Genomic DNA, 115,343 nt, shown 5'->3' on the forward strand with positions numbered 1-115,343 from the left:
CACTTGGCCCGTTACCAATTTGCGTGGTGCTTCAAATTTGGGATGAAGATGGTGGGCGACCCTGGAATCGAACCAGGCGTGCGTCTCCGCGAGGGAGTTACAGTCCCCTGCCACACCTTGCGGCCTGTCGCCCACCGGCACTGCTGTGGGCGCGCCCACGGCCAGCGTGGAGTGCGGAATAATCGGCACCTGCCAGACCGTCAATCAGAAAATCATCAGAAATGTTGGCCGCTGGCATTTTGCACCGGGACCGCGTAGGAGGCCCCCATGAAAAAACCAACCTGGGTCGTTGAAAAAGAGCGCGCACGTCGCGCTGCCGCACAGGAAACGGTGTGGCTCTTTGGGCTGCATGCGGTGCGTGATGCCTTGCTGAATCCGGCGCGTGAAAAGCTGCGTCTTATGGTGACCAAAAACGCGGCCGATCGTCTGTCTGATGCCATTCCGCCGTCAGGTATGACGCCCGAGGTCATTGATCCCCGCAAATTCAATCCGCCAATCGACAAAGGCAGCGTGCACCAAGGCGCGGCTATCGAGGTGAAGCCGTTGACGTGGGGCAGCGTCGCCGAGGTCTGTTATGCAGCCCCGGATGCAGCACCGCGTGTTGTGTTGCTCGACCGCGTGAGCGACCCGCATAACGTTGGCGCCATCCTGCGGTCTGCCGAAGTGTTCGGCGCAAAGGCTGTGATCGGGACCTTGCGCCACGCCGCGCCGGAAACGGGCGCGTTGGCCAAGACCGCCTCTGGAGCGCTTGAGAGGCAACCCTATCTGCGCGTCCGCAATCTGGCTCAGACGATGAACGAACTGCGCGAGATGGGCTACCTGCTGCTTGGGCTCGATGGAGAGGCTGAGGCTGACATCGCAACAGCCAACGACGTGACCCGCCCTGTGGCTCTTGTTATGGGGGCAGAAGGTCCGGGTCTGCGTGAATTGACCAAGGAAACCTGCGATACCCTGGTCAAAATCCCTTTTGCTGGCGCTTTCGGGTCGCTCAACGTCTCAAATGCGGCGGCGGTTGCCCTATATGCTACTCAGACACCCAAGGAGTAGCCGACACCTATGCCCGCGCGTAAAATAGCCACCTGTTGTTACTGCGGGACCCGCGCCGCCCTCGTTCTGGCGGGGGACAAGTCACATGAATTGGCTTGCTCAAGCTGTGGCGCGCCGTTGCATGACCTGAAAATGTTACCGAAATCGGCGCTTGAGGCACCGATGGAATTGGTCAAGCCATCCCGCGTGCGCAAAACGACCAAGCCGAAAGCCGGCTATAAAAACAGCCACAAGAAACCCAAAAAGCGTAAGAAAAAGAAAAGCTTGGGTGCAAAGCTTTTCTCAGAGGCGTTCGACATCATCGAAGATATCTTCGACTGACGCCAACCTTTCAAAGTTTCACACAGCCGCGAGCGGGGATGTTTTTGCAGACTGGCGTTGGCATGTTTTTGGCACAGGCGTTGTCGCCGACCCCGACGCTGCCTGACCTGACCAATGCCCTTTGAAAGGACCCGCCCATGTTGACCCGCCGTGCGTTTCTTGCCGCCTCTGCTGCTGCTCCCGTTGCTCTGACTGCGCTTCCAGCCCATGCCGCTGAGCCACCTGTCTATTCCGAGGATGGCGTCGCCATTAACGGATATGACCCCGTTGCCTATTTCACCGAAGGTAAGCCCGTCGAAGGCAGCGGCGATTTCACGGCCGTTCATGACGGGGCCACGTTCCGCTTTGCATCCGCTGAAAACCGCGATCTTTTTGCCGCCGATCCCGTGGCCTATGCGCCGCAATATGGTGGCTACTGCGCCTATGCGGTGTCACGTGGTTACACGGCCACAACCTCGCCGAACGCATGGACGGTCCACGACGGAAAGCTTTACCTGAACTTCAATCGGACCGTCCGCGCGCTTTGGAGCCGCGATATTCCCGGTAACATCGAAAAAGGTGATGCGAACTGGCCTGAGGTCCTGTCTGCCTAAGCGCGAGCTTTTGATCACGAAAAAGCGAGCATGTCTTCAAAGCTTGATCGTGATGCTTATGTCACATGTTGAGAGACGGGCCGGAACACCCGTCTCATACTTCACTGTCCCTCGTTCCGTACCTTGCGCCCGGCGATGTCCGGGCGCTTTTTTCTTGGAACATGGCGTGTTGACCTAAATCCACTGTGGCCTCGGTCTCAGCAAGATTGCGGTAAAAGGCCTGAAGCGTGTCTGACCCGGTTTCAGGCGTGGCGGCGGCATCGTACCGGCCGTTTTCCGGATCCCAAACAAGCATCGACTCAGTTGCATAGTAACGCCCCGTTCGGGCGAACTCAGCCTTCTCGGCAAGCTTTGGGAACAGGCGTCCTCCCGCGCTCAATACCGCGATGATGGTGTCCATAATGGCGACGGGCACATGTTTGTATTTGGGTGTCAGTCCCAGCGCGTCGAACAATTGTGCGCCCTGCTCAAGCGGTGTGATGGCAGGGCCGGGACCGCCGATTGGCAGCACGCTATTCTGTAGCGCCCCATCGGTGATGCATCGCGCTAGATAATCGCCCAGATCATCGTCGCTGATTGGTTTGCAAGCTGTGAGCGCCCCGTCGCCAAAAACAAGAAAAGGCTTGCCAGCGCGCAGTCGATCAACCTGACCGGACAGCGATTTGAAGAACGCCGTCGGGCGTACAATCGAATAGGTCAGTCCAGATGAGGCGAGGCTGTCTTCGAAGGCCAGCTTGGCTTTTTGGAAGGCAAGTTGGGGCTTTTGCACACAGATGGCCGAAAGCAGAACAAAGGTTTCGACGCCCATCTCCTTCGCGCAGGTCAGGATGCGCTGGTGCGCATCATGGTCGATGGCCCACGCGTCCTTTGGGCTGCCACTGCGCGACGCAAGACAGGAAAGAACCGCGTCAAATGGGTCCCCCGCAAAAGCGGAAGCGCACAAATCGTCCTCTGACAAACTGCCGACCCGGCGGTCAACGCCGTCCGGTAAATCGGCGTCTGCCCGTCTGACATAGCACGTGACCCGGTGGCCCGCCCGAAGCAGGCCGCGCACCGCCCCTTGTCCGGCTGTGCCGGTGCCGCCAAATACCAAAACGTGACGAGAAGGGGGTGTCATAACGAAGATCCGTGCGCGTGTTGCTATCAGCATCGCACAGTCTTCCTGACATCACCATGTCAATCTGGGGTGACGTTAACCTTGCCGCGCGGCCTTTTCCGCAACGCCTGAGAGGCCCTGACGCCGGGCGAGTTCCGCCAAAACGTCTTCGAGTGCCACATCGCGCGCAGCCAACATCACCAACAGATGATAAAGGACATCCGCGGCCTCTGACGTCAGAGCCGCCTTGTCGCCTTTGACCGCTTCGATGATGGCTTCCACGGCCTCCTCGCCAAATTTCTCGGCGCATTTCTCTGGCCCTTTGGAAAAGAGTTTTGCTGTCCAGGACGTGTCTGGATCGGCTGCCTTGCGGGCTTCGATGGTCGAAAAAAGGTCGTCTAGAACGCTCATGCCGCCAACCTCACCGGAAGTCCCGCCGCCGCCATATGCGCCTTGGCCTCGGCGATGGTGTAGTGGCCAAAGTGAAAGATCGATGCGGCCAATACGGCGGATGCTCCACCTTCGGTCACACCTTCGACCAGGTGATCCAGACTGCCGACGCCCCCAGACGCGATGACGGGTATGTTGACCGCGTCTGAAATCGCCCGCGTCAGTGGCAGGTTGTAGCCATCGCGTGTCCCGTCGCGGTCCATCGAGGTCAGAAGGATTTCTCCCGCTCCCTTGTCGGCCACTGTTCGTGCGAACTCCACGGCGTCGATCCCGGTGGGCTTGCGCCCGCCATGGGTAAAGATTTCCCAGCGGCCCGGTTCGACGGTTTTGGCATCAATGGCGCAAACAATGCATTGGCTTCCAAAGCGTGCCGCCGCCTCTGCGATGACATCTGGATTGGCCACGGCAGCGGAATTGAAGCTGACCTTATCCGCACCAGCCAAAAGAAGCGCGCGGACGTCTTCATGGGTGCGCACGCCGCCGCCAACGGTCAGCGGCATGTAGCAACTTTCAGCCGTTCGGGTGACCAGATCAAACATCGTGCCCCGGTTTTCGTGCGTGGCATGGATATCTAGAAAACAAAGCTCATCAGCCCCGGCTGCATCATAGGCCTTGGCGGCCTCGACCGGGTCGCCGGCGTCGATGAGGTCTACAAAGTTCACGCCCTTGACCACACGGCCATCGGCCACATCAAGGCAGGGAACGATCCGGGTTTTCAGCATGCTGGGTCCTTTGCACGTTTGCAGAAGTCCTACTGTGCCTCAGGCGGTTTGACCAGCGGCTGCCACCCGCGCCAATGCGTTGCGGGCAATTGCGACGTGAAACGGCATGATTGTTCTCAGATAAATGCGCCCGGCGGCGTTGTGCGGTCGTGCCCATGTGGCCAGATGCACAAGCCCGTCATCCGATACGACCGATACCCGGAAATCCAGATGCTTGTCATTGAATCCAGCCAGCACCTCAGTCTCGCTGTCTTTCTCAACCGGGAACACGCCAACCGCATCCTCAGTGCCATCCGGTAGGCTGTTTTTCAGCCCAAGGGGCGCGGTCAGCACGCGCCGCACAGCCACCAAGGCGCGTGCCCAGCCTGGGAAGGCCGCGATGATTTCCGCAGCCGGGCGTGCGGCCAGCGATGATTGAACGGCATAGCAATCCAGAAAATCGCCGGGACCGAAGCGGCGATGCAAGCTGCTAAGTGGGGGCAGGGGGCGAACAAACACGCGCGACATGCGACAACTCCGTAGTTGCCAAACATGTAAATCTAGCCTGACATATTGCAAATGCCGCAAACTGCCGCGTCAGGGTTTGAGCGCGTGCAATGCCTCTTGCAGATCCAGCGCACCGTCATAGAGCGCGCGGCCAGAGATTGCCCCTGAAATCACGCCAGTCTCTTGTAATGCCTGCAGATCTGCGAGCGATGAGACCCCGCCCGAGGCAATGATCGGAATGCTGACCGCGCGGGCAAGGTCGGCGGTGGCCGCGACGTTTGGCCCCTGCATGGCGCCATCGCGGTTGATATCGGTATAGATGATCGCCGCAACGCCTGCGTCTTCGAAGGACTTGGCAAGGTCGGTCACCAAGACATCGGTTTCCTCGGCCCAGCCTTTGGTGGCGACACGCCCATCACGTGCGTCAATGCCAACGGCGACCTTGCCGGGGAACGCTTTTGCTGCATCACGCACGAGGTTTGGTTTTTCGACGGCAACAGTCCCGAGGATCACACGCGCGATGCCCTTGCTCAGCCACATCTCGATTGTGCCCATGTCCCGGATGCCGCCGCCAAGCTGCGCGGGAACCGATGTCTCCGCCAAAATGGCCTCCACCGCGCCGCCATTGACGGGCTCGCCCGCGAAGGCCCCGTTCAGGTCCACGAGATGCAGCCATTCACACCCCGCATCCTGAAACGCCTTGGCCTGTGCTGCGGGGCTGTCGGAAAAAACGGTGGCCTTGTCCATGTCGCCGCGCAACAGCCGCACGGCTTGCCCGTCTTTCAGGTCTATGGCGGGGTACAGGATCATGGGGGCCTCCGGTCTGGTTTGGCGCGCCTATGCCACGCCAACCTCAGAAGTCCAAGGGGGGTGGCACTGCCGCAACCCCAAAGCGCACAGGACCGGGGACCCAACGTCAGACTTGCTTGACGTTAGGGCGGTTTGCCAAGCTACGCGCCATATCAGGGAGGAGACACTATGAAACACTGGATCGCAGCGGCGGCATTGGCCGTTTTGGGCACCGCCGCCAGCGCAGACGATGTGCTGGGGACTTGGAAAACCGAAGTTGACGCAGGCGCGTACGCGCACATTACCATGCAGCAATGTGGGACTAAAATTTGCGGGGTGATTTCAGCCGCCTTCGACAGCAGCGGACCAATTGCCTCTGAGAACGTAGGCAAAAATTTGGTATGGGACATGCAGCCCAGTGGATCCGGCAAATATCGGAACGGTAAAATCTGGCAGCCTTCAACCGACAAGGTATACAAATCCAAAATGGCCCTTAGCGGCAATACGTTGAAAGTATCTGGGTGCGTTGGACCGATCTGCAAAAAGCAAACTTGGTCGCGGGTGAACTAAGTCGCCCAAAGCGATAAAGCCAACGCATCGGGCGCGACTTCTGTGCGCGCCCGATGCCGACCGCCTCTAGGCAAGATCGTCTTTGCCTGCCACGCTGCGACCATGCAGCCACCCAGCCATTCCATCAATCCGACTGACTTTTGGGCCGATCCCTATCCGACAATGGCGCGGATGCGGCATGATATGCCTGTGGCGTGGGTGCCCGAGCTGAACGCTGTCCTTTTGACCCGCCGAGATGACATCTGGCGCGAGGAAAAGAGGATTGAGGTCCTGTCCTCTGAGCAACCGCACGGATTGATGACCCAATTGATGGGGCAGAACATGATGCGCAAGGATGGCGATGCGCATCTGTCTGAAAGGAAACAGATGTTTCCTTCAGTCTCTCCCCGTACGGTCCAAGACACATGGCTGCAGCAATTTCGCGCAACGACAGCGCAGGTGATTGCCGGGCTGAAGGACCGGGCCGAGTTCGATCTTGTCCGCGATTATGCGATGCCGGTCTCAGCCCATGCGCTTTGCGCCATGACGGGGTTGATCAACATGACGCCTGAGGAAATGGACCGGGTCAGTCAGGGCATGATCGACGGCTGTGCGAACTACGCAGGGGACCCGGCTGTGACTGCGCGTTGTCACGATTGCACGGCGTCGATTGATCGCCACATTTCTGCCCGCCTGCCAAAGCTGGTGTTTGCGCCAGATGCCTCGATCCTGTCTGTGCTCAGTCGCGCGGGACAATCCGATGCGCAAATCCGAGCCAATATCAAACTGGTCATTTCCGGTGGGCAGAACGAACCGCGCGACGCCATCGCCGGGGGCATCTGGGCCTTGCTCGCACATCCGCAGCAACACGACCTTATCCGACATGGCACAGCCACCTACCGCGATGCGTTCGAAGAATACGCCCGCTGGGTCAGCCCCATCGGCATGAGCCCCCGCGAAATAGCGCGGGATGCAGATGTGGCAGGGTATTCGATTGCGAAGGGGACGCGCGTGTTCTTGATGTTTGGCTCAGGCAACCGGGATGCAGATCATTTCTCCAACCCTGATGCCTTTGATCTGACCCAAGACCGAGCCGCTGCCGTATCCTTTGGCGCAGGCCCGCATTTTTGTGCGGGTTCCTGGGTATCTCGGGCGCTGATCGGTGATGTCGCACTACCGATGTTCTTTGATGCGTTTCCAAATGCGAAATTAATTGGCGATACGGCCTTTGGCGGTTGGGCGTTCCGGGGGCCGATCAGGTCGGACGTGCGCGTTTAGAACGGCACGTCTCCGCTATCGCCAGCCGCGACGACGAACTTGGCGACAACCTTTTTCGACCCCGCCTTGTCGAACTCGATATCCAGCTTGTCGCCTTCGATATCCATGATCTCGCCATAGCCGAACTTCTGGTGAAACACACGATCCCCGACCGTGTGTGCGCTGACGGCAGTCGCATTGATCACAAGGTTCGCGCCTTCGGACGGTTGGCTCATGCCGCGTTGTGAGGCACGTGCCTGCATCCGCTTCCAGCCAGGGGAATTATAGACGTCCGCCTTTGAGGCTTTCTCAAAGATATCAGACGCCGCCGCACCTTGCATGGCAGGCGAAGCCATGCCGGACATCCCCGCGGCACCATAACCGCCACCATAGAGGCCGGGCGGCGTCAGAACATCCACATGATCGGAAGGCAGTTCATCGATAAACCGCGACGGCATGGACGACTGCCACTGACCGTAGACGCGGCGGTTCGCGGCAAAGGAAATCGTACAGACCTCTTCCGCGCGGGTGATGCCCACATAGGCCAGCCTGCGCTCTTCCTCTAAGCCTTTGACACCGCTTTCATCCATGGATCGCTGCGAGGGGAACAAGCCATCTTCCCAACCGGGCAGGAACACCATTGGGAACTCCAGACCCTTAGCGGCGTGCAGCGTCATCAACGTGACCTTCTCGCCGCCATCATCCTGTTCATTGTCCATGACCAGCGACACGTGTTCGAGGAAGCCTTGCAGGTTTTCGAAATTCTCCAGCGCTTTGACCAGTTCTTTCAGGTTCTCAAGCCGCCCCGGCGCTTCTGGCGTTTTGTCGTTCTGCCAGTGGCCCGTGTAGCCGGACTCGTCCAGAATCATCTCGGCCAGTTCGACATGGTTATCGGCCTCTGACCGCACCTGCGCGTGCCAACGGTCCAGTCCCATCACCAACTCTTCCAGCGCCTTGGCGCCTTTTCCTTTGATCGCTTTGGCCGACACAGCCAGCTTTGCGCCTTCGACCAGTGACACACCATTCGTGCGCGCCATGACCTGAATGGTCTGCACGGCCTTGTCACCCAAGCCCCGCTTGGGCGTATTCACGATCCGCTCGAACGCCAGATCATCGTCCAGCGACACAGCCAGCCGGAAGTAAGCCATGGCATCGCGGATCTCCATCCGTTCATAGAAGCGCGGCCCACCAATCACGCGGTAGGGCAGGCCGATGGTCAGGAACCGATCCTCAAACGCGCGCATCTGGTGGGAGGCGCGCACGAGGATCGCCATTTCATCGGCCCCCATGGGCCGCACACCGCGCGTGCCGCGCTGTGCCGCTTCAATCTCTTCACCGACCCAGCGGGCCTCTTCCTCACCGTCCCAATGGCCGATGAGCCGAACCTTTTCGCCTTCTTCGACCTCCGTAAACAGCGTCTTGCCTAGCCGCCCTTGGTTGGCCTCGATCACGCCCGAGGCAGCGGCAAGGATATGAGGGGTGGAGCGATAGTTCTGCTCCAGCCGAACGACCTTGGCCCCTTCAAAATCCTTCTCAAACCGCAGGATGTTGCCCACCTCGGCCCCGCGCCAGCCATAGATCGACTGATCGTCATCGCCCACACAGCAGATGTTCTTATGCGCCTGAGCCAAGAGCCGCAGCCACATATACTGCGCGACGTTGGTATCCTGATATTCGTCCACCATGATGTAGCGGAACCAGCGTTGATACTGCTCCAACACATCCGGATGCGCCTGAAAGATCGTCACGCAATGCAGCAAGAGATCGCCAAAATCGCAGGCGTTCAGCTCCTTCAACCGTGTCTGATACTGCGCATAAAGCGGGATGCCCCGCTGGTTGAATGCCCCGGCCTCAGCCGCTGGCACACTATCGGGTGTCCACGCCCGGTTTTTCCAACCGTCGATGATGTGGCTCAGCATCCGGGGCGGCCAGCGTTTTTCGTCGATGTTTTCGGCTTGGATCAGCTGTTTCAGCAGCCTTATCTGATCGTCTGTGTCCAGAATGGTAAAGTTCGACTTCAACCCCACCAGTTCCGCATGACGCCGCAATATCTGCACGCTGATCGAATGGAACGTCCCCATCCAACGCATGCCCGCATCTTCACGCTGCAACAGGCCCGCAACGCGTTTCTTCATCTCGCGCGCGGCCTTGTTGGTAAAGGTCACGGCGAGGATCTCATTCGGGCGCGCCTTGCCGGTAAAAAGCAAATGCGCAATCCGCGTCGTCAGCGCTTTGGTCTTGCCCGTGCCCGCGCCCGCCAACATCAGGACCGGACCATCCAACTGCTCAACCGCCTCACGCTGCGCCGGGTTCAGCCCGTCCATATAGGGCGCAGGTCCCCCGGCCATCGCCATCTGCGACAGGCTCGGTCTCGCAGGTGTGCTTGCCGCCTCGAAGGCGTCCATTTCGTCAAAACTGCTCATGCGCAGGATACTAGCGCGGAGGCGTTAAGGTTTAAAGGTTTGTTCGCCGTCTGTTCGCGCGGGCTAAGCCAGTGCGCATCACAATGGTTTTGTTGGGCCGCCCTTTCGCCTGCTATGAAGATGCCAATGCTCGCCTAAACGGCATGGGAAGAACAGGAGGTTTGAAATGGTAGACGTGACCGGAAGCCGGGATTGCGGGAATTCTCCTAAGAATGCGTTTGCGCAGGCGGTTGGTGTTGCCATCGAAAGTGGCGAGTTCCTACACGATGCGTTCACGGCGGATATGATCTGGGAAAGTCCCAATGGCGAGGTCCATGGATCAGATGCGATAATAGCTGCTTTAGCGAAGGTCGAAAAACCTGACCTGATTGTTGTGGAACACGCGATCACCCACGGCAAGGTCGGCGCTACGTCAGGAGTTGCGACCTTGGCAAGTGGGCACAAGCGCCGTTTTAGCCATGTGATTGAGTTCGTTAACACCAAGGCAAACAAGATCGCTAGGGTGAAAACCTACGCCTGAGATGGAAGGTCTTTTGCTACGGTCATCGGAGAACTTGGCTTGTCCGCAAGTCAGATGCGCAGTCACCTGAATGGGACGGCAAGCCCCTGATCTTTCGTACTCTGTCGCATACATTGCTGCTTAAGAAATAATCTTTCCCAGCCTGCGACTGATAGCGCTACCGTTATCGTCCAAATACCCACTTCCCGAAGTTGATTGCGTCACAGAAACGTCATACGGAGTGCTGCAACTGCACAAAAATCGACCAAGACCGATAAGTCGGGGGACACTACATGGCCGAATTTACCAAGATCCTCGTTGCCAACCGGGGCGAGATCGCCATCCGCGTGATGCGCGCAGCCAACGAACTGGGCAAAAAGACGGTCGCCGTCTTTGCCGAGGAAGACAAGCTGGGCCTGCACCGGTTCAAGGCGGACGAAGCCTACCGCATTGGTGAGGGTCTGGGGCCGGTTGCGGCCTATTTGTCCATCGACGAAATCATCCGCGTGGCCAAAGCCTCTGGCGCGGATGCGATCCACCCGGGCTACGGCCTACTGTCCGAGAACCCAGAGTTTGTGGACGCGTGCGAGGCCAACGGCATCACCTTTATCGGCCCCAAGGCCGAAACCATGCGCGCGCTGGGCGATAAGGCGTCGGCCCGTCGCGTTGCGATTGCCGCCGATGTGCCCGTCATCCCGGCGACCGAGGTCCTTGGCGATGACATGGACGCGATCAAGAAAGAGGCGGCCGAAATTGGCTATCCTCTGATGCTCAAAGCCTCATGGGGCGGCGGTGGACGCGGGATGCGTCCGATCTTTGGCGAAGACGAGCTTGAGGAAAAGGTCCTTGAGGGTCGCCGAGAGGCCGAAGCCGCGTTCGGCAATGGTGAAGGCTATCTGGAAAAGATGATCCAGAAGGCCCGCCACGTTGAGGTGCAGATCCTTGGCGACAAGCACGGTCAGATTTACCACCTGTGGGAACGCGACTGCTCGGTTCAGCGCCGCAACCAAAAGGTCGTGGAACGCGCGCCTGCGCCGTACCTGAGCCCCGCACAGCGCGAGGAAATCTGCGCGCTAGGTCGCAAAATATGTGAGCACGTAAACTACGAGTGCGCGGGCACGGTCGAATTCCTGATGGATATGGCCACCGGCAAATTCTACTTCATCGAGGTCAACCCGCGCGTTCAGGTCGAACACACCGTGACAGAAGAAGTCACCGGCATCGACATCGTGCAGGCCCAGATCAAGATCGCCGAAGGCAAGTCATTGATGGAGGCCACAGGCACGCCTAGCCAATATGACGTCCAACTGTCCGGCCACGCGATCCAGTGCCGGGTCACGACCGAAGACCCATCAAACAACTTTATCCCCGACTACGGCCGCATCACCGCCTATCGGGGCGCGACCGGGATGGGCATTCGTCTGGATGGCGGCACGGCATACTCCGGCGCGGTAATCACGCGCTACTACGACTCGCTGCTGGAAAAGGTGACGGCCTGGGCGCCCACGCCAGAGGCCGCGATTGCGCGGATGGACCGGGCGCTGCGCGAATTCCGTATTCGCGGCGTGTCGACCAACATCGCCTTTGTCGAGAACCTGCTGAAACACCCGACTTTCCTGAACTACGAATACCACACGAAGTTCATTGATGAGACGCCCGAGCTGTTCCAGTTCAGCAAACGCCGCGACCGGGCGACAAAAATCCTGACCTATATCGCGGATATCACCGTGAATGGGCATCCAGAGACCGAAGGCCGTCCAAAGCCGCACGCCGATGTGAAGGACCCGCGCGCGCCAAAACCTTTGGCAGATCCGGCCCCCGGCACGCGGACATTGCTTGAGGAGAAGGGTCCGCAGGCTGTCGCCGATTGGATGAAAGAGCAAAAACAACTGCTCATCACCGACACGACGATGCGCGACGGACACCAGTCGTTGCTGGCTACGCGGATGAGGTCAATCGACATGATCCGTGTCGCGCCGACTTATGCCGCAAACCTGCCGCAACTCTTCAGCGTGGAATGCTGGGGTGGGGCGACGTTCGACGTGGCCTACCGGTTCCTGCAGGAATGCCCGTGGCAACGCCTGCGCGATCTGCGCGAGCGTATGCCAAACATCATGACCCAGATGCTGCTGCGCGGGGCCAACGGGGTGGGCTACACCAACTACCCCGACAACGTGGTGCAGTTCTTTGTCAAACGCGCGGCTGAAACCGGGATCGACGTGTTCCGTGTGTTCGACAGCCTTAACTGGGTCGAAAACATGCGTGTCGCGATGGACGCGGTTGTCGAAAACGGCAAGGTCTGCGAAGGCACAGTTTGCTATACCGGCGACATCCTCGACCCGAAGCGCGCCAAGTATGACGTCAAATATTACGTCAACATGGCCAAAGAACTGGAAGCCGCAGGCGCGCATATTCTGGGCCTCAAGGACATGGCGGGCCTGTTGAAACCAGCCGCCGCGCGCATTCTGATCAAGGCGCTGAAGGAAGAGGTCGGATTGCCGATCCACTTCCACACACACGATACCGCAGGTATCGCCTGCGCGACGATCCTCGCAGCCTCCGAGGCTGGCGTCGATGCCGTCGACGCGGCCATGGATAGCTTCTCGGGCAACACCTCACAGGCGACACTCGGCACCATTGTCGAAAGCCTCAAAGGCGATGACCGTGATCCGGGTCTAGATATCGGCGCAATCCGCGACATCTCGAACTACTTCGAAACGGTGCGCGGTCACTACGCGGCCTTTGAGTCCGGCCTGCAAGCCCCGGCATCCGAAGTCTATCTGCATGAGATGCCCGGTGGTCAGTTTACGAACCTTAAGGCGCAGGCGCGTTCGTTGGGGCTGGAGGAACGCTGGCACGAGGTCGCGCAGACCTATGCCGACGTGAACCAGATGTTCGGTGACATCGTAAAGGTGACCCCATCGTCCAAGGTGGTTGGCGACATGGCCCTGATGATGGTCTCGCAAGGCCTGACGCGCGCGGATGTCGAAGATCCCAACATGGATGTCGCATTCCCGGATTCGGTTATCGACATGATGCGTGGCAATCTGGGCCAACCTCCGGGCGGTTTCCCAAAGGCGATGATCCAGAAAGCACTAAAAGGCGAGAAGCCAAACCTCGACCGGGCAGGGGCCTCTATGGAGCCTGTCGATCTTGAGGCCACGCGCGCAGAACTGTCGGCCCAGTTTGATGGCGGCGAGGTCGATGATGAGGACCTGAACGGTTACCTGATGTACCCCAAGGTCTATACGGATTACCGTACACGGCATGATACTTACGGACCGGTGCGGACGCTGCCGACCAAAACGTTCTTTTACGGGATGCAGCCGGGCGACGAAATCACCGCCGAAATCGACCCCGGCAAAACCTTGGAGATCCGTCTTCAAGCCATGGGCGAAACCACCGACGAAGGGGACGTGCGTGTCTTCTTTGAACTGAACGGCCAGCCGCGTGTCATCCGCGTGCCGAACCGCGCGATCAAGGCAACACAGGTCTCGCGCCCGAAAGCGGACGTGGCAAACCCCAACCATGTCGGCGCACCAATGCCGGGCGTTGTGGCGACGGTCGCGGTCAAGGCAGGCCAAGAGGTCAAAGAGGGCGATCTGCTTCTGACGATCGAAGCGATGAAGATGGAAACTGGTATCCACGCGGATCGCGACGGCGTTGTGACGGCAGTGCACGTAACACCAGCGGCCCAAATCGATGCCAAGGACCTTTTGGTCGAATTCGACTAACGCAAGTCCAATTCAAGATACTCAACGCTCATCCAACCCGTCTGTGGCGGGTTGGATGGTTCGTTAACGCGGGCCCATCCATCATCGACCCGCGTGACGATCAATCTGTTCCCTCTAAAGAACTGATCAATCCGCGCACCTGTCAGGTCAGGGTCCCTGCGCATATTGACGAAGTTCCCAGTGACGGTTGCCCAACCATCTGTCGACGGATCCAGCGCATCTTCAGTGTGCAGGACAACCAATCGCGATTGCGGCATATCCCAAACGATCTCGGGCCACCCATCGAATGATGCGACCGCTGTTTCCGGATGCGCCGGTAGCGGCGGTACGGGCATCGCTTGCGCCGCTTTGACGGGGGCTGCTTGCGTGTCGGCTATGGGCGCGACTTCTAGGGCGCTGACCCCGGCAACAGACGGTTCGGCGGCACCCGCCGTTGTGGCCCAAACCTGCGTGGCAATAGATGGCACTTCCGTTGTCGGTGCTTCATACCCAAGGAATTGATCGGGCATATCGGGATAGCTTGCGACCTCGATCGCCTCCGGCAGCGGTCGCGCGGCAACACGCGCGTCGGCTTCCAGCGCCGCTGGTATTGGTTTTGCATCCAGTCTGGCGATTTGCTGTTCAAAAGCTAACGCTGGGACTTCAATGACTGGGATCACTGCAGACATGATCTGTGGGTGGCGGTCGAAATCGGTACTATCTTGTGGGTTTGGCAAATCGGGATTGGGCGGCGTGTGCGTGACCAGCGCCGCAAAGGTAAGCCCGATAAAGAGGACCGGCCCAAAACCGGCGGCTGATTGCGCTTCCATCTCGTTCGCTCTTTGCCAACGATTGCAGAGGGCATCAACCATGCAAACGCGGCCAAGTTGCGGTGGGGAATGTGGATAGGATGGCGCCCGGGCAAGGGGCCTGAACACAGCGCGTGACCGTGAGTGGAGGCATCGGTTCCGTGTCCCCTTGGCACCGATGTCGTCGCGCAGAGGCCGCAGCCTGCCCGGGCAAATTCGGTATGACGGGCCGGTCAGCCGCAAAAATGGGGAATCCGAGCCGGTTTTCCCCGGTCGCCACGTCATTTCGGGGAAAGGTCAGGAAAACCCGACCAAATGAACCCGGTCACATCATGCGCGCAGGCCGTGTGCAATGGTGCGTTCAAGTCGGCGGTTTTGAAACTTTTGATCCTGCCTGTCACGTCGCCGATCTGTCAGACAAAGAAGGTCGAGGAAATTCTCAAAAACCTGAAAATACCCTCTTGCAGCCCGCTGCCACTCACAGTATCTCCCGCCTCACCCAATGGATGCGGGCGTAGCTCAGGGGTAGAGCATAACCTTGCCAAGGTTAGGGTCGTGAGTTCGAATCTCATCGCCCGCTCCAAACAAACCAAGCTTGGTTTGACGGGTATTTCACAAACATGGTGGCACGTGGTGGACCGGCTTTTGGCCGGGCTTTGCTTGCAATCTTGGCCTTCTCGAAGTCAGATCAGGTTGCAGTCGTCCAGGGAGGTCGCGCCATGAACATGTTGCCAGGACGGCGGTCGCATCTGACCGAGACGGTTCAATCGGGCCTGCCAACATGGACAGAGCGCTCTGGCGAAGCCTTGATCCTTGATGCAGAACTGCATTCCTGCGACCGGTTTTATTACCGCGCCTTTGGCGACTGCGACGTGCCGGTTAACCTTTACAGCGTCGATGGCCAGCGTCTGGTCGAGACGCTGACGCAGGATGGTCAGACAGCCTTTCCAGAGCGTTTTGAGGCGTGGCCATCAGAGGCCAATGGCCCGCTTTTCCTGACGGAGGGCGGCGAACTCTTCTTTCTCTATGGCAAGCTGGATCAGTGGCCATCGGCCCCGTCGGCAGTTGCTTGGGTCTGCGTCCATATTTCTCCTGCTTGGTTCAAAGAGCAAACCGATACGGCGCTCACCACCAGCGAATTCGTGCTATTGTCACATCTGCTTGCCGGTCATGACCTGCGTGCTGCAGCGCAAATGATCGGGGCAAGCTACGACACCAAACGCAAGCAGCTTCAGCAGATCACCGAAAAACTGGGCGTCAGCACCCAAGCCGCGCTTTTGCGAGAGGTATCGCTTCAGATTTCGGCAAGCGTGCTGGAAGATATCCTTAAGCCCGAGGTTCGAAACCCAGAGGTCTCACTGGCGCAGGAACTCTATGGCCGGGATATCGTGATACACTCGATCACCGTTGGCGATGCCCGAGAAGTTCCGATTTGGGAGTTCGGCGCGCGACGTGGGCAGCCTGTCTTGTACTTTCACAGCATGCTCGCGCCCATGGTGTTCAAACCCGACATGGTCGACGCGCTGAAACAGAGAAATCTTCGCATGCTGATGATGCCGAGGCATTTCTTTGCGGCACGTAACCGAGAGGGATCGCCGCAAATGCAGGTTTTGTCTGCTTTGTCGGACGTGGTCGATTACCTGTGTGGCGAGCCGGTGGTGTGTATCGGCGAAAGTGCTGGGTGTGCTTGGGCCACGCATTTTGCCCGGTTCTTTCCGGAACGGGTCAGTGAGGTTGTCTTGGTGGCGACGCCGCAGGCGGCACAGCCAGAGGCGATGCTTCGGAAAACGCCCCGCACGGCAACTGTTTTTGCAGAGGTATCCTCTCGGATTCGCAATGATGCCCGTGTCGTGGCCGGGTTGACGCGCATCTACAACTCTATTGCACGTGTCCCAAGCCTTGCCCGGCGCTCGCTTGACTTCATGCTGCGCCAAGCCCCGTCTGACCAAGAGACGATTGAGCAGGCTTTTGAGAGCCTGAGGCTGGCGGACTGGCTGCGCCTGATTGCAAATGACGCCGCCCGCGCATCGATAGATGAGGTCGCGCATCTGCAATCGGATTGGGTGAGGGATGTCTTTGAAATGGACTGTCCGGCCCGGTTCATCCATGGCGGGCAGGACACGCTATGCCCGATAGAGGACGCCGCAGCCATGGCAGCGGCGGTGCCCGGTGCGTCTTTCCGCCGGTTTGATGGCTGCGGCCACCTCGTACTGGGACAGGAATTTGACGCAATCCTTGACGAGGTTTTTCCCGCCGCCGCCTAGGACGTTGCAGCGAGTGAATTAGGACTGGGCTGACGAGTTGTGGCTGCGCGGTTGGCTATCGTCGGTGTCCAGCAACATCCGTTGCGCGTCACCTTCCAGATCGTCGTATTGATCCGCCCGCAGCGTCCAGAGAAACCCGACCAATGCCAGCATTCCGAGGATCAGAGAGCAAGGCACCAGTATCAGCAGAACATTCATGAATTGACCTTTCGTTTCGGGCCACGAAGGGCGTTCAGCGTCACGACAATAGAGCTTGTCGACATGGCAAGAGCCGCAAGGAATGGGGTCGCAAGCCCCGCCACCGCAATCGGTATCGAGATCATGTTATAGGTCGCGGCCGCGCCAAAGTTTTCCAGAATGCGGCGGCGTGCAGATTTAGCCTGACGCAGGGCATGCGGCACCATCGACAGATCCCCCCCAAGCAACACAAGGTCAGCAGCGTTTTGGCTTGCTTCAAGCGCGGATCCCGGGGCCATCGAGGCCCATGCCTCGCTCAGGGCCAAGGTGTCGTTCAAACCATCGCCGATCATCACGACCTTCGCCCCGGAAGCCTGCAGCGACTTGATATGGTCCAGCTTCGCCTCTGGGGTCATCGCCGCGTGGACGCTTTCGACACCCATCTGACGCGCAAAGGCGGCTGCGCGGGCAGGGGTGTCACCCGACAGGATTTCCACGCGATAACCCTCGGATTCCAGATCCGCGATGGCATCGGCAGCGCTCGGCAGTGCGACTTCCTGACGTTCAAGCGCGGTGATACGCCCGCCCATCTGGAACGAGGTGCCGTGACCCTGACCAATCCAATCCGCTGCGCCGAGGCGAACGACCTCATCCTTGAACGTGGCTTCGATCCCGCGCCCGGTGATTTCCTGGATATCCTGCAAGGATGCGGCATCCACGCCGTCCATGCTTGCAGCCAACCCCCTGCTGAGCGGGTGCTGAGAGGCCTGCGCCAGCGCCTTTAGAACGCGCAGCTCGTCGGTCGTCAAATCAGGCACTCGCAGGGCGGCGGTCGACAATGTGCCGGTTTTATCGAACACGACTGTGTCAACCTGCGCCATCCGTTCGAGGGCGGTTTCCGATTTGACCAAGGCACCTGCTCGGAACAGGCGCCCGGTGCTGACCGTTGCCACCGCTGGCACAGCCAGCCCAAGCGCACAGGGGCAGGTGATGATCAAGGTCGAGACTGCCACCATGAGAGCGTGATGGGCATTGCCGTCCACAAAGTACCAGCCAAGACCGGCAATCAGTGCGAGACCATGAACAACCGGGGTATAGAACTGGGACGCGCGGTCCGCGAGGCTGGTGTAAACGCTCTTCGAGGCTTCGGCCTTTTCGGCCAATTCGACCATGCGGCGCAGTGTCGATCCCGCGGCGGCAACCGTCGCGGTCGCTTCGACAGGGCCGGAGAGGGTCACGTCACCTGCGATCAATGCGCCGCCCGAATGCACGACAATTGGGTCGCTTTCTCCGGTTAACGCGCTGCGGTCGACTTCGACCGAGACGTCGTTCAGGACGGCATCGACAGGAACCCGGCTGCCAGAGGCGAGCCACAGGCAATCGTCGCGCACGATGTCATCAATCGGACGACTGACCGGTGCGCGATCCTGCAGGACCATGACACGACGCGGTTCCAGCGCGGCCAGGTCGGCTGCCGCCGAACGCGCCGTCTGACGCATACGTTGCTCAAGGTAGCGGCCCGACAAGAGGAAGAAGGTCAAGGACAGGGCGGCATCAAAATATGCTTCTTCGCCGCCAACCATGGTCTCGTGAAGCGACATTCCGCAGGCAAGGATGATCGCGACGGAAATCGGGACATCCATGTTGGCGCGTCCAGACCGCAGAGCGCTCCAAGCGCTGGCAAAAAATGGCTCGGCACAGAAAATCGCAGCGGGCAGTGCTATGAGGGCCGATACCCAATGGAACAGATCGCGCGTGCTTTCCGATGCACCGGACCAGACGGCCACTGAAAGCAGCATGACGTTCATCATCGCAAAGCCAGCGATCCCGATCCGCAGAAGCAGTCCGTTCGGCCCTGTCTGTGCTGGGGCATCCCGCGCTTCGTGCGCTTCAAACCCCGCTGCGCTGAGCGCTTGAATCCAGGGCGTTGGGTCTTGACCATGCTCGGCGGTGATCGCCACCTGCCTGCGGCTCAGGTTGACGCGAGCATGTGCGATGTCGGGCTGTTCATTGAGGACTTTTTCCACCGTGGACACGCAACCCATGCAATGGATCGTCGGCAGCACGAGCGCGTGGGTGGGTGAGGTGGTGGCGTGTCCCACGCGCTCGGCAGCCGCGACACCAGCCGCGCATCCCGGGCATGGTGAGAGCCCGGTCATGACCGCACCCAGAGCGAGATGCGGCGCTGGAACTGCGTCCCGTCTTCTGCGCGTGCAACCAGTCGCAAATTCCAGTTGCCATCGCGCAGGGGCGCTATCGAAGCCGTGAAACTGTCGTCACTCTGAACAAATTCGAGGTTCTGGTCCTCGGCAACGGTAGTTGCACGACCCAACGTGGCTAACTCAATCACAGGCATGACTGGTCCGTCGATACCCTGAAAATGCAAAACAAGCTTTGCTTCTTTGATGGTGACGCTGACATCCCAACCAAGGGCCTCCTGCGCGCGGCGGTTGGCATCGAAAGACTGGCTCGCCACGTATGAGTTCTTGACCTCCAAGCCGGGGAACGTGCGCACCGCTTGCGTCGCCAATGTCAGATTCACGCTGATTATGATGGCGAAGGCGGTGCAGAAGATGGCGGCAACATGAATGCCGCGCAGTTCAAAGTCCTTGGTCATTGATCTCTCCCGTTGAAGATTGTGTCAGCGCTTTCGCGGGCTTCGCCGGCAACGTCTTCGACCCAGAACCGGAAGTCAGTGACTTCTTGGGTCGCAGCAGGGTCCTGTGGACGGGCGGTGACATAGACCCGCGCGTTCAGGGTTTCATTTGCCGGAACTGTAACGTGGTTCTCATTCGGACCGTCGGTTTCGACGTTGATCCGCAGGATGTCCTCGGATGTCAGCATGATCCGGAATGTGCGGTCGTCGCCGGTCAGATTTCGGATGCGCAGCGCATAGGAATTGCGGATCGACCCGTCAGACAGCGTCACGAATTGCGGATTACGGACGGGTTCGACCGACAGGCCAATGTCCGAGCGGACAAAGAGCGCCCAGATCAGGCCCACGCCGATCAAAGCCCAAAGAGCTGTGTAGATCATGGTGCGCAGGCGGAAGATATGCTGCCAAACAGGGCGCGGCGGTTGCCCGGCGCGTTCCAGTGGCTCATCCGACAGGGCAAGGTAGTCGATCAGACCGCGCTCTTTCCCGATCTTGGACATGATGTCGTCGCAGGCGTCGATGCAAAGCGCGCAGGTGATACACTCCATCTGCTGGCCATCGCGGATGTCGATCCCGGTGGGGCAGACGTTCACGCAGGCCATGCAATCAATGCAGTCGCCAAGGTTTTCTGCGCCTTCCGCCTTGCGGTGCTTGCCGCGCGGCTCGCCGCGCCAGTCACGATAGGCGACAGTCAGGGTGCCTTCGTCCATCATCGCGCCTTGAATGCGCGGCCACGGGCACATGTAGATGCACACCTGTTCCCGCATGAACCCGCCAAAGACAAAGGTGGTCGCGGTCAAAACGGCGATTGTCGTGTAAGCAATGGGGGCCGCGCTAAAGGTCGCAAGGTCCATGAGCAGCGTCGGCGCATCGGCAAAGTAGAATACCCACGCCCCGCCGGTTGCCACGGAAATGATCAGCCAGACGATCCACTTGGTCATCCGCAGGCGGAACTTGCGCAGGCTCCAATCGGCATTCCACAGACGGACACGGGCGTTGCGGTCCCCCTCGATCCAGCGTTCCACAAGGATGAAGAGGTCGGTCCAGACTGTCTGTGGGCATGTATAGCCGCACCAGACGCGGCCAAGCGCTGAGGTGAAAAGGAACAGGCCGAGGCCCGCCATGATCAAAAGTCCGGCGACGAAATAGAATTCATGCGGCCAGATTTCGATCCAGAAGAAATAGAACCGTCGACCAGCCATGTCGATCAGCACGGCCTGATCCGGCAGGTTCGGGCCACGGTCCCAGCGGATCCAGGGAGTGAGATAGTAGATCGCAAGGGTCAGCCCCATGATCCACCATTTCAGAGTGCGGAATTTACCGCTGACCCGTTTGGGAAAGATAGGTTCCCGCGCGGCGTAGAGACTTGGGGGGAGAGAGGAATCACTCATGTCTAATTGTCCTGTTCGCAAGTCTGTTTTGGACGAGCCGGGGCCAGGTAGCCTTGATCTGGATCAACTGTCGGTGTGCCGACCCGACGGCGCTTGCCATGCTCAGAAAAAAACCCCGGCCCCTGCTGATGCGAACAGAACCGGGGCCGGGGCTGGTTGCGCGCATGTCCTCCCATGACGCGCAATCACGGGCGTGATGGCTATTCGCCGCCGCCCAACTGGTGCAGGTACAGCGTCACCGCCTTGATCTCATCCTCGTCGAGGCGCTGTCCCCAAGGGGGCATGACGCCGAAGCGGGCATTGTTGATCGTGTAAGTGATCGCCTCACGCGAGCCGCCGTAGAGCCAGATCGCGTCATTCAGCTTTGGCGCACCGAGGTCGCGGATACCTTCGCCATTGTCGCCGTGACAGGCCGCGCAGTTGTCGAGGTAAGGCGTCTCACCCAGAGCTGCGAGCGCGCTGTCATGCTCCTGACCCGAGATCGACAGGACATATTCAGCCGTTTGCGCGATCTCGTCTTCGGTCAGGATGTCACCAAAGGCAGGCATTTCTGACCAGCGGGCATCAAAGTCGGTCTCGTTCCGGATGCCGTGGCGCACGGTGTACTCGATCTCTTCAAGCGAGCCGCCCCAAAGCCAGTCGTCATCCAGCAGGTTGGGGTACCCAACCGCACCCGCTGCACCGGAGCCGTGGCATTGCGAGCAATGCGAGGCAAAGACAGCGGAGCCACCAGACACACCATAGGCATAGGCCGGATCGTCCACCGGAAGCGCCGCGAGATCTGCGTTGGCAAGCCGTTCCGCCACTTCGGCGTTCTGAGCATCCACGCGGGCAATCTCTTGCGCCACTTCACCTCGGGTCGAGTACCCGATCAAACCGGCGGTTGCAGAGCTGACCAGAGGCCAAGCTGGGTAGGCGATCGTGTAGCCAACACCCCAGATGATGGTGATGTAGAAGGTCCACAGCCACCAGCGAGGCAAGGGGTTGTTCAGCTCTTGAATGCCGTCCCATTCGTGACCGGTGGTGTCGATGCCGGTGATGTCATCGGTTTTTGGTGCATCAGACATGGTCTGCCTCCAGTTCCGGGTTTGCACAGGTGCAGCCTGCGCAGTTTTTGTTGCATCCGCCCGCGCTCAGGGCAGGTGCCGCTTTTTTCGGATCCGGCCGGGGCGCATCATCGTTCATGATGATCGCCGCAGCCTCGGCATTGGCCTTCTTGCGCCATGGGCTGAGCGCCCAGAGACACGCCGTCAGGTAAAAGATGACCATCGCCAAAAGAACCCAACTGTCTGCCAGTTCACGAAGCCAGGAATAGGTATCCATGTTCAGTCCTCCTCTTAGCGGCTTGCGTCTGGGGTAAAGGTCGAGAAATCGACCAGCGTACCCAGCATCTGCAGGTAAGCGACAAGCGCATCCATTTCGGTCAGCTGCGGTTGCCCGTCAAAGTTTGACACCACGGCCCCTGGATAGCGCTCGACCAAAGCGTCCCAGTCGCCGTCGGGATCAGCCTGAACCTTGAAGTCGGCCACGGCGTTTTCGATCATGTCGTCGGTGTAAGGCACACCGACAACCCGATGCGTGCGCAGCAGATCCTCGACCTGGGCGGTGCTGACCTTTTTATCCATCAGGAAGCCGTACTTTGGCATGATGGACTCAGGCACCACCGACTGAGGGTCGATCAGGTGATCGACATGCCACGCGTCCGAGTAACGGCCGCCCACACGGGCCAGGTCAGGACCTGTCCGCTTGGAGCCCCACTGGAACGGGTGGTCATACTTGGACTCTGCCGCCAGCGAGTAGTGGCCGTAGCGTTCGACCTCGTCCCGCATGGGACGGATCATCTGGCTGTGGCACACATAGCATCCTTCGCGGATGTAGATATCGCGACCGGCCAGTTCGAGCGGAGAGTAGGGGCGTACGCCCTCTACATCCTCGATCGTGTTCTCAAGGTAGAACAACGGTGCGATTTCCACGATCCCGCCGATGGTGACCACCAGCAACGAGAACACGAAGAGAAGCGTCGGACTGCGTTCCAGCATCGCATGTTTCGCGAGGAAACCCTTTGCCGGTGCAGAACCAACGTCTTGGGTGTTGGGGGTATCGGTCATTTCCGTCCCTCCTTATTCAGCTGGAGTTGCGATTGGTGCGGGAACCTCGGCACGCGCAGGCTGCGCGCCCCGAATGGTCATGAACATGTTCCACACCATGATCAGCGCGCCGGTCAGGTACATGACCCCACCCAATCCGCGGACCACATACATCGGGAACTTGGCCGTGACGGTGTCTGCGAAGCTGTTCACAAGGAACCCTTGTGCATCGACTTCACGCCACATCAGGCCTTCCATGATACCGGTCACCCACATCGATGCCGCGTAGAGAACGATACCCAGCGTCGCGAGCCAGAAGTGCCAGTTGATCGCTGCCAGCGAATACATCTGCTGACGGCCCCAAAGGCGTGGCACGAGGAAGTAAAGAGCACCGAAGGTGATCATGCCGTTCCAACCCAGCGCACCAGAGTGCACGTGACCAATGGTCCAGTCGGTGTAGTGGCTGAGGCTGTTAACCGCGCGGATCGACATCATCGGACCTTCAAAGGTCGACATGCCGTAGAAGGCGAGACTGATAACCATCATCCGGATGATCGGGTCGGTCCGCAGTTTGTCCCATGCGCCTTGCAGAGTCATCAGACCGTTGATCATGCCACCCCAGGACGGCATCCACAGGATGATCGAGAACACCATGCCCAGCGTCGAGGCCCAGTCAGGCAACGCCGTGTAGTGCAGGTGGTGAGGACCAGCCCAGATATACAGGAAGATCAGCGCCCAGAAGTGAATGATCGACAGCTTGTAGCTGTACACAGGACGACCCGCCTGCTTTGGCACGAAGTAGTACATCATCCCAAGGAAGCCTGCGGTCAGGAAGAAGCCCACAGCGTTGTGGCCGTACCACCACTGAACCATGGCGTCCTGAACACCGGCAAAGACCTGAACCGATTTGGAGCCCAGTAGGGACACCGGAATGGACAGGTTGTTGACGATGTGAAGCATCGCCACGGTGATGATGAAGGACAGCAGGAACCAGTTGGCGACGTAGATGTGCTTTTCCCGGCGGCGGAAGATCGTGCCGAGGTAAACAGCAAGAAATGCCACCCAGACCAGCGTCAGCCAGATGTCCACGTACCACTCGGGTTCAGCGTATTCTTTCGACTGCGTCGCACCCAACAGATAGCCGGTGGCCGCCAAGACAATGAACAGCTGGTAGCCCCAGAACACGAACCACGCGAGGTTCCCGCCCCAGAGCCGCGTGCCGCAGGTTCGCTGCACGATGTAGAACGACGACATGATCAGTGCGTTGCCCCCAAACGCGAAAATCACCGCGCTGGTGTGCAGCGGGCGAAGGCGTCCGAAGTTTGCAAATGGTTGAGCCCAGTCGAGGTTCAGCGCCGGAAAGGCCAACTGAAACGCGATGACCACCCCGACCAGAAACCCGACAACACCCCAAAAGGCAGTTGCAATGGCCCCATAGCGGACAACGTCATCCATGTATCCGCCCGTATCCACCGCAGGCACGGGTTCGTCGACAGATCGCAACTGCCATACAAACATGGCCCCCGCGACAAGCATGATGATGATGGCATGAACCTGATAGGCTAGGTCATGCCCCCAGTTGGCGGCCATCGCCGCCACCAGGGCAATAAGCCCCAGAGCAATGAGTTTAATTGCGTCCCACATGTTTTTTCCTTTGGTACGCCATGCCCACGAGATGAGGGGCATCTTGGCTGTTCGCAGGATGGGTCTAAGTGGGATTCGAAATTGGAACGTTGATCTGGATCAAAAACGCTCTAGCGACGCTTCTGAAACGAGATTTCCAAAAAGTGCATGGGGGGGCAGTTAGGCTAGAAGACCGCCATCGTCGTCGTCACCGCTTTCTGCGAGCAGAAGATCCATATCGGGAATAATCACGACACGTTTGCCTTCAAGCTCGATCACGCCGTCCTTGCGGAGGGCTGTAAATTGACGGCTGACGGTTTCGATTGTCAGGCCCAGAAAGTTGCCCATGGCCTCGCGGCTCAAAGGCAATTCAAGGCGTGTTGCGGTGCCCAGCGATTGACCCTCTGGAAGATGGGTGCGCTTGACGACCGAGATCAACATGCTGGCGATTTTTTCGCGCGCCGTTTTGCGTCCGAGCAAGAGCATCCATTCGCGCGCAGCATCAAGTTCGTCAAAAGCCATCTGCAAAAGCCGCTCTTGAAGATGTGGAATCTCAATCAAAAGCTGCTCAAAAGGTTGGCGGTGGAAACTGCATAATGTGACGTCAGAAACGGCAGTAACGTCGTAGTTCAAAATTGTCCGCCCGGGACGCCCGATAAAATCAGACGGCAACAAGAGACCGACCATCTGCATGCGCCCATCTTCGATGCCCCGTTCAAGAGTGGCCACGCCGCTGACAACCGATGCAACAACATCCAGCTCATCACCTTGATATGCAATGGTTTCTCCAGCGGCATAGGTCTTGTAGAACTTGATCGCGTTCAAGCGTTCCAGCTCGTCGGTGTCGCACTTGGCACAGACCGCACGATGCCGGATCGGGCAACTGGAGCATGACACATGTTCTTGAAGCATTGCTTGGACCATTTTCGACACTCTTGATCTGGATCAAGGAATAAAGGCGAGCGCCCCGCCTATGCGTTGGGTCATGAAACACATTTTCCAGCTCAAACGCCACGGTCTTTTCGACGCAAGGGTGCCTCGCTTCACGTCGTTTCCACCTGCCACGTGGTTTAACAAAGATAAGGGCGCGGCTGATGCGGCCCAGTGGCAACAGGCCATGCCCCCAGGATCGGACGTGTCGCTCTATGTCCACATCCCTTTTTGCAAGCGTTTGTGCTGGTTTTGCGCATGCCGGACCCAAGGCACCAAAACCTTAGGTCCGCTTCAAGCGTATGTTGGTCGTGTTCTGGCCGAGGCGGCCCTTGTGCGGGCCAACCTGCCAAAAGATCTTCGCGTCAGTCGCCTGCATCTTGGGGGTGGGACACCAACCATTCTGAACGCTGGGCTGCTGGATCAATTGCTGAGCGGGCTGAACACCCATTTTGATCTGGGCGGTTTGGAAGAGTTCTCGGTCGAGGTGGATCCGACTGATGTCGGACCCAAGCGTCTTGATATGCTGGTGAAATGGGGCCTGAGCCGCGCAAGCATCGGAATTCAGGATTTCGATCCTGCTGTTCAGGCTGCGATCGGGCGCGAGCAATCCCCTGAATTGACACGAGATGTCGTTGAAATGCTTCGCGTGCGCGGCGTTGCCAATCTGAACTTTGACCTGCTCTACGGGCTGCCGCACCAAACGCTCGACAGCTTGGGCGAGACATTGAACACCGCACTTGATATGGCTCCGGGCCGTGTGGCGCTCTTTGGCTATGCCCATGTTCCGTGGATGTCGAAACGTCAAAGCATGATCCCTGCCGATGCGCTGCCGAACCCTGAACGGCGCTATGGTCTGTTTTCAAAGGCGCGCGAGGAGTTCCTGTCCGCGAACATGACGCAGATTGGCATTGATCACTTTGCAACGGATGGCGATGGACTGACGCGCGCCTTGGCTGAACGACGACTAAAGCGCTCTTTCCAAGGATATACCGACGATCAGGCACCCTATCTGATCGCGTTGGGCGCCTCTGGCATTTCGACATATCCCGAAGGTTACATGCAGAATCTCAGTTCGACGGGTCAGTATTCCGGCATGGTCGAAGAAGGGCAGATGCCGGTTGCGCGCGGGTATGCGTTGACTGCGCAAGATCGCGTTGTCGCCCGCATCGTGGCAGACCTGATGTGCTATTTCGAAACAGATGTGCCTACAGAGCTGCCAGCGGTCGCGGAGCGGATGAAAGCCGTCATCGCCAAATATGAGGATGCGCTGGAAATCGAAGGTGATCACATTCGCCTGAAACCATGGGCGCACCAGTTGGCTCGCCTGATCGCGGCAGAAATGTCGACGCGTGACCCGGAAAATCCGTCCACCACGCGGTATAGCCAGGCGATTTGATCCCACGCGGGCAGGCTTTCCGAGCAGGGCTCGCCATTTCGAAGGTAGGCCTTCGCCAATATTCCCTGCTAGGCTGATGCGAACAGTCAGCAAATGAGCAGCGGCATGCAGTTATATACGTGGTCCACCCCGAACGGGCGCAAGGTCTCAATCGCGTTGGAGGAAATGGGCCTGAACTATGAGACATTTGCCATAGATATCGGCAAGGGCGATCAGCACAGTCCCGATTTTCTTTCATTGAACATCAACCACAAGATTCCCACGCTGGTCGACGGCGATCAGGTGATCAACGAATCCGGCGCGATCCTTTTGTACCTTGCTGCCAAGACCGGCCAGTTCGCGCCGGATTATGGCACGGCCGAGCACTGGACGATGGTCGAATGGGTCATGTGGCAGATGGGGGGATTGGGCCCAATGCTGGGGCAGGCGCATCATTTCCTGCACTTCAACCCGGGGAAGTCGGACTATGCCGAAGCGCGTTTCAAGAGCGAGGCTGAGCGCCTTTACGGCGTTCTGAACAAGCGGCTCGAAGGGCGCGCGCATGTCGCGGGCGATTTGAGCGTTGCGGATTTCGCGATCTGGCCATGGGTGTCCCGGTTCGAATATCAGAAGATTGACCTCAACGCGTATCCAAATGTCGCGGAATGGTACGCGCGTCTGGCCGCGCGGCCCGCGTTTCAGCGTGGTTATGCGGTCCCAGTCGATGCTGGACCGATCCCGATGCCGTAGCTCAGGCTTGGCTTGGCGCGCCGAGCCTGCCAAAAGGGCCGCGACTTGAGCGAAGGGATACCCGATGCGCAGCGCGACAATCACCCGCAAGACGGCGGAAACCGATATCACCGTGACCATCAACCTTGATGGAACAGGGACTTATGACAACCAGACTGGTGTCGGATTTTTCGATCACATGCTCGATCAGCTTGCCCGTCACGCGCTGATCGACATGGAGGTGCGCGCGACCGGTGATCTGCACATCGACGATCACCACACGGTCGAAGATGTCGGGATCACACTGGGACAGGCATTGACCGAGGCCATGGGCGACAAGCGCGGGATCGTGCGATACGGCTCCTGCCATCTGCCGATGGATGATGCACAGGTCCGTGCGTCTTTGGACCTGTCGGGACGGCCATTTCTGATCTGGAATGTCGCCTTCCCGACCCAGAAAATCGGCGGTTTCGATACCGAGCTGGTGCGCGAGTTCTTTCAGGCGTTCAGCACCCATGGCGGCATCACGCTCCATGTCGATCAATTGCACGGGTTCAACAGCCACCACATCGCAGAGGCGGCGTTCAAGGCAGTGGCGCGTGCGTTGCGCGATGCGTTGGAAACCGATCCGCGCAAGGCGGATGCCATTCCGTCGACCAAAGGGGCGCTCTGACCTGTGCTGACGGTTCTGATCGACTACGATAGCGGCAATCTGCATAGCGCGGAGAAGGCGTTTCAACGCATGGCTGCTGAAACCGGTGCGGGTGATGTGATCGTCACTGACCGGCCGGATGATGTGGCGCGGGCTGACAGGATCGTCCTGCCCGGCGATGGCGCATTTCCGGCCTGTTCCGACGCTCTGCGCGCGTCGGGCTGCTATGAGGCCATGATCGAGGCGGTGACGGTGAAGGCGCGCCCCTTCATGGGCATCTGCGTCGGTATGCAACTGATGGCCAGCGTGGGTCGTGAATACGTCGACACACCTGGCCTGGATTGGGTGGCAGGTGCGGTCGAACCCATTGTGGCACCCGGTCTGAAGGTGCCGCATATGGGGTGGAATGACCTGATCCTCGACCATCCGCATCCGGTATTTGACGGTATCACCACGGGCGACCATGCCTATTTCGTGCATTCCTTTCATTTCCATACCACCTCGGATGCCGAGCGTCTGGCACATGTCGACTACGGAACTGAAATCACCGCCGTTGTCGGACGCGACAACATGGTCGGCACCCAGTTTCACCCTGAAAAGAGCCAGGCAACGGGCTTGCGCCTGATCGCAAATTTCCTGCGTTGGCGTCCTTGAGCGAGGCGGGCCCACCCACCTCCCTCTTCGCCAGCTGACGCTGGCTGTGACATCTCTGGGGCGCCGCCTGCGGCGGCGACGAGAGGCTCTGCCTCTCGTGCTCTCCGGAGTATTTCTGAAACATAGAAGGGGTGCGGTTCAGATCTGAAGGATCGGCCAAAGCGACAGGATGAGAAGCGTTGCCATCGTCCAATTGAACAGTCTCAGGCGTCCGGCGGTTGTGAGGAAACGGCGCATTTGAACCCCCATGAATGCCCAAACGCCGATGGAGGGCAGGTTCACGAGACCGAAGATCACGGCCACTGCGACGACGACGAGAACGCCTGAGCCGGTCGGCGTGTAGACCGTGACGGCGGTCAACGCCATGGCCCATGCCTTTGGGTTGACCCACTGGAAGGCAGCGGCTTGCAGAAAGGTCATCGGATGACCGCCGACATCAGCTGCATTGAGGCGCGGTGCGGAGGTTGCGATTTTCCACGCGAGGAAGATCATATAGGCTGTTGCTGCAATCTTGAGGACAACGTGCAGCACTGGAAAGCGGTCAAAGACTTGTGCCAATCCCAAGCCGACCAAGATGACCATCACCGTAAAGCCGATGGCGATCCCAAGCGCATGCGGGATGGACCGTATCATTCCGAAATTCGCGCCTGATGCCATGAGCATCAGGTTGTTTGGGCCCGGCGTTATGGAACTGACAAAGGCAAAGAGCGCGAGCGCAAGCATGAGGTCGTAGGTCATCTGTGCAACATCCTGCGGAAATGCCGCTATGAAATTGCGAACTTGCCGCGAATTCAGGAATCTGCGCAACTGTGCGGCGTCATGGATGAAATCAACGAAAAGATATTGCGCGAGCTGTCTCGCGATGGTCGGATCAGCAATCTGGATTTGGCGGACAAGGTGGGGCTATCGCCGTCTGCGTGTCTGAGGCGCGTGCAAGATCTGGAAAAACGCGGGGTGATCCAAGGCTACCGGGCGGTTCTGAACCGGCAGGCCTTGGGGCAGGGATTTGTGGCCTATGTCACGGTGGGCCTGTCCAATCACACCAAGGCCAGTCAGGAAGCGTTTGAGCGGGCTATGTCCGCGGCGCCGCAAGTGCGCGAGTGTCACAACATCACGGGCACGGTCGAATATCTCTTGCGGGTCGAGGTCGCTGACCTGCCGAGTTTCAAGTATTTTCACACAGAGGTCTTGGGCACGGTCCCCCATGTCGATGCCATCACGACCTTTATCGTCATGGGGTCGCCGAAAGACGAGCGCGCATAAAAAAGCGGCGATACCCAAGGGAGGAGGGGGTATCGCCGCCGATTTCAAAGGACCTCTAGGGAGGAGTGAGGCCTTTGATCTGATTGGCCGCCTTGTTGAGGCTTTGGCCGAATTCTGCGGCGGTACCTAGGGAGGAGTGGCACCGCCGCGATTTCAAAACATCCTAGGGAGGAGGTGGATGTTTCGAACCGTGTGTCTTTATTTGCCGTAGGCCGTTTCGTAGGCGATGCTGCCCAGGTTCGCGCGCGACAGGCCAAGATCGGCCAGTTCGCGGTTGCTCAGCGCTTGGAGTTCGTTGAGCGTCGTGCGGTACAGAGCATAGCGGGCCCACGCGTCCTTTGCGTCAGCAAACAACGCCTGAACACGTGCCAGAACGTCGAAGCGGGATGCGGTGAGTGTGGAGTTATATGCCATTTCATTCGTCTCGGTTTGTGTCAGCGGCCCATCCGCTGATGCGTCAAAGATAGGAATATGCTGCATCCGCACAAGTATTGCCTTGGCAATGCCGCTATGCAGAAACTGCATAAGTAGTGTTGACCTATTCACAGGTCGCCCCCTTGAACCGGGCTGGGTCGTCACACTTGGGCTTGCACCTCTCGGGATTGCCCTACACTACGCGGTAACCGTGAAGGAGATTGGCATGTCTGCATCCCGTGAAAGCGTCTTGTCTGTTCTTGATACATTGGCTTTGCCTGATGGAGGTACGCTTGTATCGCGGGACATGGTGCGCGCTCTGACGGTGGACGAGGGAATAGTTCGCTTTGTCATCGAAGCGCCGACGCCAGAGATTGCGGCAAAGATGAATGCCATCCGCGATGCGGCTGAAAAGATGGTCTTGGCTCTGCCAGGCGTCGACAAAGCCTCAGTCATTCTTACGGCGCATGGGCCTGCCGCAGCAAAGGCAGCATCTGCGCCGCCGCCGAACCTGAAGATTGGACGTCATCCGACGCCACAGACACAGGCAGGACCGGCGGGTGTGCCGGGCGTTGATCGGATTCTTGCAATTGGATCGGGCAAAGGCGGGGTTGGGAAATCGACCGTATCCTCGAACCTCGCTGTGGCGCTGGCCAAAGAGGGGCGGCGCGTAGGACTGCTCGACGCTGACATCTACGGACCGTCGCAGCCGCGCATGATGGGTGTATCGAAACGGCCCGGCAGCCCGGATGGAAAAACCATCATTCCCCTTCAGGCACATGGCGTCACGATGATGTCGATCGGTTTGATGGTTGATCCTGACAAAGCCGTCGTGTGGCGGGGCCCGATGTTGATGGGCGCCTTGCAGCAAATGCTGGGGCAGGTGGAATGGGGTGCGCTTGATGTGTTGTTGATCGACCTGCCACCCGGAACCGGAGATGTGCAGCTGACCTTGTGCCAGCGCTACAAGGTGGATGGCGCGATCATCGTGTCGACACCGCAGGACGTGGCATTGATAGACACGCGCAAGGCGCTGGACATGTTCAAGACATTGAACACGCCTGTGACTGGCCTGATCGAGAACATGTCGATGTTCACCTGTCCGGATTGCGGGTCAACGCATGATATCTTTGGGCGCGGTGGTGTCGAAACAGAGGCGCAGGCGCTGGGGCTTCCGTTTCTTGGGGCATTGCCGATTGATCTAGAGACGCGGCTTGCTGGCGACGGTGGCACACCTGTTGCAGGGGGTGACGGTCCGATGGCGCGTGCGTATCGTGACTTGGCGGCAAACCTCGTGGCGTTGGGCAAAGCCTAAGAGCGGCGCATTTGGTGTTTCGCGCTCTCTTGAGCGGGTGAGGACAAAGACCTTCCGCTTGTCTCATCCGACTTTCATGGGAAATCATGGCACCTGTGGGAATTCATGGGCCAAACCGGCATGCCGCCGTGGGCCCAGGGAATCGCGTGTCGGATTCGGCAGGACTCTTGCTGTTTTTTAGGGTCGGCATCAGAGAAAGTCGCTGTTACACCGGCTTTGGCGAAAAAATCTGGGAATTTATGGGGCAGAGATAGGCCAGTTTGCCGCCACTATATGTTGTGATAATCTTTCTCTATTTTACCATTTGTTGCGATTTGGGTGCTTGATGCGACCATTTGTGTTGCAAGCCTGCCGCATGGGCTCCCGCATGGACCCGCGCTTTCCCATAAAATCCCTTGCTTCCCATGATCTCCCATGGCATCCCTAAATGCATCGAAGGGCAGGGCGAATAGAGGCGACAAGACCTCACGCGGACCGAAAATTGCAGGTTTCATACAGGCACCCCCAACTTCGTGAACATGAGATCCGGCGCGCGGGCGAGCAGACATCCCCCCAGGTGGCGCGCGCAGCTGGACATCCCGGTGACGGGACGAGGGCGGCGGATTGAACAGTGGCAGCAGTTCAATCCGCCGTTTCCATTTCAAGACCCCGAACAAGCGGGGCAGGACAGTGAGAGGACCGCGTGGCCCGCAGGTTCAGAGGCGAAAGCCACCACAAGGTGGATACGAAAGGCAGGGTGTCTATCCCGGCCTCGTTTCGCCGTGTGCTTGAACAATCGGACCCCGCCTGGACCGACGGGCTGAACCCCGAGCTGGTCATCGTCTATGGCGATCACCGCCGCAATTACCTTGAATGCTACACGATCGACGCCATCAACGAGGTGGACGACAAGATCGACGCGCTGCCGCGCGGCTCGGTGCAGCGCAAAATGCTGCAGCGCCTTTTCCACGGCCAATCCTTTCCGACCAATGTCGATGAAACCGGGCGTCTCGTGCTTCCCGCAAAGCTGCGTGAAAAAATCGGGCTGGAGAAAGAAGCATTCTTTATCGCAGCAGGTGACACGTTCCAGATTTGGAAGCCCGAGACTTACGAAGAGGAAGAGCTGTCCAAGACCGAAGCATGGCTGGACGAGTTGCCCGACGATTTTGATCCGCTGTCGTACTTGGATGGCGCTCCGGAGAATTAAGGAATGTCTGCTGCCGCACCCCACATTCCCGTTCTGCTTGATCCGATCCTGACCCATTGCGCGCCCATTCGGGGTATCTGGCTGGATGGCACGTTCGGCGCAGGTGGCTACACCCGTGGTCTTTTGGATGCCGGAGCCGCGCAGGTGATCGCGGTGGACCGTGATCCCGCGGTGTTCGCGATGGCGGCTGAGTGGGCCAAGGGCTATGGCGAACGTCTCAAGCTTGTGGAAGGGACGTTCTCGGATATGGACCAACACGGCGCCGATCTTGATGGCGTCGTTCTCGATCTCGGTGTCTCGTCGATGCAGCTGGATCAGGCAGAGCGCGGTTTTTCGTTTATGCGCGACGGTCCTCTGGACATGCGAATGAGCCAAGCGGGGCGGTCTGCGGCCGATATTGTCGCTGACGCGACCGAGGCCGAGCTTGCCGATATTCTTTTTCACTATGGCGAAGAACGCGCGGCGCGCCGCATTGCGCGCACGATTGTGGCCGCACGTGATTTGGCACCAATCACGACAACCTTGCAGCTTGCTGACCTGATCGAAGGCTGCCTGCCGCGCAAGAAACCGGGCGGCTCGCATCCCGCGACGCGGAGTTTTCAGGCGCTGCGAATTGCCGTGAACTCGGAATATGACCAGCTGTTTCAGGGGCTTATGGCGGCGGAGCGCGCTTTGAAGCCGGGCGGTCTTTTGGCTGTGGTGACGTTCCACTCTGTCGAGGACCGCATGGTCAAACGGTTCCTGCAACTGCGCGGAGCGAAGCCGACACGCACCAACAAATACGCCAAGACCGAAGAGGTCGACACGGCCCCATTCGATATCGTCACGCGCAAGGCAGTTGCCCCGTCAGCCGAGGAAATGGTTGCAAACACGCGCGCTCGTTCTGCCAAGCTGCGGATCGCCCGGCGGACGTCAGTGCAGTCTCCGGCGATCGATCCGCGTGAGACCGGAATGCCGATGTTGCCCCCTCAACGGAGGTCCCGCAAATGAAGACGCTGCTTTTGTCCTTTGCCGCGATTGTGGTCATCGCCTTGGCGACCTGGGCCTACTCCGAGAATTACGCAACGCAGGCTTCCATCGCCAAGGTTGAAAAGCTGCACCGTGACATCGCATCCGCGCGGTCGCGTCTGGGCGTGCTCAAGGCTGAGTGGGCCTATCTGAACCGTCCGGATCGTCTGCGCGATCTCGCGGAACTGAATTTTGACAAGCTCGGCTTGCTGCCCCTGGCCCCGGATCAATTTGGATCGATTGACCAGGTGGCATTTCCGACAGCCGATCTGATGATCACCGATGCGGTCGAAGTCATGGATCGCAGCCTTGAAGAAGAGGATCGGCCATGACCCGTGTGCCCCTTCGTCCTTTGGCCCGCATCATTGGCGCTCGGGCGGCGGGCGAAAACCCCGATCTGATCGAACGCGAGAACATTCGCCAACGGCACGAGGTCATGCGCGACAAGGCGCGACAAATGGCCGAAGGCCGTCTTTTGGTGCTTGGCGCGCTGTTTATTTGTGGGTTTGTCCTGATCGGCGCTCGGATGAGCCTTTTGGCGGTGTCAGAGCCGCAAGAGCCGCGCACAATCGCATCGTCGACCACGATCACGGCGCAACGGGCGGATATCGTCGACCGAAACGGGCGTGTTCTGGCAACGAATTTTGACACACACTCGCTTTATGTACATCCGCAGGACCTGATCGACAGGGAAGGTACAGCCAAACAGCTTGCGGCGATTTTCCCGGACCTCGATGAGGCCGAATTGCTCAAGGATTTCAGCGGCAAACGCAAATTTCTCTGGATTAAGCGGCGGATCAGTCCGGAACAACAGCAAGCCGTGCATGACATTGGGGACCCCGGTGTCCTGTTCGGTCCGCGTGAGATGCGGCTTTATCCCAACGGTCCTCTCGCTGCCCATATACTGGGGGGTGTTCAGTTTGGCCGCGAAGACGTTGCGACGGCGGAAATCCTCGGCGTGGCGGGTGTGGAAAAGTTTTTTGACGACTATCTGCGTGATCCCGCGCATGGCGGTGCGCCTCTTGAGCTGTCGATTGACCTAAGCGTACAGGCCGCCGTCGAACGTGTGCTTTACGGCGGCATGCGGCTTTTGAATGCCAAGGGTGCGGCTGCCGTGCTCATGGATGCGCATACGGGCGAAGTTGTTTCGCTGGCGTCTGTTCCTGACTTTGACCCCAACAATCGCCCCCGTCCTTTGACCGAGGGCGATCAAGCCGACAGCCCATTGTTCAATCGTGCGGTGCAGGGGGTGTACGAGCTTGGGTCCGCGTTCAAGATCTTCACGGTGGCGCAGGGGATGGAGCTTGGGCTTTTGAACCCGGAGACCCCGATCAATACGTCGCGTCCGCTAAAATGGGGCAAGTTCGAGATCGGTGAATTCCAGAACAAGAACTATGGCCCGACATTGACAGCATCCAAAGTCATCGAAAAATCGTCAAATGTCGGTACCGCTCGGATCGCGCTCGATATCGGGATCAAACGTCAGAAAGAGTTCCTCGGCGCGCTTGGCTTTCTGGAGCCGACCAGCATTGAAATGGTCGAAGCCCCAACCGGCAAACCGCTCTTGCCGCCGAATTGGTCCGAGTTGTCGGCGATGACGATTTCCTACGGCCACGGCATCTCCACGTCGCCGCTTCACCTTGCGGCCGGCTACGCGTCCTTGTTGAACGGTGGAACGCGGGTCAACCCGACGCTCTTGAAGCAAAAGACCCGCATCCAAGGCGAACGGATCGTCAGACCAGAGGTGTCGGCGGCGGCGCGAACGATGCTGCGTAAGGTGGTCACTCAGGGCACCGCAAGCTTTGGGGATGTGCAGGGCTATGCCGTGGGTGGCAAGACCGGCACAGCCGACAAACCGCGTCCGCAAGGTGGCTACTACAAGGATCGGACCATCACGACCTTTGCCACGGTGTTCCCGACGCATGACCCGAAATACGTGCTGGTCGTAACGCTGGATGAACCGATTGAAACATCGGGCACCAAGCCGCGCCGGACCGCTGGCTGGACCGCTGTGCCCGTCGCGGCCGAGTTGATTCAGCGGGTCGCGCCTTTGCTTGGCTTGCGGCCAGAAGTTGAACCCGGTGTGCTGGAAAGTGTAACGCTGGCCTCAAGCAACTAGGGGGCAGCCGTGGCAGAGCAGGCCGCAAAAGACCAAAAACTCCTGTCTGATCTGGGCTTAGCGGCCAAAGATGGAAAGAATCCCCTGATTGCGGGGCTGGCAGTCGACAGCCGTGAGGTGAAGCCCGGCTTTCTGTTTGCCGGCTTGCCAGGCTCGAACATTCATGGCGGCGAGTTCATTCAATACGCGTTGCGTCAGGACGCGGCCGCCATTTTGACGGATGCGACAGGCGCTGCCTTGGCCGCAGATGAATTGGACGGATCGGATGTGGCGCTGGTTGTCACAAGCGACCCGCGCGGCGCGCTGGCCGCTGCCGCGGCGCTCTGGTTTGGGGCGCAGCCTGCGAATATGGTGGCCGTTACAGGCACCAACGGCAAAACCTCGGTTGCGAGCTTCACGCGTCAGATTTGGACGGCGCTTGGCCTGCCAGCAGTCAACCTTGGGACCACAGGCGTCGAAGGCGCATGGACGGCGCCCTTGGGACATACGACGCCGGAACCGATTACGCTTCACCGTGCTCTTGCCGGGGCGGCCGCGCATGGTGTGACGCATGCCGCGATGGAGGCATCGTCCCATGGGCTTGATCAACGTCGATTGGACGGGGTCAACCTGCGGGCGGCGGGGTTCACCAACTTCACGCAGGATCATCTGGATTATCACGAAACGTTCGAGGCGTATTTCGCCGCCAAGGCGGCCCTGTTTGAACGGGTGCTGCCGCCTGATGGTATCGCGGTAATCAACATCGACGACCCGCGCGGTCAGGACATGGCAAATCTCGCACGTGGTCGCGGACAATCGGTCCTGAGCGTTGGACAGCACGAGGATGCGCTCTTGCGCCTTGAAGCCCAGCGTTACGATGCGACCGGACAGGATATTCGTATCCGGTATGACGGTGAAACAACTCAGGTGCGGCTGGATTTGCTGGGTGGGTTTCAAGCCGAGAATGTCCTGATTTCCGCCGGTCTGGTCATCGCCTGCGGCGCAGATCCCGCGCAGACCTTCCGTGCCTTGGCCGAGTTGCAGACCGTACGCGGCCGCATGGAACTCGCGGCGACACGCGACAACGGCGCGGCCGTCTTTGTTGACTATGCCCATACGCCCGACGCCGTTGCGACCGCCCTTCAGGCTATGCGCCCGCATGTGATGGGACGGTTGATCGTGATCGTCGGGGCAGGCGGCGACCGTGACCCGGGTAAACGCCCGCTGATGGGGCAAGCGGCGGCGCAATATGCGGATGTTGTCTATGTCACCGATGATAACCCCCGCAGCGAAGACCCCGCCCGCATTCGCACGGCGGTCATGGAAGGCGCGCCAGAAGCGACCGAAGTCGGCGACCGGGCCGAGGCCATCCTGCGTGCCGTCGATGCGCTTGGCCCGGGCGATACCTTGCTGATTGCGGGCAAAGGCCATGAAACGGGGCAAATTGTCGGCGATCAGGTGCTGCCCTTTGATGATGTGGAACAAGCCTCGATTGCGGTGGCTGCATTGGACGGAAAACTCGGATGACCTTATGGACTTCGGCAGAGGCGGTTGAGGCGACGGGCGGGCGCGCGACTTCGGACTGGGTGGTCAACGGTGTCAGCATCGACACGCGCACTTTGCAGCCCGGCGATCTTTTTGTGGCGCTCAAGGCCGCGCGCGACGGTCATGATTTCGTCGCGCAAGCCCTCGAAAATGGAGCGGGGGCCGCTCTGGTGTCGCGTGTTCCGGACGGCGTTCCAGAAGACGCGCCGCTTTTGATTGTGCCAGATGTCCTTGCAGGGCTTGAGGCTCTGGGTCGGGCGTCCCGCGCGCGAACACGTGCGCGCATTGTCGCTGTGACTGGCTCAGTCGGTAAAACATCAACCAAGGAAATGCTGCACACGGTCCTCAGCCGCCAAGGACGAACGCACGTTGCGGAGGCAAGCTATAATAACCACTGGGGCGTGCCGCTTACTCTTGCACGCATGCCCGTCGACACCGAATTCGGTGTGTTCGAGATTGGCATGAGCAATCCGGGCGAAATCGCCCCATTGGCGCGGATGGTGCGTCCGCACGTTGCGATGATCACTGCCATTGCTCCGGCTCATCTTGAGGCCTTTGACGATATTTCCGGCATCGCGCGTGAAAAGGCATCCATTACAGAGGGGCTGGAACCGGGCGGCATAGCCATTTTGAACGCCGACACGACCTGTGCTGACCGTCTCTTTGAAATCTCGGCAGAAAACGGCGCGGAATGCCGTGGATTTGGCGCGGCAGGCGACGCCGTCACTCTCACAACGCTGACACTGTCCGGCGATACGACACTGGTAGAAGCCACGTCAGGTGACGATGCGTTCCTGCTCAAGATCAACTCGGCAGGGCGACACTTTGGCATGAACGGGTTGGGCGTTCTGGCTGCTGTTCAGGCGCTGGGTGGCGATCTTGGCCGCGCGGTGGTCGACATGCCTCTTTGGCGCCCGCCCGCTGGGCGTGGCACGCGTGAACGGATTATTCTGGATGAAGTCGAGGTCGAAGCGTCGATTGATCTGATTGATGATGCCTTCAATGCCAACCCGACCTCCATGGCTGCAGCATTTGAGGTGTTGGCTTCGGCTGAACCTGTCCACAATATCGGTCGTGTGCAAAAGGGACGGCGGGTGGCCATCCTTGGGGACATGCTTGAGCTTGGGGCCGACGAATTGGACAAACACGCAGCTCTGGCCGCCGACACGAACCTCGCGAAGTTCGACAAAATCCATTGCGTCGGGCCCAGAATGCACGCGCTCTACGAAGCTCTTGCACAGCATATGCGCGGGCATTGGTTTGAAACCGCAGACGCGGCCGCATCTGAAGCCCACCGCTTGATCGACGCGGGCGATGTGGTGCTGATCAAAGGCTCGAAAGGGTCTCAGGTTGCCCGCGTGGTTGACGCAATACGCAAACTCGGGCATCCGCCCGCTCAATAAGTAGGGGCCAACTGCGTGTTGGCCCACAGTATCAAGGGACCAGAGCAATGCTTTATTGGTTGACCCTCCTGTCGGACGGTGGCGATTTTTTCAACCTGTTCCGCTACATCACCTTCCGGGCGGGCGGGGCCTTTATCACCGCGCTGGTCTTTGGGTTTCTATTCGGTCGCCCGCTGATCAACCTGTTGCGCAAGAAACAGGGTAAGGGACAGCCGATCCGCGAAGATGGACCCGAAGGTCATTTTTCAAAGGCAGGCACCCCGACCATGGGCGGCGCTTTGATCCTTGGGGCTTTGATCGTGTCGACCTTGCTTTGGGCACGGCTCGACAACGGCTTTGTCTGGATGGTCTTGTTCGTGACAGTTGCTTTCGGAGCCATCGGATTTGCCGATGACTATGCCAAGGTCTCAAAACAGAACACTGCGGGCGTGCCCGGAAAGCTTCGGCTTGGGCTTGGGTTCATCATCGCCACGATCGCGGGGCTTGCAGCCTATTACCTGCACCCAGAAAGCCTGCAAAACCAGCTGGCTCTGCCTGTTTTCAAAGACACGCTGATCAATCTGGGCATCCTTTTCATCCCATTCGCGCTGATCGTAATTGTGGGCTCGGCCAACGCTGTGAACCTGACCGATGGTCTTGATGGTCTGGCCATCATGCCGGTCATGATCGCTGCGGGTACCTTGGGGGTCATCGCCTATGCGGTCGGCCGCGTCGATTTCACGGACTACCTTGATGTGCACTACGTGCCGGGAACGGGAGAAATCCTGATCTTTTCGATGGGGCTGATCGGTGGGGGGCTTGGTTTCCTGTGGTACAATGCGCCCCCGGCTGCAGTCTTTATGGGTGACACCGGCTCCCTTGCCCTGGGAGGTGCGTTGGGTGCGATTGCCGTCGCGACCAAGCACGAAATCGTGCTGGCCATCGTTGGCGGTGTGTTTGTTGTCGAAGCGCTGAGCGTCATTATTCAGGTCGCCTATTTCAAGCGCACCGGCAAGCGCGTGTTCCTGATGGCCCCCATCCACCACCACTACGAAAAGAAAGGCTGGGCCGAGCCTCAGATCGTGATCCGCTTCTGGATTGTCTCGCTGATCCTCGCGATGATCGGGCTTGCGACGCTGAAGGTCCGGTAATGGCTTTGGCGCGCAATGAAGTCCGGCGGGCGTTGGTCACCGGCGGAAACCGCGGGATAGGCGCGGCCATTGCAGACGGTCTTGCCGCGAAAGGCGTCGACGTCACAATCGGCGTACGGGAGCCGGGCGCCGTCGACAGTCCACACAAGACGATGCCGCTGGACCTCGCCGAGCCAGAGGCGCGGCATCTTCCAGACACCGGCTTTGATATCTTGATCAACAACGCAGGCGTCCTGTTTGATCGCCCTTTGCTCGCAGATCCCGACGGATATCGTTTGTCGATGTCCGTGATGGTCGATGGGCCATATGATCTGATCCGTCAGATCGGGCCGGCGATGGCGGCGCGCGGCTATGGCCGGATCGTCAATGTTTCCAGCGGTTGGGGCAGCTTTTCCGAAGGTCTCGGCGGCGGCGGTGCCTATGGCATGGCCAAGGCGGCTTTGAACGGTCTGACAGTTCTAGCTGCACGCGAGTTGCCCTCGGCGGTCAAGGTCAACGCGATGTGCCCCGGCTGGGTCCACACCCGCATGGGTGGCCAGTCCGCGCCGCGCACACCTCAGGAAGGTGCAGACACCGCGCTGTGGCTTGCCACGTTGGACGACAGCGGCCCGACTGGGGGCTTCTTTCGCGACCAAAAGCCGATTAACTGGTAGCCTGAACCGTCCCAGAGCAAGAGCCCGCAGCAATGATCCCTGTCCAAGGTTACGCAGATAAAACCGTATTCGTGCTTGGCATGGGGCGCACCGGTCTGACGGCAGCGCGCGCGCTGGAGGCCGGTGGGGCGCGTCCCATCTGCTGGGACGATGGCGAGGCAGGGCGCAGCCGCGCCGCAGATGAAGGATTTCAGGTTCAAGACCCGCTGAAGGGAGACGCTCTCGGCTCTGCATCAGCCCTGATTATCTCACCCGGCATTCCGCATCTGTATCCCCAGCCACATCCCGTCATTGCAGCGGCCATGGCAGCGGGAGTCCCCGTGGACAACGATATTGGCCTGTTCTTTCGCTCCTACGCAACGCGTGCGTGGGAAAACTACGATCAAACGCCAAAGGTCATTGCCGTCACAGGCTCCAATGGGAAATCGACAACCTCCGCTTTGATCCATCACGTTCTGGAGCAGGCCAACCGTCCCGCTCAGCTTGCGGGCAATATCGGGCGCGGGGTGCTTGATCTTGATCCGGCTGCCGATGGGGACGTCGTCGTTCTGGAACTCAGCTCGTATCAGACAGATCTCGCGCGGGCATTGACCCCCGACATTGCGGTGTTCACCAACCTGTCGCCGGACCACCTGGACCGACATGCTGGCATGGGCGGCTATTTTGCGGCCAAGCGCCGGCTCTTCGCAGAAGGTGGACCGGACCGCGCGGTGGTTGGCGTAGATGAAAACGAAGGCCGCTACCTTGCGATGCAATTGTCTGAGGGACCAGCAGATGACCGTGTCATCCGCATTTCTTCGGGTCAAAAACTCGACGGGCCGGGCTGGTCCGTCTTCGTCAAGAAAGGCTTCTTGTCGGAAACGCGCAAAGGTCGCCAAGTGGCCTCGATCGACTTGCGTGGGGTTTCCGGCCTGCCCGGTGCGCATAATCATCAAAATGCCTGCGCCGCCTATGCTGCCACGCGTTCCATCGGGATCGCACCACGCGTGATTGAGGCCGCCTTTCACAGTTTTGGTGGGCTGCCGCACCGATCCCAACTCATCGCCGAGGTTGGTGGCGTTACCTACGTCAACGACAGCAAGGCTACGAATGTCGACAGCGCCGCCAAAGCGCTTGAGGCATTCCAGAACATCCGCTGGATTTGCGGTGGGCTGCAAAAGGAAGGCGGCCTTGATGGTCTCCATGCTCACCTAGGCTCAGTCCGCAAAGCCTATGTCATCGGGCGCGAGGCAGAAGCCTTCGCCCTTGGGCTGGGCGGTATCGACGCGGCCATCTGCACAACAATGGCCGAAGCTGTTTCGCGCGCTGCTGACGATGCCGAGGCTGGCGATACAGTGTTGCTGGCACCAGCGGCTGCGAGCTTTGACCAATACGACAGTTTTGAGGCGCGCGGGAACGACTTTGCCGATCAGGTGGAAAAACTCACCCATCAGGACGACAGCTAACCTTCATCTTTCCACAATAACCTTTGGGGGAGGCCGCAGGCCGGGGGCAAAGCCCCCAATCAGCTTGCCGCTATCGCCTGTCCGGCGGCCCATCCTGACGACCACGCCCACTGGAAATTATAGCCGCCCAACCATCCCGTCACGTCGACGGCCTCACCAATAAAAAACAGACCTTGGATGTTTTTGGCCTGCATGGTCTTCGACGACAGGGCTTGGGTATCCACACCGCCCAGAGTGACCTCTGCCGTGCGGTAGCCCTCGCTGCCTCCGGGACGCAGCCGCCATGATCGCAAGGCGTTGCAAATCTCTTCAATGCGTGCGTCGGAAAGTGCCCCAAGCGTTCCGGCCCAGTCCATTTCGGGCGTGAGATGCTCGACCAGCCGCGCGGGCAGGTGCCGTGCAAGCTCTGTGGTGATCTGCCGTTTGCCGGTCTCTTTGCGCGCCGCTTTCAGATGATCTGCCAGCGGCGTGTCCGGGAGCAGGTCGACGATGATTTCTTCCCCCTCCCGCCAATAGCTTGAGATTTGCAGGATCGCGGGACCGGACAGCCCGCGATGGGTGAACAGCATAGCTTCGTCAAATCCTGCGCGCGCGTTTGAAATCCGGGCGGGCGCGGCCACGCCCGAAATCGGTGCAAATCGTTTTTCAGGAAAGGTGAATGGCACAAGCGCGGGGCGCGTTTCGGTAACGGGCAATCCAAATTGGGCCGCAATGTCATAGGCCCGACCTGTTGCGCCCATCTTGGGGATCGACTTGCCGCCGCACGCCACCACGACGTTTTTGGCCGTCACGCTGTGACGCTGTCCATCCTTTTCCAACTCAGCCACAAACTTGCCGTCATGGCGCAAGTCGATGAGCGACGTCTGCAACCAAAGCTGCGCAGCCCCCATCTCGGCGCGGAGCATTGCGATGATATCCTTGGCAGTATCATCGCAGAAAAGCTGCCCCAAGGTCTTCTCATGATAGGCGATGCCGTGCCGCGCCACGAGGTCGATGAAATCCCATTGCGTGTAGCGGGCCAGCGCCGATTTTGCGAAATGCGGGTTGGCGGACAGGAACCGGGCTGGTTCCACTTCCATATTGGTGAAATTGCAGCGCCCGCCGCCGGAAATGCGGATTTTCTCACCTGGTGCTTTGGCGTGATCTATCACAAGCGCGCGCTCACCCAGTTGTGCCGCACACATCATTCCAGCCGCGCCGGCTCCAAGTATCAGACATTCCACATGCATGGGCCGTCCCTGCCGCGTTCCGTCTGTGCGTGCAAGGGCCTCACGTGCGACGCTTAAGGGCAAGCCACACTGTCAGACCCTGCGCCTCTGGGTCCTCGGGTACAAAAGCCTCGACATCAAAGCCAGCATCGTTGAGTAAATCTCGATATTCAGTTGGATCAAGACTGGCGTGATAAAGGGGCTCTCCTTCGAATTCACCGATGCGCTCGCTTGCTTCTGGCCCGGACGTGAACATCAGCGGCGCGCCGGGCTGGGCATGCTGCGCAAAGACGGAAAACATATTGCGTTGGTCGTGCGGCGTGAGATGGAAAAAGCTGTTCCACGCCAGAACCCCATCAAAGCGTTGCTGCAAGTCCAGTCCGCGCATGTCGGCCTCAATCCATGTCTGATCAGGCAGGCGGTTTCGCGCCTCGGCCAATAGCGATGCTGAAGTGTCGACGCCTGTAACCGTAGCCCCATCTATGACCAAGGCTTCGGCAACCGGAGCGCCAAACCCGCAGCCCAGATCAAGAACAGTCCCGCCTTTCGGCACCAATGCCGTGAACCTGATGAACCATTTGCGCTCATTACCGATAGGCTTGCGAAGGCGTCGAAAGGCTGTGGCGTGACGTTGGTAAATCCCAACAATCGCCTCTGCATCATCGTTCATCGCTGATCCTCGCCGATGGTCACAGCTTAGCCTAGCTTGCATGGCGCGAACCGGCTATACTGCGTGTCAGACCCCGAAAAGGGGCGGTTAATGAGGTAGGCAGTAGATCCATGACAGAGATGGTGCATGGTGCGATTCCGGTCGCATCCTCCGATCCGATCATCCCCCGTTGGTGGCGCACATTGGACAGCTGGTCCATGTCGGCCGTCTTCATGTTGTTTGCCGTGGGCATTCTTCTGGGACTTGCAGCCTCACCACCACTTGCAGCCAAGAATGGGTTTGAGCCGTTCCACTACGTTCAGCGCCAAGGCGTGTTTGGCGGTTTGGCCCTTGTGGCGATGATCATCACGTCGATGATGTCACCCTCAGTCGTGCGCCGACTGGCCGTCATCGGGTTTTTCTGCGCCTTCATCGCTTTGCTGTTCTTGCCCATCTTCGGGACCGATTTCGGCAAAGGGGCAACGCGTTGGTATTCACTCGGATTTGCATCTGTCCAACCCTCGGAATTCCTAAAGCCCGGCTTCATCGTCTTTGCCGCATGGCTCTTGGCCTCCGCACAGGAAATCAATGGACCACCCGGGCGCGTCTATTCCTTTGCTGTCGCCATGGTCATCGCATTCCTTTTGGCCATGCAGCCTGACTTTGGTCAGGCTGCATTGGTCCTATTCGGCTGGGGCGTGATGTATTTCGTGGCGGGGGCACCCATGCTCTTGCTGGTGTGCATGGCGGGGCTTGTGATCCTTGCAGGCTCTGTTGCCTATAGCCAATCAGAGCACTTCGCCCGCCGCATCGACGGGTTTCTGGCCACGGATGTCGATCCGACGACGCAGCTCGGTTACGCCACCAACGCGATCCGCGAAGGCGGTTTGTTCGGCACCGGAGTGGGCGAAGGACAGGTCAAGTGGTCCTTGCCCGATGCCCATACCGATTTCATCATCGCGGTTGCCGCAGAGGAATACGGGATGGTGCTGGTATTCTTCATTATCGCGCTCTATGCGACCGTGGTTGTTCGGTCGTTCATGCGCCTTATGCGTGAACGCGATCCGTTTATCCGCCTTGCGGGAACGGGTCTTGCCGCGATGTTTGGGGTTCAGGCCATGATCAACATGGGTGTTGCGGTTCGTCTTTTGCCAGCCAAGGGCATGACATTGCCATTTGTCAGTTATGGGGGATCGTCTCTGATCGCCGGGGGGATCGCCGTCGGGATGCTGCTGGCCTTTACGCGCACGCGGCCACAGGGCGAAATCGGTGACATCCTGAAAGGGCGCACGCGATGACCGACGCGCCGCGTCTTGTCATCGCGGCCGGCGGCACCGGGGGTCATATGTTTCCCGCGCAGGCCTTGGCCGAGGCCATGTTGCAGCGCGGTTGGCGGGTCACTTTGTCCACCGATGAACGCGGTGCACGCTACACCGGCGCGTTCCCATCTGCCGTCAAAATCGAAACTGTGGCCTCAGCCACCTTTGCGCGCGGCGGGGTCGTGGCCAAAGCTGGCGTTCCTTTCCGGGTCGCTGGCGGCGTCATCAGCGCATTGTCGAAATTGCGCGCTGATCGTCCGGCGATCGTTGTTGGTTTTGGTGGCTATCCGTCCATTCCAGCCATGGCGGCTGCCACTCTTTTGAAAATCCCGCGCATCATCCACGAACAAAACGGTGTCCTTGGACGCGTGAATGAGCTTTTTGCCAAACGTGTCGACGCCATTGCCTGTGGAACATGGCCGACCGAACTTCCGGATGGGGTCGAAGGTGTCGATACCGGCAACCCGGTGCGCGGTGCCATTCTGGACAGGGCAGGGGCCGGATACATCCCGCCCGGCGACTATCCTATGGAGATCCTCGTGATGGGCGGCTCTCAGGGCGCGCGCATTTTGTCGGATATCGTGCCACCCGCCATCGCGGCGTTGCCAAATGATATCCTGCGCCATCTACGCGTCAGCCATCAGGCCCGGGAAGAAGACGTGGACCGGGTCGAGACGTATTACGGAGACCACGGCGTCCGTGCGGATGTGCAGACATTCTTCACCGATGTCCCGGCGCGCATGAGCGAGGCGCAACTAGTGATTACGCGGGCGGGGGCTTCGACTGTGGCTGATCTGTCGGTCATCGGACGGCCTTCGATCCTTGTGCCGCTCGCGGCCGCCGTGCGCGACGAACAGACAGCCAACGCGCGCGGGCTTGTCGATGCAGGCGCTGCCATCCTGATGCCAGAGAGCACCTTTGAAGTTGCCCCGCTGACGGAACAGATCACCTCGATCATGACAAATCCCAAAGCCGCCACGCAAATGGCTGCGGCGGCGTTGTCTACCGGTAAACCGGACGCGACCGAGCGCCTTGTCGCCCTTGTCGATCAACTCGCCATTCCCCAGTAACCCGTTTATCAGGACCCAAGTTAATGCGTGACTTTGCAGGAGAAGCCAAAATGGCCGCCACCAAATTGCCCGGAGATGTCGGACCGATCCATTTCGTGGGGATCGGAGGAATCGGCATGTCCGGCATCGCCGAGGTGTTGCTGAACCATGGCTATGTCGTGCAGGGGTCGGATCTAAAAGCGTCCAAGATCACCAAACGTCTGGCCGATCACGGGGCGCTGATTTTCGAAGGGCAACGCGCCGAAAATCTGGAAAATGCGCAAGTTGTCGTGATCTCCAGCGCGATCAAACCCGGCAATCCCGAACTGGACGAAGCACGCCGCCGTGGTCTTCCAGTTGTCCGTCGCGCCGAGATGCTGGCCGAGCTGATGCGGCTCAAGTCCAACATCGCCGTCGCGGGGACGCACGGCAAAACGACGACCACAACAATGGTCGCCACGCTTTTGGATGCAGGTGATTTTGATCCGACCGTCGTGAATGGCGGCATCATCCATGCCTTCGATTCCAATGCCCGCACTGGCGACGGCGAATGGATGGTGGTCGAAGCCGATGAAAGCGACGGCACCTTCACACGTTTGCCTGCCACTATCGCCATCGTCACTAATATCGACCCCGAACATATGGAGCATTGGGGCGACTTCGACACGCTGCGCAAAGGCTTCCTCGATTTCGTCTCGAACATTCCGTTTTATGGCTTGGCAGTTTGCTGCACTGACCACCCAGAGGTGCAGGCGCTGGTCGGGAAGATCACAGACCGCCGCGTGGTCACCTTTGGCTTCAACGCTCAGGCGGATGTCCGCGCGGTAAACCTTCGATACGAACGCGGGTCAGCTCATTTTGACATTGCTTTGCAGGCCGATGACCTCGTGATCGAAGGGTGTGTGTTGCCGATGCCGGGCGATCACAACGTCTCGAACGCTTTGGCAGCCGTGGCCGTGGCACGCCATCTGGGCATGACTGGGGATGAAATCCGCGACGCGCTCGCTGCGTTCGGGGGGGTGAACCGTCGCTTTACCAAAGTTGCCGAAGTGGATGGCGTCACGATCATCGACGACTACGGACACCATCCGGTCGAAATCGCCGCTGTTTTGAAAGCCGCCCGCCAAGCGACCGAAGGCCGCGTCATCGCTGTGCACCAACCCCATCGCTACACGCGGCTGTCCTCGCTTTTTGAGGATTTCTGCACCTGTTTTAACGAGGCCGACGTTGTGGCCATCGCAGATATCTTTGCGGCAGGTGAGGACCCGATCCCCGGAGCGTCGCGCGATGATCTGGTCACCGGCCTGATCAACCACGGCCACCGCCACGCCCGCGCGATCAATGATCTGGCGGATTTGACGAGGTTGGTGAAAGAACAGGCTCGCGCTGGCGACATGGTCGTATGTCTTGGGGCAGGGACCATCAGCGCGTGGGCGAACGCACTGCCGAAGGAGTTGGGTTGAACCCACCGCAGCCCCGGACGTGATCCGGGGCCTCGCTCGGTTGCTCGGCGGGATAATTCCCGCCCTACACCGCTGCCCGTAGGGCGGGGTTCACCCCGCCATCTCCCAACCTTGGCCAAACCACACCACAAGCCCCGGATTTGATCCGGGGCCACGCTCGGTTGCTCGGCGGGATAAATCCCGCCCTGCACCGCTGCCCGTAGGGCGGGGTTCACCCCGCCATTTCGCAACATTCGCCCATCCGCACCCCACGCCCCGGACCTGATCCGGGGCCTCGCCGAACAACTGCACCAACCATGACATCGAGGTCCCGGGTCAAGCCCGGGACGCGGAGCGCGCTCACTCCTACTTGACCCCCGTGCCCCCAAACCCCACGCTCGGCCCATGTACTCCATCGCTGCCGCCTGTCTCTGGCTCATCCTCGCCAACCTCCGCGCCATGTTCCCCTCCCGCGACCACCACTGGCGCTTTGCCTATGGGATGATGGCGCTCGGCGTGCCGGTTTTGGTGTGGGTTTATGTGGAGAATGGTTGGGTGGGTGCAGTGCTGGTCCTGCTCGCCGCCGCCAGCGTCCTGCGCTGGCCGCTGGTTTATGCGTGGCGGTGGGTGGTACGGACAGGCAACAGAGGGTAGCCTAATTGTACAGGCTGGGTAGTAGATAAGGGCCGAAATCTCCATGTCTCTTCGAGATGCATCGACGGTTCGTGACAGAGTCTTTCAGTCTCTCAGTTCAGCATCCACGCCAGATCTGGCGCAGCACTTTCTTTTCAGCATGGGCCAACGGTGGATTCTGCGGCAACTTCCGAGTTTTATTGTATATTCCCGCAGTAGGTGGGGCCACTCGGCCTATGGTTTTCCATTTTCGCCAGTGCTGAACTCAATCCTTTCAGGTGGCTTAAGCGTAAGCTCCGATGTTTCGGAGCGACTGCTGCTTGAGTTGCAGGATCAACTTCATGAATTGAGCGGGAAATCGCATTTTTACTTAGCTTGCTGGAGATTGCTCTCTAGCCGCAACAGAAGTTTGCCAGATCAAGCAACGCAACTGATAGAGATCGCATCGGATGCTATCAGTAGCTCCACTCATTCTTTGCCAGCAAATTGGCTCATTGAGCAATTCGAAACGGACCTCGCCGAGTACCGGTCTGGAAATACGCCGCAGAAACTCAATTCGACGGCAAACGGACAGTTTGATGCGCAATGGCAGGCCTTGAAGTCTTCAATGGCTAACAAGCAACTTTCGGAACCGAATGGGGATCACTGGGTAAACAGAGAGCACCTAGCGAATTGGACGTTTTGGGTAGATTGGTACCAAACACTCTTAGATGGCGAGCCATTCGACGAAGACATGTTGTTGGAAATCGCTCACATCAAAGAAGAGGGCGAAAACTATGCATACCTTTGGGCACAAGACCCTGCCGAAGCAAATAGACGAGTGCTCGAAATCTACGACCGATTTCATTCGGGAAATGGTCCTAAAAATGCCGACATAGGTGACTTGCTCAGCGCCTCACTTGTTCGCTTTGAACTCGACACCCTACACAACCTGATGATTGCCATCCCGTTCGAAGAGGATTGGGAGCATTTATCGGACGCAGGGGCCTTGGACGCGCTTCTGAAGGACGTCGAAGACTTCCGTGAAGACCTCCAACTCTTCTGCCAAGCGCTCGAACTTGAAGATGGCGGCATGCAGGGTGTAGGACTAGTTCGGACGTACCTTGGTGCAATTCTGGCCGAGTTCGAAAAAGCAGAAACCGTGGGTTCGCTCCGGGTTGGGCGGATCGCTGAGTGGCGAAGGCTGCTTGAGACCAAGGCCAACAAAGAAAGTACGGCTCTTGAATTCGGGGACTACGCCGAACCGCTTAGGTCGGCGGTGGGTAACTTAACGCAATTGTTGCAAAAACACTTTGCAACGACCATCGCTCGTTTTTCGGTGCTTCGCGGCATTCACATGGAGGCCGACGCCAAGCCGTGGGACGTGGTCGCGACCTTTGCCGAGATGATTAAAGACATGCGGTCCGGCGTGGACGGCAAATACCCGGCACTTGCCAAGACCGATCTGGCAATCTTTGAAGAGGTGCTCGACAGCCTGAATGCAAAGGTCCGCGAACTTGAAGCCGCTGAAACCGAAGAGCAACGATCCAGCTTGCAAAAGGAAATCGATTTCCAACTTGCGCGCATGATGGTCAGCGTCAGTATGTATCGTGAAGATGCAGGCAAAGCCGCGAAGGTGGCCGGGACGGCGGCCGATGCAATGATCAAATGGAAGAAGCGCTCGGATGGCTTGCAAGGCCTTGGGCAGGTCATTTTGGACTTCTTGCAGAACTGAGTTCGCCCGTATTAATGGCTCGTTCGCTTAACTAAGATGCCTTTAATCACGCCACCTTTGCCACTCTGCCCCCTAGCGCGGAATCAAGGGCGTCAGCCCGCCGCGCGTTCACTGGGCCGCCCCCACGGGGCAGTGAATGGCTAGCCACTGAGAGCTGAAACCAACTCGGAGGCAAAACGACTGCCATAAACCGCGCCGCACCCACGTCGGATCACTGCCCCGCGGCCCAGCGAACGCGCGGCGGGCACCTCTCGCCAATGTACAAAACGTACAAGCCCCTTAGGACACCCCGTGCAAAATGTACCAACCGCTGCCCGTTGAATGTCCTTGCGCAACATTGCACAACGGCGCAACATCGCAGCCTGAGGCGCATATGACCGATCTTCCCACACCGCGTGGCACCTTGACCCTCGACCGCCCGCTTGCGGACCTCACGTGGCTGCGTGTCGGTGGGCCGGCGATGGCGTTCTTTCAACCGCAGGACACCGATGATCTGGCGGAATTTCTGCGGGATTTGCCCAACGAGATGGATGTCTTTCCAATGGGCGTTGGGTCGAACCTGATCATTCGGGATGGGGGCTTGGATGCGGTTGTGATCCGGCTGGGGCGTCCGTTTATGGACATCACCGTTGCCGGCAGCACCGTTACCGCAGGTGCTGCTGCGCTGGACAGCCGGGTGGCCATCACCGCTGCGAAAGCAGGCATCGACCTGACCTATTTGCGCACCATCCCCGGCAGCGTCGGCGGCGCGGCCAAGATGAATGCAGGGTGTTATGGCACCTACACCGCGGATGCCTTCGTGTCCGCCACGGCTGTCACGCGGGCGGGGGATGTGGTCACACTGCGCCCGGAGGATATGCATTTCGCCTATCGCCAGACCGAATTGCCTGAAGGTATGGTGATTACCGAGGTCACGCTGACAGGCCCGCACGGCGACCCCGACGCCTTGGCCGCGAAAATGGACGAACAACTGGCCAAGCGCGATGCAACCCAACCGACCAAGGACCGCAGCGCAGGATCGACCTTCCGCAACCCGGCGGGCTTCAGCTCAACAGGGCAGGCGGATGACGTGCATGATCTGAAGGCGTGGAAAGTCATCGACGACGCTGGACTTAGGGGTGCGACGCTTGGCGGGGCCCAGATGTCGGAGAAACACTCGAACTTTCTGATCAACACCGGCACTGCCACCGCCGCCGATCTTGAAGGTCTTGGCGAGATGGTTCGAAAAAAGGTTTACGAAAACAGCGGCCTCACGCTAGAGTGGGAAATCATGAGGGTCGGAAAAACGACCCCAACAGCAGAAAACTAAACAGGCGCGTTTCAACGCAGCAAAATCAACCGACCGGCGCTTGAACGACCGGCGAGAGAGGCAGTAGGCGGGCATGTCGGGTAGGGCATCCCAGAAAGTTGCCGTCCTGATGGGCGGCCCATCCGCCGAGCGAGAGGTCAGCCTTTCGACGGGCCGGGAATGTGCGTCTGCACTTCGGGTCGCTGGGTTTGACGTTATCGAAATCGACGCCTCTGAAACCTTGGTCGAAGATCTGAAAGACGCAAAACCTGACGTCGTTTTCAACGCCCTGCACGGTCGCTGGGGTGAAGATGGCTGTGTGCAGGGCATTCTTGAATGGTTGCAGATTCCGTACACGCATTCTGGCGTGCTGGCCTCGGCCACGGCCATGGACAAAGAGCGCAGCAAAGATGTTTTTCGCGCTGCGGGCTTGCCGGTTGTTGACAGTATCATTGCCGACAAAGCCTCCATCATGGCGGCGCATGTGATGACACCGCCCTATGTCGTGAAGCCAAATAACGAAGGCTCGAGCGTCGGCGTCTATATCGTGCAAGAGGCCGCAAACGGCCCGCCACTTATTGCCGATGAAATGCCAGATTTGCTTATGGTTGAGGCTTACGCGCCGGGCCGGGAATTGACGACGACCGTGTTGGGGGATCAGTCCCTGGTCGTGACCGATATCGTGACAGACGGTTGGTACGACTATCACGCGAAATATGCAGCAGGCGGATCACGTCATGTGGTTCCCGCAGACATTCCGCAGGACATAACAGAGGCGTGCATGGATTACGCCCTGCGCGCTCACAAGGCGCTCGGGTGTCGTGGCATGTCCCGGACAGACTTTCGGTGGGATGAAACGCGCGGTGTCGATGGTCTCATTCTTTTGGAAACGAATACCCAGCCCGGCATGACGCCGACGTCGTTGTCGCCTGAACAGGCGGCCCATGCCGGTATCGACTTTCCGGCACTGTGTCGTTGGCTGGTAGAGGATGCCTCATGCAACCGCTAAGCCAATCAATGAATGGCGTTCGCCAACTTGCCGACCCGACCAAATCGCGGTTGGGCTACCGCCTGCAGCGCATTTGGCTGACGCCGCTGTTTCGGGCACTGATCCGGACCGGCATTCCCTGTGCCATCGTTCTCCTTTTTGCGATTTCCTATCTGCAAAAGCCTGATGTGCGGGTGGCGCTGGCGCAAGGCGCTGTCGAAGCGCGCGACTGGGTGCATGAGCGTCCGGAATTCATGGTCAAGCTCATGGCCATTGAAGGTGTCAGCGATGCGGTTGCCGATGCTGTGCGGGCGGAAGTCCACATCGATTTCCCGACGTCTTCTTTCGACCTCGATCTTGTGACGCTGCGCGACCAAATCGATGCGCTTGCGCCGATCAAGGATGTCGCGGTTCGCATTCGTCCAGGCGGCGTCCTGGAAGTGTCGGCTGTCGAGCGTACTCCGGCCCTTGTCTGGCGCGCGCCCGACGGCATGAAGCTTTTGGATGTAGAGGGTGTGGCGGTCGCAGCCATAGCGGAGCGTGCGGAGCGCCCCGAATTGCCGTTGGTTGCAGGCGAGGGCGCGGATCAAGCGGTGCAAGAAGCGTTGCAGCTTGTTCAAGCGGCCGCTCCCATTTCAGAACGGTTGCGCGGTTTGCAGCGGCAGGGTGCGCGTCGCTGGGATGTCGTGCTGGATCGGGAACAAGTGATCCAGTTGCCAGAGGATGACCCAGTTCCTGCATTGGAACGCGTCATTCTGCTGAACGACGCGCAGGACCTTTTGGCCCGCGACATCACACATATTGATCTTAGAAATCCCACCCGCCCGACCTTGCGGCTGGCCCAATATGGACTGGCCGAGATGCGGCGGATCAAAGGGATCGAGTTTGGAGCGAGTGGACAATGACGGACCTGTATTCAGCCCAAAGGGCGATGCGGAACATGCGCAAGGCCGCGATGCAGCGCGGCGTGATTGCCATTCTTGATGTTGGGACCTCCAAGATCGCATGCCTCGTGCTGCGGTTTGACGGCCCGGACCAATTCCGCGAGCAGGACGGGCTTGGCTCTATGGCTGGGCAGTCCGCGTTTCGCGTCATCGGCGCCGCGACGACCCGATCGCGCGGTGTGCGGTTCGGCGAAGTCGACAGCATGGCCGAAACCGAGCGTGCCATTCGCACGGCCGTGCAGGCCGCCCAAAAGATGGCCAACGTGCGCGTCGATCACGTTATTGCCTGTTTTGCGGGCGCAGAGCCGCGCTCTTATGGGCTGGCCGGTGAAATTCAGTTGTCTGGCGACGTGATCAGCGAGCAGGATGTGAGCCAATGCCTCGCCTCGTGTGATGTGCCTGCCTATGGCGAGGGGCGCGATGTTCTACATGCGCAGCCCGTGAATTTTGCGATTGACCATCGCAGCGGCCTTGGGGACCCGCGCGGGCAGTCCGGCAATCGTCTTTCCGCGGATCTGCATATGCTGACCGTGGATGGCACCGCGGTGTCCAATCTGGCCTATTGCGTCAAACGCTGTGACCTCGAGCTCGCAGGTTTGGCTTCTTCGGCCTATGTGGCGGGCGTTTCGTCACTTGTTGAGGACGAACAGGAACTCGGCGCGGCCTGTATTGATTTCGGCGGCGGCGCGACAGGCATCAGCATCTTTATCAAGCGACACATGATCTACGCCGACAGCGTGCGCATGGGCGGCGAACATGTGACAGGTGACATCAGCCTTGGGCTTCAGGTGCCGATGGCCACCGCTGAACGCATCAAGACGTTCTACGGCGGCGTCGTTGCCACCGGTATGGACGATCGCGAGATGATTGATATTGGCGGTGACACCGGTGATTGGGAGCATGACCGCCGTCAGGTCAGCCGTGCCGAGTTGATCGGCATCATGCGTCCGCGTGTCGAAGAAATCCTCGAAGAAGTCCGGATGCGGCTCGATGCTGCCGGGTTTGATCAGCTTCCCAGCCAGCAAATCGTTCTGACAGGCGGCGGAAGCCAGATTCCGGGGCTGGACGGACTGGCTTCTAAAATCCTCGGTCAACAGGTGCGTCTGGGTCGTCCGCTGCGCGTGCAGGGACTGCCACAGGCGGCAACCGGGCCTGCCTTTGCCGGGGCGGTGGGGCTGTCGCTTTTTGCGGCACACCCACAGGACGAATGGTGGGACTTTGAGCTTCCCGCCGACACCTATCCGGCGCGGTCACTGAGACGCGCGGTAAGATGGTTCAGAGAGAATTGGTAGCAGCAGGATATTGCGCATCCGCCGAAATACGGCGGAATGTGGCAAAAATTTGCCAATATTTTGCGGTGCTGCCTTAGTTTTTGCGTGACCCCAAAGCCACAGGCGGCTACGGTAGCGCAAATACAGAGAAAAAGTCCGTGGGGCGCGGACAAGAGCAACGGACAGAACAGGCGGTAACGATATGACATTGACCCTTTCAATGCCCGGCCAAGAGGAAGACCTTAAGCCGAGGATTACAGTGTTCGGCGTCGGCGGTGCGGGTGGAAACGCAGTCGACAACATGATCGAGAAAGAACTCGAAGGTGTGGAGTTTGTAATTGCAAACACCGACGCTCAGGCTCTTTCCGGCGCGCGCGCGCCGTCGAAGATCCAGATGGGGATCAAAGTCACCGAAGGTCTGGGCGCGGGCGCCCGCCCTCAAGTTGGTTCGGCAGCCGCCGAAGAAAGCATCGAACAAATCGTTGATCATCTGGCTGGCGCGCACATGTGCTTTATCACAGCCGGTATGGGCGGTGGCACCGGAACGGGTGCAGCCCCGATCATCGCGCAAGCTGCGCGAGAACTTGGCGTTCTGACCGTCGGCGTCGTGACCAAACCCTTCCAGTTCGAAGGTGCCAAGCGCATGCGTCAGGCCGAAGCAGGGGTTGAAGCCCTGCAAAAGGTCGTTGATACGCTGATCATCATTCCGAACCAAAACCTGTTCCGGCTCGCCAACGAGAAGACGACCTTTACGGAAGCCTTCAGCATGGCAGACGACGTCCTCTACCAAGGCGTTAAAGGCGTGACCGACCTGATGGTCAAGCCGGGGCTCATCAACCTCGACTTTGCCGACGTTCGCTCTGTCATGGACGAGATGGGCAAGGCCATGATGGGCACCGGCGAAGCGAATGGCGAAGATCGCGCCGTCCAGGCCGCTGAAAAAGCCATCGCAAACCCGCTGCTGGACGAAATCAGCCTTCGCGGTGCGAAGGGCGTGTTGATCAACATCACTGGTGGATACGACCTGACCCTGTTCGAACTGGACGAGGCGGCCAACCGGATCCGCGAAGAGGTGGATCAGGATGCAAACATCATTGTCGGTTCGACGCTCGATGTGGACATGGAAGGCGCGATGCGCGTCAGCGTTGTTGCGACCGGGATCGACGCCAGCGAAATCGTGCAGGACGTTCCAGTCCCACGTCGCTCCATGGCGGCGCCAATCACCCCTGCCGCGGCAGAGCCAAAGACCGAAGTTGCAGCCGAGCCTGAAGTCGCTGCAGAGACGGCCCCCAGCTTTGAGACCGCGCGCGTTGAAACACCAGAGCCTGACTTGTTCCAGCCTCGCGCCGAAGAGCCAGTCGCGGAGCAAGCCGCAGATGACCTGCCGCCTCCAGCCTATCAGCCTGCGCCAACACCGGCGTTTGAGCCACGGGTAGAAGAAGAGCAAGAAGTTGCAGCCTTTGTCGCGCCACGCGCACCGGCGCCCGGCACTCCATCTCCAGAGGCAATGACGCGCCTTCAACAGGCGGTCAACAAAGTGCCATCGCCGCGCGCGCCAGCACCACAGCAGCCAGCAGCAACCGCCCCTGCACCTGCGGAAGAAAAGCCGCGCTTTGGCATCAACTCGCTGATCAACCGTATGACGGGCGCACCAGCCGAATCGGAAGAACCAACGCCGGTTCGCCGCGCACCGCCAGTGCAATCATACGAAGAAGAAGCGCAGGTAGATCCAGAGCAGGAGCGGATCGAAATCCCTGCATTCCTGCGCCGGCAAGCAAACTAAGTCACTGAAAAAGTTATAAAAACGCCGCCTTCGGGCGGCGTTTTTCGTTTCTGAAACGCCATGATTGGCGGTTTCCCGCGCAGCCCTGTCCCCATGTTTCAGAGCGTTACAAAGAGTGAGTTGAGGCGACACACTCCCGTGCGTACCTGAGTGTCACCGGTTGGGAGCCGGCTCGGCAGGGTGGCTGTCGAGATCCTAAATTTGGTGGTGGCTTTGCAAGCAACTGTACGCACATCTGTGACTTTCACCGGGGCCGGTCTTCATTCCGGGACTCCGGCAACGATAGTGGTGCGTCCTGCGGTGGCTGGCCATGGCATCTGGTTCTGTCGCACTGATGTTGCAAGCGGGGACAACATGATCCCGGCAATCTGGCACTCCGCCGAACACGCAGCTTTGTGTACCAAGCTGGTGAATGATGACGGCCTGTACGTGTCGACGGTCGAGCACCTGATGGCTGCGCTTGCTGGCTGCGGCATCCGCAACGCGTTGATCGATATCGACGGACCAGAAGTCCCGATCCTGGACGGGAGTTCTTCACCTTTCGTGAAGGGCCTTTTGCAAGGTGGTCTTCTGAAACAGGAAGCCGCGACGCAGGCGATTGAAATCCTGAAGACCGTCGAAGTCACTCAGGGTGACGCATCCGCGCGGCTTGAGCCTGCTTCAGTATTCTCGATGCAATTCGATATCGAATTTGCTGATGCGGCTATCGGCGCTCAGAGTAAATCGCTGACCCTGTCGAATGGCGCCTTTGTCCATGAACTGGCCAACAGCCGGACTTTCTGCCGTAAGGCAGACGTCGACCGGATGCATGCCGCTGGGCTTGCGCTTGGCGGAACCTACGACAATGCAATTGTTGTCGACGGCGACACTGTGCTTAGCCCCGGCGGCCTGCGCCACACCGATGAACCCGTCCGTCACAAGATGTTGGATGCTGTCGGTGACCTCGCACTAGCGGGCGCACCCATTATCGGTCGCTATGTCGGACACAAGTCCGGCCACACGCTGACGAACAAACTTCTGCATGCGCTGTTCGCCGATCCGTCGGCTTACCGCTTTGTCGATTGTGACAGCCGTCAGTCGGCATTTTTGCCAGGCGCGGGCGTGACGCTCGATGATATCGCATCGGTGTGACCGTCTTGCGATGAATGCGGATTTGATCTGCTTTCGAAACGTGGTAACCCAAGCAAAACTCAGTGCGCAGTCCGTCAAGGCCTGGCGCAAAAGAGCAGAGCGGTAGGGGTCATGTCATGGCAAAGCGTCTGACAGCATTCGCATTTGGCGTCGCATTGATGGGACTGACAGCCTGTGGGTTGTCGGACGAGCCCAACGTGCCGCTAGAAAACTTCTCTGCCAAGGAAATTTACGACCGGGGCGAGTTTGAGCTTTCGCGCAATCGTGCCGATGACGCCGCCCGCTATTTCGGCGAAGTCGAACGCCTTTACCCCTATTCCAGCTGGGCCAAGCGCGCTCTGATCATGCAGGCTTTTGCCTATCATCAGGACCGCGACTACCCGGCAAGCCGTTCATCGGCGCAGCGCTATCTTGATTTCTACCCCGCCGACGAAGACGCGGCCTATGCACAGTATCTGCTGGCTTTGTCATACTACGACCAGATTGATGAAGTGGGCCGTGACCAGGGGCTGACATTCCAGGCATTGCAGGCGCTTCGCACCGTGATCGAACGGTATCCGGATAGCGAATATGCCAAAACCTCGATCCTGAAATTCGACCTCGCCTTTGATCATCTGGCCGGGAAAGAAATGGAGATCGGGCGTTACTACCTGAAAAAGAAACACTACGGGGCGGCCATCAATCGGTTCCGCGCGGTGGTTGAGGATTTCCAAACCACATCGCACACGCCCGAGGCGCTTCATCGCCTCGTCGAAGCATATCTCGCTCTTGGGCTGGACGCCGAGGCGCAAACGGCTGGGGCCATTCTGGGCCACAACTACCAGTCGACGGTCTGGTACGAAGATAGCTTTGCCCTGCTGCGTGGACGCGGGCTTGAAGCAACCTCACTGGGCGATAACTGGTTGTCGGCGATCTATCGCCAGATGATCCGCGGGGAATGGCTGTAACACCAGCACAGGCCATCGGCCTGACTTTGGGATAGTGACGACAGATGCTGCGCGGGCTCGACATTCGGGACATGCTGATCATTGACCGGCTGGAGCTTGAGTTTCAGCCCGGTCTCAACGTGCTCACAGGAGAAACCGGGGCGGGGAAGTCGATCCTGCTGGATTCCTTGGGCTTTGTCCTTGGATGGCGCGGGCGGGCTGATCTTGTCCGTCAGGGCGCATCTCAGGGCGAGGTGACGGCAGAGTTCCAACTGCCACCTGATCACGCTGCATGGCAGGTCCTGAAAGAGGCGGATTGGCCAGAAGCGGATGAATTGATCCTGCGACGCACGAATTCCCGTGATGGGCGCAAGACGTCATACATCAATGACCGTCGGGCCAGTGGTGACCTGCTGCGAGCCGTGTCAGAGACTCTCGTTGAATTGCATGGCCAGCATGATGATCGCGGTCTGCTGAACGTCCGCGGCCACCGCGCCTTGTTGGATGAATTTGGTGGTTTGGCTGATCAGTTGGCCGAGGTGCGCAGAGCATGGACGGCCTTGCGCGGTGCAAACTCCGCTCTGACTGCGGCACAAGAGGCGGCGCAAGCCTTGGCCGAGGAAGAAGATTTCCTCCGCCACGCCGTTGCCGAGTTTGATGCCCTCGCTCCGGAACTCGGCGAGGACGAGGCGTTGGATGCCCGCCGCCGTCTGATGCAGGCCGCCGAACGCATAAAAGAAGACATCGCCCGCGCCGCCGAGGCCATGGGAACCAACGGGGCAGAGGGGCTCTTGGGCGATGCAAGCCGTTGGCTGGAGGGTGCGTCGGACAAAGCCGAAGGCGCGCTTGAGGCACCGCTTGCAGCGCTGTCGCGCGCGATGGTGGAACTGGGCGACGCGCAGCAGGGCGTCGAAGCCGCGCTAGATGATCTGGCCTTTGATCCTTCGGAATTGGAAATGACCGAGGATCGGCTGTTCGCTTTGCGCGGGCTCGCGCGCAAGCATCAGGTGATGCCGGACGAATTGCCAGAGCTCCGCGACGCGCTCAGTGCAAAGCTCGCGGCCTTTGATGCCAGCGGGTCAGACATCGCGCGTTTGGAAAAAGAGGTGAAAGAGGCGCAAGCGTCCTATGATGCCGCCGCCGCAGCACTCTCATCTGCGCGCACAGAGGCCGCAGATCGTTTGGATGCCGCCATGGGCGATGAACTGACCCCGCTCAAAATGGAACGCGCTGTCTTTGCCACGCAAGTCACCCCGTCCGAAGCCGGACCAGACGGCGTGGATCAGGTGGCGTTTACCGTTGCCACAAACCCGGGTGCACCTGCAGGACCACTGAACAAGATTGCCTCTGGCGGGGAACTGAGCCGCTTTCTCCTCGCACTCAAGGTGTGCCTGACCCAAGGGGTCAGCGGCCTGACGATGATCTTTGATGAGATCGATCGCGGTGTCGGTGGCGCGACGGCGGATGCGGTGGGCCGCCGCCTTAAACGTCTGGCCGAAGACGGGCAGGTTTTGGTGGTGACACATTCTCCGCAGGTGGCGGCACTCGGCGGACATCACTGGCGCGTGGCCAAGCGCGTTGACGGCGACATGACCTTCTCAGAAGTCACGCCATTGGGTGCGCCAGAGCGTATTCACGAAGTTGCGCGGATGCTGTCGGGCGACACCGTCACAGACGCGGCGCGCGCGGCTGCAGAAGTGCTGCTCGCCGGGTAAAACCACAGGCCTTTTCAGGACTTGCCGGTCTAGTTTTGCCGGATCACCTTGCCGGGGTTCAGGATGTTCTTAGGGTCCATGGCGCGCTTGATCTGCGCCATAACCGCCCAACCTGCGCCGTGTTCGGCGGCCATGTAGTCCAGCTTCCCCATCCCCACGCCATGTTCGCCCGTGGCCGTGCCATGCATGGCTTGAGCGCGTGCCACCATGCGTTCAGACAATGCGAGGGCGGCTGATTTCTCGGCCTCATTGCCGGGTTCGATCAAAAGGATGGCGTGGAAATTCCCATCCCCCACATGACCAAGGATGGGGCCTCTTAAGCCGGACTGAGCGATATCCTCGATCGTTTCGTCAATTGCCGTCGCGAGTTGGGAGATCGGAACGCAGACATCCGTCACAACGGCTTTCGCGCCCGGACGGCTCTGCAAAATCGCATAGTAAGCGGCGTGCCGCGCCGCCCAAAGAGCCGAACGATCCTCGCTGCGGGACGACCACGCGAAATCCGCGCCCCCATGCTCTGCCGCGATAGAGCCAAAGATTTCGGCCTGTTCGGCAACAGCGCTTTCTGATCCGTGGAACTCGATGAACAGATGCGGCTGCTCGGCATCGTCGCGCCCGGAATGCGCGTTCACAGCAGCAATTGAGGCCGCATCAAGAAACTCGATCCGCGCCATGGGCACACCCATCTGGATCGTCTCAATCACGGTTTGCACGGCCTCTTGTGCTGATGGAAAGGCGCAGACGGCGGCGGCAGTGGCCTCTGCCACAGGATGCAATTTCAGCGTCAATTCAGTGATCAGGCCCAAGGTCCCTTCGCTGCCAACCATCAAACCAGTCAGGTCGTAGCCTGCAGATGATTTGCGCGCGCGCGACCCGGTCTGCATGACCTGTCCATCAGCCATGACGACCTCAAGCCCCATGACCTGATCGCGCATGGTCCCATAGCGCACGGCTGTGGTCCCTGAGGCACGGGTCGCCGCCATGCCGCCCAAGGACGCGTTGGCACCGGGATCAACGGGAAAGAAGAGGCCGGTGGCACGCAGTTCCGTATTCAGAGCTTCGCGCGTGACACCGGGCTGGACGACAGCGATCATATCCTCTGGATAGACAGCCAGAACCTGATCCATGCGGCTAAAATCGACAGTGATGCCTCCCCGGATCGCTGCCGTGTGCCCCTCAAGTGACGTGCCAGTACCCCATCCGATCACAGGACAATCGTGTTCCGCGCAGATTTCCACGATGCGTGACACGTCCTCAGTCGTGGTGGGGTAAACCACTGCATCCGGTGGGAAATCGGGAAAATGTGTCTCGGATCGACCATGCAGGTCGCGATCACTCTTGGACGTCGTGACACGATCCCCTAACAAAGAGGTAAGTGCAGCGATGGCTTGCGCGTTCTGCATGGCTTGGCCTTTCGGCGTGGCAAGGGACGGGTTGGAAAATCAGTCCTCACTTCATAGGCGTGGGCCTGATGCGGGACAAGCATTTGCCGTTGCCAAGGCACGTCGGAGACTTATGGCACTGGGGCCTCAAAACCTGCGCGAAATCCTTGCCCAAAGCTGGGCATTGCTGCGTGCAAACGGGCCAAGCCAAGTCCAGTTTTGGTTCATCGCGCTTCTGGTGGGTATCGCGGGCGGTTTTGCGGCGCTTGGCTTTCGGCTTGCCATCGAAGCGCTGCAAAAGGCGTTCTACGGTGTGGATGACATCAGCCTGATGCACAGTTTTGCGGCAGGCCTGCCGTGGTATGTCATCTTGGTTATCCCGATCATTGGCGGTCTGGCCGTCGGGATAATCCTGAATACCTTTACCCGCGACGGGCGCGTGCGGTCGGTGGCCGATGTCATTGAAGGTGCAGCGCTTCGCGAAGGCCGTGTTGAGGGACGCGAGGGGTTGGCCTCGGCTCTGGCTTCGTTGATTACCTTGTCCACGGGTGGGTCGACGGGTCGAGAGGGACCGGTTGTTCACCTGGCCGGGGTGATTTCGTCCAAAGTCTCAAAACTGATCAAGGCAGATGGCATCACGGGACGTGACCTTTTGGGATGCGCTGTCGCGGCGGCGGTATCTGCGTCGTTCAACGCCCCGATTGCTGGTGCTCTATTCGCGCTTGAGGTGATCTTGCGCCATTTTGCGCTGCACGCCTTTGCGCCGATCATGATCGCGTCAGTTGCCGGCACCGTCGTGGCACGCGCGCGTTTCGGGGACATCACGGAATTCGAAATTCCGGGCGAACCGGTGCTCAGTTTCTACTTAGAACTGCCCGCTTTCCTCATTCTCGGCCTTATGTGTGGGATCGTGGCGGTGATCATGATGCGCACCGTGTTCTGGACAGAAGAGGCCGCCAACAGCCTGCAAGACCGCACGGGGATTCCCGGTTTCTTGCGACCAGCGATCTCTGGGGCGGCGCTTGGTGCCATCGCCATTTTCTTTCCACATATCATCGGTGTCGGATACGAAACGACGACAGAGGCACTCTCTGGCAACATACTTTGGCACAACGCGGTGGTCTTTTGCATCGTCAAGATCGTGGCCGTCGCCATCACCATGGGCGGGCGCATGGGCGGTGGCATCTTTTCTCCATCACTGATGGTGGGCGCGTTGACCGGGCTTGCCTTCGGGATCATCGCGACAAGCCTTTTTCCCAACGTCTCTGGCACCACGTCGCTTTATGCCTTGGCGGGCATGGGCGCTGTGGCCGCCGCCGTTTTGGGCGCGCCGATTTCGACGATCCTCATCGTTTTTGAGCTCACGGGCGACTGGCAGACCGGGCTTGCGGTGATGGTGGCGGTATCGATGTCGACGGCGCTTGCCACCAACCTTGTTGATCGCAGCTTCTTTCTTACTCAGTTGGAGCGTCGCGGCATTCACCTTGCTGCCGGGCCTCAGGCCTATCTGCTCGCCACCTTTGGCGTGGCCCAGATCATGCGGCGGCCTGATCACCCGGATGCCCCACCAGAAAACACCAGTTGGTCCAAGATTAACGAAGGTATCTATCTGACGACCGTCGCCACCCTAGAGGACGCGATGCCGATCTTTGAGCAGAGCAACGCTGTCTACATCCCGATCGTCAATCTGGGCAAAGACGGTACGCCCACGTTGCAGGGGACGCTGCATCAGGTTGATGCGCTCAAAGCCTATAACCGCGCGCTGGCGGCGACAGCCGCAGAAGAGCATTCCTAGAGCTTTTCGACCGTCACCATCTCATGTGCAAAGGCAAGGTGCCCGGCGATGTCGGACACGCCGTCCAGCGGGGTCTCGTAGGACCATGCGGCATTGTCCAACGTGCCGCTCTTGGTCACGAGATGGAAATAGCTGGCATCGCCCTTGTGCGGGCAATGGGTGGATTTCTCGGAGGAGTCAAAGAACGCCATCGCGATGTCGCCACGCGGGAAATAAATCACCTCTGGGTAATCGCCCTCGGCCAGTTCAAGTGCATTTGCGCTTTCGGCGACAACGGCTCCTGCCACACGTACAACCCATGTGCCGTCAGCTTTGCGAATTTTGATGTGATCGGCCATGGTGCTCGTCCTTCGAGAAATATTCATGCTGTGTCACGTGCCACTAAGGCAAGTTTATGTCAAACAGGGTGAACAGCCTGTGACAGCCAAGCAGATGCTCGGTCACTGAGTTTCCCCTCAAGTTGCTCCGCGCAGATTGCGTGATAGCTGTTGATCCACTGCCGCTCCTCATGGCTCAGCATCTCTGGCACGATCAGGCTCCGGTCGATTGGCACGTGGGTCAGCGTCTCAAAGTCATACATGGCACGATTGTCGCCGCCTGCCAGGGTAGGGGCCTCTTGGACCACGATCAGGTTTTCGATACGAATGCCAAAGGCACCTTCGCGGTAATATCCCGGTTCATTGGACAAGATCATGCCCGGCTGAAGCGGGAGATTGGACACACGGCTGATCCGCGCAGGGCCTTCGTGGACGCTGAGATAGCTGCCGACGCCATGACCGGTCCCATGGTCATAGTCCTGACCGGCCATCCACAGCGGTGCACGAGCGAGCGTGTCAATATGCGCGCCCGCGACACCCTTGGGGAACCGGATCCGGCTGATGGCGATCATCCCTTGTAGCACACGTGTGAAACAGATGCGTTCCTCGTTGCCGACATCGCCAAGTGCGATGGTGCGGGTGATATCTGTGGTGCCATCGATATATTGCCCCCCGGAATCGACCAGCAGCAACTCTCCGCTGCGCAGGCGGCGGTTGGTATCGTGGCTAACGCGATAGTGGACGATGGCCGCATTCGGACCGCTGCCAGAAATGGTCTCGAAAGAGATATCGCGCAGCGCGTTGGTGCCCGCGCGAAAGCCTTCTAATGCTGTGACGACGTCAATTTCAGTCAGCTCAGATGGTGTTTGCGCATCCAGCCATGCCAGAAATTCGACCATGGCAACGGCATCGCGACGATGCGCAGCGCGCATACCTTCCAACTCTGTCGGGTTCTTGCGGGCTTTGGGCATCACGCATGGGTCGTCCCCGGCAACCATTTTGTCGCCCAGTGTCTGTTCAACGATGACCGGCGCACTGCTTGTGTCTGCGCGCACGGGGCCGTTCAGCCCATCCAGCACGCTGAGAAACGCATCAAACGGATGTTGGCGAATGGATGGGTCCGGGCCAAGATCATCGGTCTTGCCCGGATCGATAAACAGATCGACCGAAGCGTCCGCGTGCAGAATGGCGTAGGCCTGCGTGATCGGGATACGCGGGATGTCATTGCCGCGAATGTTGAGCAGCCAGCAGATGCTGTCCGGCAAGGTCAGAACAGCTGCGTTATGTCCGGCGCCCCGCAAGCCTTTGGCAAGCGTCTCGCGTTTCTCGACCGAGCTTTGCCCCGATAATTCAATCGGGTGGGCCGTGACAGGCGCATGTGGTCGGTTGGGTCTGTCGCTCCAAATTAGATCGATCTTGTTCTCGGTCGGTTGCAGCGTGAGTTGGCCGTTCAGCTTGTCACGCAGCGCCGCGATTTCCTTGATCGTATGCAGCCAGGGGTCAAATCCGATGACGGCGCCCTTCGGCGCCTGTTCCAAGAGCCAATCGGCCAGTCCCACCTCGGGCCATGGCACCGGGGTAAAAACGTCAGCCACCTGTTCCTTGACCTGCACACGATAACGACCGTCGATAAAGACGCCGGCACTCTCGGCAAGCACGGCACAGAAGCCGGCAGACCCGGTAAACCCGGTGAGCCAAGCAAGCCTTTCATCGCAAGGCGCCACGTACTCGCCTTGCCATGCATCGGCGCGGGGGACCAGCAGACCGTCAAGGCTGTAGTCCTTCAGTGTCTTGCGAAGTTGAGCGAGCCGTGGCGGCCCCTGATCGGGTGAGGTCGGAGCATCAAACGTCTGAAACATGCGCGCACCTGACCAAAGAACGCCCGTCGGTGCAATGGATCAGGACTGATTAGGTGTCGGTCCGAAAGGTGAGCCATCGGCGACATCGGTTTGATGCGCCCCCAGAAGGTAGAGATAGGTGTTGTGATTATGCTGCCCGACGACGCTATCATAATAACTCGGGTCATTTGGGACGTGCTTCTTTTGCGTATTCAGCGCGACGACCTTGGCATCGGGTTGCGCGAAATCCGATTGTGACAATCCAGTCGCGAGGCTCCACCCATCAACGGCGACCCGGATCAGACCCTGGTCAATTGTCGCTTTCACCGGAAGTCCGATTTCCCAAATGTCCGACATGTTGGCATATCCGGTCGGCACGATGTCGAGCATGTTGTAATAGCGTGTGCTGTCCAATGTGGTGCTGACATAGGTGGCAAAGGTCGGGTCACCGGTGGAAGGAGCCGCAAAGGTGTGGCTGGTGATGCGGGACAGCGCGATATCTCCCATGGCCGCGACATAGGCATGCATCAGAGGTGCAAGACCCGCGCCTTGGCTGTGCCCGGTGACGTAGATCTTGCCAGTGGCCGCTTTGACCGTAGTCATCATCGGGGTGCCGTCTACCGGGTCGGTGGCATTGGCCATATCAAACACGGCTGTCTTGAACTTGGAGGACACTTTTCCCGGAATGGCGCTTGGGAAATGGGTCGGTTCAAGCGCGTCGGGCAAATCCTCGTACCAGCTCTTCAGGTCATCATAGACCGTCCCGCGCAGCACGATCGCAATGTCTCCGGCTGTGTTTTGCGCAACGAAGACAAGGTTGTCATCATAGAGCGTGACTGGTCCCCACAACCGCTGCCACCCGGCGTGATGCGTGGCGTAGGTGGTGTTCTTTAACTCGGTTTCAATGTCACCGCGAATGTCCGATTTCTTGCCCGTTTCGCCGACATAGGCGATGGCCGCCAAAGTCGCCATCTGAGCATCAATGCCGATATTATGGTTGCTCACACTCAAATCCCCCCCAATCAATACCTCACGGTAGGGGGGGCATGACGCGTGCGTCAACGGAAATCACAACCGGGAATTGAACGCCCTAGCTTGCGCGCTTCATTCCCATGATGCGCGCGCGGGCCCGAGGGTCGCTGTCGAAAAGGCTGGCCAATTGCTCGGTCATTGCGCCTGCAAGCTGTTCGACATCGGTGATGGTGACGGCGCGGTCATAGTAGCGCGTCACATCGTGCCCGATCCCGATGGCGATCAGTTCGACGATCTTCTTCTTTTCCACCATGGCGATCACGTCGCGCAGGTGTTTCTCAAGATAGTTCGCCGGATTCACGGACAGCGTCGAGTCGTCCACCGGTGCGCCGTCAGAAATCACCATCAGAATTTTGCGCGCCTCTGGCCGTCCGGCCATGCGTTTATGCGCCCATTCCAGCGCCTCGCCGTCGATGTTTTCCTTGAGCAGACCTTCCTTCATCATCAGCCCAAGGTTCGGACGTGTCCGGCGCCACGGGGCGTCGGCGCTTTTGTAGATAATGTGGCGAAGGTCATTCAGACGGCCGGGTTGCTGCGGGCGACCTTCGGCCAGCCATTGTTCGCGGCACAGCCCGCCTTTCCACGCGCGCGTAGTAAAGCCCAGAATCTCGACCTTGACTTGGCAGCGTTCCAGAGTGCGTGCCAAGACGTCCGCGCAGATTGCCGCGATCGAGATCGGACGCCCCCGCATGGACCCGGAGTTGTCGATTAAGAGCGTCACGCAAGTATCGCGGAACTCGGTGTCTTTTTCGACTTTGAAGGATAGCGGTGTGGTTGGGTTCGCGACGACGCGCGCCAAACGACCAGCATCCAGCATCCCTTCTTCCAGATCGAATTCCCACGACCGGTTTTGCTGTGCCTGCAAGCGGCGCTGCAATTTATTGGCCAACCGCGAGACCGCGCCCTTCAGCGGGTCGAGTTGCTGATCAAGATAGGCGCGAAGGCGTTCCAACTCGGCAGGTTCTGCCAAATCCTCGGCGCGCACTTCTTCGTCATTCTCGGTCTGATAAACGATGTAGTCTGGATCGGCCTCGGAATGCGGCTGAGGGGCAGGAGGCTCCATCGGGGCGTCGCCCTCTGGCATTTCCGCCTCTTCAGCCATTTCGGCCTCGGCCATGTCGTCCAGCGTGACCGAAGCAGATGCCGCATCCTGCTGTTCTTCTTGGCTTTGCTCGGGCGATGCGTCCATATCCTGGTCGTCATCGCTGTCATCCTGACCGGTGCTGTCAGGTTGATCGTCGTTTTCCGGCTCGGCTTCGTTTTCGTCCAGATCGTCTTCGTCCAGACTATCGGGATCATCGCCAAGCTGATCGCCATAGCCCAGATCGGTAATGACCTGACGTGCAAGCTTGGCAAAGGCCGCCTGATCCGCCAGCAACTCATCGATATTCTCAAGCGTGCCGCCTGCTTGCTGTTCGATATAGCCCTGCCAAAGCTCCATCACATTGGACGCGCCCGGCGGCAGGTCGCGCCCGGTGGCCAGATGCCGCACAAGATAGCCTGCGGCGACAGCCAAAGGAGCCTCTGCGGCCTCCTTGATGTCGGCATAGCCCTTGCGCATCGCTTCGTTGGCGATCTTGGCGTCAATGTTTGACGCGGTGCCTGGCATGTAGCGCGCGCCGACGGCTTCGCAGCGCGCGGTTTCCATCGCCTCGTACAGATCGCGTGCCATGTTGCCGTTCGGCACATAGCGATTGTAGACCGATGCATCGTGATACTTGTGGCGCAATGCCAACGCATCAGCGGTGCCGCGGGCCAAAAGGATTTCACCGCGCGTCATACGGCGGCTTACCTGAGGTAGGCGGACTGTGTCGTTCGTGGCACCGGGGGGGTCAACAGAATAGGTGACAGACAGGTCCGCGTCATCGGCAACCACCTTGGTCGCCTCGGCCAGCGCCTTTTTGAACGGGTCTGCCGGATTGTCTGATTGCTGCGCCATACATGCCACCCTTGTTTCGCGGGCAAACTAGTGCCGCCGTGCAGGAATGGAAAGAGCCGGAAACGCCCGATCAGGCTGGGGCGTCGCCCAAAACGAGCCGTTGGCATTCATCCAGATATGCCTCGGCTGCGGCACCATCAATTTCGCGTCGGCGCGTGTTGGTTCCGAAGTTGGCGGAGTTCAAAAGCGACGCCGTCGCCATCTTGGCCGTGATCCGCCAATCCAGAGCTTGGCGGCCCGGCATGCCCCAATCCATGGCGGCGGGCAACGTTGCATCGATCAACTCTTCAAAGATCTCTTGCATCGCTTCGGCGCGCTCGGACGCGGACCCATCAAAGAACCTTTGATGTTCGGCCAGCGCTGAATACCGTCCGGCACAGGTCGCAAAAAGCTGAACCCTTTCAGACGGCGACCACGGCACGCCTTGCGCCTGCGCCATTGTGCTGGAGCCCAAGAGGAGAAAGAGAATTATTCTTAAACCGCCCATAAATTAGACTTTAAGGGCTAATTATGTTCGATCAATTAGGCCGTTTGAAAAAATTTACGCCGCGCGCGCAACATGTTGCGTTCCCGCGTCACCAGTCCACAAGGCGTTAAAGCTGATCCAAGGTGACCCGGTCACAGGCCAAGTTGGCCAGGATCGCAACATGCACGTTCAGCGCGTCAATAATCGGGTAATCAGGGACGATATCAGAGAATGCCAGATTCAGGTCCGTTCCGGCGAGGATAACCGCCTGTGCCCCCTGATCCATCATGGTTTGACCTGCCTGAACAAACACTTCCCTCTGAGCGTCGTTGCATCGTCCAGACAGTGCCACATCCAGATAGGTTTGACCGACCTCTTCGAGTGCGTCAGGAGCTAAGGCACGTGTGCGTTTTAGCTGACCATAAAGACCAGTGCGCATCACGATGTCGGTTCCCAATAGTCCAACAGTTTGGAAACCCTGCGACTCAAAGTAGGTGTCCAAAGGCGTGACGCCCGACACAAGCGGCAGCGCGGAAACCTTGCGCGTTTCTTCAAAACAAAAATGCCCGCCCAGCGACGTGATAGCCGCGCAGTCGGCCCCGGCGGCTTTGAGACGGTTGATCAAACCTGCATAGATGTTGGCCTGTTGGTCAGGTCGGTCTGCGCGCACATTCTCCACAAGCGTGGGAGCGTCCGCCTGCACAATGGTCAATTCCATCGGCACGGACCGCTCGCGCATGATCGCGCAGAGGCGTTCATAATAAACAACGGTCGAGGCGGGGCCGATGCCCCCAATAAGTCCGATATGCATGCAGGTAAGCTAGAGGGGCAGACACGAAAAAGCCCGCCACAAATTGTGACGGGCACATTTTCGGTAGCTGATGTCTGAGGTTAGCCCATAGACATTGCGGCTGCGCTTTCAGGCAGCTCTTCGTCGAAGCATTTTTGGTAGAACTCCGCGACAGTTGCGCGCTCAAGCTCGTCACATTTGTTGAGGAAGCTCAGGCGGAACGCATAGCCCACGGATTTGAAGATCTCGGCGTTTTGCGCCCATGCGATCACGGTCCGTGGCGACATCACGGTCGAAAGGTCACCCGCCATAAACGCGGTGCGCGTCATGTCAGCAACCGTCACCATGCGCTGAATGCGCTTGCGGCCTTCGGCGGTGTTGTAATGCGGGTTCTTTGCAAGAACGATGGCGCTTTCTGCGTCGATGCTGAGATAGTTCAGCGTCGCGACAAGAGACCAGCGGTCCATCTGACCTTGGTTGATCTGCTGTGTCCCGTGGTAGAGCCCTGTCGTGTCGCCCAGACCCACCGTGTTCGCTGTCGCGAAAATACGGAAATGCGGGTGCGGTGTGATGACCTTGTTTTGGTCCAGAAGCGTCAGCTTGCCGTCGGTCTCAAGCACACGTTGGATTACGAACATCACGTCCGCGCGGCCCGCATCGTATTCGTCGAAAACAATGGCAGTGGGTGTCCGCAATGCCCAAGGCAGGATGCCTTCTTGGAATTCAGTGACCTGCTTGCCATCCTGCAGTTTGATCGCGTCCTTACCGATCAGGTCGATCCGGCTGATATGGCTATCAAGGTTGACACGAACGGTCGGCCAGTTCAGGCGCGATGCCACCTGTTCGATATGCGTGGACTTACCGGTGCCGTGATAACCCTGAACCATTACGCGGCGGTTGTTGTTAAACCCCGCCAGAATCGCGAGCGTGGTGTCGGGGTCGAATTTGTAGGTTGGATCGGTCTCGGGGACGCGGTCGCTGGCCTCGGCAAATCCCTTGACCACCATATCAGTATCGATGCCAAAAACCTCGCGCACAGAAACGTCGCGCGTGGGTGTTGCGTCTAGATCAAGAGCACCATCTGCCATGGGAAATTCCTCTTTCGGCCTGTCATTCCGTCAGGCTCATTACCTGCTCGGCGGTGGTGCAACATATCGCGGGTAAGGGCAAGGGGAAGGGCGGCGTTCAAACCGGCGCGATTGTACCAATGCATGAGCGGGCCTGATCTTGGTTTTTCGTTGCTGAAGCAAGCGGCATCGCCCCGATTTCTTCGCTGTGATGCCAAGTTTTTGCCCTATCGACAGGCTAGCCGAAACGGACCTTGAACACGTTCATGGAGTTTTTTGGTGAAAGAGTTTTTCCGGTCGTTTTCTCATGCAGAACGGCTGAGCCTGGTTGCTTTGGCTTTGATCATTCTGGTTGGCGCGGTAGTTGGGCTTTGGGCTTTTGACGACCTTCAGCCCATCGTTGACACATCTCAGCCCGTTTGGGGCATCCTTTGGAAAATCGCCGCGGCTATGTGTAGCGCGGGCATTGCTGCGCGCTCGGCCACACGGTTTTTCGGTGGAAGGGGACCAGTCGGAACTGCGCGGGCCGTGTTCGGTGCGGTAGTTGGTACCCTGGCGTTTGGCGTGCTGGGTGGAACGCTGATCCTGCCCATTTTTGGCACGATGTTTGCGCCTTGGTTCGTGGTCCTGACGCTTTTCAAGCAGCCGATCTTGGGGGTTCTGTGGGCTTTGGCTTGGACAGCCTTTGCGATTGCCCGTATCAGATACGAAGATGAGCGCGACACGATCTTTACGGCGCGCTCATCTGCATATGCCGATGTCACTTAAAGCTGCGGCTGTCTTTGATCTGATCCCAAGCCCATACGACCTCTGACAGTTGGTCTTCCTGACTGCGATCGCCCCCGTTCATGTCGGGGTGAAGAACCTTGATCAATGCCTTATAGCTCTTGCGGATTTCTGCTTTGGTCCAGTGGTCCTTGGCTTCCAGAATTTCCACTGCGCGGCGTTCGGTCGGCGGCAGCTTGCGCGTACCGGTAATGGATTTTCCAGGGTTCTGTGTGGCGTTGCCACCAAGCACCTGATGCGCGTCATCAATCCCCAACCGCGCCCAAGCACGCTGTTCAGCGGATTGCTTGAACGGCTTGGTTTCGCGTTCCCAAACCCGATCCTTGTCCATCTGATCCTGCAACCCGGAATCTCCGCTGGCCTCAAACGCGTTCCATTTCAGGTTATACTCGCGAACGTGCTCTTTGCAGAACCAGAAGAAGTCGTCTGTCGAATCCGGACTCTTAGGTGCGCGGTATTTGCCGGCTTCGTTGCATCCGTCATGATCGCAGATGCGCGTCGAGGTCTCGAACGCCCCAGACATTCCGCGACGGCCGCGCGTGTTCTTTTTCTTGGCCGATGAGACCGACATGTCGAAGCCAAATGGATCTTCTTTGGGCATTGCAACGCTCCTTTCCATCTTGCGTTTCGACTCGGATGACGCAGTTTATAGCGACAACGTCTGAGTGAAAGAGGCCGGGAAGAAAAAAGATGGGTATGGTTCAGAAAATCGAAGAAAAACTTCGCGAAGCCTTTGATCCAACAGAGCTTTCGGTGGTGGACGACAGCGAGTCGCACCGCGGTCATGCCGGATATCAAGACGGAGGCGAAAGTCATTTCCAAGTGGTGATAGAGGCCCCTGCCTTCAAGGACATGTCGCGCATTGAGCGGCACAGGGCAGTTCACCGGGCCTTGGGGCCCGATGTGATTAGCCGGATTCATGCTTTGGGGCTGACCATTCGATAGCCCGACGACCGTCTACTCTGCAGCAGTGGCCTGCGCCTTGAGCCGTGCAGCCCGTTCCGCGAGTACGGGAATGGGACGCGCGATTTCACTCGGTGAGCGGTTTTTAAAGCCGTCCGCATAAAGCGGCGTCACGGTTGGGGCCGCGCCGCTCTTGGCCCCCGGTTTTGGCATGGGGGACGTGATCAAAGGTGTGCTGGAAAAGAAACTCGCGTCGGGTTCCGGCGCCTTTTCAAGTCGTTCCGGGGCGTCCGTGTCACTGTGTAACGGCCCGAAATCCTTACCTTCTTCCAAATCGGCAACAGCCTCTTTCGGAGGTGTTGGGACCGGATCGGTGACAGGGACTGCGGCGACCGGGGCGACCGGGGCAGGTAAGGCCGGTGGCCTGAGCGTTGCTTCGATCTCGGCCACGTTGACCTCTGGACGCGCGGCGTCTTGGGTCTCTTTCGGGCGTCGAAAGACCAGCATGTTCTGAAAGACCGTAACCTTCGAAGTCAGACCTTGCCGCTCTTCAGCGGGCAAAGTGTCGGCGCGCAAGTATTCCCATCCCTCCGCGCCAAGGTCATTCATCAGTGTTTGCAAAGCGTTGGCAAACCGTGCCCGAGGTCCCTTGACCCCGCGTGCCCGCGCACCTTTTACCGGCGCTGGCACAACCTTGTATTCATAAACAATCATTTCGCCCTCGCGAGCCCCACCAAGCGGAGCCTAACACGCACGCGGCCGTTTAAATAGTTTTAACCATGAAACGCACTGTCCCGAACTGGTTAACAGCCCGCGAGCGGGTGGTTCTCGGGCAAAGTCGAAGAGGTACAACTGATGCCCATGTGATGCTCACGCGGGTCTGCATGATGCGAGCCAGTTCCGAGGCCCCGGATCACATCCGGGGCTGCGTTGGCGCGGGGCGCTCTTAGTCAGCCAGCTTTTTCGCGACGATCTCGTTCACGGCCTTGGGGTTGGCCTTGCCGCCCGTTGCCTTCATCACCTGACCGACAAACCACCCTGCGAGTTTTGGGTTCACCTTGGCCTTTTCGACCTGAGCGGGGTTATCGGCGATGATCTGATCGACGGCGGCCTCAATCGCGCCCGTGTCGGTGACCTGTTTCATGCCGCGTTCTTCGACGATCTGGGCGGGGTCGCCGCCTTCGGTGTAGACGATCTCGAAGACATCCTTGGCGATCTTGCCAGAGATGTCGCCCTTTTTGATCAGAGTGATGATGCCCGCGATTTGGGCTGGGGTGACGGGGCTGTCGGCCAGTGATTTGTCGTCTTTCTTTAGACGCCCGAAAAGGTCGTTGATCACCCAGTTGGCGGCCATCTTGCCGTCGGTGCCGTCGGCGACCTGTTCAAAGAACGCGGCGCTTTCAGGCTCGGCGGTCAGGACCGAGGCGTCGTAGTCGGACAGGCCAAGGTCGGCCATGAAGCGGGATTTCTTTTCATCCGGCAGTTCCGGCAACGCGCCTGCGATGTCGTCGACCCAGCCTTGTTCGATTTCCAAAGGCAACAGATCAGGGCAGGGGAAGTAGCGGTAATCATGCGCCTCTTCCTTCGAGCGCATCGAACGCGTTTCGCCCTTGTCCGGGTCATAAAGGCGGGTTTCCTGCACGACCTCTCCACCGTCTTCGACGATGGCGATTTGGCGGCGGGCCTCGACCTCGATCGCTTGCTGGATAAAGCGCATGGAGTTCATGTTCTTGATTTCGCAGCGCGTGCCGAGGTGCCCGAAATCGCCAGTTTCGCGGTATTTCTCATAGGCGCCAGGTGAGCAGATCGACACGTTCACGTCCGCGCGCAGGTTGCCGTTTTGCATGTTGCCGTCGCAGGTGCCGAGGTACCACATGATCTGGCGCAGTTTGGTGATGTAGGCGGCTGCTTCCTCTGGTCCGCGAATGTCTGGGCGGCTGACGATTTCCATCAACGCGACGCCTGTGCGGTTCAGGTCAACAAAGGACATATGCGGGTCCATGTCGTGGATGGATTTGCCGGCGTCCTGTTCAAGGTGGATGCGCTCGATGCGCACAACGCGCGCGGTACCGTCACCCATTTCGACCAGCACTTCGCCTTCGCCCACGATGGGGTGGTACAGCTGGCTGATCTGATAGCCTTGGGGCAGGTCGGGATAGAAATAGTTTTTGCGGTCGAAGGCCGATTTCAGATGGATTTCGGCCTTGAGACCCAGACCGGTGCGGACGGCCTGCGCGACGCATTCCTCGTTGATGACGGGCAGCATGCCCGGCATGCCTGCGTCGACGAATGCGACGTTGCTGTTGGGTTCTGCCCCAAATTGAGTCGAGGCACCAGAAAACAGCTTGGCCTGTGTCGCGACCTGCGCATGGACCTCCATCCCGATGACAAGTTCCCAGGCCTGTTTTGCCCCTTGGATGGTCTTGGGTTTGGGCGTGTCGAAAGTGAGGTCGAGCATGGGTGTTGTCCCTTGGCCAAAGCGCGGTCGATTTGGTGGGTTTTAGGGGTAGGTTGAGTGGGGAGCAAGATAGCCTGAGAGTGTTTTGCGCGGGGCGGGCTGGACGCGACCGAGGGTGGGGGCGAAGCCCGCGCGTTACGCAGGCGGCGTGCCTATGACACGACGGGGTGGTCGGGGCTGCCCGGCGGTGCCGCCGGGCGTGTCCTTAACCGACCACCGATTGCGCTAAGGCGATCCAGAGCGGGATCGACAAGATGGCGATGGGTGTACCAAGGCCGGTCGAGGAACCGACATAGGCAGACGGGTTCGCCTTGGGCAGCGCGGCACGCATGGTCGGTGGACCGGAGATGTCCGAGCTTGAGGCGGCCATGACCGACAAAAGGACAATTCCACCCGCCGAGAACCCGGTCAGTTCATGCGCCACCACACCGGCCGCAAAACCCAAGCCACCATGAATGAAAGGGGCCGTCAGGCCATACAGGATGTAGGCGTGTGCCACACCGCGCAGTTCAGACAGGCGCGACCATGCCTCCATCCCCATGATTAGCATCAGGATCGACAACAGGCCCCGAAACAGCGGCTCGTAAAAGCTTTCATAGACTGATTGCGGCTGAGTAAAGATACCAAGGACCAGACCGAGGACGAGCGCGGATATCGCCGGGCTGCGAAAGGTGTCGGTCAGGATGCCGGTGATCAGGCCCTTTTGAATATCAGGCTTGGGGGCGGACAAGGTGGCTGTGCCATCAGCCGATGGCGTTGCTGCGCGCCGTGCCTCTGCAAGTTTGGCCATGACGATCGCTGTGACCAAGGCGGCGATATCCATGAACGGATAAAGCGCGCCGATAAAGCCCTCGTAGGTGATGCCTTCTTCGTCCAGCACAGCCATGGAGGCGGCCAGCGTGGATGCTGACACGGCACCAAAGAGACCCGCCGTGGCTAGACCGTCTGTTTGTGAGACGCCCCGTAGCCGGGCAAGCGTGACCGCGCCAAGTGCGACGATGGCAATGCCAACGACAGTCGCGCCAATGGCAGGGACGATCAGGTCGGTCAGATTAGCCTCTTTGACCGAGATGCCGGCGCCAAGGCCGACTTTGAGCAGAAGCAGAATGACTATGAATTTGTAGACCGGCTCCGGCACCTCGAATTTCGAGCCCAGAGCCGCCAACAGCATCCCGCCGATCAAGAAGGCCAAAGTTGGTTTTTGCAGTTGCTCTGCAATGGTCGTCAGGATCGTGACAAGAATTTCCATAGTCGCCCTCTTGTTGCGTTCAAGGGGAGATAGGCTTTGCACGAACAGAAGAAAAATATAACATTCTTCATCTTTTATTCTATAAAACTGAAATATGGCGCAGTTGAATTACCATCACCTAAAGTATTTCCGCGAGGTCGCGCGCGAGGGGCATTTGGGCCGCGCGGCTGAGAAGCTGAACGTATCACAATCGGCTTTATCCATGCAGATCAAGCAGTTGGAAGAGCGACTTGGTCATGCTTTTTTTGACCGCGTTGGGCGGTCACTGGTTTTGACCGAGGCGGGCCGCATCGCGCTCGACCATGCCGAGCGGATTTTCGGAGCGGGGGAAGAGTTGCTGGCTGTTCTGGGTCAGCAAGGAGAGGCGGCGGCACCGTTGCGCGTCGGCGCAGCGTCGACATTGTCGCGCAACTTTCAGCTACAATTCTTGCGGCCATTGCTGGGAGGTGAGGTCAATGTCGTCCTGCGCTCTGGATCGAACCGGGTTTTGATGGCCGATCTTGAAGCGCTGGCGCTCGATGTGGTTCTGACAACAGAGGTTCCGGATGCGGGTACGACGGGGCTGGCGGCACAAAGGATCGCAGAGCAGGCGGTTTTGCTACACGGCGTTCCGGAACGGATGAGGTATGGCACGCTCAAAGAGATGATCGGGTCTGAACCGCTGATCCTGCCAACTGAGTCCGTCATTCGGCCCCGCTTTCGGCATCTCGCCGAGCAGCTGGGCGTCACGCCGCGGATCGCGGCAGAGGTCGATGATATGGCGATGGTGCGGCTTCTCGCGCGAGAAGGGATCGGGCTTGCCGTGGCTCCGATGGTTGTTCTGGCGGATGAAATCGCTGCTGGTCTGGTTCATACCGCGCCGTTTGATCTTGGGATCAGCGAGCCGTTTTTTGCGGTGACCCTGCCGCGCCGATTCCCGCATCCCGCACTTGCGCCGCTTTTGGCAGCGCAGGGATGATGTCCTGATCTTCTAGCCGTTTTGTCTAGCGGGGCGTTTCCATAACCAAAAGCATAAGGGTTTGCTCAGACAGTGCCTGATAGCGGTGCGGCGGTGTGGGCCGCAGCCTGAATCGCGCCGGTCGCCGGGCTGATGACCCGCAACATTCCGATCACCGTACCGGCTGGAATCATGGCCGTTGTGATCGCGTGGAACCTAGGCCTTTAAGAAGGCTCAAAAAAGCTGAAACGCGGGGCGCATTTTCGAGGACACCAGCGTGTAGTTCGGCTCACCGAGCGCGATCACCTCGCGTTTGAGGATTTCGATACCTTCATCGCTGTTTTTCGGGAGCGATGAGGCCGAGATCGGTTCCCCGATTTCAATGTGATAAGGTTGTCGGTCCTTGTTCAGCGTCTCATAGAACAAGGTGATGTCGCGCAGCGTTGGGTGCAGGAAGTCAAACAGGTAGAACAACGACGAGTTCCGGGCGCGGATATTGACCGGGATGATCGGCAAATCGAATTTCCGCGCGATCATGGCCGCTGAGGCCATCCAAGGCCGTTCGTAAAGACGAAGACCCTTGCGCTTGGCCAAACGTCCGGCAGGAAAGATCACGCCAAGGCGGCCTTGCTCGACAGCTTCGCGGGTGAACTTCATCGTCTCGCGGGTCTTCGCATGACTGCGTTTTTCAAGACGCCATTCGACGGGGGCGATCATCGTCGCAAACTGCGGCATCACCTTCATGATGTCCGCGTTGGCGTAATAATAGGCATCGGTGCGCACCGGGCTGATCGCGTGATTCAGCATGATAGCATCGGCGATACCTGTTGGGTGGTTGGCCACGATCAGCGCCGCGCCAGATGCAGGCACATTGGTCAGCCCCTTAAGCGTAACGCGCTTGGCGAGCATATCCGCCAGCTCAACCATCATCGCCTCTGATGTCATGGGGTCGAGACGTTCGCCGATCTCAAGACTACGTTCGTAGGACAGGGTCTTGTCCAGCACGGGTTTGGCCATCTTGGCCCACAGAGTGTTGCGAAACAGCCAAGGTGCCCGTTCTTCGATCAGAGGGTCGATGCGCTCGCGCAAACTGGTCATGGACGACACCTTTTTGTCTTTCACAGCCCCGTGAGGCTGGTCGTGGTGCAAAAATCGGCCATTTGTCTCCGGGTTTCAAGGGGAAGCCCCCTAGAAGCCAAGCAGAAGACCGCCAAAGGGCGGCACACCGTCAGCCTTCGGCAGCTTTTGATTTGCCGGTGTAACGGTTGTGTGACGCGATTGTTCCTGAGTCTACTGACCTTAGGTCACGCGGAGAGCAGTCGCGCGACCATTTCGCCGGTGTCCCGTGACAGGCCGGGTTTTGCCTGCAGCCGTCCCAAGGCTTCTTTTGCCAAGGATTGACGGTCTGCGTCATAGCGAGCGATGGCATTGAAGGCTGTGGTCATTCGCGCCGTGGTTTGCGGGTTCAAATCGTCCAGTTTGATCAACCAATCGACCAGCAGGTTGTAGCCTGCGCCCGAGGCATGGTGGAAGCCCGCGGTGTTGCCGACCATCCCGCCAAAGAGCGCGCGGAAACGGTTCGGGTTCTTAATGTCGAAATCCGGATGCTCTGCGAGGGTTGCTGTGACTGTGGCCGCATCTTCCGGACGCGCGCCGCCGGATTGCAGGCCGAACCACTTATTCACGACTAGACGTTCGTGCGACCAGCGCGCATAGAAATCAGCGAGTTCGTCTTTGGCGATCCCCTGACGGACCAGCGCGTTCAGCGCGGCCAGAACCTGCGTCATGTTTTCCTGGGCGCCGTATTGTGCCCGTGCCTGTGCGCCGCCATCAAGCCGGGTGATCAGGGCTAGCATTGTGTTGGCCAGCGCGCGTTTTCCGATGGCTTCCGGGTTCGGGCTGTACGGGCCGGGGACCTGATTTTGCGCGTAAAGACGCGGCGTGACGTCCTGCATATGCTGCGCGATCGCAGTGGCGAGCGTCTCGCGGGCATCATAGACCGCCTGTGGGTCCGGCGTATGACCGGCATCTGCCAAGGATTGGGCGATATCGTTGTCGCTTGGCAGTCCAAGCGCGAAGGACCGGAAGTCAGGATCAAGCGTATCGTCGCGCGCCACTGCCGCCAGCCCGTCGAGGAAGGATGTGCGTGGCGGCGTGCCTTCGGTGATCATCGAGATGAGGGTCGATTTAGCCAAAGAGCGCCCTGCCTCCCATCGGGTGAAGGGGTCGGTATCATGGGCAAGAAGATGAGCGCGGTCGGCGTCGTTTTGATCGCTTGTCAGGATGATTGGGGCCGAGAAGCCGCGCAGCAGGCTGGCGGTGGGCGCAGTCCCCGAGGGTTGAGCGGGGGCCAGCCCCCGCACCCCCGGAGTTTTTTCGGAAAGATGAAGATCGGAACTTATCCAGCCAGCGCCTTCGCGTTGCAGGGTGATGGTCTGTTCGTCTTGGGTCAGTTCCAACAGGGTTGTCGGCAGACTCTGTGATCCGTCTGCTTCGATCAAGCCGAAAGCAATGGGGATCACCAAGGGGGATTTGTTGTCCTGTCCGGGTGTGGGCGGGGTCGATTGGCTGAAGGTCAGCGTCAGCGTGTCGCCAGAGTAGTCCTGTTTTACGGTCACGCGGGGTGTGCCTGCCTGTGCGTACCATTGTGCAAAATGGCCGAGGTCGCGGCCAGTTGTGTCTTCAAAGACCTTGATCCAGTCCTCGATGGTGCAGGCCTGACCGTCATGGCGGTCGAAATAGAGGTCCAGCGCCTTGGCATACGCTTCTGGTCCGACAATCGTGCGCAGCATGCCGATGATTTCTGCACCCTTTTCGTAAACGGTCGCGGTATAGAAATTGTTGATCTCGACAAAGCTTGCCGGCCGCACCGGGTGGGCAAGAGGGCCGTTATCTTCGGGAAATTGCGCCGCGCGCAAGGTGATTACGTCGCTGATCCGTTTGGTTGCTGCGCCACGGACGTCCGATGTGAATTGCTGATCGCGGTAAACGGTCAGGCCCTCTTTCAGGCAGAGTTGGAACCAATCGCGGCAGGTGATGCGGTTGCCGGTCCAGTTGTGGAAGTATTCGTGGGCGATGATCGCCTCGATCCGCTCAAAATTGCCGTCCGTCGTCGTGTCGGGATGGGCCAACACCGCGGATGAGTTGAAGATGTTCAGCCCCTTGTTTTCCATCGCGCCCATGTTGAAATCATCGACAGCCACGATGTTGAAGATGTCGAGGTCATAAGCGCGGCCATAGACGTCTTGGTCCCATTTCATCGAGAGTTTCAGCGCCTCCATGGCGAAGGCGGTTTTGTCCTGATCCCCGTCGCGGACGTAGATGTTGAGCGCGACCTCGCGGCCTTCCATTGTTGTGAAGCTGTCGGAGGTGGCGTGCAGGTCACCAGCGACCAATGCAAAGAGGTAGGCTGGCTTTGGCCATGGGTCGTCCCATTCGGCGAAGCCTTCGCCGAGAGCGGTCCGGTTGCCATTCGACAAAAGCACCGGTTCTGATCCTTCGATACGGACCTTGAAGGGAGCCAGCACATCGGGGCGATCCGGATAATAGGTGATCTTGCGAAAGCCTTCGGCCTCGCACTGGGTGCAGTACATCCCGTTGGACATATAAAGCCCTTCAAGCGCGGTGTTTGCGCTTGGGTTGATCTCAACCTCGGCCTCCCAGACGAAAGGGGCGTTCGGGACGTCGCATGTCAGGCCGGTGTCTGAGACCGTCGGCGATACGGGCGTGCCGTCGATGCTGGCAGAGATCAGGGTCATCGTCTCCCCGTCCAAGGTAAACGGGCCAGGGGCCTCTGGGTTCGGACGAAACGCGATGCGGCTGATGACACGCGTGGCGGTCGGGTCCAGTCGGAATGTCAGATCAACCTGATCTACAAGGTAGGCCGGGGCGCGATAGTCCTTGAGGTAGATTGTCTGCGACTGGGATTGAGGGGCAGCGTCACGCATGTGGGTCTCCTTTGATGCGGAGCCTAGCGGTTCGTCGGGCGGGGGCAAGCGCGTGTCGGCAACTTGTACGGGCGTTTTGGACATGGGCAAGCGGACGTCGTTGATCTAGCGTTTGGGAAAATACCGATCAGGGGAGGTGGCGATGCCAGACGCAAAGCCAGAGGACAGTCACATCAAAGCCCGCGCAGCAGAGTTGCTGGCTCAGATGACGGTTGAGGAAAAAGCGGGTCAGCTGACGCAGTATTTCGCCTTTCCCGGCGCAGATGAGCAATTGGCAGGCGTTGAGGCAGAACTGCGTGCCGGGCGGGCCGGGTCGCTTTTGTTCGTGTCAGAGGCTGCCGAGATTGACCGTTTGCAGCGGATCGCCGTCGAAGAGACCAGACTAGGGATACCCCTGCTTTTTGGCTATGACGTGATCCACGGGTTCAAGACCGTGATGCCAGTGCCCTTGGCCATGGCGGCAAGTTGGGATCCCGAAATGGCCGAAACGGCGCAAGCGATTGCTGCAAAAGAGGCGCGCGCCATTGGGCTGCATTGGGCCTTTGCGCCCATGGTCGATATTTGCCGTGATCCGCGTTGGGGGCGGATGATCGAAGGGGCAGGCGAAGACCCCTATCTGGGCAGCGCGATGGCCGCAGCGCAGGTACGCGGATTTCAGGGTCACTATATCGGCGCGCCGGATCGGCTGATCGCCGGGCCCAAGCACTTTGCAGGCTACGGCGCGTCGCTCGGCGGACGTGACTATGACGAGGCCGACCTGTCCGAGACCGAGCTATGGAATGTCCATTTACCGCCCTTCAAAGCCGCCATTGAGGCCGGCGCTGGCAATATCATGAGCGCCTATATGGGGCTGAACGGGGTTCCTGCTTCGGGCAACAGGTGGTTGCTGACAGACATCTTGCGCGATGCTTGGGGCTTTGATGGCTTTGTCGTGACCGATGCGGGTGCTGCGGCGGATCTTGAGACGCATCACTTTGCGGCCAACAAAGAGGATGCTGCCATTCGCGCATTGGAGGCCGGCGTCGATATGGAAATGGCTCCGCCACGCGAAGGCGGGTCTGCCTTTCGGACACTCCCCGAGGCACTAAAGGCTGGGCGGATCAGCGAAGCGCGGCTGGATGAAGCGGTCCTGCGCGTACTTGAGGCCAAGTTGCGGATGGGACTTTTTGAGCAGCCCTATGTGGATGCCGAACGAGCGCAACGCGTGCTCAATGCGCCAGAGCATCGCGAGGTGGCACGGGTCGCGGCTGAGCGGTCGGTGGTTTTGCTCAAGAACGCTGGTGATCTTTTGCCGCTGTCGCGGGATGTGGGATCGATCGCGGTGCTGGGACCGTTTGCCGATGCCGCACGGGATATGGCAGGGCCGTGGATATTCAGACAGGACGATAGCGAAACGGTGACCGTGCTGTCCGGCATCCGCGCCGCTGTCGGCAATGACACGCGGGTTGATCATTCGATCGGGGTGTCGGTTCCGAAACGGATGCACCCGTCAATCTTTGAGAACCCGTTTTCGCCGCCTCTGCCCGAAATCACGGTGGACGATGATGTCGAAATCGAACGTGCGGTTGCGCTGGCCACAGAGGCGAACGTTGCGGTTCTGGTGCTGGGCGAGGCGCAGATCATGATCGGCGAACATGCCTCGCGCTCAACCCTTAATTTGCCGGGGCGGCAGCAGGAGCTGCTGGATCGTGTGCTGGAGACCGGCACACCCACCGTCTTGTTGATCATGACGGGGCGGCCGATGGATCTAAAAGGCGCAGAACCGGATGCGCAGATGATGATCTGGTATCCAGGCACAAGCGGCGGCGAAGCAGTCGCCAACCTGCTCTTTGGGGATGCGGTGCCGGGCGGGAAGATGCCTTACAACTGGCCGCGCAATATCGGTCAGATTCCGCTGCCCTATGCCCATCTGCGGTCGTTCAAACCCGAAGAGGAGCACATGCGCTATTGGAATGAACGCAATGAGCCGCTTTACCCGTTCGGTTTTGGGCTCAGCTATGCGCGATTCAGCTATGCCAATCTGCGGCTGTCCAGCGACCGCATGGCGGTCGGCGAAACGCTGAATGTCAGTGTCGATGTGACCAACGTTTCTGAGATCGCGGCAGATGAGGTGGTTCAGCTTTATATCCACCAACGCTTTGGCACCTCGGCGCGGCCCGTGCGGGAATTAAAAGGGTTTGAACGTGTTCAAATCGGTGCGGGGCAGACGCGGACCGTGGCATTTACCCTGACGCCGGATCAACTGCGCTATTGGAGCGCGGTTGTGCGCGACTGGGTGCAGGATGCGACGGAAATCGATGTTTTCGTCGGTGGGTCTTCGGATGCGGACCTGACCGCGCGGTTCAAGGTCACCGCCTAAGCCAAATGCGCCCGATCGCCGCTTTGATTTGCGCGGCGGCCTGACTAGGTCGCACGTCATGACAGGCATTCTTTGGTACAAACGCGATTTGCGGGTGACGGATCACGCGGCGGCCTCTGCAGCTGCCGCGGCTGGTCCTGTGGTCTGTTTGTATATCGTCGAACCGGGATACTGGGCGTTGCCGGATACCTCTGCTCGGCAATGGGCCTTTATCCGCGAATGCCTTGAGAGTCTGCGTGCAGAGCTTGAGGTGCCGCTTTTGGTGCGGGTGGGCGAGGCGACCGAGGTGCTTGAGGCGGTGCGTCAGGAAATAAGTGCGACGCATCTGTTTTCTCACGAAGAAACCGGCAACCTGTGGACCTTTGAGCGTGACAAAGCCGTTGCGCGCTGGGCGCGGCAGGCAGGGGTCGAGTGGACCGAACTGCCCCAATCCGGCGTTGTCCGGCGGTTGAAGGGGCGTGATGGATGGGCCGCGCGCCGCGAACGCTACGTGCGCAACCCGACGATCCTGAGGCCACGGTTGCAGGGGCCGTTCCTGAACCCAGGGGCAATCCCGACAGCGCAACAGCTTGGCCTCATCGACGACCCCTGTCCGGGACGACAGCGCGGTGGGCGCGAAGCGGCCCTGACCACGCTGGGCGGGTTCCTGACCAAGCGGGGTCAGACCTATCGCAAGGCGATGTCCTCCCCGGTTGACGGCGAATGGGCCTGCTCGCGGCTGTCGCCTTACTTGGCCTTGGGCGTCCTGACCGGGCGCGAGGCGGCGCAGGCGGCGTCTGGTCGCAAGGCAGAGATACCTGCTGGTGCGCGGGACGGGTGGAAAGGGTCCTTGAATTCCTTCACCTCTCGGCTCGCATGGCGAGATCACTTCATGCAAAAGCTCGAGGACGAACCGCGTATTGAGACGACTTGCCTGCACAGCGCTTATGAGGGTTTGCGCAGCGGCTCAGACCCAGAGCGATTGGCGGCTTGGGCAGAGGGGCGCACGGGGCTTCCGTTTACCGACGCCTGCATGCGGTATCTGCGGCATACGGGCTGGCTGAATTTCAGAATGCGGTCGATGCTCATGGCGGTGGCGTCCTATCACCTCTGGCTGAATTGGCGGGATACGGGGATGATCCTCGCGCGGCTTTTTACGGACTATGAGCCGGGCATTCACTGGAGCCAGACGCAAATGCAATCCGGCACCACCGGTATGAATACCGTGCGCATCTACAATCCCGTCAAACAAGGCAAGGATCAGGACCCGACCGGGGTGTTTACCCGTCGGTGGGTGCCGGAACTCGCCGATGTGCCGGACGAATTTCTCCAAGAACCGTGGAAAATGGGCGGTGTTGCGGGATATCCCGATCCCATCGTGGATGTCGCCGACGCTGCGCGCGCGGCGCGTGAGAAGGTTTTTGCCGTGCGTCGCGGCGACGCTTTCCGAAGTGAGGCGCAGGCGATTGTGACCAAACATGCCAGCCGCAAAAAGGACCGTGGCTTTCGCCGGGATCCTGTCCCAAAGAAAGATCCAAAAACCCGCGCACCGGATGCGCAGTTGAAGTTCGACTTGTGACGCGGCTTGTCCTTCATCTTTCCAAAAATACCTCCGGGGGTGTGGGGGCTGGCCCCCACTGACAATGGGATGACACATGGCCAAACACCGCAAAAAGGGCGATCTGCCTGAAAAGACATGTGCCACCTGCGGACGCCCTTTCACTTGGCGCAAGAAGTGGGAAAAGGTCTGGGAAGAGGTGCGCTACTGCTCTGAGCGGTGCAAACGCGAGCGCAACAAGGCTTCGGGTTAGGTTTTCTTACCTGAAATTGGTAAAGTTCTTTGACCACCTCTGTTGCTGATAGGAAACTTCCGTTCTAGTTTGCGGCATACAACGGAATGCCGAGGGGAGAGTCGGATGAACGCCGCTGCCAGCAAGAGCCTCAACGGGCTGCAGATTGATGCCACCCTGTTTGATTTCATCGAGACCGAGGTTTTGCCCGGGACCGGTGTCACATCAGAGGATTTCTGGGCGGGGCTGAGCCGTCTGGCGCATGACATGGGTCCCAAGAATCGCGCGCTGCTACAAAAGCGCGACGACATCCAAAAGCAGATTGATGACTGGCACATTGCCCATAAAGGCCAGCAACGTGATGCCGAAGCCTATAAGGCATTCCTGAAAGAGATCGGTTACATCGTTCCAGAAGGCGAAGCGTTTCAGGCCAAGACTGCGAATGTCGACCCCGAGATTGCCGTGACGCCCGGACCGCAGCTGGTGGTGCCTATCACCAATGCGCGTTTTGCCATCAACGCGGCCAATGCGCGGTGGGGCAGTCTTTATGATGCGTTCTATGGCACGGATGCGATGGGTCATCTGCCCCCGAAAGGGGGCTATGACAAAGGCCACGGTGCGCGCGTTGTGGCGCGTGCGCGGGTGTTCCTTGACGAAGCATTCCCGATTGCGGGGGGCAGCCATGCCGACGCACGCCGTTATCACGTGGAAAACGGCGCGTTGCTGGTCGATGATATGCCTCTGGCGGACCCGTCAAAGTTCGCAGGGTTCCGGGGGCACAAGAAAGCCCCTGATGCAGTCTTGTTGAAAAACAACGGCTTGCATGTCGAGCTTGTATTTGATCGCACGCACCCGATTGGGGCCCGCGATCAGGCGGGCTTGGCCGATGTTCAGGTCGAATCCGCCGTCAGTGCGATCATGGACTGCGAGGACTCCGTCGCCTGTGTCGATGCCGAGGACAAGGTTTTGGCCTATGGCAACTGGCTGGGTTTGATGAAGGGCGACCTGAGCGCGACCTTCCAGAAGGGCGGTCAGGAGATGACCCGGACCTTGTCAGAGGACCGTGTTTACGAAGCGCCTGACGGCTCGGACCTGACGCTTAAAGGGCGCGCGCTGCTCTTGGTGCGCAACGTTGGCCACCTGATGACGAACCCCGCCATTCTTGACCGCGATGGCAATGAGATTTTCGAAGGCCTGATGGACGCGATGATCACGGTCCTGATCGCGAAGCACGATCTGGCGCGGGACGGTGGCAACTCGGTCGCAGGCTCGGTCTATGTCGTGAAGCCCAAGATGCACGGGCCAGAGGAAGTGGCCTTTACCGACGAAATCTTCACAGCAGTGGAAGAGGCGCTGGGTCTGCCGCAATACACGGTCAAGATCGGCATCATGGATGAAGAGCGCCGCACGACAGTGAATCTCAAGGAATGCATCCGCGCGGCCAAGCATCGCGTGGCGTTCATAAACACCGGGTTCCTCGACCGGACGGGCGACGAAATTCACACCTCGATGGAAGCCGGACCATTTTCGCGCAAGGATTTCATCAAGCGTAAAACTTGGATCGGGGCCTATGAGAACCTGAACGTGGATATCGGCCTCGAATGCGGCCTGAAAGGTCGCGCGCAGATCGGCAAAGGCATGTGGGCCGCGCCTGACGCAATGGCCGCGATGCTGGAGCAAAAGATCGAGCATCCGAAGGCTGGTGCAAACTGTGCGTGGGTGCCGTCGCCCACGGCGGCAACGCTGCATGCGCTTCATTATCACAAGGTCGATGTGCTCGCGGTTCAGGACAAGCTGGCGGCAGGCGGACGGCGTGCGCATCTGGATTACCTGCTCGATATCCCGCTGGCGTCCTATCAAAAGTGGTCTCAAGACCAGATCATGCGCGAAGTGGAAAACAATGCGCAGGGCATTCTTGGCTACGTCGTGCGCTGGATCGACCAAGGCGTCGGTTGCTCCAAAGTGCCAGACATCAACAACGTGGCATTAATGGAAGACCGCGCCACCTGTCGGATTTCGTCGCAGCACATCGCGAACTGGTTGCATCACGACGTGGTCAGCGAAGACGCGGTCATGGCGGCCATGAAGAAGATGGCAGCTGTCGTGGATGAGCAAAACGCCGGTGATCCGCTCTATAATCCGATGGCTCCGGATTTTGACGGGATCGCCTTCAAGGCGGCCTGTGATCTGGTCTTTGAAGGCCGGGTTCAGCCATCGGGCTATACCGAGCCTGTGCTGCACAAGCGTCGGTTGGAGTTGAAGGCTTCGGCCTAAGCCGGGCAATAACTGGAGGCTCTGCCTCCAGACCTCCGGAGGTTTTTGGGGAAAGATGAAGGGACGGGCGCAGGCCCGCTGATGATATGGCGATTTCACTGACACGGGCGCGGACCATCATCCGCAAGACATTGGCCAAGGGCCGCGAAATGGAGTTGAAACCGCTGAGCGTGGTGGTCTTGGACGCAGGCGGGCATGTGCAGGCGTTCGAACGCGAAGACGGTGCAGCACCGGGACGTTTTGCCATCGCGCATGGCAAAGCCTATGGCGCGGTGATGCTCGGGATGCCCGGATCCGCGCAAATGGCGCGTGCCGAACAGCAAGGTTACTTTATGAATGCTGTAAACGGCGTTTATGGCGGCGCGGTCGTGCCGGTGCCGGGCGGTGTTCTGGTCCACGATAAACAGGGTCGGGTCATTGGAGCTGTCGGCGTGACCGGAGACACATCGGACAATGACGCAGCGGCGGCCATGTCCGGGATCGAAGGGGCTGGCCTGACCGGCGTCGCCTAAACGGGATTTAGACCGCTTTCGGAAATGCCTGCCACTTTGGCGGGCATTTTTCGTTTGAGGGACGCATTGTGCGGCGATGCACGGCGCTCTGTTGGCAAAGCCGCCTTTCACCCCGCTCGGCAACGGGCTAGGTTGCGGGAAACAGCAAGGAGACCTGACGTGTCGCGCCCCGTGATCGGTATCATCGGCAATTCCTATCTGATCAATGATCAGTATCCCGCACAGGCGGCAGGGACGATGAATTGCGAGGCAGTGGCCGAAGTGTCGGATTGCCTTCCGGCTATTATCCCAAGTTCGCCGGGCTTTGTCACAGTGGCTGAGCTTTTGGAAGCCTATGACGGTTTTCTGTTCACAGGCGGTCGCCCCAATGTGCATCCAGAGGAATATGGCGAGGCCGAGACAGAGGCGCATGGTGCGTTTGATCGGGATCGCGATGCGATTGCCTTACCTTTGATCCGTGAGTTGGTGCGGCGCGGCCAGCCGATGTTGGCGATCTGCCGGGGCTTTCAGGAGATGAACGTGGCGCTGGGGGGGTCGCTTTATCCTGAAATCCGGGATTTGCCAGGTCGCGACAACCACCGCATGCCGCCAGACGGAACGATCGAGGAAAAGTTCGCACTGCGCCATGACGTGACGGTGAGTCCGGATGGCCCATTTGCGCGGATCTTCGGGGCGAGCGTGGTGCGGACCAACACCTTACACGGGCAGGGGATCAAAGACCCTGCGCCCGGTCTTGTGATCGACGGTCATGCGCATGATGGGACGCCGGAGGCCATTTATGTCGAGGGGGCCAAAGGATTTGCGCTGGGCGTACAGTGGCATCCGGAATACTGCGCGGCCACCGATCCTGTGTCGCGTCCGTTGTTCGAGGCATTTGGCGATGCGGCGCGGGCATGGAAGGCCGCCAAGGTCAGGCGTGCCGGACAAGCACGCTATCAGAGCACGGCGGCTTCGTAGGCCGAAAGCGTGCGTCTGGCGGTTCGGCCCAGTGAGGCGCTGCGCAACTCGGGGAACAGGGTGAAAAGTTCGTGGCGCGCTGCAGGATCGAGCGCGCTCAGGCCCTGTTGCCCGGCAAAGAAGCTTTCAGATGGTAGGCCATGGGCGGTGACGACCTGATGGGTGTCGAGCATCATGTGGTAATAGGTGACGCTTTCGCAGGCGGCCCAAGTGACGGAGCGCCCGTCGATCAGGTGCTTGGCTGCGACCAGCACCTCGCGTTCCCCAAAAAGAAGCTCGGCCCGTGGTCCACGGATCAACATGCGGTGTTGCGGCGACACGGTGAGGGGCGTTGTTGCGCGTTGACCCGCGAGGGAAGTTAGCCGCACTGGTGTCATATTGCCCAGTCCCGGCACGGTGCGATGACCAAGCCAGCGGATCGGTTGAGGGCCCGCGTCGCGGGTCAATACAAGATCGCCAACGCGCAGGTCCTGAATGGGGCGCGGTCCATAGGGCGTGTCGATCAATGAGCCTTCGGCGAAACAGATGATGGTTTCGATGTTCGAGAATGTGAGCAGGGTGCCGTCAAAGAGCGTGACCGATCCCGAAAGCCCGCCATTCGCATCATCGGTGTTGGTAAAGATGATGTCGTCATAGGATGCGAGGCGGTTCAGCATCAGCGTGTCGCCGTTGGTCTCGCCGCCTTCGCCACCCTCGATGGTGATGGCACTGTTGGCTTCGCCGTAGTCGGTCAGGATGAAGGTGTCGTCGCCGTCCTGACCAAATGCATCGTCGCCGTCGCCGACATAGATGATGTCATCCCCGTCGCCGCCATACATCGTATCGGCACCCGTGCCGCCATCAATGACATCATCGCCGGCGTCCGGGACAATCGTCGTAAAGGCGATGTCAGACACAAACACCGCCTGAACCGCCGAGCCGCCATTGCCGTAGTCAATGTTGATGGTGTGAACCGGGCCAGCAATGGTGACCAGGACAGACCCATCGGCGGAGAGCGGGCTGACATTCGGGCCGGTCGCAGTGATTGACTGACCCGTGACGGTGATGGTGGCTGGGTTTTCGGCGACAATGGACACCGGAACCGCGTTCCCGGCCTCGTCAAATGCTGTGATCGTGATCGTGTCGATGAAACTGGATGTGTCGATATCGTTGATGCGGAACGACACGTCCTGCACGTCATCGGCATATTCTGTTCCAGCTTCTGCGTTGAAGGTAAAGGTCGCAGTGAGGGTTTCGCTGCTGCTGCCGTCCCCGCGCAGATAAAGCGCCGAGGTAACGTCGAAGGGTTCGCCGTCTTCACGGTACATCGACGTGTTGTTTTCGAGGCTGACTTCGCTCAGCGCGCCGTCATCTGTGAACGCGACGGACACATTCATGTTGCCGGTGTCTTGGGTCAGCCCCCCGACAACGTTCGTTTCGTCAGCGCCTTGTGTTTCCCATGACAACACCTCGCTGGTTTCAGCGGGCGTCGTCTCAAAGTCGCCGTAGATGATGTCGTCGCCCGATCCACCGGTGATCGTATCGGAGCCACCCCCGCCCACCAAAAGATCATCGTCGCCTGCGCCGTCGATGACATCGTCCTCGTCGAGGCCGAATATATTGTCGACATCATCTGTGCCGTCCAGCGTCGGATCCTCGTCCGACGTGCCGATGAAGATGTTGAATTCTGAATAGGCCGGCGGATTTAGCGCCGTTGACGACGTGATCGTTGTGACAGGGCCAAAATCCGGAACGAAGTAAACGTTTCCGTTGGTGGCCAGGTAGTAGACCCCCGGTTCCTGCGTATTGGTATAGGTTTGTCCGCCAAACGTGCCGGACCAGATCCAATCGCCTGCGCCCAGGTTTGTGTCTGTGACAAAGGTAGTGAGCGGATCGACAATGCTGTCGCCCGTGTCCAGTGAGCCATCACCCAGTTGAACAAGATACCCGTCGGGCATCCCTACACTCCTGCCTCATGGTCCGTTTGGACCGCGCGTTGTTTGCCAACGCGTCAAACATCTGCACTCTGCTACAAAGCCGCCCGTCGTTGCAGGGGCCTACGCCCAAACAGTACACCATCGGTGATTCGGAAATCCAGAAACCGATGGCGTGAAAACGTGAAAAAGTGACCTCGACGTCAGGGGTGTTGCAACAAAGACGCCAGGTGCCTGATTTTGCACAACTTTAGGTAGGCGCGCCGCTGATTTCGATAGTGGCGCCATTGGTGCTTTGGGATGCGGGACCGCATAACCACAGCACGGCTTGTGCAATTTCGTCCGGTGAAATCAGCGTTCCGTGCGGATTGAGGTCGGTCATCACCTTGCGCGCCGCGTCAGCATCCATGCCGGTCCGCTCTTCAATCTTTGCCTGATTGCGGGTGATGATGTCGGTTTCCACATAGGCTGGACAGATGGCGTTGAAGGTGACCGGACGCTTGGCAAAATCCATTGCAAGCGTTTTGATCAGCCCCACGACGCCGTGTTTGGAGGCGGCGTAAGCGTGCGCGCCCTTCAGGCCGCGCAGCCCGGCGATAGAGCTGATCGCGATGACGCGGCCCCAGTCGTCGATGGGCATGCGGCGCAGACCTTCGCGGATTGTAAAATAGGCTCCATCGAGGTTGGTCGTCATGATCTGACGCCAAAAGGCCGTGTCGGATTTCAGGATGTTTTGACCCTCGGCGATGCCTGCGTTGGCGATCAAGATGTCAGTCGTCCCGATCTGGTTGAATCCCGCCGTCACAGACTCTTCATCGGCAACGTCCATTTGGATCGGGATGAACCCGTGATCAGACGCAGCCTGTTCCAGAACCTCAATTCTGCGTCCGGTGATAGCCACCCGAGCGCCCTCAGACGCCAGTGCCTTTGCGATCGCAAGGCCGATGCCTGTGCCACCCCCCGTGACGAGCGCGGTTTTTCCTGCAAGATGTGTCATCAATCGGCCCCCTCATGCGGGGATACAGAAACATCCGGAGCCTGCCATGCGCAATATCGACCTGCCGCCAATCTGGTTGTTCGGGTTTATTCTTCTTGTTTGGGCGTTGGCGCAGGCTTTCCCTGCCTGGATCAATGATACTATCGAACTGGATGGTTTGGGGCGCGGCTTTGTTTTGGTCGGGATTGGTTTGACGACCTTTGCCTTGGTGTCATTTCAGCGTGCCAAGACGACGCCAATCCCGCACCGGCGTGCGTCTTCCTTGATCAAGAGCGGGCTGTATGAACGGTCGCGCAATCCGATCTACTTGGCAGATGTCTTTATCCTGACGGGTGCGATCCTCTGGATTGGAATTTGGCCTGCGCTGATCCTTGTACCGGTTTTCATGTGGGTGCTGACGGTGCGATTCATCAAACCGGAAGAGGCGCGGCTCCGCGAGGATTTCGGTGGTGAATTCGAAGAATGGTGCCGGGAAACGCGGCGTTGGCTGTGACGTGTGGTCCGCATTTGGGTTTGTTTGCGCAATCAAATGACCTCTTTCTGGTACTTTTCTTGCGCGTGCGCTAGACGCCCCCCTGACGTGCCCCATGTGAAGGCGCTGAAATAACGAAGAGGACGGCTGACGTGAAAATCGGGACGCCCAAAGAGATATTTGACGGTGAAAACCGGGTCGCCATGACACCGGACAGCGCCAAACAGCTTCAGAAGCTGGGTTATGACTGCGTGATCGAAAAGGGGGCCGGTTTGGCTGCCGGGTTCACGGACGCAGCCTATGAAGAGGCTGGGGTGACTGTCGTCGGCTCTGCAGCCGGCCTGTACAAGGAAGCGGACATTATCGCCAAGGTGCGTCCGCCCTCAGATACAGAAGCCAAGCGCTTGACCGCTGGTAAGACGCTGATTTCATTCTTTTACCCAGCCGCAAATGAAGCGTTGATGGACCTTGCAAAGAGCAAGGGTGCCAATGTCATTGCGATGGATATGGTGCCGCGTATCTCGCGTGCGCAGAAAATGGATGCCCTGTCGTCGATGGCCAATATCGCTGGCTATCGCGCAGTGATCGAAGCCGGTAACAACTTTGGCCGCTTCTTCACCGGTCAGGTGACGGCGGCGGGTAAAGTTCCGCCTGCGAAGGTTCTGGTCGTCGGTGCCGGTGTCGCCGGTCTGGCCGCGATTGGTACGGCAACGTCGTTGGGTGCGATCACCTATGCTTTCGACGTGCGCCCCGAAGTGGCCGAGCAGGTCGAATCAATGGGGGCCGAGTTTGTCTTCCTCGATTTCGAAGAAGAGCAGCAAGACGGCGCGGCGACGGGTGGCTACGCTGCTGTGTCTTCGCCTGAGTTTGCGGCAGCGCAGCTGGCCAAGTTCCGTGAACTGGCGCCCGACATGGACATCGTGATCACCACGGCGTTGATCCCGAACCGTGAGGCACCTGAACTGTGGACCAAGGATATGGTCGACAGCATGAAGCCGGGTTCGGTGATTGTTGACCTTGCCGCTGAGCGTGGCGGCAACTGTAAGCTGACGGTGAAAGATGAGAAAATCGTGACAACTAATGGGGTTACGATCATCGGTTACACCGATTTCCCAAGCCGGATGGCGGCGCAATCTTCGGCTTTGTATGCCACCAACATCCGTCACATGATGACGGACCTGACACCCGAGAAAGACGGGCAGGTCAATCACGACATGGAAGATGACGTGATCCGCGGTGCCACGGTGACGTTTGAAGGCGAAATCACCTTCCCACCGCCACCGCCGAAAATTCAGGCCATTGCGGCCCAGAAGAAAGAACCGGTGAAGGAAAAGACGCCGGAAGAGATCAAGGCCGAAGAAGCGGCAGCCTTCAAACAGCAGACCAAGACCCAGGTCGCTCTGCTGGGTGTGGGTGCTGTCTTGGTTCTGGCATTGGGTACGATCGCGCCTGCATCGTTCATGCAGCACTTCATCGTGTTCATCCTGTCGGTCTTTATCGGCTTCCAGGTGATCTGGAACGTGGCGCATTCGCTGCACACCCCGCTGATGGCTGTGACGAACGCGATTTCGTCGATCATCATTCTGGGCGCGCTTATCCAGGTCGGATCAACGGGCGTGCTGATTACTATTCTGGCGGCAGCCGGGATTTTCATGGCCGCTGTCAATATCTTTGGCGGCTTCCTCGTGACACGGCGCATGCTCGCCATGTTCCAAAAGTCTTAAGGAGCAAGGCAGATGGATTTCGGATTTACGATTGCCGCCTATGCGGTGGCTGGCGTTCTGTTCATCCTGTCATTGGGTGGTCTGAGCGGACAAGAAAGCGCGAAACGCGCCGTATGGTACGGCATCGCGGGTATGACGATTGCGGTTCTCGCAACGCTTATCGGCCCCGGTTCGGGCCTGTGGGTCATGTCGATCCTGCTGATCGCAGGTGGCGCGGCGGTTGGTTACCAGTTGGCGACCAAGGTGCAGATGACCCAGATGCCAGAGCTTGTGGCGATCATGCACTCGCTCGTTGGTCTGGCGGCTGTGTTCGTCGGCTTCAACGCCGATCTGATGATCAACTACGTCGCGGGCCTGAGCGCAGAGGGCGCTGGCAACCCAGTGCCGGGATACGGCTTGCCGCTCTATCCGCTGGCCGAAGAGACCGTGAAAGAACTGTCGGCCTTTGGACAACTGGTTGCCAAGAAGACTGGTGTCGAGATCGGCATTCTGCGCGTTGAATTGGCGCTGGGGATCTGGATCGGTGCGGTGACGTTCACCGGTTCGGTCATCGCCTATGCCAAGCTGGCTGGCGGTTCGAGCCTGCTGCCATTCAACGTGGACACAGGTGCCAAGCAGTTGCCCGGTGGTCACATGCTGAACGCAGCTGCAGCGGCTTTGTCTGTTGTTCTACTGATCATGTACCTGAGCGGGTCAGGGTCGTGGACGCTGGTTCTGCTGGCGCTTCTGGCCTTCTTCATTGGCTATCACCTGATCATGGGCATCGGCGGCGCGGACATGCCGGTCGTTGTGTCTATGCTGAACAGCTATTCAGGCTGGGCGGCGGCGGCTATCGGCTTCTCACTGGGCAACGACCTGTTGATCGTGGTTGGCGCGCTGGTCGGCTCGTCGGGTGCGATCCTGTCTTACATCATGTGTAAGGCGATGAACCGGTCTTTTGTGTCGGTTATCCTGGGTGGCTTTGGCGGCGGTGCTGCGGGCGAACAGATGGCCGTGGAAGGTGAGCAGGTTGCGATTGACGCCGACGGTGTTGCAGCTGCCCTGAATGATGCGGACAGCATCATCATCATCCCGGGCTACGGCATGGCGGTGGCACAGGCGCAGCAGACCGTTGCGGAATTGACCCGTAAACTACGCGCCAAGGGCAAAGAGGTTCGCTTTGCGATCCACCCTGTGGCGGGTCGTCTGCCGGGTCACATGAACGTTCTCTTGGCCGAAGCGAAGGTGCCTTACGACATCGTGCTGGAGATGGACGAGATCAACGATGATTTCCCGGAGACGGATGTGGCCATCGTGATCGGGTCGAACGACATCGTGAACCCTGCGGCGCAGGACGATCCAAACAGCCCCATTGCCGGTATGCCGGTTCTGGAATGCTGGAAGGCCAAGCAGGTGTTCGTGTCCAAGCGTGGTCAAGGTACCGGTTATTCCGGCATCGAGAACCCGCTGTTCTTCAAGGACAACACGCGGATGTTCTACGGTGACGCGAAAGCGAGCTTTGATAAGCTTCTGCCTCTGATCGACTAAGTGACGGTGCGTGCAAGCACGCACTCAACATCAGAATAGGGCGTCCCTGTTGGGGCGCCCTTTTTGATTGCTGCGCCTCAATCTGCGGCTAAGCCGCTGATAACATGGAATAGATCGCCCCAGATGATACGCTCATAATTCAGGCGGTATGCGATTGTATTCCCCTAACATACCGATTTAATTGAATAAAATCGCGGTCCCATCTGTACAACGCACGTGATGTTGCTATGTGTGAGACAAGACGACGAGGCAGCCATGGCCCCCATTGAAGATCACCCACTCCGTTACAAGTTATCGAACGAACTGCATGCGCGGCCTTTCCCGACGCTGGATGTGCCCTGTGTCGGGGCGTATCTTGCGATCAAAAAGGCCGAGGATGCTGCGAGCCGCGATCGCGATGCCGATTGGACGCATTTGATTGCCTTGCTGGATCGCTACGGCGCGCCACACCCGGCGGCAGGAGCAACTCACTATTACGGCAAGGTTGGTCGCTATTGGCTGAAATGGGAAAGCCACACCGAGTTTGTGACCTTTACCGCGTTTGAAGACGGCCTGAGCGAGCGGCCTTTTGATCCTGCGGAGTTCGAGGTCTTCCCAGAGGAATGGCTGGACGAAGCGCCTGGTGTGCGCCTGACATCGGCCTTGATCCGGGTGGTTCAGGAACAGGAAGATGCCAAGATCGCCGAAGTGCTCGAGGATTGGTTCGTCTCGGAAAGTCTGGCCGTGAACTGGGTGCTGGATAAGACTGCCGTGACAGCGGCGGATTTCCGGATCGATCCGGCGGGACACATGCGGCTGGCTGTGTTTGTGCAACCTGACACCGGCGCGCGACGCTTGGGGCGGATCGTGCAGCGTTTGTGCGAGATCGAGACCTATAAATCCATGTCGATGTTGGGGCTGGCGCGTGCGCGCGACATCAGCAAGCGGATGACCGAGATCGACGAAGAGTTGCTGCGACTTGTCGATGATATGTCAGGCGGTCCGTCTGATGCGGAATCGACACTGACCAAATTGCTGAGCCTGTCAGCCGAATTGGAGAATATGTCTGCGAAGGCCGCGTTTCGTTTCTCGGCGACGCGGGCCTATGAGGCCATTGTTACCCAGCGGATTGACGTGCTGCGCGAAGAGCGGTTCTTGGGCCGCCAGACATTCAGCGAATTCATGATGCGGCGCTTTGATCCGGCCATGCGCACCGTGCAAGCCACCGAACGGCGTCTGCGCGGCATGAGCGACCGTGCGTTGCGCGCTGGCGATTTGCTGCGCACGCGGGTTGATGTGGAACGGCAGAGCCAGAACCAGAAGCTGTTGGAAAGCATGGACCGGCGGGCGGATTTGCAGTTGCGCCTGCAAAAGACTGTCGAAGGGTTTTCGACAGTCGCCATCACCTACTACGCCGTCAGCTTGCTGATGTATTTGGCTGCGCCCACCTTTGGCGCGTTGCCAAAAGCCTTGGTGGGGGCCGCATTGACGGTGCTCGTCGGCGGGATCGTTTACCTGTCTGTGCGGCGCATGCGTAAGGCGTTGGAGTAGGCGGCTTTAGGTCGGTTGGGGGCGCACACGTGGAATAGTGCGTGTGCGCAACCCGGTCTGCCCAAGGGCAAACCACGCAAGCGCTGCACCTGCTAGGTTGGCCACGACCGCAGCAATCAAGATCCCCGTGTAGCCGCCCAGTGTGACACCGATCCAGGCGGCGGGAATGTAGATCGCAAAGACCCGCCCGATGCTGATGCCCATGGACCAAAGCGCCTTTGAGCGCGCGTTCATGGCAGCGTTCGCCGTCACGAGGATGCCGTATCCAAACAGGCTCCAGCCGACAACAGCGAGGTAAAATCCAGCCTGCTCTGTCCCATCCGCACCACCCGTGACAAGCGCAGCAATCGGTTGGCCGAAGAGGATTAAAACGACGCCAAGCGTCAGCGCGTAGGCGATGCAAAATGCAATCGACTGCCCCATGGCGGCGCGGGCGCGGTCCTGTTTGTCAGCGCCCCAGTTTTGTCCCACGACAGGTCCAATCCCCGATGACAGCGCCAAGAGAGGAACAAGCGCGATAGATTGCACGCGTGTCGCCGCGCCAAACCCGGCAACAGCGTCTGTGCCAACAGTGGCGACAGCTGCGGTGACGGCGGCCATTCCGGCTGGGTTGATCGCGTTCGAGAATGCGGCAGGCGCGCCGACATTCGTGATCTCACGGACAGAGTCCCAAAGGTTCGCAAAGGGCTGTGATCCCAGCGCGATGTAACCGCGCCGCATGGCGATCAACAGGGCGGCGGCAACGGCCAAAACGCGGCCTGCAAAGGTCGCCCATGCGGCGCCTTCGATGCCCAATTCCGCGATCGGGCCGAGGCCAAAGATCAAAATCGGATCGAGAATGATGTTCACCACGGCTGCCAGAACCATGATCCCCGCAGACAGCCCGCCGCGCCCATGGGCGCGGAAGACGGCGTTGATCTGCATCATCAAAACAAGAAAGGGAAATGACATCGCCCAAATCGGCATGTAGGCCAGCACACCCTCAAGGGCTGCGCCATCCGCCCCTATCAGGCCAAAGAGGGTGGGCGACGACAACCAGACCAACAAAGCGACAATGACGGCCAAGACCGATCCCAGACCCACAGCATGAAGCGCCCGCCGGCAGGTGGCGGTTTCATCATCCTGACGACCAAGACCTTGGGAGATCGCAGCATTTGCACCGGCGCTCAGCCCAATGGATAGCGATGTGATGGCGGTGGTGACCGGGTAGATGAATCCAACGGCGGCCAGCGCATCCGAGGAATAGCGCCCAAGAAACACGGCATCTGCAATCCCAACGGACAAAACCGCAAAGATGCCAAGGGACATAGGCGCAGACATTACGGTCAGCGCGCGCCAGACGGGACCCTTTGTCAGATCGCGGGTATCGCTGCTGTCTTGTGCCATGGTTCCTCCGGTCGCGACGGTTGCCAACGCCGCACGATATGGGATTGTTCCCGTGACATTTGGAAATGCATTGTCAGCCCATGACTTGTTTGAGCCGCATTGCATCGTTAGCGTCAGCGCAGAAATCTGATCCGGTGGATGTGTGACACAAACCACGCTTGACCTGTTTGCGGTGCGTGCCTTTTCAGTTGGGCTGATCCCGTCAAAAGACCTGACGCGCCAGCGTCGCTTTAGCTTTTCCCATGCGGGGCAGGATGTGTCAGCGACGATTGAGCCGCACCGATACTGTATGTGGAACCGCGACTACTTTGGTGCCTATATCGATTTGGATTGCGCACATCTGGGCGACGCGTTCCTGCAATCGCCGCCCCTAACCGATGACATCAAGCTGACCGAGGCCTGCATCTTTATCGATCAGCATGGCATGGCGTTGATGATCAAGCGTTTTTCAGTGGATGTGCCCGCGGCCGGATTGGAGCTTGCCGCGATCAACGACATCCATTTTTCCACCGGCCGCACCAGTCAGGATGACGCAGCATTCTACGATGCGGTCTTTGGGGACCGGGTGACGCGACAGGTGTTGAGCCGCACAGATGACCTTTGGCTGGACTATGTGTCACCCACGTCGGAGGGGCCGGATGACAGGACACATCGCGATGCCTTTTTCGACGATCTGCCTTGGCGCGCCTGCCATTTTGTCATGGGCGAGGCGGACGCCATTGAAATGCCGTCCGTCGATCACTTTGAGTACGCGATGCCTTTGCAGATGAACGTCTGGTGGCGTGGGCAGGTGTCGCGGGTCACCGACCAGAACGGGATTTATGCGTGGCGCGCCCCCATGCCGTCAGATGGACATACCCTGCGTGAGTGGACATCACGCCTCTACCCGTTTTCGTTGCCGATCATCCAAAAGGCCTCCGCTGATGCGGCGCGCACGAATGCGTTGAGTTACACGGCACGGTTTGTGTCGGGCTGGCAGCCCAATAAAACTGAGGTTTCGGCCCGGAACTACATGGCGCGGTACCGTTTGAAACAGTCACACTACCATCGGCTGCGATCCTTTTTGTCGTCCACTCAGAAAGTCGTGCATGACGTCAATCTAGAGTACTATCAGATCGAGAAAGAGGGGCAGGGACTCGACGGTGACTTCAGAACACTGAAGGCGGCGATCGACGCCAATATCGCGATCTCATCCGAACGGTTTGCACGTTCGGCGACAATTCTGGCGCTGGTGTTTACGGGATTGTCCTTTGTGACGACTGTGACGGCTGTCATTACGTTCTATCTGGACGACAAAATCGCCAACACGGGCTTCAAGCTGACGGCGTTGCTGGGCAGTGCGTCACTGGGTGTGCTGGCGGTGATCCTTTTGCTCTATATCGTGCGTCGGAAGTGACCGTTACGGGGTTAAGATCCCAATTTCTGTCAGGATCGGAGAAGACATGCCTCAAATACTGACAGCGCGTGAGCTCTTGGACCGCTTGGTGGCGTTTCCAACCGTCAGCCGCACCAGCAACCTTGGGATCGTCGACTTTATCGAAGAGTATTTGGAATCGCACGGGATCACCTGCCATCGCGATTATGATGAGACGGGCGAGAAGGCGAACCTGTTTTGTCACTTCGGCCCCGAGATCGAAGGCGGTGTTGTTCTGTCCGCCCATCTCGATGTCGTTCCGGTCGATGGGCAGGATTGGGCCAGCGACCCGTGGGTTGTCGAGGAACGCGATGGTCGGCTGTACGGGCGTGGCACGACCGACATGAAGGGGTTTGTCGCAACGGTTCTGGCGGCTGTACCCCAGATGGTTCATCTGAAACGTCCGATCCAGATCGCGCTATCCTATGACGAAGAGGTCGGCCTAATCGGCGCGCGTCCTTTGGTGGATGCGATGAAGGGCAAATTGCCCCGTGCAAACGCTGTTCTTGTGGGCGAACCCACAGGACTGCGCGTGGTCAGCGGACACAAATCCTGCGACGCGGTCGAGGTGCATGTCACCGGGCATGAGGTGCATTCATCCATTCACGATCAAGGCGTCAGCGCGGTCATGACCGCGGCTCGTCTGGTCGAGTGGTTGCGAAAGCGAAACGCGGAAAACCGGGCAGCCCCGGTTGATGAACGTAACGCCCTGTTTGATCCACCTTACACCACCCTGCATGTGGGTTTGATCCACGGTGGAACGGCGCATAACATCACCGCTAAGGACTGCTGGTTCTCGGTCGATATTCGAAATGTCTCGACTGATATGGATGGGAGACATTTCAATGATTTCAGCGTGTTCTGTGCTGAAGTCGATGCAGAGGTCAAAGCTGTTCATCCCGACGCTGGTGTCGAGGTGCGCGTCAATGCGCCGGGACCGGGGATGGCACCGGAACTGGACAGCCCGGCAGAGGAATTGGCGCGCCGGATCACCGGAGACAACGCGCGCCACGCGGTGTCTTACGGCACCGATGGAGGGTGGTTTCAAACGGGGGGCTATTCGACGGTGGTGTGCGGTCCCGGCGATATCGCGCTGGCGCATCAGCCAAACGAATACATCACGGTAGAACAGTTTGAAGCCGGGCAAGCTTTCCTGCACAAACTGATCAAACACTGTCAGGAGTGATCGACCATGCCCGTCAAGAACCGCTTTGCTGAATTGCTGCCTGACATCACGGCGTGGCGACGGGACCTGCATCAGCATCCTGAAATCCTGTTCGAGGTCCACCGTACGGCCGCGTTCGTCGCCGAGAAACTGCGCGCCTTTGGCTGTGACGAGGTGGTCGAGGGCATCGGGCGCACCGGTGTCGTTGGCGTGATCCATGGGCGCAGTAACGCGTCCGGACGCACCATTGGGCTGCGCGCGGATATGGACGCCTTGCCGATCCACGAAGAAACCGGCGTGGATTATGCGTCCAAGACACCCGGCGCGATGCATGCTTGCGGGCATGATGGACACACCGCGATGTTGCTGGGCGCGGCTCAATATCTGGCGGAGACCCGTAATTTCGACGGCACGGTCGTTGTGATCTTTCAGCCGGCCGAAGAAGGCGGTGGCGGCGGCAAGGAGATGGTTGATGATGGCATGCTCGACCGTTGGAACGTCGAAGAGGTGTATGGCATGCACAATTGGCCGGGGATTGCCCCGGGCGAATTCCAAATCCGGCCCGGCCCATTCTTTGCAGCCGCAGACCATTTTGAAATCAAGGTGACCGGGCAGGGCGGCCATGCCGCAAAACCCCATGAAACGATCGATACGACGCTTGTAGCCTCACACATCGTGGTGGCGCTGCAATCCATCGTTAGCCGGAACGTCGATCCGGTGCATCAGGCCGTGATTTCGGTGACATCGTTTGAGACATCGAGCCACGCCTATAACGTGATCCCACAGACGGTGCATATGCGCGGGACGGTTCGCACATTGGATGCAGCTGTTCAGGATCAGGTCGAGGCGCGGATGGATGCGGTCGCGCAATCGACGGCGGCGGCCTTTGGCGCAACTGCCGAGGTCGAGCATCGGCGCGGCTATCCGGTGATGGTGAATTCTGATGTGCAGACCGAGTTCGCCGCCGAGGTGGCGCGCAAGGTTGCAGGTGATTGTTCTGAGGCGCCGCTGATCATGGGAGGCGAGGACTTTGCCTATCTTCTGAACGCGCGGCCGGGGGCGTATATCCTTGTTGGCAACGGCGACAGCGCGGCGGTGCATCACCCGGAATACAATTTTAACGATGATATCATCCCGGCGGGCTGCTCATGGTGGGCCGAAATCGTGGAAAGCAGGCTTCCTGCGGCGTAAAGCTGGGTATAAGGGACCGGAATGGCGGTTTCCTCTCTGACCATATTGAAGGGATTTCATCCTCTGAAGGACGCGGTGTTCGCGTCACTTGCGCAGATTGCCCATGATGCGCATGGCTCGGATGCCATCTGGCTGCGGACGATTGGTTTGCGTGGTACAGAGTTTCCTGAAACCGCGGAGCGCGTAGACGTTGCGATGAAACGCGCTAAACGCCAGCCCAAGGGGCTCGGGCGCAGCATCAAACAGGGCCTCATCAAGCGGCAATACAATTGGGCGCGAGCGCATTTCGAGCAAAATGGCGGAATCGCTGTCTGCTGGAACGGTCTGACCGGGTCGCGGCGCGCCTACATGGAGGCCGCGCGGGATGCTGGGGCAGGCAGACTTTTTGCAGAATTGGCCCCGTTTCCTGGATATGTGACGCTGGATTCGACCGGTGTGAATGCCGAAAGCTCGGTTCCTCGGACGAAGGCGGGTCTGGGTGACGTGGGATTATCTGGTGCGCGGCGGGCCGAGATGGCCAAGGCCCTTGTCGCCCGTGCGGCGCGGACGGCGCGTGTGGATCAAACCCAACGCGATCTGCCGGATGAACCGTTCCTATTTTGTCCATTGCAGGTTCCCAATGACAGCCAGATTCAAGTGTTCGGTGGCTGGGTCGGCAGCGTTGAGGGCTTTGTCGGTGCCTTGGCCCAAGCCAGTCTGAAGTTGCCCGATGGATGGCATCTGCGGGTGAAAGAGCATCCATCATCCAAGGTTTCCATGGCCGGTCCGCTAGAGGCCGCCGTGTCCGTGGCAGGGGGGCGGCTGATCGTGGACAACGGCACGGATACCTTTGCACAAGTTCGCGCATCTCGGGGTGTGATCACCGTCAATTCCTCAATCGCGCTGGAGAGCTTTCTCTTGGGCAAGGCCGTGGTCGTCACGGGACAGGCCTATTTCGCCGAAGAAGGTTTGGTCACGCCTGCAGGGTCCCAGGCCCGCTTGAACGCGATTTGCGGTGACCCGGATGTCTTGGCGTTTGATGATGATCACCGTGCGGCCATTCTAGGCTATCTGCTGGATCGGTATTACGTGCCCGTAACTGGAAAAGGCGCATCCACACGCCTCGACAGGGATCGGACCTTGGAGAAACTCGCGCAGGCGGAGGCGTCGGATGTGGTGGTTTAAGCCCCGGGCGGTTTCAAAAATCCGGTTCGAACCGCCAAAGCCTCAGGCCAGGCGCGCGGGGCTCGCGATTGCATTTACGACGCAAAATGAAGCACGGCACATCGCAGAGTGGGCGAGGTTTCACCGCCTTGTCGGCGTCGAGCATTTTGTCGTCTATGACAACGGATCAACCGATGGGACCGTTGATGTCCTGCGCGAGGCTGTTGGCACAGAGCGGGTCACATTCATGCCTTGGCATCAAAAATTCTTTGATGCGCGACGCGATGCAGAATTCCACAACCAGGTCCTGTGCTTTGCCCATGCCGTGCGCAACTTTGGCGGGGCCTTCCGCTGGATGGCGTTTACAGATGTGGACGAATTTCTGGTGCCCAAACAAGGCAAGACCGTTCCAGAAGTGCTTGAACCCCTTGGTGATTTCGGCTGCCTTTCGGTACCTTGGGCGATGTTTGGGCGGGGAGGTCAGATGCAGCCTCCTGAGGACGGCGTGCTGCCAAATTACTTGATGCGCAACCGCGACCCCTTGGCGACGCCTCGCGCGCTCAGGTTTAAATGCATCATTGATGCGTGTCAGGTGACAGCCGTTCAGGTGCATGAATTTGAGGTGAACGGAAAATCCGAAGGGATCAACGAAGACGGCCTTTTGGCAAAGCACTCGGATCGGGCATCCGCAGAGTTCTTGCGGACCGATAAGCTTCAATTGAACCACTACTACACACGCTCGGATGCCGAACTGCGCGCCAAGATTGCGCGGGGATCGAACAAGATCGTTGACCCTGAGAAACACGCCGCGCGGGTCTGGCGCAGTGTTAACCTGATCGAACAGGATGTTGTCGAGGATCGCTGCGCGCTCGATCTGCTAGCGCGGCACGGCGTCGATCATTTGTAACAGCGCATCTCGGGTTTTTGTGGCGGACATTGGCGCAATCGGAGCGGGCCGCTGGGTTTTCCATTTGTCCTGTACCGCTCGGGCAAGATCCCTTGGGGAGGTCACTGTGTGCGGAACTTCAGCGAAAGCCGACAAGTGATGCGCCACGTCAGGGCCTGTCAGAACATGGCTGCCATAGCGTGCAGGTTCGAACGGGGTGTGGCCCCCAAGCGTGTCAAACGACCCGCCCAATAGGGTGACGGGGCATAGGGTATAGAACAGGGGCAGGTCCCCCATCGTATCAATCAGGTGAACTTGCGTGTCGCTGGACGGGACGTCGCCAGCGCTTTGGCGGGTCACCGGCAGATCAATCTTGTCCAAGACTTCGGCACTGCGATCCGGGTGACGGGGCGCGAGGCACAAGAGGGCGTCTGGATGGTCGGACAGGATCGATCTGTGTGCCCGCAAGATCCGCTCTTCGTCACCGGGATGTGTTGAGGCCGCGAGCCAGATTGGACGCTGTCGGATCGTGTTCCATTGGACCAGCAGATCGGGTGAAACAGCTTTGGTTGCGGTTCCAGCCTTGAGGTCTTCGGTCGCTGCGACCGGCAAGCCCATGGCCGTCAATTCACGTTCAACTTCGGGCGTAGATGCGGTGATGACGGAAAGCCTGGATAGGATTTCTGTCATTGATTTCGGTAACCTGTCGCGCGTCTTTGATGCGCGCGCGCCGATGAGGGTGGCAGGGATGCCGATCCGCGCGAGGCGGGCGATCATACGCGGTGGCACCTCAGACTCCACGAACACAGCGGCCTTGGGACGCCATGTGCGCAGAAAGGCGGTCGTCGCGGCGGGGGTGTCGATGGGTGTGAATTGGTGCAGCAATCCCTCCTCAGCGGCAATCGCCGCCGCAGTCGTGGTTTGCGTCGTGACCAGCGTCGGACCCAACGCAGGGAGCAGTGGGAGAACCGCGCGCAATTCGCCAACGCTTGCTGCCGAGACCCACACAAGGCCTTGCTGTGCAGGCACGCTGGCGATGCCAAAGCGTTCCCGCCGCCGCCCGCGCGGCAGGCCCTTTTGGCTGCGCACCAACAGGAATGGCGCGGCCAGAGCGGTCAGGCCATAATATGCGGCAAGTGCCGGGGTCATGCGAATGCCTGCGCGCTCAGCCGCCTGTGTGCGACATGTGGCGAGTCATCTGGCCGTCGGCCACCCCGCGCGAGTAATCGAAATCATGCCCGCGTGGTTTCAATCCAATCGCGGCACGAATGGCCTCTTCGAGAACGGCATCCTCAGGAGATGCGCGCAGCGGCGCACGCAGGTCTGATTTGCCTTCTTGACCAAGGCAGGTGAATATCTCGCCGGTACAGGTCACCCTGACCCGATTACAGCTTTCGCAGAAGTTATGCGTCAATGGTGTAATGAAACCAACGGTTTGCCCGGTTTCATTGATGCGTACATATCGGGCCGGGCCACCGGTTCGCTTGGAAAGGTCGGTTAACGAAAACCGCTCGGCCAACCGCGCACGCAGGTCGGACAGGGGCCAATATTGGTCCAGCCTGTCCTCATTTCCTAGGTCACCCATCGGCATCACCTCGATAAAGGTGATGTCCATCCCGCGGGTTTCGCAGAATTCGAGCATCGAGAACAATTCGTCCTCGTTGAAATCCTTGAGCGCGACGGCATTCAGTTTGACCTTCAGGCCTGCCTCTTGCGCCGCATCAAGGCCCCGCATGACCTGTTCCAGACGGCCCCAGCGTGTGATGGCGGCGAATTTGTCGGTGTCCAGCGTGTCGATCGACACGTTGATCCGTCGCACGCCAGCCTCAAAAAGCTGTCCTGCAAAGCGTTCGAGCTGCGATCCATTGGTTGTTACCGTCAGTTCGTCGAGCGCGCCTGAGGTGATGTGACGGCCCATATTCTGAAAGAACGTCATGATATCGCGACGCACCAGCGGCTCACCGCCGGTTATCCGCAGCTTGCGCACGCCCAATTTGATAAAAGATGACGCAAGTCGGTCCAGTTCCTCCAGGGTCAACAGCTCTTTCTTAGGAAGAAAGGTCATCTGTTCGGACATGCAGTACACACAGCGGAAATCGCAGCGGTCTGTCACGGACAGGCGCAAATAGGTGATTGCGCGGGCGAATGGATCAATCAGGGGTGCGGTCATGCAAGCATTGTTATGGATGCGCGGCTCCTGCGGCAAGTGTCTGCTGGTGCCGGATTTGCGGCTGGGTGCTCATTGCCCCGTGCAAAAAGCCGCACTAAGGTCTCAGACATGAAACGCGTTTTGATTTTATGCCTTCTGGCAGGTTGTGCCCAAATCCCTGCAACGGATGCTGTTGATGAAAGCGCCACTCAAGATCGGGCAGAGGCCTCGGTACAAAACGGCGACACGCCGACGCGACCACGACTGAGGCCCGATGCTGGTGATGCAGCTGCGGCCCAGCCTGCGCAAGATGCTGCCACCGAGGCCGAAGAGGGCGGGTCAGAACAAGCCTCTGCACCCATCGCAGGATCAGCAGCGCCCCGTCAGTCGGCTACAACTTTGGTGAGTTTGGGCGACGTGACCGAACCGGGCCTCTGGATCAAGACGCCATTGGTGGATGTGACGGGCCAAGGGCAGGCGCGCAGTGCGTCGACGGGCCGAACAGCAACCGTTACCTTGATTCCGATCCAAGGACCGCGCACCGCAGGTAGCCGGGCTTCATTGCAGGCGATGCAGGCCTTGGGCCTCAGCCTGACTGACATCGCAGAAGTCGAGGTCAGCGCCCTTTGACGTTGCCGCGCCTTTTAACGGTTGGTGACACCTGGGATGAGGTGACGCACGCGTTTTCTTGGCAAGTGCCAGCAGATTTTTCGATGCTTGAGGCGTGTCTTTCGCGCTGGAGCCGCGAGACGCCTGACGCATTGGCAGTTCGGGACATTCCTCGCGGAGAGGATTGGACCTTTGCAGGGCTGGCTGACGCTTCGGCGCGTTTCGCCTCAGTGCTGGGGGCGCGCGGTATTGGGCGAGGGGATCGCGTCGCCGTCTTGGCGCCGCAAGGTGTGGAAGTTCTGATCAGCCATTTCGCCTGTTATCGGCTGGGTGCGATTGCGGTGCCGATGTTTGCGTTATTCGGGGGCGAGGCCTTGTCCTATCGGTTGACGGATGCCGGTGTTGCCGCCGTGATTTGTGACCCTGCGCGGCGCGCGACTGTTGAAGATGTGCTGGCGACGAATGGGGTGATTGCTGCGGTTTGGGACACGTCCGACGCCAGCTTTTGGCATGAACTCGCGGTAGCCGCTCCCATGAAAGCATGTGCTGATATCGGGGCCGAAGATCCGGCGGTGATGATCTATACCTCTGGCACGACCGGACCGCCGAAGGGCGTGCTGCATGCGCACCGGTTCCTCTTGGGCCACTTGCCGAGCTTTGAGTTGCATCATCACGGTTTGAGCACCGACGATATCGGTTGGACACCAGCAGACTGGGCTTGGATCGGCGGTTTGATGGATATGGCCATGCCCTGTCTGTTCTACGGGTTGCCTGTTATTGCGCAGCGGTATGCCAAGTTTGATCCGGCAGCGGCGATGCAGTTGATCGCGGATCAGAAGGTGACGCGCCTGTTCCTGCCGCCGACAGCGATGAAGCTGATGCAGACCGTACCCGCGCCGGAGGGGATGCAGGTCCGGTCGGTCAGCTCAGGAGGAGAGGCGCTCACACCTGACATCCTGAATTGGGGGCAAGAGGCCCTCTCGGCACCAATCAACGAAATCTACGGTCAGACAGAGTGTAACTTGTCCGTCGTGTCGTCCGCCGATCTGGGCGTGCAGCGGGTCGGTTGGATGGGTCGCGCTGTTCCGGGGTTCCGCATCGAGGTGATGCAGGACGGAAAAGCTGTGCCCGACGGGACGGTTGGCGAGCTGTGCGTGCATCGCGATACGCCTTCGACCTTTTTGCGCTATTGGAACAAATCAGAGGCAACCGAGGTGAAATTTTGGGGCGATTGGCTGCGGACGGGTGACCTTGTGCGACGTGAAGGCGATTATTTTCAATATGTTGCGCGGGATGATGATCTGATTTCATCAGCGGGCTATCGCGTCGGACCGACCGAGATTGAGGCCTGCTTATGCGATGATCCAGCTGTGCAAATGGCCGCCGTTGTTGGCGTGCCGGACGCGATCAAAGGGCAGGCGATCCGGGCGTTTGTCACCGTTGCAGGCGCAGAGCCAGATGATCTGGAGGCACGATTGAAGGATCGCGTGCGCAGCCGGTTGTCACCACATCTGACCCCGCGTGAGGTGGTCGTGATTGAGGCCATGCCCCTGACAGCAACTGGTAAGGTCCTACGGCGGGAATTACGCGACAGGGCCGTCGACTAGGCGGTGACATACAAAGACCTAATCCGGCAGTTTGCGCGCGGCTTCTTTGCGGGCGAACGGCTTTAAGCACTCTCCGTGTTGCGCGAGAAAACTGCGCACGCGTTCCGGATCATGTTTTGACAATTCGCGCAGCCACCACGCAATCGCCTTTTGGATGAACCAATCGTGGTCTGGCACATAACCTGCTGCCCAGCCCAAGACCCTGTCCCGAATGGCCAGATCATCAGCGCTTGGGTGGTTTTGTTTCGTCCACGGCAAGGTGATGACCAGCGCTGCGCGCCGGGTCCACATGTGGTCGCTTTGGGTCCAAGGTTCGACCTGATCGACGCGGGTGGGGTCGGCCAAAAGGCGGCGATGCCCGGCCATGCACGCGTGATCTGCGACGGCCCAAGCGTCGAAGTCAGGCACCCAGCGGACAATCAGGTTCCACGCCTCCGTATCGTCGGGTTTGATCCGCGCCTGCGTCAGCAGTTTCGCGGCCATAATGCGGGCCTCGTGCCCGTTTGAGGCCCAGAGGCCATCGGCCAAAGTGAGCCTGTCAGCCAAAGTCAATGTCTGGCGCAATTCGCGGGCCTTGGCATCCAGAACGGGGTTCGCCACGCCCACATAGGGGCGGTCGACCTTGTGATAGGCGGCCATTTCAGCGGCCTTTTGCGGATTGCCTTGGGCCTGAAGCCAGTCGAGCGCGTCTTGTGGTGTCATATCAGCTATCTCGCAGGTTGGGTTGGTTTTGCCAATTCGGAACACAAGTGGTTTCGCGCGGGTTGCGATGCAGGTATGCCAAAGCAAACGAAGGGGCGGCTGATGCGCTGTGTGATTTTTGATCTGGATGGAACGCTGGCAGATACCAGCGGGGACCTGATCGCTGCTGCAAATGCCTGTTTCGAGGAGTTGGGGCTTGGGCCTCTTTTGGATGTGAAAACCGATGCGGCGACAGCTTTGCGTGGTGGGCGCGCGATGCTGCGGCTCGGATTCTCGCGGGTCGATGGTTATGGCGAAGCCGAGGTGGATGCCCAATATACCAAGCTGCTGGACCATTACGCCGAGGCGCTCGATCATCATACGGTCCTGTATCCCGGCGCAGTAGACGCGGTTGAGCAGTTGCGGACAGACGGTTTTGCCGTGGGAATTTGTACCAACAAACCAGAAGGTTTGGCCGAAAAGCTGATGCAAAGCCTTGGCGTGCGCGACATGTTTGGAAGCTTGATCGGGGCCGATACCTTGCCTGTGCGCAAACCCGATCCGGCACCCTTTGTGCGCTCTGTGGAAGCCGCCGGAGGGGTGGTTGAGCGGTCTCTGCTCGTTGGTGACAGCATGACTGATGAACGCACGGCGCGGGCGGCTGGGGTGCCATCTGTTTCGGTGTTGTTCGGACCTGACACGCAAGAGCGTGATGTTCTGGCTCCAGATGCATGGCTGAAACAGTTCAGCGACATGCCGACCTTGGCAGATCAATTGCTCAGCTAAGGACAATGGGACGGCGCGATCACGTCGTCTCTTGACCGGGCAGGCGCTTGCCGCCTAGCTGGCGCTATGAGCGAGATTTTTACCGGCAACTTCACACAACAGGAACCGATCCCCGAGGATGGGATCGCCGCCGCGATGGCGGTGCTCCAGCATGGGCGTTTGCATCGCTATAACGAGGCGGCGGATGAGGTCGCTGAAACCGCGCTGTTGGAAGAGGAATTCGCGGCCCAGATGGGCGCGAAATACTGCCTTGCCGTGGCGTCCGGCGGCTATGCCATGGCGACAGCCCTGCGCGCCTGCGGGGTGGGGCCGGGCGACAAGGTCCTGACCAACGCGTTCACGCTGGCCCCGGTTCCGGGGGCGATTGCGTCGGTTGGTGCCGAGCCAATCTTTGTCGGAGTGACCGAGGGGCTGGTGATTGATCTGGAAGACCTCGCGGCCAAAGCGGATCAAGCCAAGGTTCTGATGCTCAGCCACATGCGCGGGCATCTTTGCGACATGGATGCTTTGATGGCGCTGGCCGATCAGCATGGTCTGACGGTGATCGAGGATTGCGCGCATACGATGGGGGCTAAATGGAATGGCCGCTGGTCAGGGCGCGATGGCGTGATGGGGTGTTACTCCTGCCAGACCTACAAACATGTCAATTCGGGGGAAGGGGGTCTTTTGGTCAGTGACGACCCCGATCTGATGGCGCGGGCGGTGATGCTGTCGGGGTCCTACATGCTCTACGGCAAACATCGCGCCGCTCCGCCGCCAGAGGCGTTTGAGCACGTGCGCTATGTCACGCCGAATATTTCGGGCCGGATGGATAACCTGCGCGCCGCGATTTTGCGCCCGCAGCTGCGAGATTTGGGTGCCCAATGCGCGCGCTGGAACGAACGCTATTGGGTGCTGGACAAAGCGTTGAACCAATGCCCCGGTCTCACGCGGATCGACAGGCCACAGAAAGAGGAATTCGTGGCCTCGTCATACCAGTTCTTGCTGTTGGATTGGTCAGACGATGCCATCAAAGACGTGATTGACGGGTGTCTGAAACGGGGTGTCGAGCTCAAGTGGTTTGGCAACCCTGAACCCGTTGCCTTTACCTCGACTTATGCATCGTGGCGCTATGCGCCATCAGAGCCGATGCCCGACAGCGACCGCATCCTGCACGGCGTCATGGATATGCGCCTGCCATTGACCTTCAGCCTTGAGGATTGCGCGCAGATTGCCCGCATCATCAAGGACGAAGTGACCCGCGTTTTCCAGAAACACGGGTCCTAAACCGCAGATTAGAAGACAAAATCGTCGATGTTGAGCGTATCGGCGATGACGTTTTCTAGCGTGATGGTGATTGACAGGTTCGGGTCTGCTTCTGCCAAGGCACCGCCCGTTGCCGTTAACGTCAGGACGGTATTATCGCTGACCTGTGTTGCGGTGATGGTGACCGTATTGCTGCCCGAGTGACCGAGGTTTCCACCGGAGCCGAGAAGCGCGTTGCCGCCCTTGGGCCCGGTATTGGCAAGATAAAGTTGAACAAAATCAATGTTCTCGACAAAGACGCTGAGATCGATCTGATCTGCGCCATTTCCGAAATCTTCTATGACGTCGGTGTCGATCTCGACATCGAATATGAACTGGTCGTCACCAGAGCCGCCGATAAGCCGATCAAGGCCCTCGCCGCCACGTAGGATGTCATTTTGTGCTCCGCCATCCAGTGTATCGTTGCCAGCCTTGCCGTCGAGCACGTCGTTTCCGCCTTGGCCATCGAACCGATCCGAGTTGGCTCCGCCGAATAGTGTGTCAAAGCCATTGCTGCCGCTGATGGAACCGGAAACCACCCCGCCAGCTACGGCTGTGTAGGTATTGGTGCCTGCGCCAAGATTAAGATTGCCGAGGATATGGCCCGAATTCACTACGTCATCGTCTGCTGAGCCCGCAGACACATTGCCAAGGATTTCGCCGGTGTTCACAAGTGTGTTGTTGAATGATCCAAGATCCACGTTGCCGTTGATCGTGCCAGAGTTCTGGACGAGGTCAATACCGCTTCCTGTGTCGACATCCCCGTTGATGGTACCTGTATTTGTGACCGTATCTTCACCGCCACGGGTCAACACATCTCCAAAAATGTCACCGGAATTGTGGAATTCATCTCCGAAGTTGCTCAGCGTTAGTTCACCGAACAGTTCACCTGAGTTTGCGAAATCAGAGGCACCGCCAAGGATAATCAACCCGCTGATCTGCCCGGTATTTTGGAAGGTGAATATCGATGAACCTCCCCCAGCGAGGTTGATCGCGGTGCCGGACCCGGCCGTGATTGTGCCGTGGTTGATGATTGCTGCGTCAAGGGCTGTCGCAGTGATGATGTTGGTATTTCCAAGCGTTTCGACTGTACCGGAATTGGTGAAAGAGAAGTCGGTCTGCGCTCCTAACGAAGCTACAAGCGCCTGCGAGTTGGTCGACATGCCCGTCAACGTGCCCGAGTTGTTGAAGCCAACGCGATCAAAGCTTGACGTAAAAAGGAATGCCTCCCCAACCGTCACATTGCCTTGGTTCGCCACGTCTAACTCGCTGACTACGCTAGCGTTGCCGGTCATAACAAACGCGTCACCCGCAATCAGTGACGTTGATGTCGCTGCAAACGTAAAGAAGATGTCGGTATTGCCGGTGGCGTTAAAGAAATCATCGGCAAGGTCGTCGCCCAGATACATGTCACCGGCGAAATAGACCTCCATCGTGCCGAAATCCGCAAAATCGAAACCGTCCGACACCCGAAATTCCGTGCCTGCGGTGACGAAAACCTCGTCCCCGCTGTCAATGTCATAGGTTGTGGTTTGGTCTGTGGTTACGAATTCAAGTGCCATGGGAACTCCTTAAAGGACGGGGTAGGGCGTGCTTATCAAAACACGAAATCATCGGCTGAGAGCATTGAGGCGTCGATGCCTTGCAAAGTGATGTCGATATCCAGCATCGCCGAGGTGTTACCTGTGATCGACGCGCTGGAGGTGATCGACAAGATCGTGTCAGACCCATCCTCGATCACCTGCACGTTGATCAGGGTGGCGTTGCCGTTGCCCCGGGTCGCCGATGCCGATGTGAATACAAACTCGGCGTCCTTGGCGCCAAGCTGACTGATCCGAACGCTGTCGAAGTCTCCGATCAACAGACCAAGGTCGATCTTATCGATGCCAAGTTCAAAGTCGGTGATGATGTCGGCATCGTTTTCCAGAGTGTAGACGAACATGTCCGCGCCGATGCCGCCGGTGAGGGTGTCCAAGCCAGCCCCGCCAATGATCTGGTCGTCACCTGCGCCTGCGTTGATCGTGTCGTCGCCGTCGCCCGCGTCGATTATATCGACACCCGCGTCGCCAAAGACCATGTCGTCCCCGCCAGCCGTGTTGATTGTATCGGTCCCGGTTGAGGTCATGTCACGGAGGCCAGCGTAAACCGTTTCGCTGGCGTTTGACGTCTGGATCGTGTCGTCGCCGGTGCCGGCATCAATGTCGCCGCCGATCTGCGCGTCAGATGTGATGGTTAGTGTGTCGTCGCCTGCGCCAAGATTTACATTGCCCAAGACCGCGCCTGACAGGCTGACGATGTCATTTCCGTCCGCGGTTGCAAGGTTTCCAGCGATTTCGCCTGTGGACGAGACGGTGTCGTTGCCCGATCCGGCGGTCAAATCACCTCCGATGGTCCCGGTGTTGGTAATACGGTTGTTGCCATTCCCGGCAAAAAGGCTTTCTCCGATGGTGCCTGTGTTCACAATGACATTTTGCCCGGATGTACCAAAGACACTTTCTGTGATGATGCCGCTGTTCGTCAGTCTGTCATTTGTGGCCGAGGCAAAGATAAGGGACCCCAAAAGGACAGAGCCCATGACGGTGCCAGAGTTGTCTACCTGATCTGCACTGTCGCCTAGGCCTATGTTTCCAAAAATCGTTCCACTGTTGAATACCGTTTCGCTGCCGTCATCACCAAACACGCCGCCGCCGATGGTCCCCTCATTGGTGAGCCGGTTCGTAGCATCTTCGAAATTGATGGTCCCGTTGATGGTTTCATAGTTGTTGATGGTGACCCCGTTCTCGGAAAGCGTCAGATCATCAATGGTGCCGTAATTGTTGAGTGTGTCGGCGTTCCCTGTGTCCATGGGCTCGCCCAGGATGACCTCAGTCACGGAACCGGTGTTCACCAGCGTGTCTGCCCCCGAGCCAAGCGAAATTCGAAAAGCCGTGCCATTGTTGGTAACTTGGTCATCTCCATCGTTTGTAAAGATAGACAGAACTGAACCTGAATTGATGACCTCATCGGCATTCGATCCGGTCAGGATGTTGAAGGCGATATCGCCTGAGTTCTGGACCAGCACCTCTCCGGTGCCGCGGGCGTCAATGCCGCGCACCGCGCCGGAATTCGATATGCTTATGATGGTGCCGCTGACATTCATGTTTGCCACAGAGCCGTCATTGGCAAACGTAATCACATTCCCCGACATGTTGACGTCGGCGAGGACGCCGCTGTTCTGAAAGCTCACATTGCCGGCCGAGCCGCCATTGACATTCATAGTTCCGGAAATCGATCCGGAGTTGAAGAAG

The 115,343-nt window shown here is 59.1% G+C and carries 101 protein-coding genes and 2 tRNA genes (1 of these 103 running past the window's edge); 60 read left to right on the forward strand and 43 right to left on the reverse strand.

Annotated elements, in window-relative coordinates; all coding sequences use genetic code 11:
- Positions 1-49: 49 nt before the first annotated feature.
- Positions 50-133, reverse strand: a tRNA-Tyr gene (locus FE702_RS01310).
- Positions 134-267: 134 nt separating this feature from the next.
- On the opposite strand from FE702_RS01310, the gene rlmB reads away from it, so the two are divergent.
- The 3 genes from rlmB (at position 268) to FE702_RS01325 (ending at position 1,961) form a co-directional block, all read left to right on the forward strand.
- Positions 268-1,047 (forward strand): 23S rRNA (guanosine(2251)-2'-O)-methyltransferase RlmB, encoded by a 780-nt coding sequence (gene rlmB, locus FE702_RS01315; RefSeq protein ID WP_147124418.1) that lies wholly within the window; start codon positions 268-270, stop codon positions 1,045-1,047.
- A gap of 9 nt (positions 1,048-1,056) precedes the next feature.
- Positions 1,057-1,368: a hypothetical protein gene (locus FE702_RS18990; RefSeq protein WP_147124419.1), complete on the forward strand. Its 312-nt coding sequence runs from the start codon at positions 1,057-1,059 to the stop codon at positions 1,366-1,368.
- Between the two features lie 137 nt (positions 1,369-1,505).
- Positions 1,506-1,961: a YHS domain-containing (seleno)protein gene (locus FE702_RS01325; RefSeq protein WP_147124420.1), complete on the forward strand. Its 456-nt coding sequence runs from the start codon at positions 1,506-1,508 to the stop codon at positions 1,959-1,961.
- Between the two features lie 94 nt (positions 1,962-2,055).
- Here the strand turns inward: FE702_RS01325 and FE702_RS01330 are convergent, their stop codons facing one another.
- From FE702_RS01330 to hisA, 5 genes are all read right to left on the reverse strand, one after another.
- Entirely contained in the window at positions 2,056-3,078 is a 1,023-nt protein-coding gene (locus FE702_RS01330) for an NAD(P)H-binding protein (protein ID WP_255449546.1), read from the reverse strand.
- Positions 3,079-3,153: 75 nt separating this feature from the next.
- Positions 3,154-3,468, reverse strand: coding sequence for a phosphoribosyl-ATP diphosphatase (locus FE702_RS01335; protein ID WP_147124422.1), 315 nt, complete (start codon positions 3,466-3,468; stop codon positions 3,154-3,156).
- Entirely contained in the window at positions 3,465-4,229 is a 765-nt protein-coding gene (hisF, locus tag FE702_RS01340; protein WP_147124423.1) for an imidazole glycerol phosphate synthase subunit HisF, read from the reverse strand. The genes FE702_RS01335 and hisF overlap by 4 nt, the downstream gene beginning before the upstream one ends.
- Before the next feature lie 39 nt (positions 4,230-4,268).
- The gene (locus FE702_RS01345; protein WP_147124424.1) at positions 4,269-4,736 is read right to left on the reverse strand and encodes a DUF2867 domain-containing protein; all 468 of its coding nucleotides are present in this window, start codon (positions 4,734-4,736) and stop codon (positions 4,269-4,271) included.
- A gap of 69 nt (positions 4,737-4,805) precedes the next feature.
- Positions 4,806-5,525 carry a 1-(5-phosphoribosyl)-5-[(5-phosphoribosylamino)methylideneamino]imidazole-4-carboxamide isomerase gene (hisA, locus tag FE702_RS01350; protein WP_147124425.1) on the reverse strand — a complete coding sequence of 240 codons (720 nt, stop codon included), beginning with the start codon at positions 5,523-5,525 and terminating at the stop codon, positions 4,806-4,808.
- 168 nt (positions 5,526-5,693) lie between these two features.
- Here hisA and FE702_RS01355 point away from each other — a divergent pair, with 168 nt between their 5' ends.
- Both FE702_RS01355 and FE702_RS01360 read left to right on the forward strand, forming a co-directional pair.
- On the forward strand, positions 5,694-6,074 hold the full coding sequence (locus FE702_RS01355) for a DUF2147 domain-containing protein (RefSeq protein WP_147124426.1): 381 nt from the start codon (positions 5,694-5,696) through the stop codon (positions 6,072-6,074).
- A gap of 102 nt (positions 6,075-6,176) precedes the next feature.
- Positions 6,177-7,331 carry a cytochrome P450 gene (locus tag FE702_RS01360; protein WP_147124427.1) on the forward strand — a complete coding sequence of 385 codons (1,155 nt, stop codon included), beginning with the start codon at positions 6,177-6,179 and terminating at the stop codon, positions 7,329-7,331.
- Here FE702_RS01360 and FE702_RS01365 read toward each other — a convergent pair.
- Positions 7,328-9,733: an ATP-dependent helicase gene (locus tag FE702_RS01365; protein ID WP_147124428.1), complete on the reverse strand. Its 2,406-nt coding sequence runs from the start codon at positions 9,731-9,733 to the stop codon at positions 7,328-7,330. The genes FE702_RS01360 and FE702_RS01365 overlap by 4 nt on opposite strands.
- A 166-nt stretch (positions 9,734-9,899) precedes the next feature.
- On the opposite strand from FE702_RS01365, the gene FE702_RS01370 reads away from it, so the two are divergent.
- Together FE702_RS01370 and FE702_RS01375 are read left to right on the forward strand one after the other, a co-directional pair.
- On the forward strand, positions 9,900-10,253 hold the full coding sequence (locus tag FE702_RS01370) for a nuclear transport factor 2 family protein (RefSeq protein WP_147124429.1): 354 nt from the start codon (positions 9,900-9,902) through the stop codon (positions 10,251-10,253).
- Between the two features lie 272 nt (positions 10,254-10,525).
- Positions 10,526-13,966 carry a pyruvate carboxylase gene (locus FE702_RS01375; RefSeq protein ID WP_147124430.1) on the forward strand — a complete coding sequence of 1,147 codons (3,441 nt, stop codon included), beginning with the start codon at positions 10,526-10,528 and terminating at the stop codon, positions 13,964-13,966.
- Here the strand turns inward: FE702_RS01375 and FE702_RS01380 are convergent.
- Complete coding sequence (locus tag FE702_RS01380) at positions 13,963-14,775, reverse strand: SH3 domain-containing protein (protein ID WP_147124431.1); 813 nt, start codon at positions 14,773-14,775, stop codon at positions 13,963-13,965. The two genes, FE702_RS01375 and FE702_RS01380, sit on opposite strands and share 4 nt — an antisense overlap.
- 487 nt (positions 14,776-15,262) lie before the next feature.
- Here FE702_RS01380 and FE702_RS01385 point away from each other — a divergent pair.
- Positions 15,263-15,337, forward strand: a tRNA-Gly gene (locus tag FE702_RS01385).
- A gap of 136 nt (positions 15,338-15,473) precedes the next feature.
- Complete coding sequence (locus tag FE702_RS01390) at positions 15,474-17,018, forward strand: bifunctional helix-turn-helix transcriptional regulator/alpha/beta hydrolase (RefSeq protein WP_186826952.1); 1,545 nt, start codon at positions 15,474-15,476, stop codon at positions 17,016-17,018.
- An 18-nt stretch (positions 17,019-17,036) separates the two neighbouring features.
- Here the strand turns inward: FE702_RS01390 and ccoS are convergent, their stop codons facing one another.
- The 9 genes from ccoS to fnrL form a co-directional block, all read right to left on the reverse strand.
- On the reverse strand, positions 17,037-17,216 hold the full coding sequence (gene ccoS / locus FE702_RS01395; RefSeq protein WP_147124433.1) for a cbb3-type cytochrome oxidase assembly protein CcoS: 180 nt from the start codon (positions 17,214-17,216) through the stop codon (positions 17,037-17,039).
- Positions 17,213-19,354, reverse strand: coding sequence for a heavy metal translocating P-type ATPase (locus FE702_RS01400; RefSeq protein WP_147124434.1), 2,142 nt, complete (start codon positions 19,352-19,354; stop codon positions 17,213-17,215). Before FE702_RS01400 ends, ccoS begins: the two co-directional genes overlap by 4 nt.
- Positions 19,351-19,812, reverse strand: a complete 462-nt coding sequence (locus FE702_RS01405; RefSeq protein ID WP_147124435.1) for a FixH family protein — start codon at positions 19,810-19,812, stop codon at positions 19,351-19,353. Before FE702_RS01405 ends, FE702_RS01400 begins: the two co-directional genes overlap by 4 nt.
- Positions 19,809-21,242 carry a cytochrome c oxidase accessory protein CcoG gene (gene ccoG, locus FE702_RS01410; RefSeq protein ID WP_147124436.1) on the reverse strand — a complete coding sequence of 478 codons (1,434 nt, stop codon included), beginning with the start codon at positions 21,240-21,242 and terminating at the stop codon, positions 19,809-19,811. The genes FE702_RS01405 and ccoG overlap by 4 nt, the downstream gene beginning before the upstream one ends.
- Before the next feature lie 200 nt (positions 21,243-21,442).
- Complete coding sequence (ccoP, locus tag FE702_RS01415) at positions 21,443-22,309, reverse strand: cytochrome-c oxidase, cbb3-type subunit III (RefSeq protein ID WP_147124437.1); 867 nt, start codon at positions 22,307-22,309, stop codon at positions 21,443-21,445.
- On the reverse strand, positions 22,302-22,565 hold the full coding sequence (locus tag FE702_RS01420) for a cbb3-type cytochrome c oxidase subunit 3 (RefSeq protein ID WP_147124438.1): 264 nt from the start codon (positions 22,563-22,565) through the stop codon (positions 22,302-22,304). The genes ccoP and FE702_RS01420 overlap by 8 nt, the downstream gene beginning before the upstream one ends.
- 14 nt (positions 22,566-22,579) lie before the next feature.
- Positions 22,580-23,350 (reverse strand): cytochrome-c oxidase, cbb3-type subunit II, encoded by a 771-nt coding sequence (gene ccoO / locus FE702_RS01425; protein ID WP_147124439.1) that lies wholly within the window; start codon positions 23,348-23,350, stop codon positions 22,580-22,582.
- A gap of 12 nt (positions 23,351-23,362) precedes the next feature.
- Positions 23,363-24,973, reverse strand: coding sequence for a cytochrome-c oxidase, cbb3-type subunit I (gene ccoN, locus FE702_RS01430; protein ID WP_147124440.1), 1,611 nt, complete (start codon positions 24,971-24,973; stop codon positions 23,363-23,365).
- Between the two features lie 159 nt (positions 24,974-25,132).
- Positions 25,133-25,864: a transcriptional regulator FnrL gene (gene fnrL / locus FE702_RS01435; RefSeq protein WP_147124441.1), complete on the reverse strand. Its 732-nt coding sequence runs from the start codon at positions 25,862-25,864 to the stop codon at positions 25,133-25,135.
- Between the two features lie 73 nt (positions 25,865-25,937).
- Between fnrL and FE702_RS01440 the strand changes: the two genes are divergently transcribed.
- The 4 genes from FE702_RS01440 (at position 25,938) to hisH (ending at position 29,295) form a co-directional block, all read left to right on the forward strand.
- Positions 25,938-27,281, forward strand: coding sequence for a radical SAM protein (locus tag FE702_RS01440; protein ID WP_255449547.1), 1,344 nt, complete (start codon positions 25,938-25,940; stop codon positions 27,279-27,281).
- A gap of 105 nt (positions 27,282-27,386) precedes the next feature.
- Entirely contained in the window at positions 27,387-28,010 is a 624-nt protein-coding gene (locus FE702_RS01445; protein ID WP_147124443.1) for a glutathione S-transferase family protein, read from the forward strand.
- Positions 28,011-28,074: 64 nt separating this feature from the next.
- Positions 28,075-28,662 (forward strand): imidazoleglycerol-phosphate dehydratase HisB, encoded by a 588-nt coding sequence (gene hisB / locus FE702_RS01450; RefSeq protein WP_147124444.1) that lies wholly within the window; start codon positions 28,075-28,077, stop codon positions 28,660-28,662.
- A gap of 3 nt (positions 28,663-28,665) precedes the next feature.
- Complete coding sequence (gene hisH / locus FE702_RS01455; RefSeq protein ID WP_147124445.1) at positions 28,666-29,295, forward strand: imidazole glycerol phosphate synthase subunit HisH; 630 nt, start codon at positions 28,666-28,668, stop codon at positions 29,293-29,295.
- Between the two features lie 138 nt (positions 29,296-29,433).
- On the opposite strand, the gene FE702_RS01460 is transcribed toward hisH, so the two are convergent.
- On the reverse strand, positions 29,434-30,033 hold the full coding sequence (locus FE702_RS01460; RefSeq protein ID WP_147124446.1) for a LysE family translocator: 600 nt from the start codon (positions 30,031-30,033) through the stop codon (positions 29,434-29,436).
- A gap of 81 nt (positions 30,034-30,114) precedes the next feature.
- Here FE702_RS01460 and FE702_RS01465 point away from each other — a divergent pair, with 81 nt between their 5' ends.
- Positions 30,115-30,558 (forward strand): Lrp/AsnC family transcriptional regulator, encoded by a 444-nt coding sequence (locus FE702_RS01465; RefSeq protein WP_147124447.1) that lies wholly within the window; start codon positions 30,115-30,117, stop codon positions 30,556-30,558.
- 198 nt (positions 30,559-30,756) lie between these two features.
- Here the strand turns inward: FE702_RS01465 and FE702_RS01470 are convergent, their stop codons facing one another.
- Positions 30,757-31,083, reverse strand: coding sequence for a DUF1127 domain-containing protein (locus tag FE702_RS01470; RefSeq protein WP_255449548.1), 327 nt, complete (start codon positions 31,081-31,083; stop codon positions 30,757-30,759).
- A gap of 115 nt (positions 31,084-31,198) precedes the next feature.
- Between FE702_RS01470 and FE702_RS01475 the strand changes: the two genes are divergently transcribed.
- From FE702_RS01475 to murD, 10 genes are all read left to right on the forward strand, one after another.
- Positions 31,199-32,287 carry an Mrp/NBP35 family ATP-binding protein gene (locus FE702_RS01475; RefSeq protein WP_147124448.1) on the forward strand — a complete coding sequence of 363 codons (1,089 nt, stop codon included), beginning with the start codon at positions 31,199-31,201 and terminating at the stop codon, positions 32,285-32,287.
- A 718-nt stretch (positions 32,288-33,005) separates the two neighbouring features.
- A complete protein-coding gene (mraZ, locus tag FE702_RS01480) occupies positions 33,006-33,473 on the forward strand; it encodes a division/cell wall cluster transcriptional repressor MraZ (protein WP_255449549.1) in 468 nt (155 codons plus the stop codon).
- 3 nt (positions 33,474-33,476) lie between these two features.
- Positions 33,477-34,463 (forward strand): 16S rRNA (cytosine(1402)-N(4))-methyltransferase RsmH, encoded by a 987-nt coding sequence (gene rsmH / locus FE702_RS01485; protein WP_147124450.1) that lies wholly within the window; start codon positions 33,477-33,479, stop codon positions 34,461-34,463.
- The gene (ftsL, locus tag FE702_RS01490; RefSeq protein WP_147124451.1) at positions 34,460-34,813 is read left to right on the forward strand and encodes a cell division protein FtsL; all 354 of its coding nucleotides are present in this window, start codon (positions 34,460-34,462) and stop codon (positions 34,811-34,813) included. Before rsmH ends, ftsL begins: the two co-directional genes overlap by 4 nt.
- Entirely contained in the window at positions 34,810-36,600 is a 1,791-nt protein-coding gene (locus tag FE702_RS01495) for a peptidoglycan D,D-transpeptidase FtsI family protein (protein WP_147124452.1), read from the forward strand. Before ftsL ends, FE702_RS01495 begins: the two co-directional genes overlap by 4 nt.
- A gap of 9 nt (positions 36,601-36,609) precedes the next feature.
- Entirely contained in the window at positions 36,610-38,106 is a 1,497-nt protein-coding gene (locus FE702_RS01500) for a UDP-N-acetylmuramoyl-L-alanyl-D-glutamate--2,6-diaminopimelate ligase (protein ID WP_147124453.1), read from the forward strand.
- Positions 38,103-39,527, forward strand: a complete 1,425-nt coding sequence (locus FE702_RS01505) for a UDP-N-acetylmuramoyl-tripeptide--D-alanyl-D-alanine ligase (protein ID WP_147124454.1) — start codon at positions 38,103-38,105, stop codon at positions 39,525-39,527. The genes FE702_RS01500 and FE702_RS01505 overlap by 4 nt, the downstream gene beginning before the upstream one ends.
- Positions 39,528-39,574: 47 nt before the next feature.
- Complete coding sequence (gene mraY / locus FE702_RS01510) at positions 39,575-40,657, forward strand: phospho-N-acetylmuramoyl-pentapeptide-transferase (protein ID WP_147124455.1); 1,083 nt, start codon at positions 39,575-39,577, stop codon at positions 40,655-40,657.
- Positions 40,657-41,310 carry an SDR family NAD(P)-dependent oxidoreductase gene (locus FE702_RS01515; protein ID WP_147124456.1) on the forward strand — a complete coding sequence of 218 codons (654 nt, stop codon included), beginning with the start codon at positions 40,657-40,659 and terminating at the stop codon, positions 41,308-41,310. The genes mraY and FE702_RS01515 overlap by 1 nt, the downstream gene beginning before the upstream one ends.
- A 32-nt stretch (positions 41,311-41,342) precedes the next feature.
- Positions 41,343-42,755, forward strand: coding sequence for a UDP-N-acetylmuramoyl-L-alanine--D-glutamate ligase (murD, locus tag FE702_RS01520; protein ID WP_147124457.1), 1,413 nt, complete (start codon positions 41,343-41,345; stop codon positions 42,753-42,755).
- A 59-nt stretch (positions 42,756-42,814) separates the two neighbouring features.
- On the opposite strand, the gene FE702_RS01525 is transcribed toward murD, so the two are convergent.
- Together FE702_RS01525 and FE702_RS01530 are read right to left on the reverse strand one after the other, a co-directional pair.
- Complete coding sequence (locus tag FE702_RS01525) at positions 42,815-43,984, reverse strand: BaiN/RdsA family NAD(P)/FAD-dependent oxidoreductase (RefSeq protein WP_147124458.1); 1,170 nt, start codon at positions 43,982-43,984, stop codon at positions 42,815-42,817.
- A gap of 40 nt (positions 43,985-44,024) precedes the next feature.
- Positions 44,025-44,633 (reverse strand): class I SAM-dependent methyltransferase, encoded by a 609-nt coding sequence (locus FE702_RS01530; protein WP_147124459.1) that lies wholly within the window; start codon positions 44,631-44,633, stop codon positions 44,025-44,027.
- Positions 44,634-44,743: 110 nt separating this feature from the next.
- Between FE702_RS01530 and ftsW the strand changes: the two genes are divergently transcribed.
- The 13 genes from ftsW (at position 44,744) to recN (ending at position 60,815) form a co-directional block, all read left to right on the forward strand.
- Complete coding sequence (gene ftsW / locus FE702_RS01535; protein WP_147124460.1) at positions 44,744-45,910, forward strand: putative lipid II flippase FtsW; 1,167 nt, start codon at positions 44,744-44,746, stop codon at positions 45,908-45,910.
- The gene (gene murG, locus FE702_RS01540; protein WP_147124461.1) at positions 45,907-47,001 is read left to right on the forward strand and encodes an undecaprenyldiphospho-muramoylpentapeptide beta-N-acetylglucosaminyltransferase; all 1,095 of its coding nucleotides are present in this window, start codon (positions 45,907-45,909) and stop codon (positions 46,999-47,001) included. Before ftsW ends, murG begins: the two co-directional genes overlap by 4 nt.
- 50 nt (positions 47,002-47,051) lie before the next feature.
- Positions 47,052-48,443, forward strand: coding sequence for a UDP-N-acetylmuramate--L-alanine ligase (gene murC / locus FE702_RS01545; RefSeq protein ID WP_147124814.1), 1,392 nt, complete (start codon positions 47,052-47,054; stop codon positions 48,441-48,443).
- 384 nt (positions 48,444-48,827) lie between these two features.
- Positions 48,828-49,076, forward strand: coding sequence for a DUF2484 family protein (locus FE702_RS01550; RefSeq protein WP_147124462.1), 249 nt, complete (start codon positions 48,828-48,830; stop codon positions 49,074-49,076).
- Positions 49,077-49,119: 43 nt separating this feature from the next.
- On the forward strand, positions 49,120-50,769 hold the full coding sequence (locus FE702_RS01555; protein ID WP_147124463.1) for a hypothetical protein: 1,650 nt from the start codon (positions 49,120-49,122) through the stop codon (positions 50,767-50,769).
- 373 nt (positions 50,770-51,142) lie between these two features.
- Entirely contained in the window at positions 51,143-52,078 is a 936-nt protein-coding gene (gene murB / locus FE702_RS01560) for a UDP-N-acetylmuramate dehydrogenase (protein ID WP_147124464.1), read from the forward strand.
- 73 nt (positions 52,079-52,151) lie between these two features.
- Positions 52,152-53,066, forward strand: a complete 915-nt coding sequence (locus tag FE702_RS01565) for a D-alanine--D-alanine ligase (RefSeq protein WP_147124465.1) — start codon at positions 52,152-52,154, stop codon at positions 53,064-53,066.
- Entirely contained in the window at positions 53,054-53,950 is an 897-nt protein-coding gene (locus tag FE702_RS01570) for a cell division protein FtsQ/DivIB (protein ID WP_147124466.1), read from the forward strand. The genes FE702_RS01565 and FE702_RS01570 overlap by 13 nt, the downstream gene beginning before the upstream one ends.
- A complete protein-coding gene (gene ftsA / locus FE702_RS01575) occupies positions 53,947-55,281 on the forward strand; it encodes a cell division protein FtsA (protein ID WP_147124467.1) in 1,335 nt (444 codons plus the stop codon). The genes FE702_RS01570 and ftsA overlap by 4 nt, the downstream gene beginning before the upstream one ends.
- Before the next feature lie 181 nt (positions 55,282-55,462).
- The gene (gene ftsZ, locus FE702_RS01580) at positions 55,463-57,043 is read left to right on the forward strand and encodes a cell division protein FtsZ (protein WP_147124468.1); all 1,581 of its coding nucleotides are present in this window, start codon (positions 55,463-55,465) and stop codon (positions 57,041-57,043) included.
- 213 nt (positions 57,044-57,256) lie between these two features.
- Positions 57,257-58,174, forward strand: coding sequence for a UDP-3-O-acyl-N-acetylglucosamine deacetylase (lpxC, locus tag FE702_RS01585; protein WP_147124469.1), 918 nt, complete (start codon positions 57,257-57,259; stop codon positions 58,172-58,174).
- 116 nt (positions 58,175-58,290) lie between these two features.
- Positions 58,291-59,121, forward strand: coding sequence for an outer membrane protein assembly factor BamD (locus FE702_RS01590; protein ID WP_147124470.1), 831 nt, complete (start codon positions 58,291-58,293; stop codon positions 59,119-59,121).
- A 44-nt stretch (positions 59,122-59,165) separates the two neighbouring features.
- A complete protein-coding gene (recN, locus tag FE702_RS01595; RefSeq protein ID WP_147124471.1) occupies positions 59,166-60,815 on the forward strand; it encodes a DNA repair protein RecN in 1,650 nt (549 codons plus the stop codon).
- 29 nt (positions 60,816-60,844) lie between these two features.
- Here the strand turns inward: recN and FE702_RS01600 are convergent, their stop codons facing one another.
- A complete protein-coding gene (locus tag FE702_RS01600; RefSeq protein WP_147124472.1) occupies positions 60,845-62,218 on the reverse strand; it encodes an FAD-binding oxidoreductase in 1,374 nt (457 codons plus the stop codon).
- Positions 62,219-62,330: 112 nt separating this feature from the next.
- Between FE702_RS01600 and FE702_RS01605 the strand changes: the two genes are divergently transcribed.
- Positions 62,331-63,992 carry a chloride channel protein gene (locus FE702_RS01605; RefSeq protein WP_147124473.1) on the forward strand — a complete coding sequence of 554 codons (1,662 nt, stop codon included), beginning with the start codon at positions 62,331-62,333 and terminating at the stop codon, positions 63,990-63,992.
- On the opposite strand, the gene FE702_RS01610 is transcribed toward FE702_RS01605, so the two are convergent.
- The 7 genes from FE702_RS01610 to cobS form a co-directional block, all read right to left on the reverse strand.
- Complete coding sequence (locus FE702_RS01610; protein ID WP_147124474.1) at positions 63,989-64,330, reverse strand: DUF427 domain-containing protein; 342 nt, start codon at positions 64,328-64,330, stop codon at positions 63,989-63,991. The two genes, FE702_RS01605 and FE702_RS01610, sit on opposite strands and share 4 nt — an antisense overlap.
- Positions 64,331-64,389: 59 nt before the next feature.
- Positions 64,390-66,168: an aminopeptidase P family protein gene (locus FE702_RS01615; RefSeq protein WP_147124475.1), complete on the reverse strand. Its 1,779-nt coding sequence runs from the start codon at positions 66,166-66,168 to the stop codon at positions 64,390-64,392.
- Between the two features lie 39 nt (positions 66,169-66,207).
- A complete protein-coding gene (locus tag FE702_RS01620; protein WP_147124476.1) occupies positions 66,208-67,152 on the reverse strand; it encodes a lipase family protein in 945 nt (314 codons plus the stop codon).
- Between the two features lie 85 nt (positions 67,153-67,237).
- Positions 67,238-69,118, reverse strand: coding sequence for a cobaltochelatase subunit CobT (cobT, locus tag FE702_RS01625; protein WP_147124477.1), 1,881 nt, complete (start codon positions 69,116-69,118; stop codon positions 67,238-67,240).
- Positions 69,119-69,188: 70 nt separating this feature from the next.
- On the reverse strand, positions 69,189-69,605 hold the full coding sequence (locus FE702_RS01630) for a hypothetical protein (protein WP_147124478.1): 417 nt from the start codon (positions 69,603-69,605) through the stop codon (positions 69,189-69,191).
- Between the two features lie 106 nt (positions 69,606-69,711).
- Entirely contained in the window at positions 69,712-70,395 is a 684-nt protein-coding gene (locus FE702_RS01635; RefSeq protein WP_147124479.1) for an aspartate/glutamate racemase family protein, read from the reverse strand.
- 80 nt (positions 70,396-70,475) lie between these two features.
- On the reverse strand, positions 70,476-71,462 hold the full coding sequence (cobS, locus tag FE702_RS01640; RefSeq protein WP_147124480.1) for a cobaltochelatase subunit CobS: 987 nt from the start codon (positions 71,460-71,462) through the stop codon (positions 70,476-70,478).
- A gap of 258 nt (positions 71,463-71,720) precedes the next feature.
- Between cobS and FE702_RS01645 the strand changes: the two genes are divergently transcribed.
- On the forward strand, positions 71,721-72,209 hold the full coding sequence (locus FE702_RS01645) for a hypothetical protein (RefSeq protein WP_147124481.1): 489 nt from the start codon (positions 71,721-71,723) through the stop codon (positions 72,207-72,209).
- On the opposite strand, the gene FE702_RS01650 is transcribed toward FE702_RS01645, so the two are convergent.
- Entirely contained in the window at positions 72,202-72,828 is a 627-nt protein-coding gene (locus FE702_RS01650) for a J domain-containing protein (RefSeq protein ID WP_147124482.1), read from the reverse strand. The two genes, FE702_RS01645 and FE702_RS01650, sit on opposite strands and share 8 nt — an antisense overlap.
- Positions 72,829-72,917: 89 nt before the next feature.
- On the opposite strand from FE702_RS01650, the gene FE702_RS01655 reads away from it, so the two are divergent.
- On the forward strand, positions 72,918-73,172 hold the full coding sequence (locus FE702_RS01655; protein WP_147124483.1) for a BolA family protein: 255 nt from the start codon (positions 72,918-72,920) through the stop codon (positions 73,170-73,172).
- A gap of 12 nt (positions 73,173-73,184) precedes the next feature.
- Here the strand turns inward: FE702_RS01655 and FE702_RS18500 are convergent, their stop codons facing one another.
- The 3 genes from FE702_RS18500 to FE702_RS01670 all read right to left on the reverse strand — a co-directional run bounded on the left by FE702_RS18500 (position 73,185) and on the right by FE702_RS01670 (position 76,837).
- Positions 73,185-73,844, reverse strand: coding sequence for a DUF4177 domain-containing protein (locus tag FE702_RS18500; RefSeq protein WP_222611780.1), 660 nt, complete (start codon positions 73,842-73,844; stop codon positions 73,185-73,187).
- Between the two features lie 232 nt (positions 73,845-74,076).
- Positions 74,077-75,588, reverse strand: a complete 1,512-nt coding sequence (gene gatB / locus FE702_RS01665) for an Asp-tRNA(Asn)/Glu-tRNA(Gln) amidotransferase subunit GatB (protein ID WP_147124484.1) — start codon at positions 75,586-75,588, stop codon at positions 74,077-74,079.
- Between the two features lie 205 nt (positions 75,589-75,793).
- Positions 75,794-76,837 (reverse strand): sodium-dependent bicarbonate transport family permease, encoded by a 1,044-nt coding sequence (locus tag FE702_RS01670; RefSeq protein ID WP_147124485.1) that lies wholly within the window; start codon positions 76,835-76,837, stop codon positions 75,794-75,796.
- 94 nt (positions 76,838-76,931) lie between these two features.
- Between FE702_RS01670 and FE702_RS01675 the strand changes: the two genes are divergently transcribed.
- On the forward strand, positions 76,932-77,795 hold the full coding sequence (locus FE702_RS01675; protein WP_147124486.1) for a LysR family transcriptional regulator: 864 nt from the start codon (positions 76,932-76,934) through the stop codon (positions 77,793-77,795).
- 213 nt (positions 77,796-78,008) lie between these two features.
- Here the strand turns inward: FE702_RS01675 and FE702_RS01680 are convergent, their stop codons facing one another.
- Positions 78,009-78,872: a 1-acyl-sn-glycerol-3-phosphate acyltransferase gene (locus FE702_RS01680; protein WP_147124487.1), complete on the reverse strand. Its 864-nt coding sequence runs from the start codon at positions 78,870-78,872 to the stop codon at positions 78,009-78,011.
- A gap of 206 nt (positions 78,873-79,078) precedes the next feature.
- On the reverse strand, positions 79,079-81,721 hold the full coding sequence (gene pepN / locus FE702_RS01685; protein WP_147124488.1) for an aminopeptidase N: 2,643 nt from the start codon (positions 81,719-81,721) through the stop codon (positions 79,079-79,081).
- Positions 81,722-81,863: 142 nt separating this feature from the next.
- Here pepN and bglX point away from each other — a divergent pair, with 142 nt between their 5' ends.
- From bglX to FE702_RS01715, 6 genes are all read left to right on the forward strand, one after another.
- The gene (gene bglX / locus FE702_RS01690; RefSeq protein ID WP_147124489.1) at positions 81,864-84,080 is read left to right on the forward strand and encodes a beta-glucosidase BglX; all 2,217 of its coding nucleotides are present in this window, start codon (positions 81,864-81,866) and stop codon (positions 84,078-84,080) included.
- 58 nt (positions 84,081-84,138) lie between these two features.
- On the forward strand, positions 84,139-85,638 hold the full coding sequence (locus FE702_RS01695) for an FAD-binding domain-containing protein (RefSeq protein ID WP_147124490.1): 1,500 nt from the start codon (positions 84,139-84,141) through the stop codon (positions 85,636-85,638).
- Between the two features lie 76 nt (positions 85,639-85,714).
- Positions 85,715-85,870, forward strand: a complete 156-nt coding sequence (locus tag FE702_RS01700; RefSeq protein WP_147124491.1) for a DUF2256 domain-containing protein — start codon at positions 85,715-85,717, stop codon at positions 85,868-85,870.
- 105 nt (positions 85,871-85,975) lie between these two features.
- Positions 85,976-88,123: a malate synthase G gene (locus FE702_RS01705; RefSeq protein WP_147124492.1), complete on the forward strand. Its 2,148-nt coding sequence runs from the start codon at positions 85,976-85,978 to the stop codon at positions 88,121-88,123.
- A gap of 86 nt (positions 88,124-88,209) precedes the next feature.
- Positions 88,210-88,635, forward strand: a complete 426-nt coding sequence (locus FE702_RS01710; RefSeq protein WP_147124493.1) for a GlcG/HbpS family heme-binding protein — start codon at positions 88,210-88,212, stop codon at positions 88,633-88,635.
- A gap of 159 nt (positions 88,636-88,794) precedes the next feature.
- Entirely contained in the window at positions 88,795-89,592 is a 798-nt protein-coding gene (locus tag FE702_RS01715) for a gamma-glutamyl-gamma-aminobutyrate hydrolase family protein (RefSeq protein ID WP_147124494.1), read from the forward strand.
- Here the strand turns inward: FE702_RS01715 and FE702_RS01720 are convergent.
- Entirely contained in the window at positions 89,571-91,529 is a 1,959-nt protein-coding gene (locus tag FE702_RS01720; protein WP_147124495.1) for a Hint domain-containing protein, read from the reverse strand. The genes FE702_RS01715 and FE702_RS01720 overlap by 22 nt on opposite strands.
- Before the next feature lie 226 nt (positions 91,530-91,755).
- Positions 91,756-92,502, reverse strand: a complete 747-nt coding sequence (locus tag FE702_RS01725) for an SDR family NAD(P)-dependent oxidoreductase (protein WP_147124496.1) — start codon at positions 92,500-92,502, stop codon at positions 91,756-91,758.
- 46 nt (positions 92,503-92,548) lie between these two features.
- On the opposite strand from FE702_RS01725, the gene FE702_RS01730 reads away from it, so the two are divergent.
- From FE702_RS01730 to FE702_RS01745, 4 genes are all read left to right on the forward strand, one after another.
- On the forward strand, positions 92,549-92,995 hold the full coding sequence (locus tag FE702_RS01730; protein WP_255449550.1) for a methyltransferase family protein: 447 nt from the start codon (positions 92,549-92,551) through the stop codon (positions 92,993-92,995).
- A 131-nt stretch (positions 92,996-93,126) separates the two neighbouring features.
- Positions 93,127-94,698, forward strand: coding sequence for a Re/Si-specific NAD(P)(+) transhydrogenase subunit alpha (locus FE702_RS01735; protein ID WP_147124498.1), 1,572 nt, complete (start codon positions 93,127-93,129; stop codon positions 94,696-94,698).
- A gap of 12 nt (positions 94,699-94,710) precedes the next feature.
- Entirely contained in the window at positions 94,711-96,225 is a 1,515-nt protein-coding gene (locus FE702_RS01740; protein WP_147124499.1) for an NAD(P)(+) transhydrogenase (Re/Si-specific) subunit beta, read from the forward strand.
- Positions 96,226-96,480: 255 nt separating this feature from the next.
- Positions 96,481-97,755 carry a DUF3422 family protein gene (locus tag FE702_RS01745; protein WP_147124500.1) on the forward strand — a complete coding sequence of 425 codons (1,275 nt, stop codon included), beginning with the start codon at positions 96,481-96,483 and terminating at the stop codon, positions 97,753-97,755.
- A gap of 6 nt (positions 97,756-97,761) precedes the next feature.
- Here FE702_RS01745 and FE702_RS01750 read toward each other — a convergent pair whose 3' ends face one another.
- On the reverse strand, positions 97,762-99,141 hold the full coding sequence (locus FE702_RS01750; RefSeq protein WP_147124501.1) for an MATE family efflux transporter: 1,380 nt from the start codon (positions 99,139-99,141) through the stop codon (positions 97,762-97,764).
- A gap of 142 nt (positions 99,142-99,283) precedes the next feature.
- Between FE702_RS01750 and FE702_RS01755 the strand changes: the two genes are divergently transcribed.
- Genes FE702_RS01755 through FE702_RS01775 form a run of 5 tightly spaced genes read left to right on the forward strand, consistent with a single transcriptional unit; the run spans position 99,284 to position 104,961 of the window.
- Positions 99,284-100,537, forward strand: a complete 1,254-nt coding sequence (locus FE702_RS01755) for a hypothetical protein (RefSeq protein ID WP_147124502.1) — start codon at positions 99,284-99,286, stop codon at positions 100,535-100,537.
- 46 nt (positions 100,538-100,583) lie between these two features.
- The gene (gene argE, locus FE702_RS01760) at positions 100,584-101,741 is read left to right on the forward strand and encodes an acetylornithine deacetylase (RefSeq protein WP_147124503.1); all 1,158 of its coding nucleotides are present in this window, start codon (positions 100,584-100,586) and stop codon (positions 101,739-101,741) included.
- Between the two features lie 6 nt (positions 101,742-101,747).
- Entirely contained in the window at positions 101,748-102,911 is a 1,164-nt protein-coding gene (locus tag FE702_RS01765) for a M20 aminoacylase family protein (RefSeq protein WP_147124504.1), read from the forward strand.
- Positions 102,912-102,932: 21 nt separating this feature from the next.
- A complete protein-coding gene (locus tag FE702_RS01770; RefSeq protein WP_147124505.1) occupies positions 102,933-104,075 on the forward strand; it encodes a capsular polysaccharide export protein, LipB/KpsS family in 1,143 nt (380 codons plus the stop codon).
- Positions 104,062-104,961 (forward strand): glycosyltransferase family 92 protein, encoded by a 900-nt coding sequence (locus FE702_RS01775; protein WP_147124506.1) that lies wholly within the window; start codon positions 104,062-104,064, stop codon positions 104,959-104,961. The genes FE702_RS01770 and FE702_RS01775 overlap by 14 nt, the downstream gene beginning before the upstream one ends.
- Here FE702_RS01775 and FE702_RS01780 read toward each other — a convergent pair.
- Both FE702_RS01780 and moaA read right to left on the reverse strand, forming a co-directional pair.
- Complete coding sequence (locus FE702_RS01780) at positions 104,932-106,089, reverse strand: 3-deoxy-D-manno-octulosonic acid transferase (protein WP_147124507.1); 1,158 nt, start codon at positions 106,087-106,089, stop codon at positions 104,932-104,934. The two genes, FE702_RS01775 and FE702_RS01780, sit on opposite strands and share 30 nt — an antisense overlap.
- Positions 106,090-106,105: 16 nt before the next feature.
- Positions 106,106-107,110, reverse strand: coding sequence for a GTP 3',8-cyclase MoaA (moaA, locus tag FE702_RS01785; protein ID WP_147124508.1), 1,005 nt, complete (start codon positions 107,108-107,110; stop codon positions 106,106-106,108).
- Positions 107,111-107,218: 108 nt separating this feature from the next.
- On the opposite strand from moaA, the gene FE702_RS01790 reads away from it, so the two are divergent.
- The gene (locus FE702_RS01790) at positions 107,219-107,719 is read left to right on the forward strand and encodes a hypothetical protein (protein WP_147124509.1); all 501 of its coding nucleotides are present in this window, start codon (positions 107,219-107,221) and stop codon (positions 107,717-107,719) included.
- Positions 107,716-109,305: an AMP-binding protein gene (locus FE702_RS01795; protein ID WP_255449551.1), complete on the forward strand. Its 1,590-nt coding sequence runs from the start codon at positions 107,716-107,718 to the stop codon at positions 109,303-109,305. Before FE702_RS01790 ends, FE702_RS01795 begins: the two co-directional genes overlap by 4 nt.
- 18 nt (positions 109,306-109,323) lie before the next feature.
- On the opposite strand, the gene FE702_RS01800 is transcribed toward FE702_RS01795, so the two are convergent.
- Positions 109,324-110,007, reverse strand: coding sequence for a DNA alkylation repair protein (locus FE702_RS01800; RefSeq protein WP_147124510.1), 684 nt, complete (start codon positions 110,005-110,007; stop codon positions 109,324-109,326).
- A gap of 102 nt (positions 110,008-110,109) precedes the next feature.
- Here FE702_RS01800 and FE702_RS01805 point away from each other — a divergent pair, with 102 nt between their 5' ends.
- Together FE702_RS01805 and FE702_RS01810 are read left to right on the forward strand one after the other, a co-directional pair.
- Positions 110,110-110,772, forward strand: a complete 663-nt coding sequence (locus tag FE702_RS01805; protein WP_147124511.1) for an HAD-IA family hydrolase — start codon at positions 110,110-110,112, stop codon at positions 110,770-110,772.
- A gap of 66 nt (positions 110,773-110,838) precedes the next feature.
- Entirely contained in the window at positions 110,839-112,038 is a 1,200-nt protein-coding gene (locus FE702_RS01810) for a DegT/DnrJ/EryC1/StrS family aminotransferase (RefSeq protein ID WP_147124512.1), read from the forward strand.
- An 8-nt stretch (positions 112,039-112,046) separates the two neighbouring features.
- Here the strand turns inward: FE702_RS01810 and FE702_RS01815 are convergent, their stop codons facing one another.
- On the reverse strand, positions 112,047-113,618 hold the full coding sequence (locus FE702_RS01815) for a calcium-binding protein (protein WP_147124513.1): 1,572 nt from the start codon (positions 113,616-113,618) through the stop codon (positions 112,047-112,049).
- 35 nt (positions 113,619-113,653) lie between these two features.
- A protein-coding gene (locus FE702_RS01820) for a beta strand repeat-containing protein (protein ID WP_147124514.1) crosses the window boundary here: on the reverse strand, positions 113,654-115,343 show its 3' portion. It continues 929 nt past the right edge of the window; 1,690 of the gene's 2,619 nt are visible here — the last part of the coding sequence; its start codon lies off the right edge, out of view — the gene reads right to left on this strand; its stop codon occupies positions 113,654-113,656.

Source organism: Shimia ponticola (genome assembly GCF_007995215.1).
Lineage (GTDB): Bacteria > Pseudomonadota > Alphaproteobacteria > Rhodobacterales > Rhodobacteraceae > Shimia_B > Shimia_B ponticola.

What these genes read in the sequence shown, in the direction of transcription:
- rlmB (WP_147124418.1), top strand. Translation starts at nt 268, where the DNA reads ATGAAAAAACCAACCTGGGTCGTTGAAAAAGAGCGCGCACGTCGCGCT.
- FE702_RS18990 (WP_147124419.1), top strand. Translation starts at nt 1,057, where the DNA reads ATGCCCGCGCGTAAAATAGCCACCTGTTGTTACTGCGGGACCCGCGCC.
- FE702_RS01325 (WP_147124420.1), top strand. Translation starts at nt 1,506, where the DNA reads ATGTTGACCCGCCGTGCGTTTCTTGCCGCCTCTGCTGCTGCTCCCGTT.
- FE702_RS01330 (WP_255449546.1), bottom strand. Translation starts at nt 3,078, where the DNA reads ATGACACCCCCTTCTCGTCACGTTTTGGTATTTGGCGGCACCGGCACA.
- FE702_RS01335 (WP_147124422.1), bottom strand. Translation starts at nt 3,468, where the DNA reads ATGAGCGTTCTAGACGACCTTTTTTCGACCATCGAAGCCCGCAAGGCA.
- hisF (WP_147124423.1), bottom strand. Translation starts at nt 4,229, where the DNA reads ATGCTGAAAACCCGGATCGTTCCCTGCCTTGATGTGGCCGATGGCCGT.
- FE702_RS01345 (WP_147124424.1), bottom strand. Translation starts at nt 4,736, where the DNA reads ATGTCGCGCGTGTTTGTTCGCCCCCTGCCCCCACTTAGCAGCTTGCAT.
- hisA (WP_147124425.1), bottom strand. Translation starts at nt 5,525, where the DNA reads ATGATCCTGTACCCCGCCATAGACCTGAAAGACGGGCAAGCCGTGCGG.
- FE702_RS01355 (WP_147124426.1), top strand. Translation starts at nt 5,694, where the DNA reads ATGAAACACTGGATCGCAGCGGCGGCATTGGCCGTTTTGGGCACCGCC.
- FE702_RS01360 (WP_147124427.1), top strand. Translation starts at nt 6,177, where the DNA reads ATGCAGCCACCCAGCCATTCCATCAATCCGACTGACTTTTGGGCCGAT.
- FE702_RS01365 (WP_147124428.1), bottom strand. Translation starts at nt 9,733, where the DNA reads ATGAGCAGTTTTGACGAAATGGACGCCTTCGAGGCGGCAAGCACACCT.
- FE702_RS01370 (WP_147124429.1), top strand. Translation starts at nt 9,900, where the DNA reads ATGGTAGACGTGACCGGAAGCCGGGATTGCGGGAATTCTCCTAAGAAT.
- FE702_RS01375 (WP_147124430.1), top strand. Translation starts at nt 10,526, where the DNA reads ATGGCCGAATTTACCAAGATCCTCGTTGCCAACCGGGGCGAGATCGCC.
- FE702_RS01380 (WP_147124431.1), bottom strand. Translation starts at nt 14,775, where the DNA reads ATGGAAGCGCAATCAGCCGCCGGTTTTGGGCCGGTCCTCTTTATCGGG.
- FE702_RS01390 (WP_186826952.1), top strand. Translation starts at nt 15,474, where the DNA reads ATGAACATGTTGCCAGGACGGCGGTCGCATCTGACCGAGACGGTTCAA.
- ccoS (WP_147124433.1), bottom strand. Translation starts at nt 17,216, where the DNA reads ATGAATGTTCTGCTGATACTGGTGCCTTGCTCTCTGATCCTCGGAATG.
- FE702_RS01400 (WP_147124434.1), bottom strand. Translation starts at nt 19,354, where the DNA reads ATGACCGGGCTCTCACCATGCCCGGGATGCGCGGCTGGTGTCGCGGCT.
- FE702_RS01405 (WP_147124435.1), bottom strand. Translation starts at nt 19,812, where the DNA reads ATGACCAAGGACTTTGAACTGCGCGGCATTCATGTTGCCGCCATCTTC.
- ccoG (WP_147124436.1), bottom strand. Translation starts at nt 21,242, where the DNA reads ATGAGTGATTCCTCTCTCCCCCCAAGTCTCTACGCCGCGCGGGAACCT.
- ccoP (WP_147124437.1), bottom strand. Translation starts at nt 22,309, where the DNA reads ATGTCTGATGCACCAAAAACCGATGACATCACCGGCATCGACACCACC.
- FE702_RS01420 (WP_147124438.1), bottom strand. Translation starts at nt 22,565, where the DNA reads ATGGATACCTATTCCTGGCTTCGTGAACTGGCAGACAGTTGGGTTCTT.
- ccoO (WP_147124439.1), bottom strand. Translation starts at nt 23,350, where the DNA reads ATGACCGATACCCCCAACACCCAAGACGTTGGTTCTGCACCGGCAAAG.
- ccoN (WP_147124440.1), bottom strand. Translation starts at nt 24,973, where the DNA reads ATGTGGGACGCAATTAAACTCATTGCTCTGGGGCTTATTGCCCTGGTG.
- fnrL (WP_147124441.1), bottom strand. Translation starts at nt 25,864, where the DNA reads ATGCTTCAAGAACATGTGTCATGCTCCAGTTGCCCGATCCGGCATCGT.
- FE702_RS01440 (WP_255449547.1), top strand. Translation starts at nt 25,938, where the DNA reads ATGAAACACATTTTCCAGCTCAAACGCCACGGTCTTTTCGACGCAAGG.
- FE702_RS01445 (WP_147124443.1), top strand. Translation starts at nt 27,387, where the DNA reads ATGCAGTTATATACGTGGTCCACCCCGAACGGGCGCAAGGTCTCAATC.
- hisB (WP_147124444.1), top strand. Translation starts at nt 28,075, where the DNA reads ATGCGCAGCGCGACAATCACCCGCAAGACGGCGGAAACCGATATCACC.
- FE702_RS01460 (WP_147124446.1), bottom strand. Translation starts at nt 30,033, where the DNA reads ATGACCTACGACCTCATGCTTGCGCTCGCGCTCTTTGCCTTTGTCAGT.
- FE702_RS01465 (WP_147124447.1), top strand. Translation starts at nt 30,115, where the DNA reads ATGGATGAAATCAACGAAAAGATATTGCGCGAGCTGTCTCGCGATGGT.
- FE702_RS01470 (WP_255449548.1), bottom strand. Translation starts at nt 31,083, where the DNA reads ATGCAGTTTCTGCATAGCGGCATTGCCAAGGCAATACTTGTGCGGATG.
- FE702_RS01475 (WP_147124448.1), top strand. Translation starts at nt 31,199, where the DNA reads ATGTCTGCATCCCGTGAAAGCGTCTTGTCTGTTCTTGATACATTGGCT.
- rsmH (WP_147124450.1), top strand. Translation starts at nt 33,477, where the DNA reads ATGTCTGCTGCCGCACCCCACATTCCCGTTCTGCTTGATCCGATCCTG.
- ftsL (WP_147124451.1), top strand. Translation starts at nt 34,460, where the DNA reads ATGAAGACGCTGCTTTTGTCCTTTGCCGCGATTGTGGTCATCGCCTTG.
- FE702_RS01495 (WP_147124452.1), top strand. Translation starts at nt 34,810, where the DNA reads ATGACCCGTGTGCCCCTTCGTCCTTTGGCCCGCATCATTGGCGCTCGG.
- FE702_RS01505 (WP_147124454.1), top strand. Translation starts at nt 38,103, where the DNA reads ATGACCTTATGGACTTCGGCAGAGGCGGTTGAGGCGACGGGCGGGCGC.
- mraY (WP_147124455.1), top strand. Translation starts at nt 39,575, where the DNA reads ATGCTTTATTGGTTGACCCTCCTGTCGGACGGTGGCGATTTTTTCAAC.
- FE702_RS01515 (WP_147124456.1), top strand. Translation starts at nt 40,657, where the DNA reads ATGGCTTTGGCGCGCAATGAAGTCCGGCGGGCGTTGGTCACCGGCGGA.
- murD (WP_147124457.1), top strand. Translation starts at nt 41,343, where the DNA reads ATGATCCCTGTCCAAGGTTACGCAGATAAAACCGTATTCGTGCTTGGC.
- FE702_RS01525 (WP_147124458.1), bottom strand. Translation starts at nt 43,984, where the DNA reads ATGCATGTGGAATGTCTGATACTTGGAGCCGGCGCGGCTGGAATGATG.
- FE702_RS01530 (WP_147124459.1), bottom strand. Translation starts at nt 44,633, where the DNA reads ATGAACGATGATGCAGAGGCGATTGTTGGGATTTACCAACGTCACGCC.
- ftsW (WP_147124460.1), top strand. Translation starts at nt 44,744, where the DNA reads ATGACAGAGATGGTGCATGGTGCGATTCCGGTCGCATCCTCCGATCCG.
- murG (WP_147124461.1), top strand. Translation starts at nt 45,907, where the DNA reads ATGACCGACGCGCCGCGTCTTGTCATCGCGGCCGGCGGCACCGGGGGT.
- murC (WP_147124814.1), top strand. Translation starts at nt 47,052, where the DNA reads ATGGCCGCCACCAAATTGCCCGGAGATGTCGGACCGATCCATTTCGTG.
- FE702_RS01550 (WP_147124462.1), top strand. Translation starts at nt 48,828, where the DNA reads ATGTACTCCATCGCTGCCGCCTGTCTCTGGCTCATCCTCGCCAACCTC.
- FE702_RS01555 (WP_147124463.1), top strand. Translation starts at nt 49,120, where the DNA reads ATGTCTCTTCGAGATGCATCGACGGTTCGTGACAGAGTCTTTCAGTCT.
- murB (WP_147124464.1), top strand. Translation starts at nt 51,143, where the DNA reads ATGACCGATCTTCCCACACCGCGTGGCACCTTGACCCTCGACCGCCCG.
- FE702_RS01565 (WP_147124465.1), top strand. Translation starts at nt 52,152, where the DNA reads ATGTCGGGTAGGGCATCCCAGAAAGTTGCCGTCCTGATGGGCGGCCCA.
- FE702_RS01570 (WP_147124466.1), top strand. Translation starts at nt 53,054, where the DNA reads ATGCAACCGCTAAGCCAATCAATGAATGGCGTTCGCCAACTTGCCGAC.
- ftsA (WP_147124467.1), top strand. Translation starts at nt 53,947, where the DNA reads ATGACGGACCTGTATTCAGCCCAAAGGGCGATGCGGAACATGCGCAAG.
- ftsZ (WP_147124468.1), top strand. Translation starts at nt 55,463, where the DNA reads ATGACATTGACCCTTTCAATGCCCGGCCAAGAGGAAGACCTTAAGCCG.
- FE702_RS01590 (WP_147124470.1), top strand. Translation starts at nt 58,291, where the DNA reads ATGGCAAAGCGTCTGACAGCATTCGCATTTGGCGTCGCATTGATGGGA.
- recN (WP_147124471.1), top strand. Translation starts at nt 59,166, where the DNA reads ATGCTGCGCGGGCTCGACATTCGGGACATGCTGATCATTGACCGGCTG.
- FE702_RS01600 (WP_147124472.1), bottom strand. Translation starts at nt 62,218, where the DNA reads ATGCAGAACGCGCAAGCCATCGCTGCACTTACCTCTTTGTTAGGGGAT.
- FE702_RS01605 (WP_147124473.1), top strand. Translation starts at nt 62,331, where the DNA reads ATGGCACTGGGGCCTCAAAACCTGCGCGAAATCCTTGCCCAAAGCTGG.
- FE702_RS01610 (WP_147124474.1), bottom strand. Translation starts at nt 64,330, where the DNA reads ATGGCCGATCACATCAAAATTCGCAAAGCTGACGGCACATGGGTTGTA.
- FE702_RS01615 (WP_147124475.1), bottom strand. Translation starts at nt 66,168, where the DNA reads ATGTTTCAGACGTTTGATGCTCCGACCTCACCCGATCAGGGGCCGCCA.
- cobT (WP_147124477.1), bottom strand. Translation starts at nt 69,118, where the DNA reads ATGGCGCAGCAATCAGACAATCCGGCAGACCCGTTCAAAAAGGCGCTG.
- FE702_RS01630 (WP_147124478.1), bottom strand. Translation starts at nt 69,605, where the DNA reads ATGGGCGGTTTAAGAATAATTCTCTTTCTCCTCTTGGGCTCCAGCACA.
- FE702_RS01635 (WP_147124479.1), bottom strand. Translation starts at nt 70,395, where the DNA reads ATGCATATCGGACTTATTGGGGGCATCGGCCCCGCCTCGACCGTTGTT.
- cobS (WP_147124480.1), bottom strand. Translation starts at nt 71,462, where the DNA reads ATGGCAGATGGTGCTCTTGATCTAGACGCAACACCCACGCGCGACGTT.
- FE702_RS01650 (WP_147124482.1), bottom strand. Translation starts at nt 72,828, where the DNA reads ATGCCCAAAGAAGATCCATTTGGCTTCGACATGTCGGTCTCATCGGCC.
- FE702_RS01655 (WP_147124483.1), top strand. Translation starts at nt 72,918, where the DNA reads ATGGGTATGGTTCAGAAAATCGAAGAAAAACTTCGCGAAGCCTTTGAT.
- FE702_RS18500 (WP_222611780.1), bottom strand. Translation starts at nt 73,844, where the DNA reads ATGATTGTTTATGAATACAAGGTTGTGCCAGCGCCGGTAAAAGGTGCG.
- gatB (WP_147124484.1), bottom strand. Translation starts at nt 75,588, where the DNA reads ATGCTCGACCTCACTTTCGACACGCCCAAACCCAAGACCATCCAAGGG.
- FE702_RS01670 (WP_147124485.1), bottom strand. Translation starts at nt 76,837, where the DNA reads ATGGAAATTCTTGTCACGATCCTGACGACCATTGCAGAGCAACTGCAA.
- FE702_RS01675 (WP_147124486.1), top strand. Translation starts at nt 76,932, where the DNA reads ATGGCGCAGTTGAATTACCATCACCTAAAGTATTTCCGCGAGGTCGCG.
- FE702_RS01680 (WP_147124487.1), bottom strand. Translation starts at nt 78,872, where the DNA reads ATGACCAGTTTGCGCGAGCGCATCGACCCTCTGATCGAAGAACGGGCA.
- pepN (WP_147124488.1), bottom strand. Translation starts at nt 81,721, where the DNA reads ATGCGTGACGCTGCCCCTCAATCCCAGTCGCAGACAATCTACCTCAAG.
- bglX (WP_147124489.1), top strand. Translation starts at nt 81,864, where the DNA reads ATGCCAGACGCAAAGCCAGAGGACAGTCACATCAAAGCCCGCGCAGCA.
- FE702_RS01695 (WP_147124490.1), top strand. Translation starts at nt 84,139, where the DNA reads ATGACAGGCATTCTTTGGTACAAACGCGATTTGCGGGTGACGGATCAC.
- FE702_RS01700 (WP_147124491.1), top strand. Translation starts at nt 85,715, where the DNA reads ATGGCCAAACACCGCAAAAAGGGCGATCTGCCTGAAAAGACATGTGCC.
- FE702_RS01705 (WP_147124492.1), top strand. Translation starts at nt 85,976, where the DNA reads ATGAACGCCGCTGCCAGCAAGAGCCTCAACGGGCTGCAGATTGATGCC.
- FE702_RS01710 (WP_147124493.1), top strand. Translation starts at nt 88,210, where the DNA reads ATGGCGATTTCACTGACACGGGCGCGGACCATCATCCGCAAGACATTG.
- FE702_RS01720 (WP_147124495.1), bottom strand. Translation starts at nt 91,529, where the DNA reads ATGCCCGACGGGTATCTTGTTCAACTGGGTGATGGCTCACTGGACACG.
- FE702_RS01725 (WP_147124496.1), bottom strand. Translation starts at nt 92,502, where the DNA reads ATGACACATCTTGCAGGAAAAACCGCGCTCGTCACGGGGGGTGGCACA.
- FE702_RS01730 (WP_255449550.1), top strand. Translation starts at nt 92,549, where the DNA reads ATGCGCAATATCGACCTGCCGCCAATCTGGTTGTTCGGGTTTATTCTT.
- FE702_RS01740 (WP_147124499.1), top strand. Translation starts at nt 94,711, where the DNA reads ATGGATTTCGGATTTACGATTGCCGCCTATGCGGTGGCTGGCGTTCTG.
- FE702_RS01745 (WP_147124500.1), top strand. Translation starts at nt 96,481, where the DNA reads ATGGCCCCCATTGAAGATCACCCACTCCGTTACAAGTTATCGAACGAA.
- FE702_RS01750 (WP_147124501.1), bottom strand. Translation starts at nt 99,141, where the DNA reads ATGGCACAAGACAGCAGCGATACCCGCGATCTGACAAAGGGTCCCGTC.
- argE (WP_147124503.1), top strand. Translation starts at nt 100,584, where the DNA reads ATGCCTCAAATACTGACAGCGCGTGAGCTCTTGGACCGCTTGGTGGCG.
- FE702_RS01765 (WP_147124504.1), top strand. Translation starts at nt 101,748, where the DNA reads ATGCCCGTCAAGAACCGCTTTGCTGAATTGCTGCCTGACATCACGGCG.
- FE702_RS01770 (WP_147124505.1), top strand. Translation starts at nt 102,933, where the DNA reads ATGGCGGTTTCCTCTCTGACCATATTGAAGGGATTTCATCCTCTGAAG.
- FE702_RS01775 (WP_147124506.1), top strand. Translation starts at nt 104,062, where the DNA reads ATGTGGTGGTTTAAGCCCCGGGCGGTTTCAAAAATCCGGTTCGAACCG.
- FE702_RS01780 (WP_147124507.1), bottom strand. Translation starts at nt 106,089, where the DNA reads ATGACCCCGGCACTTGCCGCATATTATGGCCTGACCGCTCTGGCCGCG.
- moaA (WP_147124508.1), bottom strand. Translation starts at nt 107,110, where the DNA reads ATGACCGCACCCCTGATTGATCCATTCGCCCGCGCAATCACCTATTTG.
- FE702_RS01790 (WP_147124509.1), top strand. Translation starts at nt 107,219, where the DNA reads ATGAAACGCGTTTTGATTTTATGCCTTCTGGCAGGTTGTGCCCAAATC.
- FE702_RS01800 (WP_147124510.1), bottom strand. Translation starts at nt 110,007, where the DNA reads ATGACACCACAAGACGCGCTCGACTGGCTTCAGGCCCAAGGCAATCCG.
- FE702_RS01805 (WP_147124511.1), top strand. Translation starts at nt 110,110, where the DNA reads ATGCGCTGTGTGATTTTTGATCTGGATGGAACGCTGGCAGATACCAGC.
- FE702_RS01810 (WP_147124512.1), top strand. Translation starts at nt 110,839, where the DNA reads ATGAGCGAGATTTTTACCGGCAACTTCACACAACAGGAACCGATCCCC.
- FE702_RS01815 (WP_147124513.1), bottom strand. Translation starts at nt 113,618, where the DNA reads ATGGCACTTGAATTCGTAACCACAGACCAAACCACAACCTATGACATT.